The sequence below is a fragment of the Streptomyces sp. NPDC016845 genome, from assembly GCF_044332585.1.
In the GTDB taxonomy this organism is placed as follows: Bacteria; Actinomycetota; Actinomycetes; order Streptomycetales; family Streptomycetaceae; genus Streptomyces.
In genome coordinates this window covers 115,344-218,535 of the sequence record NZ_JBIRPI010000012.1, presented here as the reverse complement: position 1 = coordinate 218,535, position 103,192 = coordinate 115,344, and the positions used below count along the sequence as shown (strand labels likewise).

Here is a 103,192-nt window from a genome sequence, read left to right as displayed (position 1 = left end):
TGTGGGTTTTTATGTGGTTTCCTTTCCTTTTCTCTGTGGTGCCCCCTTTTCCCCTATTTTCCCCATATAACCCGGGGGGGGGGGGGGGTTGGGGGCCCCCGGGGGTGTGGTGGGGGGGGGGGGGTGGGGCCCCCCCCCCACGGGCCGGGGGCCGGGGTAGGTCAGGACGTGCCGGTGCTGGTGATGATCCAGTGCTGGCGGGCGTCGCCTCGGCAGGCCCACTGTTCGAGCGTGGGGTGCTCGTTGTGTGCGGCGCCGGTCTGGTCCATGCACTTGCCGTTGTTGTTGTTCACCAGGGCGACCTCCTCACCCTTGCCCGTCGGGACGCTGGTCCAGCGCGTGTCCTCGTACGCGGCGGTGCACGGGGCGCCCGCCAGCTGGTGGCCGTCCTCCTGGCTGTGCCGGATGTTGACCAGGCAACTGCCCGAAGCGACGTTCTTGAGCTGGAACCACTCACCCGCGATCGGGACGACCTGCCACTTCTGGTTGGCGCCGTCGTGATCGGGATACACCAGCACGGGCGCCCCGGTCGCGGGACTGCCGTGGTCCAGGTCCACCACCATGCCCGGGTCGGTGGCGGTGCGGATCACGACGGTCCCCTGGAGCGGGGGTGCGGCGGGTGCCTCTGCGGCGGTGGCTGCGGGCGTGGACAGGCCGGTGAACGCGAGTCCGGCCAGGGCCAGCGCGGTCAGAGTCGCCCTGCGGGCGGTGGACATGGCGGTAGCGGTAGCCATGGGTGCCTCCTCGTTGCGTACGACACCCCAGCGGTGCCGCAACGAGTCACCACCATTCGCGCTTCGCGGCGAGCGGAACAGGTAACTCCGCCTAAACCCGACGCAGTGGCCAGGTTCCGGTGCACTTGAGCGCGCTGATGAAGGCGGTCCAGTGCGGTGCGGAGATGAGCAGGGCGGGGCCCTCCGGGGTCTTGGAGTCGCGGACGGGGACGCCGGTGGGGTGGTGGTCCAGGACTTCGAGGCAGCTGCCGCCCTCATCGTTGCTGTAGGAGGACTTGCGCCAGTCCGAAAGCGTTCCTCGGGCAGGCACGGTTCGGTCAGTCATGATGCTCGTAGCTCCTTGCTGTCGACCTGAGTAGAGCCAGCGATTCCCTGAGCGGCAGCGCATTACCCAGGGCAAAATCGTAGCGATGCTGGAACTCCTGGACCACGGACGGGTTCTCATGGACCTTCCCAAGTCGCAGTGCCTCGCCGTAGGCCACGGGCGGCTGGTCCTCGAACCACATCAGCGTGAGCATGTTGCTCAGGAGCGGGTGATTGCCCAATGCGAAGGGCAGCACGTGTAGTTGGATCCGTCCGGACTCGGCGAGTCCGACCAGGTGATTGATTTGCTCGGCTATGACCTCTGGCCCGCCGATTCGGCGTCGTAGCACTGCCTCGTCCAGCAGCGCCCAAACTACGGGCCTCACCGGGTCGGCAAGGAGTTTTGCGCGCTCCAGGCGTGTGACAAGGCGCCTGTCACGTTCTTGTTCACTCAGTCGAGGGAACGGCGTGCACAGAACCGCACGCGCATACCCTTCCGTCTGCAAGATCCCCGGCACGAACGTCAAGGCGAACTCGCGGATTATCGTCGCTTGTTGTTCGAGCAGGAGGGCCGCCTCAAAGTACTCCGCGACCGCCAACTCCTCCTCCGGCAGGAAGGCGCTCAATACATCACCGGTGTTCAGAGCCCTGTCCAACCGTCGCGCGTCCTCCTTCGACGGCAACCGGCGGCCCGCCTCGATGTGCGCGATGTGCGAACGCGTCATCACGGCGGACACCGCCAGCTCCTGTTGCGTCAGACCCGCCGCTTCGCGCGCGGCCCGCAACCACTCCCCATAGGTGTTACTCATCGTCAGCTCCCATGTGACAGATGCTTTGTCACATCCGACCCTCTGGCGAGCCTAGCTTTCGTGGTCTCACTCTGTGAGCGGATCGCTACACAGCGATATTCGTGCACCGCGCAGGAGTTGTAGACGTGTTCAACCTCATCGCCCGCTTGGCCGAGCCGCTGTTCCGGCTCCTTCGGCCCGCCTCCGGGTGCCCCCGGTGTGCCGGGAACCCACCGCCCGCGCCACCACCCGGACTGCCCGGCGCACCGGTCGAGCCGGACCCGCCGCGTCGCCCGTCCCCGCACCTGGCTCCGCTGCGGGGGGAGGACTCCCGGCTCGTCCGGCCCTACGTCCTCGGGATCGAGGTGACCGCGTGATGTCCGGTCAGCCGCGGCTGCTGCCCTGGGACAACCTCGACGGCCACCCCTGCTACCTCGTCACCGACTCCAGCGGGACCAGTCATCTGTCCCGGGTCGCGGACGGCATCGAGGCTGTCCAGCTCGACATGGCCGAGGACCTGCTGGGTCATGCCGTCGACCTCATCGGCGACAGCAGCGCAACCGCGCCGCAACTCAGGTACCTGGCGGCGCGGTTGACGGAGTCGCTGCACGACGTGCACCGCGTCGCCCGCAGCCGGGGCGCGCGGCTCGCCGATGCCACGTCTACCAGATCGACTCGACCCACTCCGGGTGGTCGATGAACGGGTTGCGGTTGTGCTGGTACTTGTCGTAGATGGCCTGGTTGCGCTTCTCCTCGAAGGCGCTCGGCGGGTCCTCGTCGCTCCACTGCTTGAGGACGGAGAGCTTGCCCATGTAGGCGGCGCTGCCGTTGTTGACCTTCTCGTTGGGCTCCAGGTCGGCGAAGCCGTCGCCGCCGTCGTAGCGCACGGCCATGTAGAGGATCATGCGGGCCACGTCGCCCTTGTCCGCGTCGCGCGGCTCGAAGGAGTCTGAGTCGGTGAGGCTGCCGCCGCCGCCCGAGACGGTGCTGCCGCCGTTGTCGAAGTCCTTGTTGCCGCGGACGCTGTTGACCTGGACGTCGGCCGGGCGCAGGTGGTGCAGGTCGGTGCCGGGGCCCGTCGCCTCGCCGAAGTCGCCGTGGGACTTGGCCCACGTGTGCTCGCGGTTCCAGTCGCCGACGTCGCCGCCGTTGAGGGACTTGGCCCGTGAGACGCCGCTGTACAGCAGGATCACGTTGTTGCTGTTGTTCGGGTCCTGGTCGGTAGCCATCAGGGCGTTCCAGACAGCGGAGTACGAGATCTTCGTCTGGCTGCTGATGATCGTGTGCAGCGAGGACTTGAGGCTCGCGCCGGTCTTGCCGATCGCGTTCTTGTAGTACGTGGAGTCGTACGCGGTCGTGGTCGCCGCGGCCGGGCCCGCGGTGGCCATGGGGAGGGTGACGGCGGCGAGCAGGCCGGCGGCCGTCAGCGCGATGGTGCGTATGTGGGTTCCGGGCATGGGGGGTGTCCGTCCGTTCTACGCGGGTTGACTCGGTAGACCGGAGCGTGACATGAACACGTAGAGATTGGGTGAACGGGCGGCGTCGGTTGTGTGTCGGAAGCGGCCCCTGACAGCGCGTCAGGGGCCGTTTTCCGCACTGCTGTCAGCTCACGTCCGATGCGTCCAGCCGGTACAGCGACGCGGAGTCGGTCGAATCCGTATCCGTGGTGTCCGTCGACTTGTTGTACTCGCTCGCCTTCACCGCCGTGCCGTGCTTCTTCACCCAAGCGGTGACCTCGGACGACGCGTCGTTTCCGCCGCCCATGCCGCCACCGCCCATGCCGCCACCGCCCATGCCGCCGCCGAGCTGGATGTAGTGCAGTTCGCCCTTCTTCACCAGCTCCTTCAGCTTGGCGAGCGTCATCGCCTTGTCGCTGCCGGACCAGCCCCACATCGAGATGACCGGCTGTTTCGTGGCGACGATCATCTGTGCTGCGGACTGCGAACTCGACACTGCCAGCAGCCACTTGGCGCCGTCGCGGTGCTTCTCCAGGTAGGAGGTCAGCTGGCTGTCGGTGCCGCCGCCCATGCCGCCGCCCATACCGCCACCGCCCATGCCGCCCGTTCGGCCGTCTCCGGAGCCGCTCGGCGGGGTACCCGTCTCACCACCGCCGCCCGGCATCTGGCCCCCACCGGGGAAGCCGCCGCCGGACTGCCCGCCGGGCATCTCACCGCCGCCGGGCATCCCGCCACCGTCAGGCACCTCACCGCCACCAGGCGCCCCGCCCTGCTGAGCCCCCTCCTCGTTCCCCTGCTGCTGGCCACCGCCCGGGAATCCACCCCGGCCGCCCCCACCACCGGGCCCGCCCATGCCGCCGCTACCCGTTGTCGGACCCGCCGTCGGATTCGTTCCGCCCATGCCGCCCGCGCCGCCCGAGGACGACGGGACCGACCAGGCGTACGCCGCCGGGCCCGCGGCCGAGGCGACCACGGCCGCCGCGACGGACACCGCGAGGAGGCGCAGGCGGTGGCCCGAAGCCGTACGGAAGAGGAGCAGGCCCGCGATGGCCGCCGCCATGACCAGCGCGATCGCCGGCCACAGCCAGCCGTTCCAGTCGGAGGCGCGCCGCAGCAGCACGATCGCCCAGATCCCGGTGGCACCGAGTGCGACGGGCAGTACCCACGCCCAGCGCTTGTCGGCGCGGAAGGCGCGAAGGAGCATCAGGCCGCCGCCTCCGCACAGCGCCGCGATGCCGGGGGCGAGCGCCGTCGTGTAGTACGGGTGCATCGTGCCCTCGGCCATGGCGAAGGTCAGGTAGTGCAGGACCGTCCAGCCGCCCCAGAGGATGAGCGCGGCCCGGGGCTGGTCCGTGCGCGGGGCGCGGCCGCGCAGGACCAGGCCGCCGACGAGTGCGATGCCCGCGAAGGGGAGCAGCCAGGAGATCTGGCCGCCGAGCACGTCGTTGAAGAGGCGGCCGATGCCCGCCGTACCGGAGAAGCCGCCGCCGCCTCCACCGCCGCCTCCGTTGCCCTCACCGCCGAAGACGCGGCCGAGGCCGTTGTAGCCCATGATCAGGTCCCAGGCGGTGCCGTCCGTGGAGCCGCCGATGTACGGGCGCTCGGACGCGGGCACGAACGACACGGCCGTCGGCCACCAGAAACTGGCCACCGCCAGCGCGACCCCAGCGATCAACAGGTTCCGCACCCGGCGCCACAGGCCGGCCCGGGCCGCGTACAGGTATACGGCGAAGACAGCGGGCAGCGCGATGTAGCCCTGGAGCATCTTGGTGTTGAAGGCGAGCCCGAAACAGACCGCCGAGCCGATCAGCGGCAGCAGCCGGCCGTCGCGCGTGGCCCGCAGGGCCAGGGCGGCGCCCCCGACCATCAGCAGGACGAGCAGCGCGTCCGGGTTGTTGTCGCGGTTGATGGCGACCGTGATCGGGGTGAGCGCGAGGACCAGCGCGGCGATCGCCGCCGCGCCGTGGCCCCACACCCGCTTCACGGAGGAGTGCAGGATCCAGATCGTGCCGAGCGCCGCCGAGATGAGCGGCAGCATCATCTGCCACGTGCCGAAGCCGAAGATCCGGCAGGACAGGCCCATCACCATCAGGACGAACGGCGGCTTGTCCACGGTCATGAAGTTGCCCGCGTCCAGCGAGCCGAAGAACCACGCCTTCCAGCTCTCCGTGCCGCTGAGCACGGCCGCGCTGTAGAAGCTGTTGAGGCTGGAGGAGGAGAGGTTCCAGGAGTACAGGACCCCGGCCAGCGCGAGGATCGCGAGCAGCGCGGGCAGCGACCAGCGCGGGGCCCTGGCCGGGAGCGGAGCGGCCTCGGGCGGCTCAGGTGGCGGCCAACCGGACTGGTCGGGGGGCTGGGGCGCGGGGGAGTGGGGATCGGTGGCTGAGGTCACCGGACCACAGTGCCGGGGCGGTTTGGGTGCGCACTGTGGTCAACCTGAGGGTTGTCTGTGGATCGGCCCCGAACCCCAGCTCACCGCCGCGGCGTTCAGCTCAGTACGTCCCGCAGATGCCGCGCGTTCCTCACCGTCACCGTCGACCCCTTGCGCGCCGCCGGCTCCTCCACCTCCGGTATCGCCCCCTTCGCCCCGCAGCGCGAGGCGCACTCCGCGGCCAGGGCGAGCCACGCGCCCGCGCCACGGATCGGCGTATCGCGGAGCAGGGGCGGCAGCGCCGCCTCCAGGACCGACCGGACCGTCGCGTACGCGCCCGTCTCGGCCGCCGCCCGCAGCGCGGCGGCCGTACGGTCCGGGGTGCCGAGCCCCTTGCGCAGCCGCGCCTGCGACTGGCCCGCGAGGAGCCGGCTGTCCAGCTCGCCCTGCGCCGCGAGTACCAGCAGGGCGTCGACCGCCCGGTCGCTGTGGTCCAGGAGGCGCGCGATCTGCCAGTGCGTCGCGAAGCCCGCGGGCCCGCCGCACTCCACCAGGGCCGTGAGGATGTGGTCCCTGGTACACGACTGGGGCGAGGCCGCGGCCCCGCCCCGAACCCCGTACGGCGGACGCGTCCATGTATGCGTAGCTCCGCATAAGTACTGCCACACCCGGGACCCCGAGCCGCGCCACTGACAAGGGAGTTGACCTGCGATGACGCGGGCCGCCCGGTTGGATTGTTGCGGAGGGATGAAATCCGTATCCCCCTGTGTTGGCCCTTCGGCGGATCGGACGAGAGCGGAAGGTGCACGGCGTGGCGGAGAAACGGGGCTGGGCGCGCAGGCTCGCCGGGTACGCGTGGCGGTACCCCAAGGACGTGCTGCTCGCGCTCGGGGCCTCGCTCGGCGGGATGGCCGTCATGGCGCTCGTCCCGCTGATCACCAAGATCATCATCGATGACGGCATCGGGGATCATTCCCGGTCCATGGGGACCTGGGCCGGCGTGCTGATCGGCGCCGCCGTCGTCGTGTACGTGATGACCTACATCCGCCGGTACTACGGCGGGCGCCTCGCCCTCGACGTCCAGCACGACCTGCGCACCGAGATGTTCGGCACCATCACCCGGCTCGACGGGCGGCGCCAGGACGAGCTGTCCACCGGGCAGGTCGTCGGCCGCGCCACCAGCGACCTCCAGCTCATCCAGAGCCTGCTCTTCATGCTCCCGATGACCATCGGGAACGTCCTCCTGTTCGTCATCTCGCTCGTGATCATGGCGTGGCTGTCCCTGCCGCTCACCCTCGTCGCCCTCGCCGTCGCCCCCGCCCTCTGGCTCATCGCCAAGCGCAGCCGCTCCCGGCTGCACCCGGCGACCTGGTACGCGCAGGCGCAGGCCGCCGCCGTCGCCGGGGTCGTCGACGGCGCCGTCAGCGGCGTACGCGTCGTCAAGGGCTTCGGGCAGGAGAAGCAGGAGACCGGGAAGCTGCGCGAGGTCGGGCGGCGCCTGTTCGCCGGGCGCCTGCGCACCATCCGGCTGAACTCCAAGTTCACCCCCGCCCTCCAGGCCGTGCCCGCCCTCGGCCAGGTCGCCATGCTCGCCCTCGGCGGCTGGCTGGCCGTGCGCGGGCAGATCACGCTCGGCACGTTCGTCGCGTTCTCCTCCTACCTCGCCCAGCTCGTCGGCCCGGTCCGGATGCTCGCCATGGTGCTCACCGTGGGCCAGCAGGCACGCGCGGGCGCCGAGCGCGTCCTCGAACTCATCGACACCGAGCCCTCCCTCCAGGACGGCACGAAGGAACTGCCCGCCGACGCGCCCGCGACCGTCGAGTTCGACGACGTGGCCTTCGAGTACGCGGGCGGTGACCGCCCCGTCCTGAACGGCCTCTCCTTCGAGATCCGGGCGGGCGAGACCCTCGCCGTCGTCGGCTCCTCGGGCTCCGGGAAGTCCACCGTCTCGCTGCTGCTGCCGCGCTTCTACGACGTCACGCACGGCGCCGTCCTCATCGGCGGCCACGACGTGCGCGAGCTGACCCTGGACTCGCTGCGCGCCGCGATCGGCCTCGTCCCGGAGGACTCGTTCCTCTTCTCCGACACCGTGCGCGCCAACCTCGCCTACGGCGCCCCGGACGCCACCGACGAGCAGATCGAGGCGGCCGTGCGCGCGGCGCAGGCCGACCGGTTCATCGCCGAGCTGCCCGACGGCTACGACACCAAGGTCGGCGAGCACGGGCTCACCCTCTCCGGCGGCCAGCGCCAGCGCCTCGCGCTCGCCCGCGCCATCCTCACCGACCCGCGCCTCCTCGTCCTCGACGACGCCACCTCGGCCGTGGACGCGCGCGTGGAGCACGAGATCCACGAGGCGCTGCGCGGCGTCATGGCGGGCCGCACCACCCTCCTCATCGCCCACCGCCGCTCCACCCTCGGCCTCGCCGACCGCATCGCCGTCCTCGACGACGGCCGCCTCGCCGCCCTCGGCACCCATGAGGAGCTGGAGGCGGACTCGCCGCTCTACCGGCGCCTGCTCACCGACCCCGACGAGCTGGGCGGCGTATCGCCGGGCCACTCCCTGCCGGCCGCCGCCGAACAGCCCGAGGACACCTCCGTACGGGACGAGCTGGACGCCGAGTTCGACGCCGAGCGGGGCGTCACCCCCAGGCTGTGGACAGGCGACCGCGAGCCCAAGGACACCGCGCTGTCCGGGATGCCGGCCACACCCGGACTGCTCGCCCAGGTCGACGCCCTGCCGCCCGCCACCGACACCCCCAAGATCGACGAGGCGCGGGCCGTCACCCCCGAGAAGTCGTACGGGCTCCGCCGCCTCCTGCGCGGGTTCGGCAGGCCGCTGCTCGTCAGCCTCGCGCTCGTCGCCGTCGACGCGGGCGTGGGCCTGCTCCTCCCCGTCCTCATCCGGCACGGCATCGACGAAGGCGTCTCGCGGATGGCGCTCGGCGCCGTGTGGACCGCCGCCGCGCTCGCCCTCGTCGCCGTACTCGTGCAGTGGGCCGCGCAGATCGGCGAGACCCGGAAGACGGGACGCACCGGCGAACGGGTCCTCTACTCGCTCCGGCTCAAGATCTTCGCCCAGCTCCAGCGGCTCGGACTCGACTACTACGAGCGCGAGCTGACCGGCCGGATCATGACCCGGATGACCACGGACGTGGACGCGTTGTCGACGTTCCTGCAGACCGGGCTCGTCACCGCGTTCGTCTCCGTCGTCACGTTCTTCGGCATCATGGTCGCCCTGCTCGTCATCGACGTACAGCTCGCGCTCGTCGTCTTCGCGACGCTGCCGCCGCTGATCGTCGGCACGTTCTTCTTCCGCCGCTCCAGCGTCAAGGCGTACGAGCTGGCGCGCGAGCGCGTCTCCGTCGTCAACGCCGACCTCCAGGAGTCCGTCGCCGGGCTGCGGATCGTGCAGGCGTTCCGGCGCGAGAAGGACGGCGCGGAGCGGTTCGCCGCGGGCAGCCAGGCGTACCGCAAGGCCCGTATCCGCGGGCAGTGGCTGATCTCCGTCTACTTCCCGTTCGTGCAGCTCCTGTCGTCCGTCGCCGCGGCCGCCGTGCTGATGGTCGGTGCGCACCGGGTGGACGCGGGCACCCTCACGACCGGCGCGCTCGTCGCCTACCTCCTCTACATCGACCTGTTCTTCGCGCCCGTGCAGCAGCTGTCCCAGGTCTTCGACGGCTACCAGCAGGCCGCCGTCTCCCTCGGCCGCATCCAGGAGCTGCTGCGCGAGCCGACCTCGACGAAGAACCCGCGCGCGCCTCGCGACGTGCCGTCCCTGCGCGGCGAGATCGCCTTCGAGGACGTGGACTTCGCGTACGGGGCCGACGACGAAGCCGGCACCGGCGCCACCGGCGGTGTCAAGGGCGGGCCGGAGGCGGCCCTGCGCGACGTGCGCCTGCGCATCCCCGCCGGGCAGACCGTCGCCTTCGTCGGCGAGACCGGCGCGGGCAAGTCGACGCTGGTCAAGCTGGTCGCCCGGTTCTACGACCCGACCGGCGGCCGGGTCACCGTCGACGGCACCGACCTGCGCGACCTCGACCTCACCGCCTACCGACACCGGCTCGGCGTCGTCCCGCAGGAGGCATACCTCTTCCCGGGCACGGTCCGCGACGCCATCGCCTACGGACGGCCCGACGCGAGCGACGCGCAGGTCGAGGCGGCGGCGCGGGCGGTCGGCGCGCACGACATGATCGCCACCCTCGACGGCGGCTACCTGCACGAGGTCGCCGAACGCGGCCGCAACCTCTCCGCCGGGCAGCGCCAGCTCATCGCCCTGGCCCGGGCCGAACTCGTCGACCCGGACATCCTCCTGCTCGACGAGGCGACCGCCGCCCTCGACCTCGCCACGGAGGCCCAGGTCAACCAGGCCACCGACCGCATCGCGGGCAAGCGCACCACCCTCGTCGTCGCCCACCGCCTGACGACGGCGGCCCGCGCCGACCGGGTCGTGGTCATGGACCACGGCCGCGTCGCCGAGGACGGCACGCACGACGAGCTGCTCGCGCGGGGCGGGAAGTACGCCGCGCTGTGGCGGACCTTCATCGGGGAGGACGTCAGCGCGTCGGCGGCGTGAGGCCGGTACGGACCGGTGCGAGGGGTGCTGTGCAACCGTCCGGGCCGTCGCCCGCGTCCGTACATCAGTACGCTGATGCCGATGTGACGGGATGCGGCGAAACGTGTCTGGAGGGGACAGCGGTGCGAAGAGGTGACGACAGCGACATAGCGGACGGTGGCACAGCGGGCGCCGGCACAGCGAGCGCCGGCCGTACCCGCGGGCCCGGCCGGCTGCTGGTGCTCGCGCTGGCCGCGCTCGTCTCCGCCGCCCTGCTCGTCGTCGCCGGGCCCGGCACCGGCGGCGCGCACGCCGCCGCGCTCTGCGCCGGGCACAAGGTCCGCACCCTGTCGTTCGCCACCGGCAAGGCCGTCGTCTACCGCACCGGCGGCTACGTCTGCGCCGTCACCCTCGCCAAGCGCACCGGCGTCCGCCAGACCATGTCGGTCAGCGTCCAGGCCCGCGGCAGCCGCGCCGTCGTCGACCAGGGCCGCTTCACCCACCACGCGGGCCCGGTCACCGTCCACGCCGGACACCGCTGCGTACGGATCAAGGGCAAGGTCGGTACGAAATCGGTCGGTACGGGCTGGATCCTGTGCTGACCTGACCACCGTTCGCGCCCGAACGTCGTGCTGAGCGGACACCAAGTACCCCTGGTGGTACGCGAAACCCTCCGATAGTTTCCGGAGCGACCCGTGTAACTCCAGGGGAGGGTGTATGCGCAAAGCGCTCAGATGGCTGCTGTCGCTCGTGGTGCTCATAGGCACGGTGAGCGCGGCGGGAATGTCCACGGCGACCGCCGCGGCTCCGGCCGGTGCCGGGGCCGCCGCCGACAGCACCGACATCAAGGACCGGCTCCTCGCCGTACCCGGCATGAGCCTCGTCGAGGAGAAGCCGTACACCGGCTACCGCTACTTCGTCCTCAACTACACCCAGCCGGTCGACCACCGGCACCCGTCCAAGGGCACGTTCCAGCAGCGCATCACCGTGCTGCACAAGGACGTCAGCCGCCCGACGGTCATGTTCACCAGCGGCTACAACGTCTCCACGAACCCGAGCCGCAGCGAGCCGACCCGCATCGTCGACGGCAACCAGGTCTCGGTCGAGTACCGCTTCTTCACACCGTCCCGGCCGCAGCCCGCCGACTGGTCCAAGCTCGACATCTGGCAGGCCGCCAGCGACCAGCACCGCATCTACCAGGCGCTCAAGCGGGTCTACGGCCAGAACTGGCTGACGACCGGCGGCTCGAAGGGCGGCATGACCGCCACGTACTACGAGCGCTTCTACCCGCGCGACATGGACGGCGTCGTCGCCTACGTGGCCCCCAACGACGTCGTCAACGACGAGGACTCCGCCTACGACCGCTTCCTCGCGAACGTCGGCCCGGAGGACTGCCGCGTCGCCCTCCAGAAGGTGCAGCGCGAGACCCTCGTGCGCCGCACCGCACTGGAGAAGAAGTACAAGGAGTACCTCGCCGCCAACAACTACACCGTGAACACGGTGGGTTCGCTCGACAAGGCGTACGAGGCGACCGTCCTCGACCTCGTCTGGGGCTTCTGGCAGTACCAGCCCGAGTCGGCCTGCGCGGACGTCCCCGACGCCCGGACCGTCACCGACCAGGCGCTCTTCGACTACGTCGACACCGTCGGCGGCTGGTCCTCCTACGCCGACCAGGGCCTGGAGCAGTACACGCCGTACTACTACCAGGCGGGCACCCAGCTCGGCTCGCCCGACATCAAGCAGCCCTGGATCGGCAAGCTCTCCCGCTACGGCTACCAGCCGCCGCGCAACTTCGTCCCGAAGTCCATCCCGATGACGTTCCAGAAGCACGTCATGCGTGACGTCGACACGTGGGTGCGCCACCACGCCACCCGCATGCTGTACGTCTACGGCGACAACGACCCGTGGGGTGCGGAGCCCTTCCGCCTCGGCGCCGGTGCCCGCGACAGCTACGTCATGACGGCGCCGCACGCCAACCACGGCGCGAACGTCGCCGCTCTGAACGCCGACGACAAGGCGCTCGCCACCGAGCGGATCCTCGACTGGGCGGGCCTGTCCGGTACGACGGCCAAGGCGCCGCACGACGCCAAGCTCGACCGGGTGGACGGCGCGCGGGAGTTCAAGCTGCGCCCGTGACACCGGAGGAGTGAGGAGTGCGAAGGGGGCCGCATGAGCGGCCCCCTTCTTCATGTCCGCGTCGCGCACCCCACCATGTCCATCCCGCTGAGCGTCACGTAGAGGTCTGTCGTCGCGGGGCAGTCGATGCGGTCCGGCACCGAGGAGCGGACGCGGAACTCCGGCGCGTGCTCGCCCGAGCCGTCGCAGGCGGTCTCCCGGACCTGCCCCCGCCCCGTGGAGTACACGCAGTCGCCGACGATCGTGCGGGGTCCGCCGCCCGCCCCCGGGTCGCCGGGGTGCGGCGGCCGGAGGTTGCGCATGCAGGCGTAGCCGCGGGTGACCTTGCCGTCGCCGTTCTCGTCGGCGTCGTGCCCGTCCGGCGTCGCGTGGGTCTCGCTGATGTGCAGGACGAAGTCGGTGCGGGCGGGGCAGGCCGGGCCGTTCGCGGTGCTGCCCTCGTGCCGCGCGGTCACCCGCGCGACGGCACCCCTGTCGGCGCACCCCACCTCGCCGAACCCGGTGGACCCCCGCGCGCCGCATTCGCCGGCCGCGAGGAAGACCGCCGCGGCGCCGGACGGGGACGCCTTCTCGGGCGGATCGTCGTCCGAACCGGTCAGGGCCTGGCACCCGACCAGCGCGAACGCGAGGAACGGCGCCGCACACACCGCCCCCACCGTCCGCGCGTCCATGGCAGCCCCCCGAGACACCCGTCCAGCGTGGCCCGTGGACCGGGCACACGCCAGACGCGCGGGGCGCTTTGCGACGTTCAGGGGCGGTGCGTCCCAGGTGCGCCGTACACCCCTGTACGCCCGGCCGCGTACCGATCCCGTGTCGAAATCAGTACCGCAGGCCGTACCCGACCGGGTACAGGACCTGCGCGGGATCGTCGGCACGCTGCACCGGCACCGGCAGCTTGCCGCGCGGTTCGGCGCGGCCCGCGAGGACCCGTACCGCCGCCCGCAGTTCGACGTCGATCCAGGAGTACGCGGCCACGTGCGCGCGGGCCGCGGCCAGGTGGGCCACGTCGTACGGGTTGCGCATGGACAGGGTGATCACCGGTACGCCCGTCGCGGCCACGGCGTTCACCAGCGCCTGCTGGGCGCTGCCCGCCGTGACGTTGTACGTGCCGACGAGCACGGCGTCCTTGCCCGCGGCCGCCGCCACCGCCTGGGCGATGACCGCCTGGCCGGGCGCGGTGCCGGTCGCCAGGACCGTCGCCGAGAAGCCCAGTTCGGTCAGGGCGGCGCCGAGCACGGTGGTGGGCGGGCCGTCGCTGAGCGAGGGGGACGCGGGGTTGGCACCGAGCACGAGGACGTTCTTGTGGGTGCGCCGGTCGAGCGGGAGCAGCCGGTCCTTGTTGACCAGGAGCGTCGTCGTGCGTTCGGCGATCTTGTCGGCCGCCGCCAGGTGGGCGCGGGTGCCCACGGTGTGGTCGACGCCGCGCCGGGTGACGTACGGGTCCTTGAGAAGACCCAGCTTGGCCTTGAGCCGCAGAATGCGCAGGATCGATTCATCGAGGCGCTTCTCGGTCAGCTCCCCGCTCTGTACGGCCTTGAGGACGCCGTTCCACGCGACGTCCAGGGACGGCGGGTTGAGCAGCTGGTCGACGCCCGCCTTCAGGGCGAGCACCGGCACACGGTCGTCGCCGTACTTCGTACGGACGCCCTCCATGCCGAGCGAGTCCGTGATCACGACGCCGTCGTAGCCGAGGTTCTCGCGCAGGATGCCGGTGAGGATCGGGTGCGAGAGGGTCGCCGGGTCCTCCGCCGGGTCGAGCGCCGGTACGACGAGGTGGGCCGTCATGATCGAGTCGATCCCGGCGTCGATCACGGCCTTGAACGGCGGGGCGTCCAGCTTCTCCCACTGCTCGCGGGTGTGCGTGATCACCGGAAGCCCTGTGTGGCTGTCGGTCGCCGTGTCGCCGTGGCCCGGGAAGTGCTTGGCCGTCGAGGCGACGCCGGCCGACTGGTACCCCTCGACCTGCGCCGCGGCCATCCTGGCCACCGCCGCCGGCTCCGAGCCGAAGGAGCGTACGCCGATGACCGGGTTGGCCGGGTTGATGTTGACGTCCGCGTCCGGGGCGTAGTCCTGGTTTATGCCGAGGGCGCGCAGTTCGGCACCGGCGATCGCGGCGGCCCGGCGTGCGTCGGAGCGGGAGGCGCCCGCGCCGAGCGCCATCGCGCCGGGGAGCAGCGTGGCGGGTTTGCCGACCCTGGCCACTATGCCGTGTTCCTGGTCGGTCGAGACGATCAGCGGGATCCTGGAGGGCAGGCGGCGGCCGGCCTCCTGGATGCCGTTGCTGAGATCGGCGATCTGGTGCGGGTCGCGCACGTTGTGCGCCCACGCGAAGTAGATGATGCCGCCGAGCTTGTACTTGTCGATCATCTCGGCGGCTGTGCGGACGCCGATCTCCTTGAGGTTGGCGTCGATGTCGGCCTGGTCCGGGGCGGTGGCCGAGTGGCCGTAGACCCGCATGACGAAGAGCTGGCCGACCTTCTCCTCCAGGGACATCCCGGAGATGATCTTCCGCAGCGCCTTGTCGGTCTTGCGGGACTTGGCGTCGGCGGCCTGGACGGGGGCGGCGCTCAGGCCTGCGGCGGCGACGCCGGCGGTTGCGGCGGCGAGCAGTGTCCGTCTGGAGAAACCGGTGCTGCGGGTGCTGATGTGGCGGTGGTGCACTTGCGCTCCTTCCGGGGGAGGGGCGGGGCACGAGCTTCGGCCATGGCCGGCGGTGAAAATTACTTCCGCGCGTCACGGTTACCCGGAAAGTTTCTGCCGGTCAAGGGAATCGGCGCGGGAAGCGGGTGAATGATGTTTTCGGGTGCGCCGCCGTCGTGGTTGCTCGCGCCGTTCCCCGCGCCCCTGTGAGGCGCACCGCGTGCGCAGATCGCCGTTCTTCGGGTGCGGCGCCGTCGTGGCTGGTCGCGCAGTTCCCCGCGCCCCTGAGGCATGCGGCTTCGCCGCAGCCCCATGGAGGCGCGCCCCCGCTGCCCCCTGAAATGGCGCACGAAGTGCGCATTTCAGGGGCGCGGGGAACGGCGCGAGCAACCACGGCGTGGCGCGCGGTCGGGGTCGGTCCGCAACCGGGCAGACGGGACCGTGCCTTTCAGGGGCGCGGGGAACGGCGCGAGCAACCACGGCGGTCAGCGGTCGGCGTCGAAGGGACAGGGGCAGACGCTCGGCCGAACCCGGGACTCACGCCGACTCATTGAGCAGCCGGGCCACGTACTCCCGCCCCGCGCCAAGAATCCCGGAAAGCGGCGCAGCCGACTCGTACCAGCGCGCCTCGTACTCCCAGCAGAGCCACCCGTCCCAGCCCTCCCGGCTGAGCACCTCCACACACTCACCCAGCGGCAGCGCCCCCGCCCCGAGCGGCAGCGGCGTCGTGTCGTCGGGCCCCGCGATGTCTTTGACCTGCACATACCCGAGGTAGGGGGAGAGCGCCGCGTACGAGACGGAGGGCTGTTCGCCGCCGAGCCAGGTGTGCATGACGTCCCAGAGCACGCCCACGTTGCGGTGGCCGACGGGGCCGACGACGCGGGACGCGGCGGCGCCCGTACGGTGCGAGTCGTGCGTTTCGAGCAGGACGCGTACGTCGCGGTCGGCCGCGTACTCGGCGGCGACGCCGAGGCGGCGGGCGGCCGTGGCGTCGGCCTCCGCGCGACCGGCCTCGTCGAGGTCGTCCCCGCCGCCGGGGAACACACGTACGTACGGGGCGCCCAGGTCGCGGGCGAGGTCGATCAGGGCGCGTACGTCGTCGAGCACGGCGGTGTCGTCGCCGGGCGCGGCCACGCGCGCGTACCCGGCGACGCCCAGGATCTCGACGCCCGCGGCCTTGAACTCGGCGGCCACGTCGGCGCGGGCCGCCGCGTCGAGGCCCGGGTGGACCGGCTCCTCGGGGTGGGCGCGCAGCTCCACGCCGTGGTAGCCGTGCGCCGTCGCGAGGCGGAGGACGTCGGCCAGCGGACGGCCGGGGACACCGAGGGTGGAGAACGCCAGTTTCATGGGGCGGACCATACCCGCGCTGCCGTCGCTCACTCAGCTGTCCCGTGCAGCGGCAGCCGCCAGTCCTGGCCGGTCAGGTCGGCGCCGAAGGAGCGGTGCGGAACCTCGCCGACCAGCACGAAGCCGTGCCGCTGGTAGATCGAACGGGCCGACTTCAGCACGTCGTTCGTCCACAGCACGAGCTCGCGATAGCCGACGCCGCGCGCGAAGTCGATCACGGCGCCAACGAGCCGGTCCCCGATGCCGAGGCCGCGCGCCTCCGGCTCCACGAGGAGCAGCCGCAGCCGGGCCGTGCCGGGCGCCTCGTCCCGTACGCACATGACGCACCCGACCGGGCGGCCGTCGAGCTCGGCGATCCACACGCGCTCCAGGTAAGGGTCGTGGTCCTGGGCGAAGTCGGCGACGATACGGGCGACCAGACCCTCGTACTCGGCGTTCCAGCCGAACTCGGCGGCGTACACCGCGCCGTTGCGGGCCACGACCCAGCCGAGGTCGCCGGGGGCGGGGTCGCGCAAAGTGACGTCCTCGGCGCGCGGGGCGGCGCGGCCGTCGCCGAGGATCGAACGGACCGTGCGCAGCGCCTCCGCCAGCCGGGTCCGTTCGGCCGCGGGGACGGTGTCGAGGAGCGCCCCGACCGTTTCCCGGGACCGCTCGTCGAGCAGGTCGGCGGCGGTGCGGCCGCGCGGGGTGAGGGTGATGCTGCGGCGCCGCGAGTCCCGCTCGGACGTGCCGCGCTCGACGAGGCCGTCCCGCTCGAACTTGCCGAGGATGCGGCTCAGGTACCCGGCGTCGAGACGCAGTCGCGCCCGCAGATCGGCCGCGTCGAGCCGCCGTCCGCGCTCCGGGTGCGCCAGCTCGTACAGCACGCGCGACTCGGTGAGGGTGTACGGGGCGTACAGGTGGCGGCTGTAGTCCAGCGCGCCGATGACGTTCGTGTAGAAGCGGTTGAAGGACCGGATGTCCTGCACGGTCATGGTTGTCTCACCTCGCGACACTCATGCTCATCGCTTGTGGATGGTTGACTCAGTCAGAGGTCTGGGGGTGCCCGTCACGCTACGCCGCGTCCATGGGCCGCGTCCATGGCCCGGACATCCGGCCGCGTTCACGGCGCGGGGCCGCCCGGCCGCGTTCACGGTCCGGACGTCCGGCCGCCATCCGGTGAACCTCACGCCCCCATCTGGCGGGAGCCTGGCGCGTCCTCCTGAAGTCAAGACCGTGCATATGGCAGGTATAGCGGTTCAAGAGCAGCCCATGGGTTGGCCAACCCCTTCCCGCCCGTTGGCCGTGATTTCACCGTTCGCCCCCTCCGCCCCATGGTGAACGGCCCGCACAGTGGAGCCAACGGCCCGTTCGACACGGGCCGTTGGCATGCCGTAACCGTCCGTCCAGCCAGCTTTAGGGGGCTTCTTCCATGGCCGAACTGACCCGACGCAGACTCCTCGGTTCCGCGGCAGGCGCGGTCGGGGGCGCCGCCGCGCTCTCGCTGCTGCCGCCCAGCGTGCAGAAGGCGGTGGCCGCCGGGCCGCCCCGCAAGGGTTCGCTGCGCGACATCGAGCACGTCGTCATGCTCATGCAGGAGAACCGCTCCTTCGACCACTACTTCGGCACCCTCAAGGGCGTACGCGGCTTCAACGACCCCCACGCGCTGAAGCTGAGCAACGGCCGCTCGGTGTTCTTCCAGCCCGACCCCGAGAACCCCAAGGGTTACCTCCTCCCCTTCCACCTGGACACGCACTCCACCAGCGCCCAGGCCATCCCCTCCACCAGCCACGCCTGGTCCGTCCAGCACGAGGCGTGGAACAACGGGGCGATGGACCAGTGGCTCCCCGCCCACCGCAAGGCCGACGGCGTGAACGGGCCGTACGTGATGGGGTACTACACGCGCAAGGACATACCGTTCCAGTTCGCGCTGGCCGAGACCTTCACCATCTGTGACAACTACTTCTCCTCCGTCTTCGGCCCGACCTGGCCGAACCGGCTCTACTGGATGACGGGCTCGATCGACCCCTCCGGCACCCAGGGCGGCCCGGTGCTCAACAACACGGCGCCGACCCCGTACCGCTGGACGACGTACGCCGAGCGGCTCCAGGCCGCCGGGGTCAGCTGGAAGGTGTACCAGCAGGACGACGACTACGGCTGCAACCTGCTGGAGCAGTTCGCCAGCTTCAAGAACGCCCAGCCGGGATCGGACCTCTACGAGCGCGGTGTGCGGCCGCAGCCCGAGGGCACCTTCGAGGACGACGCCCGCAACGACCGGCTCCCGGCGGTCAGCTGGATCATGCCGACGAGCTACCAGTCGGAGCACCCCGACTACCTGCCCGCCGCGGGCGCCGACTTCGTGGCCCAGAAGATCGAGGCGATCGCCGCCAACCCCAAGGTCTGGGCGAAGACCGCCTTCATCCTCAACTACGACGAGAACGACGGCCTCTTCGACCACGTGCCCCCGCCGACGCCCCCGGCGGGCACGGCCGACGAGTTCGTCCAGGGCCTGCCCATCGGCGGCGGCTTCCGCGTCCCGGCGATCATCGTCTCGCCGTGGACGGTCGGCGGCTGGGTGGCCTCGGAGGCGTTCGACCACACCTCGGCGCTCCAGTTCCTGGAGCGGTTCACGGGCGTGAAGGAGCCCAACATCACCGACTGGCGCCGCTCCGCCTTCGGCGACCTCACCTCGGCGTTCCGCTTCACCCACGCCGCGCCGCGGCCGCCGCGTCTGCCGCACGACACGGCGAAACAGCTGGAGCAGGCGAAGGAGGACGTGGCCACCCTGCCGAAGCCCACCCTGCCCGGCGCGGACCAGCAGTTCCCGCACCAGGAGCGGGGGCGACGGCCGCACGTGTGACGTCGTACGCCCCACCGGGGCACCGGCACACACCGGTGCCCCGCGCCGACAGCCCTTGCCTCAGCACAGCGGCGTCGACGGCCCTTGCTTCACAGCGGCGCTGAGCGCTCCGCCGGAAGCGCCGCGACAGGTGTTCGGCGGAGTGCGGCGCCGTCGTGGCTGGTCGGGCAGTTCCCCGCGCCCCTTCGGGGCGCTGCCCCACCGCGATGTACTTCGCCCGGCCCGCTCATCACCCCTCGCCCCACAGCAGCGCCGACAACCCCTGCCTCAAAGCAGCAGCGCCCACAACACCGCGAACGGCAGCAGCACGAACGGCACCGCCCGGGTCCACACCGACCGGCCGATGTCCGCCCTGCGCGCGAAGCCCCGGTTGGCGAGGACGACCAGGGCCAGGACCACAAGCCCGGACACGGCGCCCAGGCCCATGAGTACCGGGCCGTTGTCCAGCGTCTCGTAGTTGCAGCTCCCGGTGAACCCGGGCGCGTACGACTCCTCGACGCTGCGGCAGTCCATCGGCAGCCACTCGCTCAGCAGCCACCACGCACACCCGAGCGGCGCGAGCGCGGGCAGCCCGAGCAACAGGTTCACCAGGACCGGAGCCGTCCACCGCACGGGCCCCCGGTGCTCCAGCGTTTCACTGGTCACGCGGCGCCGCCGTCGACCCGCGCACCATCAGCTCGCCGCGCACCACGTCCACCCCGCCGGGCGGCTCCGCCTCGCGGCCCATCGCGATGCGGCCCGCCCGCGCCGCCGCCTCCGCCAAGGGCAGGCGGACCGTCGTCAGCGCCGGGACCGCGTCCACGCTGAAGGGCAGGTCGTCGAAGCCCGCCACCGACACGTCCTCGGGGATGCGCAGGCCCGCCTCGCGCAGCGCCGCGCACGCGCCGAGCGCCATCGTGTCGTTCGCCGCGACCACGGCCGTCAACCCGGGCTCCTGGCGCAGCAGTTGAGCCGTCGCCTCGTAACCCGCCCCGCGGTCGTACGGGCCGTGCGCCACAAGGCCGTCCGACTCGGTGACCCCGGCCTCGGCGAGCGCCTCCCGGTGGCCCTCCAGGCGGTGGCGCGTCGTCGTGCGCTCCTCGGGGCCCGCCACGTAGCCGATCCGGCGGTGGCCCAGGGTGAGCAGGTGGTGCGTCAGCTGCCGCGCGCCGCCCCGGTTGTCGAAGGTCAGGGCGGACGCGTCCGTGCCCGGTACCGGGGGGCGTCCGCACAGTACGACCCGCGTGCCCGCCTCGGAGAGCCGCCGCAGTTTGTTCGCGACGGCGGCGACATGCGTCTCGTTCTCGATCGCGCCGCCCGTCAGGACGACCGCCGCGGCCCGCTGGCGCTGGAGCAGCGTCAGGTACGTCAGCTCCCGTTCGGGTGAGCCGCCGGTGTTGCAGACCACCGCGAGCCGCTCGCCGCCGGCCCGGCCGCCGGGCCCGACGATCTCCGACTGCACGGCGGACGCCATGATCCCGAAGAACGGGTCCGCGATGTCGTTGACCAGGACCCCGACCAGGTCGGACGTGGCCGCCGCGAGCGAACTGGCCGGGCCGTTGAGCACGTAGTCCAGCTCGTCCACGGCCTTGAGCACGCGCTCGCGCGTGGCGGCGGCGACCGGATAGTTGCCGTTCAGCACGCGTGACACGGTGGCGGGGGACACCTGCGCGCGGGCGGCCACGTCCGCCAGGGTCACGGTCATCGAAACCATCCTCCGTTGTTTTCGCCCTTGTCCGAGCGGCTGTGCAGAGGCTAGCTTCTTTCTATGTAGAAAGCGCTTGCTACCCGGTCTGTTCGGAGGTGGGCGCCGCCTGCCACCCGTAGCGAAGGACGAAGGGACTCACGTGACACGCAAGACGGTGCGCATCGCCATGAACGGTGTGACGGGGCGCATGGGCTACCGCCAGCACCTCGTACGCTCCCTCCTCGCCCTGCGCGAGCAGGGCGGACTCGACCTCGGTGACGGCACGGTGCTGTGGCCCGAGCCCGTCCTCGTCGGCCGCCGCGAGCACGCCCTGCGCGCGCTCGCCGAGCGCCACGGCCTCGCCGAGGAGAACATCTCCACCGACCTCGACGCCGTCCTCGCCGACGACTCGGTCGACATCTACTTCGACGCGCAGGTCACCTCCGCCCGCGAGGAGGCGCTGAAGAAGGCGATCGCCGCCGGCAAGCACATCTACACAGAGAAGCCCACCGCCACCGACCTCGCGGGCGCCCTCGACCTGGCCCGGCTCGCCAAGGACGCGGGCATCAAGTCCGGCGTCGTCCAGGACAAGATCTTCCTGCCGGGCCTGCTCAAGCTGAAGCGCCTCATCGACGGCGGCTTCTTCGGCAAGATCCTGTCCGTGCGCGGCGAGTTCGGCTACTGGGTCTTCGAGGGCGACTGGCAGGAGGCGCAGCGCCCGAGCTGGAACTACCGCGCCGAGGACGGCGGCGGCATCGTCGTCGACATGTTCCCGCACTGGGAGTACGTGCTCCACGAGCTGTTCGGCCGCGTCACCTCCGTACAGGCGCTGATCACCACGCACATCCCGCAGCGCTGGGACGAGAACGGCAAGCCCTACGACGCCACCGCCGACGACTCCGCGTACGGCGTCTTCGAGCTGGACGGCGGCGCCGTCGCACAGATCAACTCCTCCTGGGCGGTCCGCGTCAACCGCGACGAACTCGTCGAGTTCCAGGTGGACGGTACGGAGGGCTCCGCCGTCGCGGGCCTGCGCAACTGCCGCGTCCAGCACCGCAGCGCGACCCCCAAGCCCGTCTGGAACCCGGACATCCCGGCCACCTACTCCTTCCGCGACCAGTGGCAGGAAGTGCCCGACAACGCCGAGTTCGACAACGGCTTCAAGGCGCAGTGGGAACTCTTCCTCAAGCACGTCTACGCCGACGCGCCCTACCAGTGGGACCTCCTCGCCGGCGCGCGCGGCGTCCAGCTCGCCGAGCTGGGCCTGAAGTCGTCCGCCGAGGGCCGCCGCGTCGAGGTTCCGGAGATCACGCTGTGACGATCCACCTGCCCGACGCGACGGGCGCCCTGCGGGCGTACGAGCCCCGCGCCACGCCCCTCGCCGTCGACACGGGCGCGCCCCTCGCCTCCCGCGTCGTCTTCTCCGCCGCGCACGTCGTCGCCGACCCGTTCGCCGACACGACACCCGACTCCCCGGCCGCCGTCGACTGGGACGCCACCCTCGCCTTCCGCCGCCACCTGTGGTCGCACGGGCTCGGCGTCGCCGAGGCGATGGACACCGCGCAGCGCGGCATGGGCCTGGACTGGGCGGGCGCCGCCGAACTCATCCGGCGCTCGGCCGCCGAGGCGAAGGCGGTCGGCGGCCGCGTCGCGTGCGGCGTCGGCACCGATCAGCTCAAGGGGGCCGAGAGCCTGGCGGAGGTCCGCGCCGCCTACGAGGAGCAGCTCGCGCTCGTCGAGGGCACGGGCGCGCAGGCGATCCTCATGGCGTCCCGCGCGCTCGCCGCCGTCGCCGGGGGCCCCGAGGACTACCTCGACGTCTACGGCCACCTCCTGCGCCAGGCCGCCGAACCCGTCGTCCTGCACTGGCTCGGCCCGATGTTCGACCCGGCGCTCGACGGCTACTGGGGCTCCGCCGACCTGGACGCCGCGACCGAGACCTTCCTGGAGGTCATCGCCGCGCACCCGGACAAGGTCGACGGCATCAAGGTGTCGCTGCTCGACGCCGGCCGCGAGGTCGAGCTGCGCCGCCGACTCCCGAAGGGCGTGCGCTGCTACACCGGCGACGACTTCAACTACCCCGAGCTGATCGCGGGCGACGACCGGGGCTTCAGCCACGCGCTGCTCGGCATCTTCGACCCACTGGGCCCGCTCGCCGCGCAGGCCGTCCGCGTCCTCGACACCGGCGACGAGAAGGGCTTCCGCGCCCTCCTCGACCCGACCGTCGAACTGTCCCGGCACCTCTTCCAGGCCCCGACCCGCTTCTACAAGACCGGTGTCGTCTTCCTGGCCTGGCTCGCGGGCCATCAGGACCACTTCGCGATGGTCGGCGGCCTCCAGTCGGCCCGCTCGCTCCCGCACTTCGCGCGCGCCTACGAACTCGCCGACGGCCTGGGCCTGTTCCCGGACCCGCAGCTGGCCGAGGCCCGCATGAAAAACCTGCTCGCCGTGTACGGAGTCGCCTCATGACCGCCACCGCGGACCCGCGCTTCTCGATCAACCAGATGACGGTCAAGCAGCTCGGCCTGCCCGAACTCGTCGCCGCGTGCGTCGATTCGGGCGTCCAGCACATCGGCACCTGGCGCGAGCCCGTCCAGGCGTACGGCGTCGAGGCGGCGGCCAAGCTGATCGAGGACGCCGGGCTCACCGTCTCCACGCACTGCCGCGGCGGCTTCCTCACCGCGATCGAGGAGGCCGACCGCAAGGCCGCCGTCGAGGACAACAAGCGGGCTGTTGCCGAGGCCGCGACCCTCGGCACGAACGTCCTCGTCCTCGTCTCCGGCGGCCTCCCGGCCGGTTCGTACGATCTCGCCGGCGCCCGGGAACGGATCGCCGACGCGCTGGCCGACCTCGCCCCCTACGCCGCCGACCACGGGGTGCGGCTCGCGATCGAACCGCTGCACCCGATGTTCGCGGCCGACCGCTGCGTCGTCTCGACGCTCGCCCAGGCCCTGGACATCGCCGAACGCTTCCCCGCACATCAGGTCGGCGTCTGCGTGGACACGTACCACATCTGGTGGGACGACCAGGCGCCCGCGCAGATCGCACGGGCCGGGGCGCAGGGCCGCATCGCGACGTTCCAGCTGGCCGACTGGGTGACGCCGCTGCCCGAGGGCGTACTCAACGGACGCGGGCAGATCGGTGAGGGATCGATCGACATGCGGTACTGGCGCGGCCTGGTCGAGCAGCAGGGGTACGCCGGGCCCATCGAGGTCGAGCTGTTCAACGACGGGCTGTGGGCGCGGGACGGGCGTGAGGTGCTGGCGGAGACGGTGGACCGCTTCACGGAACACGCCTGCTGACCAGCGCTTCGAGGGCGCTGTGAAAATCCGGGAAGAAAACGCTCCGCATCCGTACAACCATCGGGGCGGGTCGCCTGTCTAGCGTGCGTCGGGATGTCCGGAGGGGGATCCGGGGGGATCGCGGAAGTCCCGGCACAGGAGGGGAAGGCCCGAGGGGCCCGGTCGTTCGTACCGGGCCCCTCGGGCATTTGACCTCGCGCGTTTCCAGGCGGGGGTCAGAAGAAGACGCCGCAGCGCAGCAGCACGTTCGCGTACGGCCGCGCCTCCCCGGTCCGTACGATCAGGCGCGCGCCGCCGGACAGCGACTTCAGCTCCTCGTGCGGGACGAAGCCGAGGGACGGCACCCGCTCGCCGAGCAGTCCGGCCGCCGCCGGGTTCGCGGTCCGGACCTCGGTCGCGGCCGTGCCCGCCTCGACCACGAGATCGTCGAGGAGCCCGTCGAGGACCTCCGCGAAGGACGGCACCCCGGCCCGGAAGGCGAGGTCGACGACGCGCGGCCCGGCCGGGATCGGCATTCCGGCGTCGCATATGAGCACGCCGTCCCCGTGTCCCAACTCGGCGATGGCGCCCGCCAGATGGCGGTTGAGGATGCCGGCCTTCTTCACAGCGCGACGACCTCTTCGGCCGTCGGGTACGACACCTGCGCGCCCTGCTTGGTGACGGCGGCGGCGCCGACCCGGGCCGCGTAGGCGGCGGCCTCGGCCAGCGACTCGCCGGTACCGAGGCGCCAGGCGAGCGCGGCGGTGAACGCGTCACCGGCGCCCGTCGTGTCCACGGCCTTCACCTTCACCGACGCGACCCGCGACGAGCCCGACGCGTCCGCGACGAGCGCGCCCTGCGCGCCGAGCGTGATGACGACCGAGCGCGGGCCGAGCGCGAGCAGCGCCCGCGCCCAGTCCTCGGGCTCGCCCTCGGTGTCCGTGCCGAGGACGACGCGGGCCTCGTGCTCGTTGACGATGAGCGGGTCGCACACGGCGAGGACCTCGTCGGGCAGCGGCGCGGGCGGCGACGGGTTCAGGACGAGCCGCGCCCCCTCGGCCACGCTCCGCGCGACCTCCGCGACTGTCTCCAGCGGGATCTCCAGGAGCGTCGACACGACCCGGGCCCCGGCGAACAGCTCGCCCGCCGCCCGTACGTCGTCCGGCGTGAGCCGCCCGTTCGCGCCCGGCGACACCACGATGCTGTTGTCCCCGGACGGGTCGACGGTGATCAGCGCGACGCCGGTGGGCGCCCCGCCGACGAGCACGCCGGACGTGTCGACGCCCGCCGACTCCATCGACTCGCGCAGCAGTGTGCCGTGCCCGTCGTCGCCGACCCGCCCGAGCAGCGCCGTACGGGCGCCGAGCTTGGCGGCGGCGACCGCCTGGTTGGCGCCCTTGCCGCCCGGGTGGGTGACCAGGTCGGAGCCGAGGACGGTCTCCCCGGCGGCCGGGCGGCGGTCGACACCCACCACCAGGTCGGCGTTGGCCGACCCGACGACGAGCAGGTCGTACGTGTTCATGCTGTGCCTTTCTTCGTACGTCACTCGAAGATATGCCGAAGGGGGCGTGTCACTCGAAGTCGGCGACGTTCTTCGAGGTGACGACCTTGACCGGCACCTTCACCGCGTCCGCGATCTTCTTGTCCTGGGCGGCGCGGACCGCGTTCTGCACGGCCATCCTGCCGAGCTCGCGCGGCTGCTGGGCGACGGAGGCGTACAGGGTGCCCGCCTTCACCGCCTTGAAGCCGTCCGGGGTGCCGTCGAAGCCGACGACGGCGACGGACTTGCCGGCCTTGGAGCCGAGCGCCTTGACCGCGCCGAGCGCCATCTCGTCGTTCTCGGCGAAGACACCGTCGATGTCGGGGTGCGACTGGAGCAGGTTCGTCATGACGTCGAGGCCCTTGGTGCGGTCGAAGTCGGCGGGCTGCTTCGCGGCGACCTTGATACCCGGGAACTCCTTGAGCCCGGCGGCGAAGCCCGCGCCGCGCTCACGGCTGGCGGACGTACCGGCCTGGCCTTGCAGGATCACGATGGTGCCCTTGCCGCCGAGCTTCTCGGCGAGGGTCCTCGCGGCCTGCTTGCCGCCCGCGACGTTGTCGGAGGCGACGAGCGTCGCCGTCTCCGCCTTGTTCACGCCGCGGTCGGCGGCGACGACGGGGATGTCGGCGTCGTTGGCGCCGCGCACGGCGGGGCCGATGGCGTCGGAGTCGACCGGGTTGACTATGACCGCGCCGAGGCCGGTGCTGGTGAAGTTCTGCACCTGGTTGGCCTGCTGCGAGGCGTCGTTCTGCGCGTCGGTGACGGTCAGCTTCACGCCCTGCTTCTTCGCCTCGGCCTGTGCGCCCGCCCGCATCTCGGTGAAGAACGGGTTGTTGAGCGTGGAGACGGCCATGCCCAGCTTGAGGTCCTTCTTGGAGTCGGACGACGAGCCGTTGTTCCACAGCGCGAGGCCGCCGACGATCGCCGCGGCGACGACGGCCGCGATCAGGTACTGCATCTTCTGCTTGGGCCCGCCGGAACCGGCCCCGGCGGCCGTGGGCGTGGCCCCGGCCTTGCGGCGCACGGTGTCGAGCAGCACGGCGAGCGCGATGACGACGCCGATGACGACCTGCTGCCAGAACGCGGAGACGGAGAGGAGGTTGAGGCCGTTGCGCAGCACCGCGAGGATGAGGGCGCCGATGAACGTGCCCGACGCCTTGCCCGTACCACCGGCGAGGGAGGCGCCGCCGATGACGACGGCGGCGATGGCGTCCAGCTCGTACCCCTGCGCGGCCTGCGGCTGGGCGGAGGCGAGACGTGAGGCGAGGACGATACCGGCGACGGCCGCGAAGAGCCCGGACAGCCCGTAGATGACGAGCTTCTGCCGCTTGACGCGAAGCCCGGAGAGGCGGGCGGCTTCCTCGTTGCCGCCGATGGCGTACATGGAGCGCCCGATGAACGTACGCCCGAGCACGACGGCGGTGATCACCCCGACGACGACCATCACGATGACCGGCACCGGCAGCCAGCCGCCGAGCGTGTCACCGAGGTGCGAGACCGAGTCGGGGAACGGGATCGGGCTGCCCTGCGAGATCACCAGCGAGAGCCCGCGCCCGACCGACAGCATCGCGAGCGTCGCGATGAACGGCGGCAGCTTCCCGTACGAGATGAGGGCGCCGTTGACCAGTCCGCAGGCCACACCGGTCACGACGGCGAGGAGCACGGCTATGACGACCGGCACCCCTTCGTTCGTGGCGGCCCAGGCGAGGACGGTCGCGGACAGGGCGGCGACCGAGCCGACGGACAGGTCGATGCCCGCCGAGACGATGACGAAGGTGACACCGAACGCGAGGATGGCGGTCACGGCCGCCTGAACGCCTACGTTCAGCAGGTTGGTGGTGGTCAGGAAGTCGCCGGAGAGCAGCGACATCACGATGACGAGGACGACGAGCGCGGTCAGCGCGCCGTTGTCGAGGAGCAGCCGCAGCAGGCTCCCGCTCTGCTTGGTCGTGCTCTTGCCGTTCTTGACCGTGTCAGTGGTTGTCATGGGAGCCCTCCTCCTCGACTGCGTTGTGGTTCTGGTTGCTCTGGTTGCTGACGGCGAGCGCCATCACGGAGTCCTGGGTGGCGTCCTCGGCGGCGAGTTCACCGGCGATGCGCCCTTGCGCCATCACCAGCACCCGGTCACTCATGCCGAGCACCTCGGGCAGATCGCTGGAGATCATGAGGACGGCGTGCCCGGCGGCGGTCAGCTCGTTGATCAGCTGGTAGATCTCGACCTTGGCGCCGACGTCGATGCCGCGCGTCGGCTCGTCGAGGATCAGCACCTTGATGTCGGCGAGCAGCCACTTGCCGATGACGACCTTCTGCTGGTTGCCGCCGGACAGGGTGCGCACGTGCTGGCCGAGCCCGGCCATGCGCACGCCCAGTTGGGAGGCGATCCGCTCGGCGGCGGTGTGCTGCCCCTTGAGGTCGACGAACCCGCCGCGCGACGTGGTCCGCATGGTGACGAGCCCGAGGTTCTCCTCGACCGACTGATCGAGGACGAGCCCCTGCCCCTTGCGGTCCTCGGGCACGAGCCCGACCCCGGCGGCCATGGCGGCGTTGACGTCGTGCCGGGGCAGGCGACTACCGCCGACCTCGACACTGCCCCTGTCGTACGGATCGGCCCCGAAGACCGCCCGGACCACTTCCGTGCGCCCCGCGCCGACGAGCCCGGCGATACCGACGACCTCACCGGCCCGCACCTCGAAACTCACGTCGTGGAAGACGCCGTCGCGGCTGAGCCCCTCGACCTTGAGCAGCGCGGCTCCGGTGTCCGGCCGCTCGCGCGGATACTGCTGCTCGATGGAGCGCCCCACCATGAGCCGGACAAGCTCGTCCTCGGGGGTGGAGGCGGGCACCTGGCCCACACTCCGCCCGTCGCGGATGACGGTGACCCGGTCGCCGAGGGCGGCGATCTCCTCCAGGTGGTGCGTGATGAAGACGATGCCGACACCGTCCTCGCGCAGGGCGCGCACGATCGCGAAGAGCTTCTCCACCTCCTCGGAGGTGAGCACGGCGGTCGGCTCGTCCATGATCAGCACGCGGGCGTCCAGGCTGAGCGCCTTCGCGATCTCCACCATCTGGAGCCGGGCGATGCCGAGTTCGCGGACACGCGCGCGTGGCGAGACATTCACGCCCACGCGCGCGAGGAGCGCCTCGGCGTCGGCGTCCATCTTCTTGCGGTCGATGAGACCGAAGCGGCGCGGCTGACGCCCCAGGAAGATGTTCTCGGCCACGGTCAGATCGGGAACCAGGTTGAACTCCTGGTAGATCGTGGCGATGCCGAGCCGTTCGGCGTCCTGCGCACCATGGATACGGACCTGCTCGCCGCCGACGACGACACGGCCCGCGTCGGGCGTGTAGGCACCGGAGAGCATCTTGATCAGCGTGCTCTTCCCGGCCCCGTTCTCACCGAGCAGGACGTGCACCTCGCCCCGGCGCAGATCGAAGTCGACGCTGTCGAGCGCGACGACGCCGGGGAAGGTCTTCCGTATCCCTTCGATACGCAGCAACTCGTCCGGGTTGCGCGACTCTTTCAACGGGCTCTCCTCTCCATTGAGGTAGGCGGTTCTGGCTGTTCCGCGGTACGCGGCTCTCCGCACGAGTGCCGTACGAGGAGATGGGCGGGGAGCGTGAGCGACTCGGCCGCCCGCCCCTCGATGCGTTCCACGAGCGCGCGCACGGCGGCCCGCCCCAGCTCCGTGGTCGGCTGGGCGATCGCGGTGATCGGCGGATCGGTGTGCACGAACCACGGGATGTCGTCGAACGCGGCGAGCGCGATGTCGCCGGGGACGCGCAGCCCGCGCGCGCGGATCGCGTCGAGCGCGCCGAGGGCCATCAGGTTGTCGGCGGCGAACACGACCTCGGGCGGCTCCGGCAGGTCCAGGAACCCGTCCGTCACGCGGCGCCCGCTGCCCGCCTGGAAGTCGCCCTGCCCTATGTAGGCGTCGGGGAGATCGATCTCGTAGGAGGCGAGCGCCTCCCGGAACGCGGCGACGCGCTCGCTGCCCGTCGTGGTCGCGGCAGGGCCGGCGATGATGGCGAGCCGGCGGTGCCCGAGGCGGTGCAGGTGCGCGACGAGATCCCGGATGGCGGCCCGCCCGTCCGACCGCACGACGGGCACGTCGACACCCTGGATCCACCGGTCGACGAAGACCATCGGGGTGCCGCCCCTGGCCGCGTCCAGCATCAGCGGGGAGCCGCCGTCGGTGGGGGAGACGAGCAGCCCGTCGATCCGCCGGTCGAGCAGGGTCCGTACGTGATGGTCCTGGAGATCGGGCCGCTCGTCGGCGTTGCCGATGATCACGCTGTAGCCGAGGGCACGCGCCTCTTCCTCGACCGAGCGGGCCAGCTCGGTGAAGTACGGGTTCAGCACGTCGCTGATGACCAGGCCGAGGGTGCGGGTCTGATCGGTGCGCAGGGAACGGGCGACGGCGTTGGGCCGGTACCCGAGGGCGTCCACGGCGGCCATGACGCGGGTACGGGCGTCCGGGCTGACGGACGGGTGACTGTTGAGAACCCGGGACACCGTGGCAACGGAAACCCCGGCAGCAGCCGCGACATCCTTGATGCTCGCCATCGCGCCGGCCACCTCCTTGTGGCTGCGTGGAATCGATTACATCGACTTACAGGGGAGATTGGAATCGATTACATGGACGGATGGCAAGGGGGGTTCCGGTTGTCGTGACCGGATCGTGATGAGCGAAACGGGGCTGGGGTCGCCGGGTCGGGGTTGTGGCCGACGGGCCGGGGTTGTCAGTCCCACGTGCGATCGTTGACGACGTACGACGCGCACCCACCCCGCGAAATGGCGACGAACGGAGACCAGGACCGTGAACCACGCGCAGCTCACCGCACTAGGCCGCGCCCTGCGCCTGCTCGGCGAACACGGGGACGCGCTCACCGGTGACACCGCGGACGCAAAGCTCCACGAGGTGCGCGGTGACGTGAAGCGCGCTCTGGAGCTGCTCGACGACACGGTCACCGGCTCGGCGCCCACGACCCGCTGCCCCGAGCACCCGCAGGGCGCGGTCGATAAATCGGCGCCCGACCTGTGCCTGCTCTGCGAGACCCGCCGCCGCCAGGCGCGCCGCTCGGAGTACGGCGGCGGCCCCGCCCCCCGCCACGCGGACGAGCAGCCGGTGATGTCCCGCTACGGCACGCGCGAGGACCGCCCCCAGCCCCAGCAGCGCTGGATCCCGGAGATGTGGAACGGCCAGGTGTGGCAACTGTGCGGCACCCCGCGCCACGACCGGCGCGAGGCGGACCTCTACCTGGCGGCCCAGCGCCGCCGCCCGGACGCGGCGATGGCGTACCGCCTGGTGCACGAGTTCACGGACTACGAGGTCGTCCGGGTGTGGGGCACGCCGGTGAAGGTCGACATGAAGCCGATGGGCGGGATCTGACCGTCCGGGCCGCTATGCGGCCCGCCCTTCCGCCAGCGTGTGCGCGACCAGCGCGTTGGCGTGCCCGTGCCCGAGCCCGTGCTCGGCCTTGAGCCAGGTGACCAGCTCCATGTGCTTGGTCAGCGGCGAGGACCGGATGAGCTCCTGCCAGTGGGAGACGGGCTGCCCGTACTTCTTCTCGATGGACGGGAAGTAGCTGGCGGGGCCCTTGGCGGTGGCGGTCATGGCGGGGTTCCTGTCAGCCGGGGTGCGGATGGTGTCACCGGGTATGACGTGCGGGCGGCGCGGAACTCATCGGGCCCGCGCTGTGATCCAGGCCACGCGCCACATCTGTGCTTAAGGCGGCCGGGGTCCGCGGCGAGGCCGAGGCGATCGGCATTGTCGTCGCTGCTCTCGGCGGCCTGCCCGCCTCTCCGGACCAGCGCGCGCCCGTCCGAGGCCGTGTCGCGTTCCGCGCCGCGAGGGAGGATGCAAGGTAGGATAAGTAGCATGAGCGAGCCTTCCGGTAAGTACTCGATCACGATGCCGCGCGACATCGCTGCAGCCGCGCGTAGCCGCAGTGGCCCCTCGGGCTTTTCCGCCTACGTCGCTGCGGCCGTCGCCCGCCAGATCGAGCGCGACAATCTCAACGAACTCATCGAGGTCGCCGAGGCCGAGCACGGCCCCATCACGGACGACGAGATCCAGGCGCTGCGCGCTCGGCTTCACCAGGCCCGGCAGGAGCAGAACCACGGCGAGACCAGCGCCGCGTGAACCGTTCACCTGCGCCTCCCGGCGGCACCCTCGTCCTGGACAGCGAGGGACTGGCCAAGGCCGTCTTGCGCGACCGGGCGGTCACCGCGTGGCTGGCCTTGGCCCGCGCCGATGACCTCCGTGTCATCACCTCCGCCGCCACTCTGGTGGAGGTGGTCCATCCCCGCATCAACCGTCCGGCTCTGGAATGGACGCTGTCCCGTGTCGTCGTTGAGCCGGTGACTGAACCGATCGCCCGCCGAGCAGCCGAGCTCCTGGCCGACACGGGACTGCACGGGCACAAGTACGCCATTGACGCCATGCTCGGCGCCACGTCCCTGGCAGCCCCCGGGCCCGTCACCATCCTGACCTCGGACCCCGAGGATCTCGCCACCCTGTGCGGGCCGCGCGTCACCGTCATCAAGGTCTGAGCCCGGCTCGGCCGGAGAGTCGAGCAGTTCGTCCCCTGACCCGAGGCCAGCTCCGAAGAATCTGGCGAGTGCCCGTTGCCGTACCTCACCGATACCGTCGGATCATGGCGAAGCAGCGGGCGCAGGGCGGGCTGGCCGATGGCGGCCGTCGGCTGGAGCGGCGGAAGTTTCGGTTTCACCTGGTCCCCGCACGGTGCTGACCCGGCGAGGTATATCGCGGTCGGCGGGTAACTCGTCAGCCGTTTCCGGAGCGAGATGTCGGCAGACGGTCGCCGCGGCCGGCGGCCACACGCAGCACGTCTCTCAGGGCGGCGGCCAACCGGGCCGCAAAGATCTTCAGAGGCTTCGGGTCCACTGTCTCGTCCTCGAGTAGCTCGAATGCCTTCTCCAGCAACTCGGATGCCATCTCAAGCTGCTCCGCCTCGACGTGGTCCGCCAGGCGGGACATGAAGCTCTCCGGGTCGTCTGTGCCCAGATAGCACGGCTTGCCCCCGGAACCTGCCCATGGAAGCAGCCTCAGCGCGTTTTGTGCGGCCACCTCCGCAGGTGGGAGCTGAGCGGGCAACGAATGGCATGGGCAGTCGCATGCCTCGTAGATCACCGGCACGTCGGCCGGGGCCGCGATCGGGGAGGACTCCGAGCAGCCTGGGTGGGTGCCAATGTGGCAGGCGGTCGAGCGGTACGGAATGGCTGAGGCGTCCGGGCTGTTGGCCCGCGGTCGTGTAGGCATCAGTGCGCCCCCAAGACGTACGGGCGGATGAGTGCGTTCTCCTCACCCGCGAGCGGGTACCGGTGGCTCACCCGGTCGCAAGGGCGGCGGCTCGGTACGACCGCCGGTCGGTTGCGAGCGGCGGGAAAAGTCGGCGCGGGGCTCGGGCACGGCGTTGAGACGCGGCGGTGCCTGCCTCTGGGGAAGTAGCGCGCCCTGATGGCAGCGGCGGCGCGGCGGATACGGTCGAGCATGCTGGATCAGCTCCTGTCGCTGATGGCCCGGTCTCCCGACAGGCCTGACAGCCCCGGGGTTGTCAGCAACGCTAGGAGCGGGTCGCCGGAGTACCCCGGAAAATCTCTCCGGGGTCCCATGCGGAGACGGGGGGACGCTCTTGCCATGCGAGTCATGACGACGAACCTGACGATCGGTGAACGCGTTGCCTGGTACCGCCGCAGGCGTGGCATGTCCCAAGAAGTCCTGGCCGGACTGGTCGGCCGAACCGTCGACTGGCTCAGCAAGGCCGAGAACAACCGGATCGAGCTGGACCGGCTCTCGGTCATCAAGTCGCTCGCCGATGCACTCGACGTGACCCTGGGCGCCCTGCTCGCCGAACCCACCCTGTTGGAGTGGACGGCTGACAGCGGCACCCGCACGGTGCCGGCGCTTCGCTCGGCCCTGATGGACTACCGCCAACTGACCCCGCTGTTGGGGGTCACGACCCAAGGCGGGCCGACCTCACTCGACGAACTACGCAGCGGCGTCGCTGAGGTGTGGGACGCCTATCAGGACTCGCGCTACGCGTTCGCGACCCGTCGCCTACCGCTGTTGCTGGCCGATGTGCTCATCGCGGCCAAGGCCTACGAGGGCAGAGAGCGTGAGCGAGCGCATGAGCTCATGGCGATGACCTATCAGGGCGCGGCGATAGTGCTCACCAAGCTCGGAGAGACCGACCTCGCATGGATCGCAGCCGACCGCGGTCTGGCAGCGGCCCAGCAATCCGGCAACGCGATGGTGACCGGCTCCCTGCTTCGCTCCGTGGCGCACTGCCTCTTGTCCAACGGCCGGTTCGATGCCGCCGCGCAGCTCGTCGGCGACGCGGGCGAGTACCTTCGCCCCGGCTTGGACGACGCGAGCCCGGCGTTCCTGTCGGTCTACGGAACCCTGTACCTCGCGGGCTCCATGGCTGCGGCCCGAGCGGAGGACCGTGCAACGACTCAGGCCTTCCTCGCTGAGGCCGACCAGGCGGCGCGGCGTCTGGGAACCGACGCCAACCACGTCTGGACCGCCTTCGGGCCCACGAATGTGGCAATTCACCGGGTGGCGACCGCCGCCGAGCTGGGGGACATGCAGATCGCGGTGGGTTTGGGCCCGGAGATCGACACCAGTGGCCTGCCGACCGAGCGCCGGGCCCGGCACAACCTCGAAGTGGCCCGAGCCCTCAGCGCCCACAACCGCATGGACGACGCACTGGCGAAGATCCTCGAAGCGGAGAGCTGGGCGCCCGAGCAGGTACGGAGCCACTACCTCGCCCGGGAAATGGTGCTTACCTGGGTCCGGAACCAGCGAGGCCGGCCGAGCCGCGGTCTGGCGGACCTGGCCAATAGGCTGCACGTTGTCTGAGCTGGATACCCTCGGCTGCATGGCGCCGACTGAACAGGAAGCGAAGATGGCGCATCCGCGCATGGCGGCGGGTGCACTCTTCTTCGATACCGCTGGGCGAGTCCTCATGGTGGAGCCCACTTACAAGGACTACTGGGAGATTCCCGGCGGATACGTCGAGACCGGCGAATCCCCCTTGCACGCGGCCGTGCGGGAGGTCCAGGAGGAGCTGGGCATCGCCCCACCCCTTGGGCGCCTGCTCGCGGTCGACTGGGCCCCGAACCAGACCGAGGGCGACAAGGTGCTGTACCTGTCCGACGGCGGCCGGCTCGACCAGGACGACCTGACCCGGATCAGCTTGCAGACCGAGGAGCTGAAGAGCTTCGCCTTCTTCACTCCCGAGCAGATCTCGGAGCACACCATCCCGCGATTGGCCCGGCGCATCATCGCAGCGACAGAGGCCCGAGACGCGGCTGCGCCGGTCTACCTCGAGCACGGGCAGACCCCGGCACCGAGGCGGCGTGACGCGCCCCACACGGCCCTCCCTCGTAAGGCGCCTGGCATGACCTCTTCGCCTGAGCCAGAACCCGAACGCGTCAACAGCCGGGAAGATCTGGCCGCCTTCGTGCGCGCCCTGCACCGCAACCACGCCAAAGTTGGACGCTCTTGGGAGAACGCCGATCTCCCTAACGTCCTGGAGGCCCTGTCCGCCTGGATCGACGACGCGGACGGTTGGTACCGCAACACCGGCCGCGAAATGCCGGCCGACGGGGACTGGCGGTTCTTCGCGCGGGCACTCATGGCCGCGACCGTCTACGAGTAGCCGTTCAGCGGGACCATGTCGGATGCGTGTCGAAGTCCGGCAGCGGGCCGTCGACGGGGCAGATGAGCGCCAAGGTCAGAGCACCATCACCGCTCAACAAGCCAAGCGCCTTCTAAGCGCTTGGCCGCAGGCTCGAGTCCTGCCGGGGGCGCCCAGTCAGGCCGTTGATCGGGCTCGGCGGAGCCGCTTCGCGGGTGCGGATGGGCTCCGGGCGGAGTCGACGGGTGTCCGGCTGGAGACGATTTCGTCCGGCCCTCGGCGGGTGTTCTTCCCGGAGACTTCCCGAACTTTCGGTGCGGTCTCTTGCCGTCGAACCGCTCACCCACGCCACGGTCTGCGGTCGGCCACAAGCATCGCCCTCGGCCGCCCAGACGGCCGCCGCGGTCATGGACGGCGGCTGGCTTCACCCACGCTGCGTTGACACTCCCTGACGGTGGGAGGTGCCCTTGCCACAACGGATGAAAACACGTTGGCGGGCCGCCTCCGAGCTGCGATCATGCAGCTGTTTCCCTTACGGAGGGTGCATTTGTTCGTTTTCATTTGCGCGCGTTGCGGTGCCGAGCTGACAGTCCCTTTGACCCAGGTTTCCCTTCCGCCCCATGCCCGTCAGAAGTACGGGAATGGGGTCCAACTACCAGTGCTCATGGAGGCAGGGACGTTTGCCGTGGACCCGGACCCATGGGGAGGGCCATGGCGGATGTGGGACGAGATCGATCCGGGCGAGGCGGAGGCACGCGGCATCTACGCGCCGGTCCACGCCCTGTCCGACAGCACGCCCGGGGCCATCGTCACCGCTCCCGGTGACATCCGCGGGGCCCGGCTGATTCCCGAGAAGCGTGGCGGTGCCTGCTGTGGCCTTGACGGGGCCGAGGGGCCCAACATGGCCTGCGAGGCGTGCGACCTGCCCGTGGCAACAAGGGTCGACGACTGCTCGCTGTGGCAGGCAGTGCGGCTCAGCTCAGACGCCGTGCGCCGCGTCCCCACCGGCGGTGTCCACACTGCGCCGTGCTCCTGGAAGGAATTGGTAGAGAGGGGGGAGAGCACACCCCCGTTCGAGCCGATTGGCACGTGGGGAGGACGGTCTGGGTCGAGTCACTACTGGTCGTGGAGTCCTCAATGGGGGGCGGCAGCCGGCCAGGCGCTCGCCCATTTGTTAGTGGCCTCCGAAGGGCAGCCGGTGAACGTTCCGGGTGGTCTGACCGCGGACGTATTCCAACGCGCGCTCGACGCTTTGCTGCCCGCAGGCCCGCCAACGCGGCAGGCTGTCCTGGCTGGACCGGGAGAACCCTCCGCCAGTGCAGGCGTCGACATCCTCCTCGTACCGGTCCATCCCCAGACGGGTCAGACCTGGACCCCTGCCGGCCCTGCTGCATCGGCATACCCGGTGCCTTTGCCGCTGGGGATGTGGCTGTGGCTGGTTACCCCCGAACCGTACTTACCTGTGCCCGCTTCGGGCGGCATACCCCAAGACGTGCTCCGCGACGACCCGCTTCCGCCGCGCCCCAACTACCTGTTCCGGGCCGACCGGGGCAGGTTCGAACACACCTTGGTCCGGTTACCAGCCGTTCGCAGCCCGTGGATACGCACGATCCTCGAGAACCTCACGGACGATAGGGCGGCCGACATCTTCTAGCCGTACGACTATCGAACAGCGTCACCCCGCGGTTCTGCGGTCGACGTCGTAGGAACCGCCTCGCTGCAGTCTTCCGAACGACGGCAAATCGGCTTACGGGTTGAAGGAGCGCTTGATATCCGACCATCCTTGCCGTCATGAGTCTCGTCTCCTCCTCCTTCGACCTGCCCGACATGGGTGACTACGCCTACGACTGGGCTCTGGTCGACGTGGAGACATCGGGTCTCACGGCCCGGCGAGATCGCGTGCTGTCCGTCGCGGTGATCACGATTGGTCCGGACGGCGAGCAGACCGGGGAGTTCTCGACGCTGCTCGACCCGGGGTGTGATCCGGGGCCGGTCGAGGTGCACGGGCTGACCGTCGAGCGGCTGCGGGGTGCGCCGACGTTCGACCAGGTCGCCGGGCGGATCGGTGCCATGCTTCAGGACCGGGTCCTGGTCGCCCACAACGCCCAGTTCGACTACGACTTCCTGGCCCACGAGTTCGCCCGTGCGCGGATGTGGCTGCCGGTGTCGCAGCGGCTGTGCACCCTGGCTCTGAATCGTCAGGTGGATCCGCCGACGGACGACATGAAGCTCGGCACCCTCGCCGCCCATTACGGCGTTCCCCAGCAGCGTGCGCACGAGGCGCTGGACGACACCCGTGTGCTGGCCGGGATTCTGCGGGCGTCACTGCGCGAAGCGGTGCGGCTCGATCTGCCCTTGCCGTTGGTGGCCTGTCCGCCCAGGGCCGAGTCGCAGTTCACGCCGCAGCCGCCGAAGACTCCCTGCGCCTACCGCAATCCGGGCCGGCTGACTCCCGGCGGGCCTCTCCAGCAGGGGATGAAGGTCGCGATCACTGGTGAGACCGCCCATGCGCGGGCGGAGCTGGTCGGGCGGGCGGTTGCCATCGGGCTGAACATGATGACCTCCGTCAGCCGGCACACCAGCGTGCTGGTCACCAACGAACCGGCGTCCAGTTCGGCGAAGGCCCGGCGCGCACTTGCCGAGGGCGTGCCGGTCATCGACGAGCATGCTTTCCTGCGGCTGCTGGCCGACGTACGGCCGGGGACAGCGCATGAGGCGACGGCCGTCGCTGTCACCCCGGTGGCCGAGCGGGAAGCAGAAGCCCTCGCGGGGCCAGTGGAGTTGGCGCCCTCCACGACCTCTGCCGTACCCGTCCCGCGTCGACCGGTGCCCTCCGTCGGCACGTTGGACAAGCCTCTGGCCGGGCGTCGCGTGCTTGTGCTCGGTGGTGTCCATGCCGATGCCGCGGCGGCCCGTACGCGCATCGTCGAGCTGGGCGGGTCCGCGGCGGTCAACCTGTCCGCCAGTGTCACCGACGTCGTACTCCTGGCGGGAGGGGAGGGGGACCGGCGCATGAGCCGCATCACCGCCCTCGAACTCCCCGTGCACGACCTCCACTGGCTCACCGCTCCGACCGCCACCGCCCCGGCCGCGGCGACGCTTCGGACTCAGGAGCCGCACGTGATGCCGAGAGGCGGTGTCATCGACCTGCCCATGCCGCACGGCAGGCCCGCGCCGGACTGGTACGTCACCGCCGGCTGGTCCCCGCAGACGGACTACGAAATCGACGTCGTCGCCTTCCTCCTCGACGAGGACGAACAGGTCACCTTCGACGAGGACTTCATTTTCTACGGAGCTCCGGAGAGCCCCGCCGGAACTGTGCGGCTGCTGACCGGTGGCCCGGCCGAACAGACCATCGCCCTCAACCTGGCATCCCTGCCACCCGCGACTCGCAAGGTCATCGTCGCCGCGGCCATCGATGGCACCGCCACCTTCGGGAGGGTCGGCGCTATCCAGATCGGTGCCGCCCCCGGCAGCAGCGGGGCACCGCTCGCCCGGGCCACCCTGGACGCCGCTACCACCGAACGCACCATGCTGCTCGCGGAGATCTACCGCAGAGGTCCGGTGTGGCGCCTACGCGCCGTCGGTCAGGGCTACGACCACGGCCTCGACGCCCTCGCACGCGGATACGGCGTCGACATCGCCGAGTGAACGACGGCGCCGGAAGCGGAGATCTGCGCGACCCCGCGTCAGGTCAGGCCCGGCGACGCGTTGCGAGCGTGGATCCAGGCTTCGGCACGGCCTGCCAGGGCCGACCTGGCAGGCAGCGTATCGGGCTTACGGCACCTCGTGCGCGGCTGGCACTCCAACGGTCCGCGCACCCCGACGGCCGCAGACCTCAGGCCCCCACCTGCCCGCCCGGCCCCGCCCGCCCCGCCCCCGCCGTCGCCGCCACCAGGTCCAGCAACTCGCCCCGCAGCGCGACCAGTTCCGCCGGCAGCGGCGACTCATCCCGCACCGCCTGCGTCCGGCGCCACGCCAGCGCCGCCTCCAGGAGGGGCCGAAACCGGGGCCACCGTTCGGCCGTCCACCGCGCGGCCTGCGCCTTGTCCGCCAGTTCGCCCGTGGTCAGGGTGCGAAGGGCGCGGCACGCCGTCAGCACCAGGTACGCGTGGCCGCCCCGGTGCCGTACCTGCGGCGCCCAGTCCCGCAGCCCCGCGACGGAGTCGATCAGGGCCGTCCGCAGCTCCCCCGGGTCGGCAGCGGCCAGCGCCTCCCGCGCCGGGCGGCCCGCAAGGGTCAGGCCCGTCTCGCGGACCAGGGCACGGGTCAACGCCCAACGGGGCAGCACGCGCGCGGTGTGCGGTGGTTCGCCGGGGGAGAGGACGAGGAGCGGTTCGAGGAGGCTCCCGGCGAGCGCGGCGGTCGGCGCGAACGTCAGGTCGAGCCGGTCCCGGAACCCAGGGTGCGCCCGCAGGACCCGCGCCTCGACGGCCCGCAACTCATCGACCCCGAGACCGGGTTCGGAGCCGCCCACCCCCACTAGCACGTCGACATCGCTCACGCCCCGCTCGAACGACCCCGTCACCGTGGACCCGTACAGCCAGACCCCCACCGCCCGCTCACCCACCACAGGCGCCAAAGCCGTCAGCAGATCGGGCAGCAGCCGCCGCACACTCACCGGGACCGGAACCGGCACCCGGGCCGCCGCCCCGCTCGTCTCACCCATCCCAGCACCCTAGACCGGCCCCCGAACACCCGGCGGGTGCCTGTTGTCGTACCCCACCGATACCGTCGGATCATGGCGAAGCAGCAGGCGCAGGGCGGCCAGGGCGGCCAGGGCGGCCAGGGCGGCGCCCGGCCCATGGCGGTACTCGAAGGCGTCCTCGAGAGGATCACGTACGCCAACGAGGACACGGGGTACACCGTCGCCCGCGTCGACACCGGCAGAGGCGCGGGCGACCTGCTGACCGTCGTCGGCTCGCTGCTCGGCGCGCAGGCGGGGGAGTCGCTGCGGATGGAGGGCCGCTGGGGCTCGCACCCGCAGTACGGCAAGCAGTTCACCGTGGAGAACTACACGACACTCCTGCCCGCCACCATCCAGGGCATCCGCCGCTACCTCGGATCCGGCCTGGTCAAGGGCATCGGCCCGGTCTTCGCCGACCGCATCACCCAGCACTTCGGGCTGGACACCCTCGACATCATCGAGCAGGAGCCGAAGCGCCTGATCGAGGTGCCGGGCCTCGGCCCCAAGCGCACCAAGAAGATCGCCGACGCGTGGGAGGAGCAGAAGGCGATCAAGGAGGTGATGGTCTTCCTGCAGAGCGTCGGCGTGTCCACGTCCATCGCCGTGCGCATCTACAAGAAGTACGGGGACGCGTCGATCGGCGTCGTGAAGAACCAGCCGTACCGCCTCGCGTCCGACGTCTGGGGCATCGGCTTCCTGACCGCCGACCGCATCGCCCAGTCCGTCGGCATCCCGCACGACAGCCCCGAGCGCGTCAAGGCCGGGCTCCAGTACGCCCTGTCCCAGTCCGCCGACCAGGGCCACTGCTTCCTGCCCGAGGAGCGGCTCATCGCCGACGCCGTCAAGCTGCTTCAGGTCGACACCGGGCTCGTCATCGAGTGCCTGGCCGAACTCGCCCTGCCCGACGAGGACTCCGGCGACCCCGGCGTCGTACGGGAACTGGTCCCCGGCGAGCACGGCGAACCGGTCACCGCGATCTACCTCGTCCCCTTCCACCGCGCGGAGCTGTCTCTCTCCGCCCAGCTCAACCGGCTCCTCCGCGCCGACAAGGACCGGATGCCCGCCTTCCGCGACGTGGCCTGGGACAAGGCCCTCACCTGGCTCGCGGGCCGTACGGGGGCCGACCTCGCGCCCGAGCAGAAGGAGGCCGTCAAGCTGGCGCTGACCCGCAAGGTCGCGGTGCTGACCGGCGGCCCCGGCTGCGGCAAGTCGTTCACCGTCCGCTCGATCGTGGAGCTGGCCCGCGCCAAGAAGGCGAAGGTGGTGCTCGCCGCGCCGACCGGCCGGGCCGCCAAGCGCCTCGCCGAGCTGACCGGCGCCGACGCCTCCACCGTCCACCGCCTCCTGGAGCTGAAGCCGGGCGGCGACGCCGCGTACGACAAGGACCGGCCGCTCGACGCCGACCTGGTCGTGGTCGACGAGGCGTCCATGCTCGACCTGCTGCTCGCCAACAAGCTGGTCAAGGCCGTCCCGCCCGGCGCCCACCTGCTCTTCGTCGGCGATGTGGACCAGCTGCCGAGCGTCGGCGCGGGCGAGGTGCTGCGCGACATGCTGGCCGAGGGCAGCCCCGTCCCGGCGGTCCGGCTGACCCGGATCTTCCGGCAGGCCCAGGAGTCCGGCGTGGTCACCAACGCCCACCGGATCAACGCGGGCACACCGCCCCTCACCCAGGGGCTGAAGGACTTCTTCCTCTTCGTCGAGGAGGACACCGAGGAGGCCGGACGGCTCACCGTCGACGTGGCCGCCCGGCGCATCCCCGCCAAGTTCGGCCTCGACCCGCGCCGCGACGTCCAGGTGCTCGCTCCGATGCACCGCGGCCCGGCCGGCGCGGGCACGCTCAACGGCCTGCTCCAGCAGGTGATCACCCCGGGCCGCCCGGAGCTGCCCGAGAAGCGGTTCGGCGGCCGGGTCTTCCGCGTGGGTGACAAGGTCACGCAGATCCGGAACAACTATGAGAAGGGCGCCAACGGCGTCTTCAACGGCACGGTCGGCGTCGTCACCTCCCTCGACGCCGACGAGCAGAAACTGACGGTCCTGACGGACGAGGACGAGGAGGTGCCGTACGACTTCGACGAGCTGGACGAGCTGACGCACGCCTACGCCGTCACGATCCACCGCTCGCAGGGCAGCGAGTACCCGTGTGTCGTGATCCCGGTCACCACCGGCGCCTGGATGATGCTCCAGCGGAACCTCCTCTACACGGCGGTCACCCGTGCGAAGAAGCTGGTGGTCCTCGTCGGATCGCGCAAGGCTCTAGGGCAGGCGGTGCGCACGGTTTCGGCAGGCAGACGCTGTACGGCACTCGATTTCCGGCTGGCAGGGGCGACGCTTCAAGAATTTTGATCGATCAAATTCGTCGCAAAGCTCACACGGCACTTCCGGAACCAGGGCGAAGGGGGCAGGATGAGCAGGTTGGCGGCACTCAGTGCCGTCAATAGGCCCAATGGACGACCCCGAGTGCACTCTGCTGGGCCAAGTGGGGGATGGTAGAGACAGTCAGGGCACCTCGAAGAAGAGGCACTACGTCGGTGAGGGACGAGACGTGAGCGAGCAGACCAACAACGACGCTGTAGTACTGCGGTACGGCGACGACGAGTACACCTACCCGGTGATCGACAGCACCGTCGGCGACAAGGGCTTCGACATCGGGAAGCTCCGGGCCCAGACGGGACTGGTGACCCTCGACAGCGGATACGGCAACACCGCCGCCTATAAATCCGCCGTCACCTACCTGGACGGCGAGCAGGGCATCCTGCGCTACCGCGGTTACCCGATCGAGCAGCTGGCCGAGCGCTCCACCTTCACCGAGGTGGCGTACCTGCTGATCAACGGCGAGCTCCCCACCGTCGACGAGCTCTCCACCTTCAAGAACGACATCACGCAGCACACCCTGCTGCACGAGGACGTCAAGCGGTTCTACGACGGGTTCCCGCGCGACGCCCACCCGATGGCCATGCTGTCGTCGGTGGTCTCGGCGCTGTCCACCTTCTACCAGGACAGCCACAACCCCTTCGACGAGAAGCAGCGTCACCTCTCGACGATCCGTCTGCTCGCCAAGCTTCCGACGATCGCCGCCTACGCGTACAAGAAGTCGCAGGGCCACCCGGTCGTCTACCCGCGCAACGACCTCGGCTACGTCGAGAACTTCCTGCGCATGACGTTCTCCGTGCCGGCCCAGGAGTACGAGCTCGACCCGGTCGTCGTCTCGGCCCTGGACAAGCTGCTCATCCTGCACGCGGACCACGAGCAGAACTGTTCGACGTCCACCGTGCGTCTGGTCGGCTCCTCGCAGGCCAACATGTTCGCCTCGATCTCGGCGGGCATCTCGGCGCTGTGGGGCCCGCTGCACGGCGGTGCCAACCAGTCGGTCCTGGAGATGCTGGAAGGCATCCAGGCGGCCGGCGGCGACGTCGACACCTTCATCCGCAAGGTGAAGAACAAGGAAGACGGCGTGAAGCTCATGGGCTTCGGGCACCGCGTCTACAAGAACTTCGACCCCCGGGCGAAGATCATCAAGGCGGCGGCGCACGACGTCCTCTCGGCGCTCGGCAAGTCCGACGAGCTGCTCGACATCGCGCTGAAGCTGGAGGAGCACGCGCTGGCCGACGACTACTTCGTCGAGCGCAAGCTCTACCCGAACGTCGACTTCTACACCGGTCTGATCTACCGGGCCATGGGCTTCCCGACCGAGATGTTCACGGTCCTGTTCGCCCTCGGCCGCCTCCCGGGCTGGATCGCCCAGTGGCAGGAAATGATCAAGGAGCCGGGTTCGCGCATCGGCCGCCCGCGCCAGATCTACACGGGCGTCGTCGAGCGGGACTTCGTCCCGGTCGAGCAGCGCTGAGCCCCACCCGAGGCCGGCGGCCCACGGAATAGCGGAGAGCGCCCCCCTGTCGATCCCCCCACGGGTCGACAGCCGGGGCGCTCTCCTTTTCCCGGTTCGGATTCCCCCCACGGGATCCGGCCGGGCGTCTGTGTGTCCGCGTCGGCCGCCGGAACACGTACGCACGGGTGGGCCGCTCAAGCTCCCCGGTGCACGTGCCCCGGCCAACGCAGTCGGTCCCGTCCCCCAAGACGGTCCCGTCGATGCCTGAACGCCCCCCAAGACGTTCCTGCATCGCCTCCTTAGACTCACGGGACCGGCAAAGGGTTACGTTCTCATCTCTGTGATCTGCGTCTCTTGCTTATGTCCCGTGTGCACGCAAGAGGTCCGATATGTCGATTCGAACCTCACGCGTGAGGTTGCTGCAATTGTGCCGTGTGGATTGTGTGGAGGTCCAGGACTTCCTAAGTGAATCTCCGAAGTCGCAGACTATTTGTGACCACGAAAACCGAGGAGAAGGCCATCGCGGCCCCCGCGATCATCGGGTTCAGCAGTCCGGCGGCGGCCAGCGGCAGCGCGGCGCAGTTGTAGCCGAAGGCCCAGAAGAGGTTGCCCTTGATCGTGGCGAGGGTCCGCCGGGAGAGCCGGATCGCGTCGGCAGCCACCCGCAGATCACCGCGTACGAGCGTCAGATCGCCCGCCTCGATCGCCGCGTCCGTGCCGGTCCCCATGGCGAGCCCCAGATCGGCGGTGGCCAGCGCGGCGGCGTCGTTCACACCGTCACCCACCATGGCGACCCCGCGCCCCTCGCTCCGCAGCCGCCGGACGACCTCCGCCTTCTCCTCCGGCAGCACCTCGGCCACCACGTCCTCGGGCTCGATCCCGACCGCCCGCGCGACCGCCTCGGCGGCGGCCCGGTTGTCCCCGGTCAGCAGCACCGGTGTCAGCCCGAGCGCCCGCAGCTCGGCAACGGCCCGCGCGCTCGTCTCCCTGACCGTGTCGGCCACGGTCAGAACGCCGCGCGCCACCCCGTCCCAGGCGACCATGACGGCCGTCCCGCCCTCCGCCTCGGCGTCCCGCAGCGCAGCCCCGAGCGCGTCCGGCACCGGGATCCGGTGATCGTCGAGCAGGCGCGTACGCCCTACGAGGACGACGTGCCCCTCGACGCTCCCGCGCACCCCGAGCCCCGGAACCCCGCGAAAGCCCTCGACCGCCGGCAGCTCACCCGCACGGTCCACGGCGCCCGCGGCGACGGCCCGCCCCACCGGATGCTCGGAGGCGTGCTCGACGGCACCGGCGAGCCGCAGCAGCTCCTTCTCCTCGACACCCTCGGCGGGGCGGACGGCGAGCAGGGCCATGCGCCCGGTGGTGACGGTCCCCGTCTTGTCGAGAACGACGGTGTCGACCGTGCGGGTCGCCTCCAGGACCTCGGGCCCCTTGATGAGGATGCCGAGCTGCGCGCCGCGCCCCGTACCGACCATGAGCGCGGTGGGCGTCGCGAGCCCGAGCGCGCACGGGCAGGCGATGATCAGCACGGCGACGGCCGAGCTGAACGCGGCGGTGACGTCATCGGTGACGGACAGCCGCACGACCAGCGTCACCAGGGCGATCGCGACGACGACAGGCACGAAGACGGCCGACACCCGGTCGGCGAGCCGCTGCACCCGCGCCTTGCCGGTCTGCGCGTCCTCCACGAGCCGGGCCATGTGCGCGAGCCGCGTGTCGGCGCCGACCCGGGTCGCTTCGACGACGATCCGCCCACCGGCGTTGACGGTCGCGCCCGTCACGGCGTCCCCCACCTCCACATCCACGGGGACCGACTCCCCGGTGAGAAGGGAGACGTCGACGGCGCTCGCGCCCTCGACGACCGTGCCGTCCGTGGCGATCTTCTCCCCGGGCCGTACGACGAACCGGTCGCCCGGCGCGAGGCGGTCGGCGGGCACCCGCACTTCGACGCCGTCCGCGCCCACCAGGGCGACGTCCTTCGCGCCGAGGTCGAGGAGCGCCCGCAGCGCGGCGCCCGCACTGCGCCGGGCCCGCGCCTCCAGATACCGGCCGACGAGGATGAACGTGACGACGCCCGACGCCACCTCCAGATAAATGGTGGAGGACGCGTCGGCCCCCTCGGTGACGAACGTGAACCCGTGCCGCATCCCCGGCATCCCCGCGTCCCCGAGGAACAGCGCCCACAGCGACCAGCCGAACGCGGCGAGCGTCCCGAGGGAGACGAGCGTGTCCATGGTCGCGGCGCCGTGGCGGAGGTTGGTCCACGCGGCGCGGTGGAACGGGAGGCCGCCCCAGATGACGACCGGGGCGGCCAGGGTGAGGGAGAGCCACTGCCAGTTGTCGAACTGGATGGCGGGGGTCATGGCCATGAGCATCACCGGGGCCGTCAGCCAGGCGGAGATTCTCAGGCGCCGGCCGGCAGAGGTGCCATGCGCCGTCGGGGTGGCGGATGCGTCGTCGGCCGACGGCGCGTCGTGGCCGGTCGCGCGGTTCCCCGCGCCCTTGGGCGGCTCTGCCGCAGCCACGTAGACGGGTTCGGCGGTATAGCCCAGCTTGGTGACTGTGTCGATGAGAAGTTGCCGGGTGATGTCGGCGTCGGCGTCGGCGGCGTAGGAGATCTTCGCCTTCTCCGTGGCCAGGTTGACCGTCGCCGTCACGCCGTCGAGCCGGTTGAGCTTCTTCTCGATGCGGGCGGAGCAGGCGGCGCACGTCATGCCGCCGATGGCGAGGTCGATGTCGGTGAGGGGCGCGTCCGTCATGGTGCTGTCGAGGGTACGGCGGCCGGGCGGGCCCGCCGGGGCCCGGCCCGGTCCGGAGCGGTCCGTGTCAGCCCGCTGTCAGGCCCTGCCGACGAGCTCGTACCCGGCCTCGTCGACGGCGGCGCGGACGGCCTCCTCGTCGAGCGGGGCCGCGGAGACGACCGTGACCTGTCCGGAGGCGGCGGCCGCCCGCACGGAGGAGACACCGTCGAGCTCGCCGAGCTCACTGGCGACCGCGCCCTCGCAGTGCCCACAGGTCATGCCCTTGACCTGGTAGACGGTGGTGACGGAGGTCCCGGCGGCCGGTGCCGCGTCGTCGGTGCCGGTCTGGTGGAGCTCGGTCTGCGCGCTCATGTCGTTCTCCTAGCTGGAAGGCCGGGGTGAGAAGACCGGGTACCCCCGGCACCTTCTGACCCGCGCTGACCCACCCGACTGTATACCCCTAGGGGGTACTACTCCAAGAAGGGTCGCGGCGCGCCAGCGAACGCGCCCAGACGATCCCGAGCAGAGAGACGAGCACGAGCCCCCCGACCGAGAAGAGCGTGAAGAGATGCTTCTGCGCACTGGTCGGCGCGGGGAGGTACCCCTCGGCGAACAGGGCCCGGTCGAGCCCCGTACTGGTCAGGCGGACCACCAGCCACAGGGCGATGCCGTGCATGGAGTCCCACAAGGCGTGCAGCAGGGCGACGCCTGCGTAGGTGACGACGACCGGGGCCGCGAAGCGGAACCGCCCGTCCGGCCTGCGGTACGAGAGGAGCACCGCGCCGGCGATCGCCGTCCACAGGCCGTGCCCGAACGGGGCGAGCAGCCCGCGCAGCACCTCGGTCTCCAGGAGTGAGCGCAGATCGATGCCCTTCATGGTGACCGCGGCGTTGAACGCGTAGCCCGCGCTCTCGAACGCGGCGAAGCCGAACCCGACCGTGGCGCCCAGGACGAGCCCGGCGCGCAGCCCGCGCACCCGGGGATGGTGGCGCAGCACGTACATCAGGGCGAGGAGCTTGACGGCCTCCTCGATCAGACCGACGCCGACGAACATCCACACCGAGGGGTGCAGCAGGTAGTACTCCATGACGGAGGCGCCGAGCACGCCGAGGACGCCGCCGACCAGGAAGCAGCCGAGGATCAGATGCACCCCGAGGTCGCGGCCGTGCCGCTCGTACGCCCAGAGCACGAAGACCGCCGGCACGAGGAAGCTGCCGAGCAGAATGAGGGTGGGGAGGAGGGTGGTGTTCTTCGTGGCGTACGTGACGAGCGCCGTCAGCACCCACAGGGCCAGCCCGCCCCAGAGGCAGCGCTTCCAGAGACCGGCGCGGACCTGCGGTCCTGGCGGCAGGGGCTGCTGGGGGATGCGGGCCCTGGGCGATCCGGGGGGTTGCGGGTGCGTCAAGACGGTTCCCTCCTGCCTGTGCCGATGTGCCGGAAGTTTAGTTAATTGACCGATATGTCGCCTGTCGCGGCCCCGGATTCGGTGGGCCGACGGGCCGGCGGAAAGGCAGGTGGGCGGATGATGCGCGCTGTCGTGTTCGAACGGTTCGGTGGACCGGCCGAGGTGCGTGAGGTGCCGGACCCGGCCCCGGCGCCGCACGGCGTCGTCGTACGGGTGGAGGCGACGGGCCTGTGCCGCAGCGACTGGCACGGCTGGATGGGCCACGACCCGGACATCGTGCTGCCGCACGTCCCCGGCCACGAACTCGCCGGAGTGGTCCAGGAGGTGGGCGCCGACGTCCGAGAGTGGCGGGCCGGGGACCGGGTGACGGTGCCGTTCGTGTGCGCGTGCGGCCGGTGCGCGGCGTGCGCCGCCGGGGACCAGCAGGTGTGCGAACGGCAGACGCAGCCCGGGTTCACGCACTGGGGCTCGTTCGCCGAGTACGTGGCGCTCGGCCACGCCGACGTCAACCTCGTAGCGGTACCGGAGGGCATGGCCGCCACGACGGCGGCCGCGCTCGGCTGCCGGTTCGCGACCGCGTTCCGGGCTGTCGTGCAACAGGGCCGGGTCGCGGCGGGGGAGTGGGTGGTGGTGCACGGCTGCGGTGGCGTGGGGTTGTCGGCCGTGATGATCGCGGCGGCGGCCGGGGCGCGGGTGGTGGCGGTGGACGTCGTACCCGGCGCGCTGGAGCTGGCCCGGAGGTTCGGGGCCGCGGCTTTCGTGGACGCGGGCGCGACGGACGACGTAGCGGGCGCCGTACGGGAGTTGACGGGCGGCGGCGCCCACCTGTCACTGGACGCGCTCGGCTCGGCGGCGACGTGCGCGGCGTCCGTGAACGGGCTGCGGCGCCGGGGGAGGCACGTACAGGTGGGGCTGTTGCCCGAGGACCCGGTCGTGCCGATGGGGCGGGTGCTCGCCCGGGAGCTGGAGCTGATCGGAAGTCACGGGATGGCCGCGCACGCGTACCCGGGGATGCTGGAGCTTGTGCGGGGCGGGGTGTTGCGGCCGGAGCTGTTGGTGACGTCGACCATTTCACTGGCGGCGGCGGGGGCTGCGCTGGCCTCTGTGGGCGGCGCGTCCGGGGCGGGGGTGACGGTGATCGAGCCGTTCGCGCCGTAGGGGGATGCGAGCCCCCTGAAGGGGCGCCTGAGCGGCGCCCCTCTTCGCACTCGGGTCACTCTCTCGAACGGTCGCGGTTGCGTGGGCGTGAGGCCACCCACTTGCGGACGGTGTCGGCGTACCAGTAGGGCTTGCCGTTCTCCACGTGGTCGGGCGGGGGCAGGAGGCCGTGTTTGCGGTAGGAGCGGACGGTGTCGGGCTGGACCCGGATGTGCGCGGCGATCTCTTTGTACGACCAGAGCCTGCGGTCGGTCATCAGTGGCTCCTCCTGACGGGTGTCGCTACGGCGGCGCGGGGGTGGCCGCCGACGATCACCCACCTTCGACCCGAGAACGATGTGTCTTGAGTTGAAGGGAGGGCCTGTGGGACTCCTGTGACGCAGGACCTGCGTAGGCCGGACATATGTAGCAGGAAAGGGGCGTTTGTTACGTGAATGAAGCAATCGGGACGCGCGCCGGACGCATACCCGGGCGCGGAACGGGAGAGAAGACAGACCCCGCATGTCCCGCGGATCATGCGTGATGGGCCGGGCCGTCATGCGTGATGGGCCGGGCCCCCTGCATCCGGCCCGGCCCACCATCCCCCGCATCCCCCCGGTTGCGTGGCCCGAAGGGACAAGGGTGCCGTCAGCACGGAACGCGGGTCTTGGAGAAAAACGCACTGGCCGGGCCCGTGCGGTGGACCTGTGGGCCGCGCGTCACAGGACGAGGCTGGTGGCCTCGCCCGCGAGGCGGTCCGTGGCGGGCGGTCCGCCCGGATCGGTGCGGAGGCCGCGCGCGAGGGCGAACTCGCGGGGCGTGCACCCGGTCATGGCCTTGAACTCGCCGCTCAGATGGGCCTGGTCGTAGTAGCCGCAGGCCGCCGCGGCCTCGGCCTGGGTGCTGCCCGCGCAGAGGAGGCGCCGGGCCCGTTGCAGCCGCAGCACCCGGGCGGCGGCCTTCGGGGTCAGCCCGATCTGTTCCCGGAAGCGGTTCTCCAGATGCCGTACGCCCCAGCCGACCTGCTCGGCGATCTGCGTGACGGGCGCGGAGCCGCCGCTGTGCGTGAGCGCGTACCAGGCGTGCACCGTGCCGCTCGCGCACCGCGGCCCGGACGCGAGCCAGCGCCCGAGCGTCTCGTCGAGCAACTGGAACCGGGCCCGCCAGGACGGCAACTCGCCGAGCCGGTGCGCGAGTTCGTCGGAGGCCGCCTTGCCGGGAAGCGCGCCCAGTTCGTCCGGGTGTACGCGCCAGCCGGACAGTTCGTGCAGGGCGGTCCGGAAGACCGTGAAGGCGGCCCAGGGGGTCAGCAGGACTTCGACACCGGCGAGCCGCCCGTCGTGCTCACCGAGTACGGGTGTGGTGGACATGCCGGACAGGACGGTGGACAGCTCGGCCGTGCGCAGCCCGGCGGGCCGGACGCCGCCGGCGCTGCCGTCGCGCACCCCGACCCAGCCGCCGGTCGCCTCGGTGATGCGTACCGACCCCTCGAAGCCGAGCACCAGCGTCACCGCGCCGATCGGCGCCTCCAGGCGGGCGCGCGGCCCGGGGAAGGCGAGCCGGAAGCCGCGGTAGCCGATGACGCCGGGGCGCAGCCGGGGGTGCGGCCGGGCGGACGCCGTCTCCCAGGTGCCGTCGGAACTGCGGACGGGACGGACGGCGGGCCGGGCCGTGGGCCGGACATCGGTCGGTGAGGAACTCGTGGTGCGAGAACTCATCCGCCGATACTGCTACACGCCGCACGACCTGAGGTAGCCCCGCGTACGACGCGCGACCGGCAGCGGACGCTCCGGTTCGCACGGATACATGTCCTGCTCGACGATGGCGAAGAGGTCGACGTCGAGCTGGGCGGCGGCGGCGAGCACGGGCTCCAACCGGGGCTCGCCGAGCGGCGGTTCGCACATGACACCTTGCGCCACGGCCGGTCCGAACGGCGTACCGCGCTCACGCACCCCGGCCAGGACGGCGGGGTCCACCTGCTTGAGATGCAGATAGCCGATGCGCTCACCGTAGGTGCGGATCAGCTTGACGCTGTCGCCGCCGCAGTACGCGTAATGCCCGGTGTCCAGGCACAGCGAGACGAGATCGGGGTCGGTGGCGTCGAGAAACCGGGAGACGTTCTCCTCGGTGTCGATGTGGGTGTCGGCGTGCGGATGGACGACGACCCGAAGCCCGTACCGCTCCCGCACCTCACGCGCGAGCCGCTCGGTGCCGTCGGCCAGATGCCTCCACTGCTCGGCACTGAGCGTGTCCCCCTCCAGTACCTCCCCGGTCTTGTCGTCACGCCAGAAGGAGGGGATGACGACGAGATGCCCTGCGCCCATGTCGCGGGTGAGGGCGGCGATGGACGCGACGTGCTCCCAGGTCCGCTCCCAGACGGCGGGCCCGTGGTGCAGTCCGGTGAATACGGTGCCCGCCGAGACGCTGAGCCCCCGCCGCCCGGTCTCCTCGGCGAGGACGCGCGGATCACTGGGCAGATATCCGTACGGGCCGAGCTCGATCCACTCGTAACCGGCCTCGGCGACTTCGTCGAGAAAACGCCGCCAGGGGACTTGCCGGGGATCGTCGGGGAACCAGACGCCCCAGGAGTCGGGGGCGGAGCCGACACGGATGCGGGAGCTGGTCGTCATGGGGCAAGCCTTGAGGGGTGGCGGAACAGTGTCAAGGCATAGTCCGAATGTCCGGACAAAACATTGACAGGGTCTCCGGCACGGGTTAGATCTGGCAGGAAGCTCACGAGGCTGCCGAGGTTCGTCCGAACACGACACGGAGGGAACACCGCATGGCCCGGGACGAGTTCGACCTGATCACCATGGGCCGCATCGGGGTGGACCTGTATCCGTTGCAGGCAGGCCGGAGACTCGCGGACGTCGACACCTTCGGCAAGTTCGTGGGCGGCTCCTCGACCAACGTGGCGGTGGCGGCGGCGCGGCTCGGCCTGCGGACCGCCACGATCAGCCGTACGGGGCAGGACCCGTTCGGCGACTACCTGCGCGAGGAGCTGGCCCGGTTCGGGGTCGACGCGCGCTGGGTGACACCGGTGCCCGGCCTCCCGACCCCCCTCACCTTCTGCGAGATCTTCCCGCCGGACGACTTCCCGCTCTACTTCTACCGCCGCCCGAAGGCGCCGGACCTGGCCATCGAGCCGGACGAACTGGACCTCGACGCGGTGCGCTCCGCGCGGATCTTCTGGATGACGGGTACGGGGCTGAGCGCGGAGCCCAGCCGCTCGGCGACGCTCGGCGCGCTCGCGCACCGGGCGCGGGACGGGGTCCCCGGTGACACTGTCTTCGACCTCGACTGGCGGCCCATGTTCTGGGCGGACCCGGAGGCGGCGCGCCCGCATTACGCGCAGGCGCTGCGGCACGCGACGATCGCCGTCGGCAACATCGACGAGGTCGAGATCGCGACGGGTGAGCGGGAACCGGTCGCCGCGGCGCGGGCGTTGCTGTCGACCGGGCTGCGGCTCGCGGTCGTGAAGCGGGGCCCTGACGGGGTGTTGGCGATGACGTCCGCGGGGGAGGTGGCGGAGGTTCCGCCGCTTCCCGTACGGGTGCTGAACGGGCTCGGGGCGGGCGACGCGTTCGGCGGGGCGCTGTGTCTCGGGGTGCTGGCGGGGTGGGAGCTGGGCCGGATCATGCGGTTCGCCAACGCGGCGGGGGCGATCGTGGCGTCGCGGCTGGAGTGTTCCTCGGCGATGCCGACGCGGACGAAGGTCGAAGCGGCGCTGGCCTCCGGCCCGGGCGGTGACGGTCTTCTGCCCGCTGATGGCGGTGGCCCGGCGCTGGCTTCCGGCCGGGGTGGTGACGGTCTTCTGCCCGCTGATGGCGGTGGCCCGGCGCTGGCTTCCGGCCGGGGTGGTGACGGGCTTCTGCCCGCTGACGGCGGTGGCCCGGCGCTGGCTTCCGGCCGGGGCGGTGACGGGCTTGTGCCCGCTGATGGCGGTGGCCCGGCGCTGGCTTCCGGCCCGGGCGGTGACGGGCTTCTGCCCGCTGATGGCGGTGGGCCGGCGCTCGGGGGCCGCCTTGCCCACCCTGCCGCCCCAGGCGGCAGATTGCCCAAGGCGGGGCGGGGCGGTGGGGTGTCCGGGTCGGTGGGGTGGGGTGGCATCGGGGGCGCAGGTGTGGTTCCTGGTCGTGATGGTGACGGTGACGGGGATGCGGTCGCGGGCGGGAGCGGTGCGGAGGGGACGTGCCGGGGTGCCCCCGCAGGACTCCGCGGGAACTCGGCGCCGGACGACTCGCCTATGGCGTCGGGTGGCGTCGAGACCGATCCGGCCGAGGAGGCACGCCGGCGCGGCCCCGCCCCCACGACGTACCCGACACCGCAGCACAGCGCCCCGTCACCCCCGGACCCCCGCACACTCGCCCGGATCCGCGCCGAGCGACCCCACGCTGTCGCGGAAGCCGCCGCCGCACGTACCCGGCGAGGGCTGATGCCCGTACCCGGGGCACGCCTCATGGTCATCGCCGCTGATCACCCGGCCCGCGGAGCGCTCGCCGCCGGGGACCGCCCCCTCGCGATGGCGAGCCGCGCCGATCTCCTGGCCCGGCTGTGCCTGGCGTTGTCCCGCCCGGGCGTGGACGGCGTCCTCGCCTCCGCCGACGTACTGGACGACCTGCTCCTCCTGGGCGCCCTGCACGACAAGATCGTCATCGGGTCGATGAACCGCGGCGGCCTGGCAGGCGCCACGTTCGAACTGGACGACAGATTCACCGGCCACACCCCGGAGGACCTGCACCGCATGAGGTTCGACGCGGGCAAGCTACTGCTCCGGCTCGACTACGACGACCCGACCGAGGCCTCCGTACGCACGATGGAGGCGGCGGCGCACACCGTGAACGCCATGGCGGCCCGCCGCCTCCCCGTCTTCGTGGAACCGTTCCTGTCACGCCGCGACCCCACCACCGGCCTCCTCCGCAACGACACCGGCCCGGACGCGGTGATCAGGTCCATCGCGGTGGCGAGCGGTCTCGGCGGCACGTCCGCGTACACCTGGCTGAAGCTCCCGGTCACCGACGACCCCACCGACCCGGACGCGATGGCCCGGGTCCTGGAGACATCGACACTGCCCGCCGTACTGCTGGGCGGCGACATCAAGGACGGCGACCAGGAGGCCACGTACGAGAAGTGGCGCGGCGCGCTGCGACTGCCGACGGTGCAGGGTCTGGTGGCGGGACGTTCGCTGCTCTACCCGCCGGACGGCGACGTGGCACAGGCGGTGGACACGGCGGTGAGCCTGCTGTGAACGACACGGCATGCATAGCAGCAGCTAGGAGGGAAACGCACGGATGACCAACTCCCACCTCCCCAACGGCACGGCGGTCGACGGCCCGTACACCCTGGCCGTCGACCCGGACAAGACGAACCTCCCCACCTGGTCCCGCGCAGCGCTCCGCATCCTCGAACTGGCGCCCGGCACCACGCACACCTTCGACACCGGTGAGAGTGAATGGATCGTGCTGCCCTTGACCGGCGGTTGCTCGGTGACGGCGGACGGGCGGATCATCGAACTCGCGGGCAGGGAAGACGTGTTCAGCGGCGCGAGCGACTTCGCGTACGTTCCGCGCGGCACCCGCGCAGAGATCGCCTCCGGCGCGGGAGGCCGCTTCGCCCTGGCAGGAGCGAAGTGCGGGCGACGACTCCCCGTCCGCCGCGGCCCCGCGCCGGAGGTACCGATCGAGGCCCGGGGCGCGGGCACCAGCGCGCGGACGGTCCGCAACTTCGCGGCGGCGGACACCTTCGACTGCGACCAGCTGATCGCGGTGGAGGTGATCACCCCCGGCGGCAACTGGTCCTCGTACCCCCCGCACAAGCACGACGAGCACAGGCCGGGCACGGAGACCCGCCTGGAGGAGATCTACTACTACGAGATCGCCGTGGACGAGGCGACCGGCACGGCGGGCTACGGATACCAGCGCGTGTCCCCGTCCCGCCCCGGCGGCACCGACCTCCTGGCAGAGGTCCGCACCGGCGACGCGGTCCTCGTACCGGACGGCTGGCACGGCCCGTCGATCGCCCAGCCGGGGCACGCGATGTACTACCTGAACGTGATGGCGGGCCCGGACGAGAGCAGGGAGTGGAGAATCAGCTTCCACCCGGCCCACGCGACGGAGGGCTACCGATGACACAAGGCCCGACGGGGTCAGGCCCGACGAAGGCAGGCCCGACGGAGGCTGCCCCGACGGGGTCAGGCCCGACGGGGTCAGGCCCGACGGGGTCAGGCCCGACGGGGTCAGGCCCGACGGGGTCAGGCCCGACGGGGTCAGGCCCGACGAGGACAAGCCCGGCAGGGCCGAGCCCGACCAAGCCACCGTCGGCGACAACCCGCCTCACCACAGCCCAGGCCCTCATCCGCTTCCTGGCCCGCCAGTTCACGGAACGCGACGCCACCCGCCACCGCCTGATCTCCGCGACATGGGGCATCTTCGGCCACGGAAACGTCGCGGGCCTGGGCCAGGCATTGCTCCAGTACGGCGAGGACATGCCGTTCCACCAGGGCCGCAACGAGCAGGCGATGGTGCACGCGGCGGTCGGCTACGCCCGCCAGAGCAACCGCTTGTCGACGCACGCGGTCACGACGTCGATCGGCCCGGGAGCGACCAACCTGACGACGGGCGCGGCGCTGGCCACGATCAACCACATCCCCGTACTGCTGCTCCCCGGCGACGTGTTCGCGACCCGCCCGGCCGACCCGGTGCTGCAGCAACTGGAGGTGCCGTACGCGGGCGACGTGTCGGTCAACGACTGTCTGCGCCCGGTGTCGAAGTACTTCGACCGGATCACGCGCCCCGAACAGCTGATCCCGGCGGCGCTGCAGGCGATGCGCGTCCTCACGGACCCCGTCGACACGGGCGCGGTGACGCTGTCGCTGCCGCAGGACGTGCAGGCGGAGGCGTACGACTGGCCGGACGACTTCTTCGCGGACCGCACCTGGACGATCCGCCGCCCACCCCCGGAACAGGCCCAGATCCAGAACGCGGCGCAGGCGTTGCGCACGTCCGAACGCCCCCTTCTCGTCGCGGGCGGCGGCATCCACCACAGCGAGGCGGAGGACGCCCTGAGGGCGTTCGCGGACGCGACCCGCGTCCCCGTGGCGTCGACGCAGGCGGGCAAGGGCTCGCTGCGCCACGACCACCCGTCGGACGTGGGCGGCATCGGCCACACCGGCACGGCGACGGCGAACGAGCTGGCCCGCGAAGCAGACCTGGTGATCGGCGCGGGAACGCGCTACACGGACTTCACCACGGCCTCCGCCACCCTCTTCACCAACCCGGACGTCCGCTTCGTGAACCTGAACATCGCCCCGTTCGACGCGCACAAACTGGGCGCCGCGCACCCGGTCGTGGCGGACGCCCGCGAGGCGCTGACCGCACTCACGCGGGCACTACCGAACTACTCCGCGAACCCGACCCACGTAGAGGCGTACACGCAGGCCAAACGCGACTGGGAGGACCGCGTGGCCGCCGCCTACGGGACGAGCGAAGGGGCCGCACGCCCCACCCAGACCCAGGTCCTGGGCCTCCTCGACGAACTCGTGTCGGACGACGACATCCTCATCAACGCGGCCGGCTCCCTCCCCGGCGACCTGCACAAACTGTGGCGCACGCGCTCACGCGACCAGTACCACGTCGAGTACGGCTACTCCTGCATGGGCTACGAGATCCCGGCCGCGATCGGCGTATCCCTTGCCGCCCCCGGCCGCCCCGTATGGGCGCTGGTCGGCGACGGCACGTACCTGATGCTGCCGACGGAGATCGTGACGGCGGTGCAGGAGAACGTCCCCGTCAAGATGGTGCTGCTCCAGAACCACGGATACGCGTCGATCGGTGGCCTCTCGGCGTCGGTAGGGGCGGAGGGCTTCGCCACCCAGTACCGTCTCCCGGACGCGGACGGCCGCCCGTACACAGGTGCGCCGCTCCCAGTGGATCTCGCGGCGAACGCGGCGAGCCTCGGCATGGACGTGCACCGGGCGAAGACGGTCGCGGAACTGCGCGCGGCGCTCGCCGAGGCGCGCGCGGCGACCCGTCCCACATGTGTCTATGTGGAGACGGAAACGGCAGACACAGTGTCGGGCCCGCCTCCGGCGCAGGCGTGGTGGGATGTGCCCGTGGCCGAGACGGCGGACGCGGAGGCGACACCGTCGGCGGCGAAGGCCCGCGAGGAGTACGAGAGGCACGCCACCGCCCGGCGCCGCCACCTCTGAGCCGAGACGTATCAGGACGTAACAGGAGTTGCCCATGTCTGACCCCAAGTCCGACCTGAAGTCCGTGCACCACTGGATCGGCGGCAAGACCGTCGAGGGCGTCTCGGGCAACCACGGCCCGGTGACGGACCCGTCGACCGGTGCCGTCACGACGCACGTCGTCTTCGCGAGCGTCGAGGAGGTGGACGCCGCGGTCGCCGCCGCGAAGGAGGCGTACGCGAGCTGGGGCACGTCGTCCCTTGCGAAGCGGACGGAGATCCTGTTCCGGTTCCGCGCGCTGCTCGACGCCAACCGCGACGCGATCGCCGAGCTGATCACGGCCGAGCACGGCAAGGTGCACTCGGACGCGCTCGGCGAGGTCGCGCGCGGCCTGGAGATCGTGGACCTGGCCTGCGGGATCAACGTGCAGCTCAAGGGCGAGCTGTCGACGCAGGTCGCGAGCCGGGTGGACGTGGCGTCGATCCGTCAGCCGGTCGGCGTGGTCGCGGGCATCACGCCGTTCAACTTCCCGGCGATGGTGCCGATGTGGATGTTCCCGATCGCCGTCGCGTGCGGCAACACGTTCGTGCTGAAGCCGTCGGAGAAGGACCCGTCGGCGTCGGTCAAGATCGCGGAGCTGCTGTCGGAGGCGGGTCTGCCGGACGGCGTCTTCAACGTCGTCCACGGTGACAAGGTGGCGGTGGACCGTCTCCTCGAACACCCGGACGTGGCGGCCGTCTCCTTCGTCGGCTCGACGCCGATCGCCCGCCACATCCACACCACGGCCTCGGCGAACGGCAAGCGGGTCCAGGCGCTCGGCGGCGCCAAGAACCACATGCTGGTGCTGCCCGACGCTGACCTGGACGCGGCCGCCGACGCGGCGGTCTCGGCGGCGTACGGTTCGGCGGGCGAGCGCTGCATGGCGATCTCGGCGGTCGTGGCCGTCGGCTCCGTCGCCGACGAACTGGTCGCGAAGATCAAGGACCGCGCCGAGCAGATCAAGATCGGTCCGGGCAACGACCCGGCGTCCGAGATGGGCCCGCTCATCACGGCCGCCCACCGCGACAAGGTCGCGTCGTACGTCGCGGGCGCCGCGGACGAGGGCTGCGAGGTCGTCCTCGACGGCACGGGCTACACGGTCGAGGGCCACGAGGACGGCCACTGGATCGGCCTCTCCCTCCTCGACAAGGTCCCGACGTCGGCGAAGGCGTACCAGGACGAGATCTTCGGCCCGGTCCTGTGCGTCCTGCGCGTGGACACGTACGACGAGGGTGTGGCCCTCATCAACAGCTCGCCCTACGGCAACGGCACGGCGATCTTCACCCGGGACGGCGGTGCCGCGCGCCGCTTCCAGCTGGAGGTCGAGGCGGGCATGGTCGGCGTGAACGTCCCGATCCCGGTCCCGGTCGGCTACCACTCCTTCGGTGGCTGGAAGGACAGCCTCTTCGGCGACCACCACATCTACGGCAACGACGGCACGCACTTCTACACGCGCGGCAAGGTCGTCACGACCCGCTGGCCCGACCCGGCGGACGCCCCCGCCGGCGTCGACCTGGGCTTCCCGCGCAACCACTGAACCCACGGAACCCTCTACCCGGGTGAGTGCCCCGGTCCGCCACCCCTCCCGGCGGGCCGGGGCACATTATTTTTCGGCGAAGTTCGACGGCGGGGCTGCGGTTCCCGTACGTAGAGGATGAAACGGGCGCCGAAGGCGGCAGGATCACGCGACCTTCCATTCGAAGGCAACGCTGCGTACTCGCTATACAGAACTCGGTCATGGTGTCGAACGGCTAAGGATGCGCCGGTAGTTGACCGGCTTGTCAACTGCGGAATCCGCAGGAAAACGGCCGTTGACGTTCCGGATACGTACGGGGTTCGATGACGCGCCAGGAGCGGATGCACCCCCCTCACCCAGCCATCCGGAGGCGATAGCGCTCCCGCCCGTAGAACACCTGCGCACACCCGCAGCACGAGCCGATCGGAACCACTGGATGACCGACACGCTTCGCCCACCGACCGCCGACGCCGCCGCCACCCCCGTCCCCGAGGCGGCGGAGACCCCGGATCCGGCAACGGCGTCCCAGGGCCTCGGCTCTCCCCAAGCGCTGAAGCGTTCCATCGGCGTCGTCGGCGGCACCCTGCTCACGCTGTCCTGCGTGACGCCCGCGTCCACCCTGTTCGTCGTGGTCCCCGACCTGTTCGGCAGCCTGGGCACGGCGACGGCTCTCACCATCGCGATCGGCTCGCTGCTCTGCATCGGCGTGGCGTTCTGTTACTCGGAGCTGGGCACCCTCATCCCCAGCGCGGGCGGCGAGTACGCCATGGTCTCCACGCTCGCGGGCCGTCTCGCGGGCTGGCTGGTCTTCATCCTCTCCCTTCTCGTCGTGATGATCGTCCCCCCGGTGATCGCGATGGGCACGGCCGACTACCTGGCCCCGCTGGTGCATTTGGACCCGTCGGTGGCGGGCGCGGCGGTGATGCTCCTGGCCACGCTCGCGGGCCTCCTCGACCTGCGCGCCAACGCGTGGATCACCGGCGTCTTCCTGGTCCTGGAGGTGATAGCGGCGGCGGTCGTGGCGGTCCTCGGCTTTTCACACGCCGAACGCGGCGCGGGCTCGCTGCTGTCGATGCGGGTGGCGGGCGCCGACGGCTCCTCGGCCCACCCGGACACGGTGACGGCGATGCTGATCGTCTCCGGCCTGGCCATCGCGCTCTTCGTGACCCAGGGTTTCTCGACGGCCGTCTACCTCTCCGAGGAGCTGGAGAACCCCCGTACGTCCGTCTCCCGCACGGTCCTGGCGACGCTCGCCATCTCCACGGTGATCATCCTCGTCCCGGTCGTGGCGATCACGATGGGCGCCCCGGACCTCGCGGCGCTCACCTCGGGGGACATCGGCACCATGGTCGAGGCGTGGTCGAACTCGGCGGTCGGCACGTTCGTCTCGTTGTGCGTCGCACTGGCCATCATCAACGCGGGCATCGTCATGGTCATCCAGAACTCCCGCGTCCTGTTCGCCTCGGCCCGCGACAAGGCGTGGCCGGGCCCGGTCAACCGGGGCCTCTCCCGCCTCGGCCGCTTCGGCTCGCCGTGGGTCGCGACGCTGGTCGTGGGCGTACCCGGCGCGGCACTGTGCTTCGTCAACCTGGACACCCTGTACGGAGTGACCGGCGTCTCCGTCACCGGCATGTACATCCTGGTCGCGATCGCCGCCCTCCTCGCCCGCCGCGGCACCCACCGCACGCGCGCCGCCTGGCGCATGCCCCTGTGGCCGGCGGTCCCGGCCCTCCTGATCGTGGTCCTCGCGTACGTCCTGAGCCGGCAGGAGGTCACGTACCTCCTCTGGACGGGCGGCATCACGGCGGCGGCGACCGCGTACTGGGCGCTGTATCTGCGGCCGCGTCCGGACGAGCGCTGGGTGATCTCCATTCCGGAGGACGGGGAGGCGGGCGCCTGACAGGGCAAGGGGTCGCGGGGCTCCTGTGCGACGGGCCGACCGGGTCTCACCGGCTCGGCCCCGGCGGCCGTGACGCGAGCCCACACGGTGAGCCCGCCTTGCCTTGTACGCCGCCATCCCCACCGTTGCGCCAACGCTTCTACGATCGTGATCCCCCGCCCGGACTCGTCAAGATCCTGGGCGGAGGTCCGCCGGTCCGGTGCTGAGTGCCCGTTCGTTCTCCCCGTTCATCGACGGGCTCCACCGACCAGGCCGACTCGTCAGGTGAAGTCCCACGTGAGCACCGTGCAGGGCCCCTCATGGACGCCGCCCGCGCTCCGGTACACCGCCGACGCCACGTCGTTGTCCGCGTCCACCGCGACCCACATGTCGTAGCAGCCGAGTTCGGCCGCGAGGTCCGCCAGTGTGCGGACCAGGGCGCGGGCGATCCCGCGGCGGCGGTACGGCTCGGTGACCGCGAGTTCGTAGAGGAACATCTCGCGGCCCTTGTCGGGGTGGACGGTCTCGACGCCGCTGATGAAGCCGACGGGGGTGGTCTCGGCGTCGGCTTCATCAGCGGCATCCGCATCCGCATCCGCATCCGCATCGGCATCGGCATCGGTATCGGCGTCGGCGTCGGCGTAGGCGTAGGCCAGGTAGAGATGGTGGCCCGGTGCGGTCAGGAAGTCGCGGGCCACCTCTGGGCGGGGCGGCGCGTCGAACAGCGGGGCGGCGGCGAGGAGTTCGGCGACGGAGGCGGCCCGGCGGATCTCGAAAGGGGGCTCGGGAGGGGGCCCGGACGGGGTTTCGGGAGAGGGGGTCATGAGGGCGTCGTACCACGCCTGCGGTACACCGTCAGCGGCGCGTACTCCCAGGGGAGGGCCGCAAGCTCCGACCGGGGGGTGCGGTGACTGTCAGTGGCGGCGCTTACGGTTGGTGTCATGGAGCTGCGAGGGCGCCCAGGGCGCGAACGGCGCGGATGGCGCGAGCGGGTACGCGGGAAACCGTTGCGGTGGGGAGCCGTCGTAGCGGCCCTGATCGTCCTTGTCGGGGCGGCGACCTGGTCTGTTGCTGCGGCCACGGGCGGTGGGGACGAGGCGGCCGTGCAACGGCAGGACCGGACGATGCCGATGGGCGGCGGCGTCCGGATCAAGACCTCGTACTTCACGGCCGGTGACGAGAGCGAGAAGCGGCCCGCGATCCTGCTGGCCCACGGCTTCGGCGGCAGCAAGGAGGACGTGCGGGGCGAGGCGGAGAAGCTGGCCCGCCACGGGTACGCGGTGCTGACCTGGTCCGCGCGCGGATTCGGCGGCTCGACCGGCAAGATCGGCCTCAATGACCGGCGCGGCGAAGTGGCGGACGTGTCGCGCCTCATCGACTGGCTGGCCGAGCGGTCCGAGGTGCGGCTCGACAAGGCGGGCGACCCGCGCGTGGGCGTCACGGGCGCGTCGTACGGCGGCGCCGTCTCGCTGCTCGCGGCCGCGTACGACAAGAGGGTCGACGCGATAGCCCCGCACATCACCTACTGGAACCTGGCGGACGCGCTGTTCCCCGACGGCGTCTTCAAGAAGCTGTGGACCGGCATCTTCTTCACCACGGGCTCCGCGGACATCGGCGCCCGCACCAGCGAGGCCGGGCTGCACTGCGGCCGCTTCGAGGACGAGCTGTGCGACATGTACCAACGGGTCGCCGTCGCCGGGAAGCCGGACGCGGAGGCACGCGGACTCCTCGAGGAGCGCAGCCCGTCCGCCGTCGGCGACCGCATCAAGGTGCCCACGCTGATCTCGCAGGGGCAGACCGACTCCCTGTTCCCGCTCAGCCACTCCGACGCGATGGCCAAGCAGATCAAGGCCAACGGCGCCCCCGTCGACGTCGACTGGATCGCGGGCGGCCACGACGGCGGCGACATGGAGTCCGGCCGCACCGCGGCCCGCGTGACCTCGTGGTTCGACCGGTATCTGAAGGACGAGGACGTCGACACGGGGCCCGCGTTCCGCGTGACCCGCACCGGCGGCGTCGACTCCACGGACGGCGCGGCCACCCTGCGCGGAGCGAGCGGCGACACGTACCCCGGGCTGCGCGGCGAGAAGCGGCAGTCCGTGCCGCTGAAGTCAGCCACGGAGACGTTCCAGAACCCGCCCGGCGGCGCCCCACCGTCGATCTCCTCCGTGCCGGGTCTCGGCAGCGCGTCGCAGCTGTCGTCGTCCCTCGGCGCCGGGCTCTCGCTCGACTTCCCGGGCCAGTTCGCCCGGTTCGACTCGGCACCGCTGAAGAAGACCGTACGCGTCACCGGCTCGCCCACGGTCAAAGCCCGCGTGAAGTCCTCCACCGGCACCGCCGTCCTCTTCGCGAAGGTCTACGACGCCGGTCCCGGCGGCGCCCGCCAGGTGCTGCCCTCCCAACTGGTCACGCCGGTACGGGTGACGGGCGCGGGCGGCGCCGGCAAGGACGTCACGATCACACTCCCGGCCATCGACCACCAGGTGCAGAAGGGGCACACCCTGCGCCTCGTCCTCTCCGCGACGGACCTCGGCTACGCGTCCCCGGCGCAGGCCGCGACGTACCAGGTCTCGGTCGAGGCACCGCTGAGCGTGCCGACCGCGCCCGCCGTCGAGACCGCGTCAGCGCCGCTGCCCGCCTGGGTGTGGTGGCTGCCGCTCGCCGCGGCCGTCGTCGCGGCGGCGCTGCTGCTCACCGCGCGCAGGCGGACGACGGCGCCCGCGCCCGACCCGCAACTGGCCGGAGTGCCGCTCCAGATCACCGGCCTGAGCAAGCGGTACGCCAGGTCGACGGACCGGTACGCCGTCCGCGACGTGTCCTTCCGCGTAGAGAAGGGCCAGGTCCTCGGCCTGCTCGGACCGAACGGGGCGGGCAAGACGACCACCCTGCGCATGCTCATGGGCCTCATCCGCCCCGACGAGGGCGAGATCCGCGTCTTCGGCCACGCGATCCGCCCCGGCGCCCCCGTACTCTCCCGGGTCGGCGCTTTCGTCGAGGGCGCGGGCTTCCTGCCGCACCTCTCGGGCCGGGAGAACCTGGAGCTGTACTGGCGGGCCACCGGCCGCCCGCGCGGCGACGCCCACGTCGACGAGGCGCTGGAGATCGCCGGCCTCGGCGACGCACTCGCCCGCGCGGTACGCACCTACTCGCAGGGCATGCGGCAGCGCCTCGCCATCGCCCAGGCCATGCTCGGCCTCCCGGACCTGCTGATCCTCGACGAGCCGACGAACGGCCTCGACCCGCCGCAGATCCGCGAGATGCGCGAGGTGATGATCCGGTACGCGCGCGGTGGCCGCACCGTCATCGTCTCCAGCCACCTCCTTGCCGAGGTCGAGCAGTCCTGCACGCACCTTGTCGTCATGGACCGCGGCCGTCTCGTCGAGGCGGGCCGGGTCGAGGACATCGTCGGCTCCGGCGACACGGTCCTCGTCGGCCTGGCCGCCGGCGTCTCCGACCCGCTGCTTGAGAAGGTGGCGGCGCTGGAAGGGGTGGAATCGGTGGTCCGGGCGGAGGAGGGGCTGCTGGTCCGGCTCGCCCCTCTTCCTGGGGCAGCAGGCGCACCGGACGGTTCCGGCGCCCTCGACGATCCCGGTACCGACCCCGCCGCCCGCCTCCTCGCCGACCTGGTCCGGCTCGACGTGCCCGTGAAGGCGCTCGGCCCGCACCGGCGACTCGAGGACGCGTTCCTCACGCTGATCGGAGGCTCCGCATGAGCAGCAGCACCGGGGCTGCCACCCCCGCCCCACCCGCAAAGGCGGCGCCCGCCGCCGGGCCCGCCGACGGCTACCGGCCCGGCCGCACCCTCCCCCTCCGGGTCGAGCTGGCCCGGCAGGTGAAGCGGCGCCGGACCCTCGTCATGGGGGCGGTGCTTGCACTGCTGCCGTTCGTGCTGGTCGCCGCGTTCGCGATCGGCGGCCAGCCGGAGGGTCGCAACGGGCGGGTGACGCTGATGGACACGGCCACCGCGTCCGCCGCGAACTTCGCCGCGACGTGCCTGTTCGTGTCCGCGGGGTTCCTGCTGGTCATCCCCGTCGCCCTGTTCTGCGGCGACACGGTGGCCTCCGAGGCGAACTGGTCGAGCCTGCGCTATCTGCTCGCCGCCCCCGTGCCGCGCGCCCGGCTGCTCTGGTCCAAGCTGGTCGTCGCGCTCGGGCTCAGCCTCGGCGCGATGGTGCTGCTGCCCGTCGTCGCGCTCGGCGTGGGCGCGGTCGCGTACGGGTGGGGGCCGCTGGACATACCGACCGGCGGAGCCCTGTCGTCCGGTACGGCGGCGCAGCGGCTGCTCGTCGTGATCGCGTACATCTTCGTGTCGCAGCTGGTCACCGCGGGCCTGGCGTTCTGGCTGTCGACGAAGACGGACAACCCGCTGGGCGCGGTCGGCGGCGCGGTCTTCCTGACCATCGTGGGCAATGTCCTGGACGCGGTCACCGCCCTCGACCACTGGCGCGACTTCCTGCCCGCGCACTGGCAGTTCGCCTGGGCGGACCTGTTCCAGGCGCAGCCCGAGTGGAGCGGCATGGTGCAGGGGGCGGCGGTGTCGGTGGCGTACGCGGTGGTGCTTTTCGCGCTGGCGTTCCGGGGGTTCGCGCGGAAGGACGTGGTGTCGTGAACCGGTCGTGAGCGGTTCCGCGTACGGCGCCCAGGTCTCCGGAGGATCACCAGCCGGTCACAACTACCGCCCGCCGTAACCCCTTTGAGGCCAAGGCGCAATCGCCCGGGACGAACGATCCGCCCGCCTCCCGCGTCAGAGTCACAGGACATGGACGCGGGCGATACGGGAGGGGCGATCATGCGGGTTGGATCGGGCGCTGTGCGCCGTAGTGGAGGGACGTTGGTGGCCGCGTTCCTCGCCGGGGGGCTGTTGCTCAGCGGGTGCGGTCCGGCCGGTACGTCGGCGGACGACTCGGACGCCTCGCAGAAGAGGGCACCGCACGCCGGCCAGGGATACACGGGCGGGGACGGATCCGCGAACGGCCCCGCCGCGTCCGTGGCCCCGGACGGCGCCGACAGCGACGGCAGCGACCGCGACAGCGGCGCGGACCACCGTTCCACGTTCGCCCTCGACGTCGACACCGCCTCCTACGGATACGCGCGCCGCACCCTCGCCGAGGGGCGGTTGCCGGACCCGGAGTCGGTGCGGCCCGAGGAGTTCGTCAACAGCTTCCGGCAGGGCTATCCACGCCCCGAGGGCAACGGCTTCTCGGTGACGGTGGACGGCGCCCGCACCGGCGACGGCGATGACGGCTGGCATCTGATGCGGGTGGGCCTCGCGACGGCGCAGGCCCCCGCGAGCGGTGAACGCGAGCCCGCGGCGCTCACCTTCGTCGTCGACATCTCCGGCTCCATGGGCGAACCGGGCCGCCTCGACCTCGTCAGGCAGTCCCTGACCACGCTCACCGACGAGCTCCGCCCCGACGACTCGATCGCCCTGGTCACCTTCAGCGACGAGGCCGAGACGGTGCTGCCGATGACCCGGCTCGGGGCGAGCGGCGGCACGGTGCGCGACAAGGTCCACGAGGCCGTCGACAGCCTTGAACCCACCGACTCCACCAACCTGGAGGCGGGCATCCGCACCGGTTACGCGACGGCGGTCGAGGGCGTGCGGCCCGGGGCCACCAACCGTGTCGTCCTCCTGTCCGACGCCCTCGCCAACGACGGCGAGACCTCCGCCGACGCCCTCCTCGCACGCATCGCGGACGCCCGCCGCGACCACGGCATCACCCTCTTCGGGGTCGGCGTCGGCAGCGACTACGGCGACGCGCTCATGGAACGCCTCGCCGACAAGGGCGACGGCCACACCACCTACGTCTCTTCGCCCGCCGACGCCCGCGAGGTCTTCACGCAACAACTGCCGGCCAACGTGGAGCTGCGCGCGCGGGACGCGAAGGCGCAGGTCACCTTCGACCAGGACACGGTCTCCGACTTCCGGCTCCTCGGCTACGACAACCGCCGCGTAGCCGACGACGACTTCCGCGACGACCGCGTCGACGGCGGCGAAGTCGGCCCCGGCCACACGGTGACGGCGCTCTACGCGGTCAAGCTCCGCGAAGGTGCCGACGGCCGGGTGGCCAGGGCGACGGTCCGCTGGCTGGACCCGGAGAGCCGGGCGCCCCGCGAGGCCTCCGGCACGATCACGGCGTCGTCCCTGTCCCGCCCCCTGTGGTCCGACGCGACGCCGCCGCGGCTCCGGGTGGCGGCGACCGCGGCGTATTTCGGACACCGCCTGGGAGGCGGCTCGGCCGCGCGCTGGCCCGGTGAGCCGGACCTGAACGATCTGGCGTCGCAGGCGGAGTCCCTGTCGGGGGCGACGGAGGACACGGATGTACGGGCGCTGGCCGACGCGGTGCGTGCGGCGGCGCGGCTCAGCGGGTGAGCGCGCCGCGGCGGAGTGCTTGCGCGAACTGGGCCCAGGCGGCGCGGGTCACTGTCGTGTGCGGCAGGCCGGGGTCTTTGGAGTCGCGGATGGCGATGAGGTGGGGGGCCTGCACAGCGACCTCGACGCATGCGTTGGCGGAAGCCTCCGAGTATGACGACTTGAACCAACGCATCTCGGACAAGGCGCTTCCCCTCATAGATCCTTGACGATGCCGAGGATGACGTCCCTCGACCTCTTCGGATTCAACGCCACCTGTTCGACCAAGTCCAGTCGTCGCCGGAAGTTGACCAGCTGGGTACTGGAGTCGAGGAAGACGGTCCCGACGGGCGAGTCCACCTGCACCGTGTCGAGGTGAGGGCTGGCGGCGGAGATGTACATCAACGTGTCACCGGCCATGGGGAATCCGCTGGTGGTGAGCGGGATCACGAGCAGCCGCACATTGGGGCGCTCGCTCTCCGCGAGGAGGTGTTCGAGCTGCGCCCGAGCCACCTGGTCGCCTCCGACGCGCATGCGCAGCGCCGCCTCATGGACAAGTCCCGTGTACGGGATGGGGGCGTCGCCCGCGATCACCGCGCTGCGGGCACGCCGGTGAGCGATCCGCAGTTCCACCTCCAGGCGGGAGAGCGCGGGTACGAACAGATCGAACAGGGCACGGGCGTGCTCCTCGGTCTGGAAGAGCCCCGGGATGTGGGCGGTCTGCAAGGTCCGCAACTGGGTCGCGTGCGCCTCCAGTTCCGCCACGTCCAGAAAGTCCGGCGGGATCTTGTCCCGGTACTCGTCCCACCACCCGCGCCGACGCCCGCCGGTCATGGAGGCCAGTGCGTCGATCAGCGCGCTGTCGTCGCACTCGTAGATGCTCGCCAGGCGCCGCACCCGTTCCTCGCTGGCCGGGAACCGGCCCGACTCGATGTTGGAGATCGACGTCCGGTCCGTACCGAGCAGTTCGGCGGCGCGTGGCGCGGTCATTCCGGCGGCCTCGCGCAGGCGCCGTAGCTCGGTGCCGAACCGGCGTTGACTGACGGTGGGTGCGAGACGCGGTGGCATAAGTCCTCCTTGTTGCGCTCAGTGTGCCGAGCAGGAGAGGTGCCGTCCATCGAATCCAGATGTGCAACCAGTTCGAGTGAATGGACTCTCACGGGTTGTAGCGATGGCGCTATGGTGCGTGACACCGGCCACTCCACGGCCCACTCTCACCCGAGGTGAACGATGGACGACACCACCCCCACCCGAATCGGCTGGGACGCCTCAACGCTCGACCGGGATCGCCCTGTGGCCCAGGCCCGCCACCGCACCCGCACCTGGGTCAGAACGCACTGGGGGCTGCCCGAGTTGGCGGACACGGTGGAGCTGGCGGTGGCGGAGCTGTGTACGAACGCGGTGCGGCACGGCGGGGGACTGGCCGGGCTCGAACTGATCCTGGCGACGCCGCGCGTATACGTCCCGCCGTACCTGCGCGTGCTGGTGACGGACCACGCACCGGGACGGCAGCCGCGGCTGCCGTCCTGCGGCGTCAACTTGCTGAGCGAGGGCGGTCGGGGCCTGCACCTCGTGGCGACGCTGGCCCGGCGCTGGGGATGGCACCGGACGGGGTTCGACGAGAAACAGGTGTGGTGCACGTTCGAACTGCGGGACGGGAACGGGCCGCCCGGCTAGCGGATCTGGCGCCCCGAGATCGCGCGCGCGATGACGAGCCGCTGGATCTCGCTCGTCCCCTCGAAGATGGTGTAGATCTTCGCGTCCCGGTACATCCGCTCGACGGGGTGCTCCCTGCTGTACCCGGCGCCGCCGAGCACCTGGATCGCCTTCTCGCTGGCCGCGACGGCGAGTTCACCGGCCCGGAGCTTGGACATGGAGCCCTGACCGGCGTCGAAGACCTTGTCGTTGCGGGCCATCCAGGACGCCTGCCAGATCAGCAGCCGGCACGCCTCGATCTCCGTACGGAGGTCCGCGAGGGCGAACGCGATCGCCTGGTTCTCGATGATCGGGCGGCCGAACGCCTCCCGGTCACCGGCGTACTCGAGGGCGTACTCGTACGCGGCGCGCGCGATCCCGAGCGCTTGGGCGCCGACGGTGGGCCGGCTGACCTCGAAGGTCGACATCGCGGCCTGGCTCCGCCCGCCCGCACCCTTGGAACCTTCGCGGGCCCGCGCGAGACGCGCGTCGAGCTTCTCCTTCCCGCCGAGCAGACAGTGCCCGGGGACCCGGACGTCGTCGAGGAAGACGTCCGCGGTGTGTGACGCCCGCAGCCCCAGCTTCCGTATCTTCTTGGCGCCTTCGAGGCCGGGCGTGCCGGGCGGCACGATGAAAGCCGCCTGCCCGCGCGAACCGAGTTCGGGTTCGACGGAGGCGACGACCACGTGGACGTTCGCGATGCCGCCGTTGGTGATCCAGGCCTTCTGGCCGCTGATCACCCACTCGTCCTTCGCCTCGTCGTAGCGGGCCCGCGTCCGCATCGCCGCGACGTCCGAACCGGCCTGCGGCTCCGACACGCAGAACGCCGCGACCTTCGGGTCGTCCGCGTCGCCGAAGCACTGCGGCACCCATTCGGCCAGTTGGTCGGGGGTGCCGGACGAGAAGATCCCGGCGACGGCGAGAGAGGTGCCGAACAGTGCCATGCCGATGCCCGCGTCGCCCCAGAAGAGTTCTTCGTTGGCGATCTGGAGCGAGATGCCGCTCGGGTCGCCGAAGAGTTCGGCCAGGGACTCGAACCCGTAGAGGCCGATCTTCGCGGCCTCCCGGATCACGGGCCAGGGCGTCTCCTCGCGCTCGTCCCACTCGGCGGCGGCGGGCCGCACCACGTCGACGGCGAAGCCGTGCACCCAGTCGCGCAGATCGCGCTGGTCCTGGTCCAGTTCCAGAGAGAAAGCCATGATGTCGTCGCCGCCCCTATGCCTTCGGTATGTCGAAGTAGCGGGTCAGGCCCGCCGCGAGCGCGACATCGCCCGCGATCTTCACCTTGCGGAGCATGAACATGGTGACGGGCGAGGAGTTGCCGGACACGAGCTTGAGGAAGTCGGCGTCGGCCATGATCAGCGTGGTGCGCGGCTCCGCGTCCGAGCGGCCCTCGGTGACCGTGCACGTACCGTCGCCGATCTTCGTCTCGTAGACCGCGTCGGGCACGTCGCCCTGGCCGGTGACCTTCCAGCGGATGAGCGCGTCGAGCGACCCGGCGACCTCGGGCTTGAACTGCCGTTCCATGCGTCCGAAGACCTCCTTCAGGACGCGGGCGCGCAAGGCGCTGTCCTGCGCGATCTCGTTGATCTCCTTGCTGGACAGGCCTTTCACGAGCCGCGCGAACTCCTCGGGCGTGACGCTCGCGAAGTCGAGGGCCGCGATGTCGTCGGCACCGCTCATCGAACTCTCCTCGTTCTTACTGCTGGGTAAGATTACTAATTGGTAAGGTTACGGCTACGTAGGTAGGCTGACAAGGGTGACGGGGACTTCGGGAGCGGCTCAAGGGCGCACGGCGGCGCGACGCAAGCGTGTGCCGCGCCAGGTGCGCGAGCAGCAGATCATCGACGTGGCGGTACGGGTCTTCGCCAAGCGCGGCTACCACGCCGCGTCCGTCGACGAGATCGCCGAACTCGCCGGGATCTCCAAGCCGATGGTCTACCTCTACCTGGAGTCCAAGGAGGGCCTCTTCCTGGCCTGCCTGCGCCGCGAGGCCGACCGGCTGGTCGTCGCGTTCCAGGAGGCGGCGCGGGGCGCGGGCGCCGCGCCCGAACTGCGCCTGTACGCGGGTCTGTCGGCGTTCTTCGCCTTCGTCGCCGAACACCGTGACAGCTGGGTCGTCCTGCACCGGCAGGCGTCCGAGCTGACCGAGACGATCGCCGGGGCGGTCGCGGAGGCGCGGCGCGCGGTCATGGCGGAGGTCGCGGGCCTGGTCAGGGACGGCATCTCGGACAGCGGCCAGGGCGGGCGGCTGGGCGCCGAGGACGCCGATTTCGTGGCGCACGCGCTGGTCGGCGCCGCCGACTCGCTCACCGACTGGATGGAGCGCAACCCCGGCCAGGGGTCCGACGGCATGGCGCTGCGGCTGATGAACATGGTGTGGGTGGGCATGCGGGACGTCCTCGACGGCGGGGCGTGGCTGCCGGAAGCGTGAGCCCGGTGATCTCGGTACGACCCATTGATTTTTACTTACGCATGAGTAAGTTGACTCGTGAGTAAGTAGAACTCGGGACCTGCTCAGCACCGCACCTGCACCTGTATCTGTACCGACCGCCAGCCGCCGCGCGACCGGGAGCCGTCATGGGCGTACGCAAGGATCTGAAACGGGCCAGGAAGCGCGGCGACCTGGCCGACCGCGCGAGGCCCGTACTGACCAGGGACGAACGGGGCGTCGTCCGCGAGGCCCGCGTAGCGCCCCTCGCCACGCTGCCGTCGGACGGCTCGACGCCCGCCGACATCCCGTTCGTGAACGCGGCCGAAGCGCCGGACAGCGTCGTCGTACGCCGCAAGGTGGCGGGGACAGGGGAGTGGCGGCCGGTCACCGCGGCTGAGTTCGCCCGCGAAGTCACGGCCGCCGCCAAGGGCCTGATGTCCGCCGGACTCGAACCGGGCGGCCGCGTCGCCCTGATGTCCCGCACCCGCTACGAGTGGGAGGTGCTCGACTTCGCGATCTGGGCGGCCGGCGGGCAGACCGTCCCGATCTACGCGACCTCCTCGCCCGAGCAGATCGAATGGATCGTGCGGGACTCGGGCGCCCGGCTCTTGATCGTCGAGACCCCGGAGAACGCGGTCGCCGCCGAGGCCGGACTGGCCGCACTCCCCGACGCCGACCGGCCCCGCGTCTGGCAGCTCACCCCCGCGCCCGCGCCCACACCGGCCGCCGAAGCGGCGAACGGCGGCGCGATGGCCGAACTCGCCGCGCTCGGACGGGAGATACCGGACGACGAGGTCACCAAGCGCCGAGCCGCCCTCACCCCCGACACCATCGCCACGGTCTGCTACACCTCCGGCACCACCGGCCGCCCCAAGGGCTGCGTCCTCACGCACGGCAACCTCTACGCGGAGGCCGCCAACACCGTCGAACTGCTGCACCCCATCTTCAAGGCCATCACCGGCCAGACCGCCTCGACCCTTCTCTTCCTCCCCCTCGCCCACATCCTGGGCCGCACCATCCAGATCGCGTGCCTGCTCGCCCGTATCGAACTCGGCCACTGCGCCAGCATCAAGCCGGACGAACTGCGCCCGGAGCTGCGGTCGTTCCGGCCGACGTTCGTGGTCGGCGTCCCGTACCTGTTCGAGAAGATCCACGACACCGGGCGGGCCACGGCGGAGAAGATCGGACGCGGCGCGTCCTTCGACCGGGCCGACCGGATCGCGGTGAGGTTCGGCGAGCGCAGCCTGGCGAAATTCCTGGCGGGGCCGCAAGGAGCGGCTGAGCCGGAAGGAGCGGCGGGGCTGGAGGGAGCGGCGGGGCTGGAGGGAGCCGGGAGGCAGCGCGGTCCCGGCCTCGGCCTCACGCTCGCCACCGGCCTCTACGACCTCCTCGTCTACCGTCGCGTACGCAAGGAGCTGGGCGGCCGCCTGCGCTACGCGATCAGCGGCGGCTCCCCCCTCGACCGCGGCCTCAACCTGTTCTTCTACACCGCCGGAATCGTCATCTACGAGGGCTACGGCCTGACCGAGACGACAGCCGCGGCTACCATCACCCCGCCGCTGCGGCCCCGCCCCGGCACCGTCGGCCTGCCGGTCCCCGGCACCACGATCCGTATCGCGGACGACGGAGAAGTGCTGGTCAAGGGCGCCATCGTGTTCGGCTCGTACTGGCAGAACACCGCGGCGACCGCGGAAGCGCTCGCCCCGGACGGCTGGTTCCGCACCGGCGACCTCGGCGCCCTCGACGACGACGGCTACCTCACCATCACCGGCCGCAAGAAGGACATCCTGGTCACCAGCGGCGGCAAGAACGTCTCGCCCGCCGTCCTGGAGGACCGCCTGCGCAGCCGTTCGCCGGTCGGTCAGTGCATCGTCGTCGGCGACAACCGCTCCTACGTCGCCGCCCTCGTCACCCTCGAACCGGAGTCCGTCGCCCACTGGCTGAGCGTGCGCGAACTGCCCGCCGACACCCCGATGTCTGAGGTCATCCGCGACCCGCGCATGATCGCGGCCGTGCAGAAGGCCGTCGACTTCGCCAACGAGGCCGTCTCACGCGCCGAGTCCATCCGCAAGTTCTCGCTGGTCGAAGGCGAGTTCACGGAGGACAACGGGCTGCTGACCCCATCCCTGAAGATCAAACGCCAGGCGGTCATGGCGGCGTACGAACGGGAGATCGAGGAGCTGTACGGTGCGTGACTCCGTTCCGGCTCCGGATCATCCGACCGGAACTGCGGTGATCGGTCACTCCTCCAGCTGATGATCGGCCCATACGTACGTGAAGGGAAGCAGCTCGCCGATCGGGACGGCCCGCGCCTGCCCGTCCGCATCGCCCACGATGACCCGGATATCCGGAAAGTAGTCGAGGAGGGCCTGGCGGCAGCGTCCGCACGGCGGGAGGAGGCCCCGCTCGCGGTCCCCGACGGCGACGATGGTGTCCAGTTCGTACGCGCCCTGGGCGGCCGCCGAGCCGATGACGACGAGCTCGGCGCAGGGCCCGCCCGTGAAGTGGTACGCGTTCATGCCGGTGATGATCCGGCCGTCGCGCGCACGGGCGGCGGAGGCCACGGTGTGGGTCTCGCCACGGCTGTGGGCGCGTGCGACATGGGCGGCGGCCTCGACGAGCTCCTGGTCGACGGCGCCGAAGCCGCCGGGTTCGAAGGTGCCCTGTGGTGCCTGCGCAGTCATGCTTTCCCCCTGCTTCCGGGCCGGCGGCCCACGCACGCCGGTGCCCCATCTTGCCCGCGCGGATCCGGGCTGTGTCGAGGAGCCGACCCGGTCGGGGCACGTTTCGTTGCCTTACTGGTTTCTTACGACCTGACATTTCACGGCTCAGGGGGCGCATACTGGCAGCACGATGACGAAGCCCTCCGCGCCGCGGCGCCACCTGCCGACAAGCCCCTTCAACGCTCCGTCCGCCGCTCCCCCCAAGCACTTCGACCTCGGGGACCGCGTCACGCACGACCGGTACGGCCTGGGAAGGATCATCGGCGTCGAGAACGGCGTCGCGATGCTCGTCGACTTCGGCTCCCGCCAGGCCCGCATCAGCAGCCCCTATACCCACATGGACAAACTCTGACGCCAGCGCACCACGCGCAGACAGCCCCGGTGACCACCCGGGGCTTCGTCATGTCCGGACCCCCGCGCGGGACAGTGAGCCGGCGGGTCAGCGAGCCGACGAGTCAGCAAGCCGTCGGGACAGCGAAAAGGCCCCGCCGAAGCGGAGCCAGTTGGCGGCGCCCCCGGCAGGACTCGAACCTGCGGCCAAGCGCTTAGAAGGGCTGCTCAGGTGCTACCTCGTCGCTCTTCCGAGCAGAAAATTCACCAACCCGGCGAACCTTCCTGGCGGGCACCGACGCGAATGCTCCGATCGACTGATTCCTCAAGCCGCGGCGACGATCCCACCCAGACCGGCCAAGCGCGGCGCCGGGTTCCGGGGAGAGCAACAAGGGGATGAGTCGCCACGGGGTCCTGCCGCGGCCCTCTGCCAGGTGTGCGGCTACAGGTCGTGCGGGATCTTGGGCCGAGTTACGGGCACGATGGTGATCAAGTCGTCGAGGCCCTTGAAGTCGTCGGGGTTGGTGGTGAAGAGGGGGAGTTCCTCGGCGGCCGCGATGGCGGCGATCATCAGGTCGGCCACACGGCGACGTGGCCTGCGCCCCGCGGAGACGACGGCGGCGCAGATTCTGCCGTAGATACGGGCGGCCTCCACGTCGAAGGGGATGGGGTCGAATTCGTTCTCGGCGCGCTGTAGGACGTCCATGCGGCGGGCCCGCTCGGCGTGTTCGTCGTAGGCGCTCTGCTCATGGCTGCCGCGTACCTGGTGAGGGCCTGCGGAGAGTTCCGCCAGGGTGATGGCGCTGATGGCCATCTCGGCGGGCAACTCGGCGGCGTCGATCCACTTGCGCAGGATCATGATGTTGGTGTCGAGCAGTCCCTGCTCGTGCTCAACGGGCATACGGGTCGTCCAGCTCCTGCTCGACGGCGGCGTCCTGGTCGTCGCGGAAGGTGTCCGGCGAGATGTCCGGAGCGGTACGTGACATGGCCGCGAACTCGGCACGGGGAACGAACCGGCGACGGCGTCGGAGCGGTATCAGCTCGCCGAGACGGTGTCCGTCGCGTGTGACGGTGAACGCCTGTCCCCCCTGGACGGCGTCCATGATCTCTTTGGAGCGGGTGCGCAGATCGCGCTGAGTGATCTCCGGCTGCGCTGTCATGCTGCCCACGGTAGCAGAGGTGTGCTACCTGGTGCTACATCGCGTCTCGGGTGTGGAGTCGTTGACGGAGGGGTGTTGCCGTGTCGCGGGGTCTGTCTGTGCCCACGTACGCGAACCAGTCGAAGGCGCTTGCTCATGGAGCGATGTCCATCCGGACATGAAGGAGCCCCTCACGTGTCTTCGCAGGTGAGAGGCTGTTTGCGCCCCCGGCAGGACTCGAACCTGCGGCCAAGCGCTTAGAAGGCGCCTGCTCTATCCACTGAGCTACGGGGGCCGGTGTGTGGCCGGTGGCTTGGACGGATGAGGGGGTGGGTGATCCGTGACCTTGCCGGGGACAAGGATAGGGCTCCCGACTCCCGGTCCTTGTTGCTTCGCCTCCGCGCCACGATGTGGAGGTTCAGTGAAGCGATCCCGATAATCGCAGGCAGGTACGAATCCTGCAGCGCTTTTGGCGTCTCACGCCCCGGGTGTTGTGCACTCGTTATGCCTGCGCCCCCTGCCTCCCCTTCCGTCCCGCTGTGTGCTTCCTGTGCCGTATCGGACACCTTGTTCGGGGTCCCGTGCCTGCCGAAGGGTGTCTTGTCGGCGCGCAGGGGTGGTCATATGCTTCAGAAAGCCACCAAAATTGGGCATTCTTCGCATGTGGTGACCTTGGACGTACGGCCTCAGCTGCTCGACGCACTTACCGCGCTGCGCGACCGTGTCGCCGCCGCACGGTTTCCGCTCCCGCTCGCGGGGGCTCCACGCGCGCGTGCCAACCGCGACGAGTTGCTCGCACAGCTCGACGACTATCTGGTGCCCCGCCTGCGCGCCCCCGAAGCGCCGCTGCTCGCCGTGGTGGGCGGCTCCACCGGGGCCGGCAAGTCCACCCTGGTGAACTCGCTCGTCGGGCGTGTGGTGAGCGAGGCGGGGGTGCTGCGGCCGACGACGCGTACGCCCGTCCTCGTCTGCCACCCCGACGACCACCACTGGTTCGCCGGGATGCGCGTCCTGCCCGACCTCACGCGCGTGTGGGTGCCCCGCCAGGCGGACGCCGAGACCGACGAGGCCGAAGGCGACGAGGACGACCCGCTCACGCCCCTCCTGGAGGACGAGGAACGGGCGCTGCGCATCGAGACCGCGGACGCGCTGCCGCGCGGGCTCGCGCTCCTGGACGCGCCGGACGTCGACTCGCTCGTCGCCGAGAACCGGTCGCTGGCCGCCCGGCTGATCAGCGCCGCGGACGTGTGGGTCATGGTGACCACCGCGTCCCGGTACGCCGACGCCGTGCCCTGGCACCTGCTGCGTACCGCGAAGGAGCACGACGCCTCCCTGGTCACCGTGCTCGACCGCGTACCGCACCAGGTCCTCGCCGAGGTGTCGCGGCAGTACGGCGCCCTGCTCTCCAAGGCCGGGCTCGGCGACCTGCCCCGGTTCACCGTGCCCGAGCTGCCCGAGTCGACGGGCAACGGCGGTCTGCTGCCGTCCACCGCCGTCGCGCCGCTCCGGGCCTGGCTCGCCCACCGCGCCCAGGACCGCGACGCCCGTACCCGCGTCATGACCCGCACCGCACGCGGCGTGCTCGACTCGCTGCGCGCCCGGATGCCGGAGCTGGCCGGGGCGGTCGCCGCCCAGTACTCCGCCGCGGTCCGGCTCACCGCCGCCGTCGAGGACGCGTACGACAGCGAGCACGCGCGCGTGGGCGCCAGGTTGGAGGGGGGCGCCGTGCTGACCGGGGACGCCCTCAAGCGGTGGCAGAGCTATCCGCTGGACTGTTCGGCGGGTGAATTGCTCGACGCCCTTGTGGAGAGCCTCGGCGCGCTCCTGCTCTGCGCGGTGACCGCCGCCGACGAGCACATCGACGAGGCATGGCGACGGGAACCGGCCGGCAGCGCCCCGGAACTGGCCGCCCGCGCCCCGGAACCGCACAGCGCCGAGCACCGGATCGGGATGGCCGTACGGCGTTGGCGGCGTGTCCTCGAGGAGTACGCCGAGGACGAGGTACGGGCCGCCGGTGAGGCGCAAGGCGCGTCGCCGCCCGACCCCGAGATCGTCGCCGCCCTCGTCGCCGCCGCCCTGCTCGGCGGAGGGCGGGCCAGGGCCGCGGGCGAGACCCTCGCCGAGCGGATCGGGGCGCAGAGCGCCCTGCGCCTGCGCGACCGCGGCGGACGGCTGCTCGACGAGTACCTGGACACCGTCCTCGACGCGGAACGCGACCGCCGCCTCGCGCCCGTGGACGCCCTCGGCGTCGGACCCGAACCCCAGGCCGCCCTGATCGCGGCCTTGTCGCTGCTGCAGAAGGAGAGGTGAGGAGGGCTATGACCGCCGTCACGGATCACACCGAGGACACGGGCCACCACCCCGACGACACCGACCACCGCCCCGATGACACGGGCCGCCGCCCCAGCGACACGGGCCGCGAGGACCGTTGCGCGGACCACTCCGAGCACGCCGCCCGAGCCGAACGCCCCACACGCGAGGAGGACGCGAACTTCTCCGAACCGGGCGAGCGCGCCGCCCCCTGGGACGACGGCCTCATCGCACGCCGCGCCGCCGGACTGCCCGCCCAAGCACCGGAAACGTCACCAGGAACGTACGGAGGGCACCGCACCATGCCGCCCACAACGGCCCCCGCCCCGCTTCCCGCCGCGCCTCCCGCGCCGCGCCTCACCCCGCGCCCCGACGCGCTGACCGACCGGCAGCTGCACCAGGACCTCACGCAGCGGCTCGACGCCCTGCGCGAACTCGTCGGCCTGTCGCGCACACGGCTCGACGGGAAGACGCTGGCCGAGGCCGGACACGTACTCGACGAGGCGGCCGCCCGGCGGCGGCTCTCCGCGCGGCACACCGTCGTCGCCGTCGCGGGGGCGACCGGAAGCGGCAAGTCGACGCTGTTCAACGCCCTCGCCGGGGTGCCCCTCTCGGAGACGGGACTGCGCCGCCCGACCACCTCGGCGCCGATCGCCTGCAGCTGGACGGACGGGGCGGCCGGGCTGCTCGACCGGCTCGGCATCCCGGGCCGCTCCCGGCGGCGCCCCCTGCAACGGCAGTGCGACGAGGCGCCCCTGGACGGGCTCGTCCTCGTGGACCTGCCCGATCACGACTCCGCGGCGCCCGCCCACCGCGAGCAGGTGGACCGGGTGCTCGCCCTGGTGGACGCCGTCATCTGGGTCGTCGACCCGGAGAAGTACGCGGACGCCATGCTCCATGAGCGGTACCTGCGGCCCATGGCCGGGCACGCCGAGGTCATGTTCGTCGTCCTCAACCAGATCGACCGGCTCCCCGGGGACGCCGCCGACCAGGTCCTCGACGACCTGCGGCGCCTGCTCGACGAGGACGGCGTCGCACTCGGCGAGCACGGCGAACTCGGCGCCACCGTGCTGCCCCTGTCGGCCCTGAGCGGCGACGGGGTCGGCGAACTGCGCCACGCGCTCGGCCGGTTCACCGCCGAACGGCAGGCCGCCGCCCGCCGCATCGCCGCCGACGTCGACGCCGCCGCCGAGAACCTGCGGCCGGTGTACGGCGCCGGGCGGCAGACCGGGCTGAGCGAGGAGGCCCGCGAGGAGTTCGCCGACCGGCTCGCCGACGCGGTGGGCGCGGCCGCCGCGGGGCAGGCCGCCGAACGCGCCTGGTCGCGCTCGGCCAACCGGGCCTGCGGAACCCCCTGGCTCCGGCTCTGGCGCTGGTACGAGGCGCAGCGCACCCTCACCTCGGCCGTTCCCGCCTCTGCCGGGCCCGGCGACGAGGAGCAGGTCACGGCGCGCCAGCGCGTCGAGCACGCCGTGCGCGTGGTCGGCGAGGCCGCCGCGTCCGGACTGCCCAGCGCGTGGGGGCAGGCCGTACGGGAGGCCGCGGCGCGGGGCGCGAGCGGGCTGCCCGAGGCGCTGGACGAGATCACGGCGGAGAGCGACGCGGCCCTGGACGGCGGGAGGCAGGCCCTGGGCACGTCGAACGGCGGCGCGGGGAAACCGCCGCGGCCCGGGTGGTGGCCCCTCGCCGTGTTCACCCAGGCGGCGATGACGGCGCTTCAGGTCCTCGGCGCGGTGTGGCTGGTGACCCGGGCGACCGGCGCGCTGCCGTCGAACTGGTGGGCGCCCGCGCTGATGGTGCTTGTCGGGATCGTCGGCGGCCCGTGCGTCGAATGGGCCTGCCGGCTGGCGGCCAGGGGCCCTGCGCGCCGACACGGCCAGGAGGCGGAGCGGCGCCTGCGGGACGCCGCCGCGGCCTGCGGCCGGGCCCGGGTCCTGGACCCCGTGGCGGCCGAGCTGCTGCGGTACCGAGAGGTGCGCGAACAGTACGTACGGGTGGCCGGGTTTTCCACAACCGGCCGGTAGAACACAGGTGTCGGCACGGTTCGTGGCGCGGGTGCAGTCTGGGACCGCGGTTCGGGAGGGGCTCGGGCCGCGACGCGGACGGGGAGGAACGTACGAGATGAACGAGACGCTGCTGACGGTTGTGGGGAACGTGGCGACGACGCCGGTCTACCGGGAGCTGCCGACGGGGCCGGTGGCCCGGTTCCGGCTCGCGGTGACCCCGCGCCGGTTCGACGCGGTGCAGAACACGTGGGTCGACGGGCACACCAACTTCTTCACGGTGTGGGCCAAGGGGATGCTCGGGTCGAATGTGCAGGGGTCGGTGTCGATCGGCGAACCGGTCATCGTGCAGGGCCGGTTGAAGGTGCGGGACGAGGAGCGGGGTGGCCAGCACTGGACATCGGCGGACATCCAGGCGACATCGGTGGGGCACGACCTGTCACGCGGGACATCGGCGTTCCGGCGTACGCGCGGCACCGGACAACAGGCGGCACAGCAAGCAGCGCAACAGGCAGCGCAACAGGGCCTGCAGGAACCCTCGTTCGAGATCGAGCCGGATACGGGAGCGAGGCAGACGGAGTCGGAGCTGGTCAGTGAGCCGGTGGGCGGGCCGGTGGGGTGAGCGGCCATCAGGCACCTGTGACCGAAGTGCCGCTTATCGACGACTGCGTTCCGGAGATTTGTCGATAAGCCCAGTTCATGAACGGTATTGGCGATAACGATTGCGAGTCGGATCGGTTGCCGGGTGGCAGCTCAGGGGATCGTGATGGGCCGCTTCCTTAGGATGCCGGGCGTAGCTCCATGAGCTTCGAGGGGTTCCTGAGGTTCACGAACCCCCGGGAAGCCCATGGGTGTAAGGAGTTCGGGAGCCTCAAGGGCTCGTAGGACTCAGCGATTCTGTCGGCGGGACGTCCCCCAGTGCCATCACGTCCTGCCTGAAGGGGATTACGTGTTTTCTCTGTTCTCACGGGCCGGGCACCGCGGACGAGGCACCGCTCGCCTCGCCGCGGCGGCCCTGGTGTCGGGACTCGCGATGACCGGCGCGATAGCCACCACCGGGACGGCGCACGCGGACGACGTCGCCAAGGCGCCGGGCGGCGCGAGCGCCACGCTGGGTGGCCTGGAGACGTACGAGACCGCCGTGATCCACGAGGGCGGACAGGACAAGCGGGTCTCCGCGGGCCTGTTCAAGATGACGGTGGACGGCGGCGGCACGCTGCAGACGTACTGCATCGACATCCACAACCCGACGCAGACGGACGCCAAGTACCAGGAGACGCCCTGGAGCGGCACCTCCCTGAGCGGCAACGCTGACGCGGGCCGGATCCGCTGGATCCTGCAGAACTCGTACCCCCAGGTCAACGACCTGGCCTCGCTCGCGAGCAAGGCGGGCGCGGGCAGCCTCACCGAGCAGGAGGCGGCGGCCGGCACGCAGGTCGCCATCTGGCGCTACTCCGACAAGGCCGACGTCGACGCGGTGAGCCCCGCCGCCGAGAAGCTCGCGGACTACCTGCAGAAGAGCGCCGGCCTGCTGAGCGAGCCCGGGGCGTCGCTGACCCTGTCGCCCAACGCCGTGTCCGGCGCGCCGGGCGAGCGGCTCGGCCCGGTCACGGTGCACACCAACGCCGACGCCGTCTCGATGACGCCGCCGGCGGCGGCCGCCGCGAACGGCGTGAAGGTCGTCGACAAGGCCGGCCGGCCGGTCACCACCGCGGCCGACGGCAGCCAGATCTTCTTCGACGTTCCGAAGGACGCGGAGGCGGGTTCCGCCGCGCTGACGGTGCAGGCGTCGACGACCGTCCCGGTCGGCCGCGCCTTCGCCTCCGAGAGCCGCAGCCAGACGCAGATCCTGGCGGGCTCCAGCGAGTCCACCGTCGCCGCCACCGCGACGGCGAACTGGGCGAAGACGGGCCCGGTGCCCGCCCTGTCCGCGCAGAAGAACTGTGCGAAGGGCGGTGTGGACATCACGGCGGTGAACAAGGGCGACGAGCCGTTCACCTACACGCTGATGGGCACCGACTACACCACCCCGGCGGGCGCCTCGCGCACGGTCACGATCCCGCTGAAGGAGGACCAGGCGTACGACTTCACGATCACGGGGCCCAACGGCTTCGAGACGCGGCTGCGCGGGGTGCTCGACTGCAAGACGGCCGCCGAGACGGTCGCCAAGGGTGACGACGAGGGCGTGACCCCGCAGACGGCGGCGCAGCCGAGCCCGGCCTCGGTCGGCGGCACCGGCAGCGGTTCCGGCTCGGACCAGGACCTCGCCGCGACCGGTGGCTCGAACGCCACGCCGGTGATCGCGGGCATCGCCATCGTGCTCGTCCTGATCGGCGGAGTCTCCGTCGTGCTCGTCCGCAAGAAGAAGCCGAGCGAAGGCCAGTAGGCAGTAGGCAGTGAGTAGTAAGAAGTAAGCGTCGTAGTACCGCGTCCCCGTCCCGCTGTGAGCGGGGCGGGGACGCGCCTGTTTCCGAGGCGGATCTTTCGAGGGCGGCTTCCGGGGTGACCCGAAGAGTGTGGGGGCCGTGCCGTTGCATGGTCATGCGTAATGATGCATACTCTTCCTATGTCCAAGGTCCTCACCTCCCTCCCCGTCGGCGAGCGCGTCGGCATCGCCTTCTCGGGTGGCCTCGACACCTCTGTCGCGGTCGCTTGGATGCGTGACAAGGGCGCCGTCCCCTGCACCTACACGGCGAACATCGGCCAGTACGACGAGCCCGACATCGACTCGGTCCCCGGCCGCGCCCAGGCCTACGGTGCCGAGGTGGCCCGCCTGGTCGACTGCCGCGAGGCGCTCGTCGAGGAAGGGCTCGCCGCGCTGACCTGCGGGGCGTTCCACATCCGCTCGGGCGGCCGCGCCTACTTCAACACGACGCCGCTCGGCCGCGCCGTCACCGGCACGCTCCTCGTCCGCGCGATGCTCGAGGACAACGTCCAGATCTGGGGCGACGGCTCGACGTTCAAGGGCAACGACATCGAGCGGTTCTACCGCTACGGCCTGCTCGCCAACCCGAACCTGCGGATCTACAAGCCGTGGCTCGACGCGGACTTCGTGACCGAGCTCGGCGGCCGCAAGGAGATGTCGGAGTGGCTGGTCGCCCACGACCTGCCTTACCGCGACTCCACGGAGAAGGCGTACTCCACCGACGCGAACATCTGGGGCGCCACCCACGAGGCGAAGACCCTGGAGCACCTGGACACGGGCGTGGAGACGGTCGAGCCGATCATGGGCGTCCGCTTCTGGGACCCGTCGGTCGAGATCCCCGCCGAGGACGTCACGATCGGCTTCGAGCAGGGCCGCCCGGTGACGATCAACGGCAAGGAGTTCGCCTCCGCCGTCGACCTGGTGATGGAGGCCAACGCGATCGGCGGCCGCCACGGCCTCGGCATGTCCGACCAGATCGAGAACCGGATCATCGAGGCCAAGAGCCGCGGCATCTACGAGGCGCCCGGCATGGCCCTCCTGCACGCCGCCTACGAGCGCCTGGTCAACGCGATCCACAACGAGGACACCCTCGCCCAGTACCACAACGAGGGCCGTCGCCTCGGCCGCCTGATGTACGAGGGCCGCTGGCTCGACCCGCAGGCCCTCATGGTCCGCGAGTCCCTGCAGCGCTGGGTCGGCGCCGCCGTCACCGGCGAGGTCACCCTGCGGCTGCGGCGCGGCGAGGACTACTCGATCCTCGACACGACAGGACCGGCCTTCAGCTACCACCCGGACAAGCTCTCCATGGAGCGCACCGAGGACTCGGCGTTCGGCCCCGTTGACCGTATCGGCCAGCTGACCATGCGCAACCTCGACATCGCCGACTCGCGCGCCAAGCTGGAGCAGTACGCGGGCATCGGCCTCATCGGCACCGCCAACCCGGCGATCGGCGCCGCCCAGGCCGCCGCGACGGGCCTCATCGGCACCATGCCCGAGGGCGGCGCCGAGGCGATCGCGTCCCGCGGCGACGTGTCCGACGCCGACGCGGAGCTGCTCGACCGCGCCGCGATGGAGTTCGGCACGGACTGAGCCGGCCGCACCCTCGTCCCGAGACACCGCAGCACCGCAGCGCCGAGACACCGCAGCGCCGCAGCACCAAAACACTGAAGGGCCGTTCCGTCGCCACCCGGCGCGGGGTCGGCCCTTCAGTCGCTCGTTCGCTCGCCCACCTCAGCACCGCCTCCTCACCCGCCCCACGAAACCCCAGCTCAAGCCCACCTGCCGATACGGGTTTCCGCCCAGCACTGGCGATGCGGCAAGATGGGGTGTATCTGCCCTCACGCGCTGGAGCCGCATACGCGGGCCCTCGCTGCCACACCTCGACTGCCGGACGGTTTCTCTTGGCTGAGTTCATCTACACCATGCGCAAGGCGCGTAAGGCGCACGGCGACAAGGTGATCCTCGACGACGTCACCCTGAACTTCCTGCCGGGGGCGAAGATCGGCGTCGTCGGTCCGAACGGTGCCGGTAAGTCGACCGTCCTGAAGATCATGGCGGGCCTGGAGCAGCCGTCGAACGGTGACGCGTTCCTCTCGCCCGGTTACAGCGTCGGCATCCTCATGCAGGAGCCGAAGCTCGACGAGTCGAAGACGGTCCTGGAGAACGTGCAGGACGGCGCCGCCGAGATCATGGGCAAGCTCAAGCGCTTCAACGAGGTCGCCGAGCTCATGGCCACCGACTACAGCGACGCGCTGATGGAGGAGATGGGCAAGCTCCAGGAGGACCTCGACCACGCCGACGCGTGGGACCTCGACGGTCAGCTGGAGCAGGCCATGGACGCCCTGGGCTGCCCGCCCGGCGACTGGCCCGTCACCAACCTCTCCGGTGGCGAGAAGCGCCGTGTCGCGCTCTGCAAGCTCCTCATCGAGGCGCCCGACCTGCTCCTCCTCGACGAGCCCACCAACCACCTCGACGCCGAGTCCGTGAACTGGCTGGAGCAGCACCTGGCCCAGTACAAGGGCGCCGTCGTGGCCGTCACCCACGACCGGTACTTCCTCGACAACGTCGCCGAGTGGATCCTCGAGCTCGACCGCGGCCGCGCCATCCCCTACGAGGGCAACTACTCGACCTACCTCAGCAAGAAGTCCGAGCGGCTCAAGGTCGAGGGCAAGAAGGACGAGAAGCGGCAGAAGCGGCTCCGGGAGGAGCTGGAGTGGGTGCGGTCCAACGCCAAGGGGCGTCAGGCCAAGTCCAAGGCGCGCCTCGCCCGCTACGAGGAGATGGCCGCCGAGGCCGACAAGATGCGGAAGCTGGACTTCGAGGAGATCCAGATCCCGCCGGGCCCGCGCCTCGGCAGCATCGTCGTCGAGGTCGAGCACCTCAGCAAGGCGTTCGGCGACAAGGTCCTGATCGACGACCTCAGCTTCTCGCTGCCGCGCAACGGCATCGTCGGTGTCATCGGCCCGAACGGCGCCGGCAAGACCACGCTGTTCAAGATGATCCAGGGCCTGGAGGAGGCGGACTCCGGCTCCATCAAGGTCGGCGACACCGTCAAGATCAGCTACGTCGACCAGAACCGGGCCAACATCGACCCGAAGAAGACCCTCTGGGCCGTGGTCTCCGACGAGCTGGACTACATCAACGTCGGCCAGGTCGAGATGCCCTCGCGCGCCTACGTCTCCGCCTTCGGCTTCAAGGGCCCCGACCAGCAGAAGCCGGCCGGCGTCCTCTCCGGCGGTGAGCGCAACCGCCTCAACCTCGCGCTCACCCTCAAGCAGGGCGGCAACCTGCTGCTCCTCGACGAACCGACGAACGACCTCGACGTCGAGACGCTGAGCAGCCTGGAGAACGCCCTTCTGGAGTTCCCCGGGTGCGCCGTGGTCGTCTCTCACGACCGCTGGTTCCTCGACCGGGTCGCCACGCACATCCTCGCCTACGAGGGTGACTCCAAGTGGTTCTGGTTCGAGGGCAACTTCGAGTCGTACGAGAAGAACAAGGTCGAGCGGCTCGGCGCCGACGCCGCCCGCCCGCACCGGGCCACGTACAAGAAGCTGACCCGCGGCTGATGGCCCGCCACGTATACGCCTGCCCCCTGCGCTGGGCGGACATGGACGCGTACGGCCACGTCAACAACGTGGTCTTTCTTCGGTACCTCGAAGAAGCCCGTATCGACTTCCTGTTCCGCCCGGACAAGGACTTCCAGCAGGGGTCCGTCGTGGCGCGCCATGAGATCGACTACAAGCGGCAGCTCGTCCACCGGCACGCGCCGGTCGACATCGAGCTGTGGGTCTCCGAGATACGGGCCGCGTCCTTCACCCTCGCCTACGAGGTGAAGGACGCGGACGCCGTGTACGTCCGGGCCTCGACGGTCATCGTGCCGTTCGACTTCGAGGCCCAGCGGCCCCGCCGCATCACCGACGACGAGAAGTCCTTCCTGCGGGAGTACCTCGACGACGGCGCGGAGGCGCTCGCCGCATGAGCGCGCCCGCACCGTCTCCGGTGCTGCACTTCGCCGACGCGGGGGAGGCGGCGGACGTCGCCGCCTTCCTCGGCCGGCTCGTGCACTACGACAAGGCGGCCGCCGTACGGCTGCAGGCCCGGGCCGGCGGGCAGGCGCTCGCCGTGTTCGGGCGCCCGCCGTCGTTCGAGGTCCTCGCGATCCGTACGGCGCGGCTCCTCAAGCCGTACGAGAACGGGATCGACGACGCGCTCGACGTGACCGTGTCCGCCGGGGAACTGCTCGAATCCGTCGACGAGGGCCAGGGCACGGCCCGCGTCCCGGCGACCGTCACCGGTCCGCCGTGGGCCGGGGTGCTGCCGCCTCGCGGCGGCTGGGAGCGGCTCGCCGGGTTCCCGGGGGCCGAGGCGTTGCGCGGCCTCGTGCAGGCCGCCGTAAATGAGTTCAAGGCGCGGGTCGAGGAGCTGGCGCCCCAGGCGCGGACCCGGGCCGGGCTCGACGGGATCGGCCGCGAGATCTGGTCCCGCGAGATCGGCGCCAGCGGGGTTCCGGTACGGCTCGCGCACGCCGCCGCCTCGCTCGGCTTCCTCCGCGGCGACCTCGTCGACGTACTGGCGTCCGGGGCGTGGGTGCGGTTGCGTACGCCGTACGGGTCGGTGGCGCTGCGGCGGGGGACTTCCGGGGGGCTCGGCGGGCTGTTCGTCACGCCCGCATGAGCGCTCCGGCCCCGCGTACTGCCGCCTACCGCTCCTGATCGTCCGGCCAGATCTGGATGTGGTCCTCCTCCAGCTCGAGAAGGACCCGGTCCCGCATCCCCAGCGACTCCGTGTACTCCATCGGGAGTTGCAGGCGGCCCGCCCGGTCCAGCATCGCGTACTCGCGTGAGACCAGGGACTCCTGGCCCGTAGCCGCGTCCACGTGGGTGCGGCGCAGCACCTCCGTCGAGGTGCGGCCGTCGCGGATGGCGACCGTACGGCGTACCTCGTTCGCGACCGTCTGGTCGTGCGTGACGATGACGACGGTCGTGCCGAGCTCCTCGTTCGCCGTGCGGAACGCGGCGAAGATCTGTTCGCCGGTGTGCGAGTCGAGCTCGCCGGTGGGCTCGTCGGCCAGCAGCACCTTCGGCTCGTTTGCCAGGGCCACGGCGATGGCGACGCGTTGTTGCTGGCCGCCGGACATCTGCTGGGGGCGGCGGTCCCGGCAGTCGGCGACGCCGAGGAGGCCCAGGAGTTCAGCCGCGCGCTCCGCCTTCCTCGCGCGGGGCGTCCGGCCGCGCAACTGCATGGGCAGCGCCACGTTCTGAGTTGCCGTCAGGTAGGGCAGCAAGTTGCGGGCCGTCTGCTGCCAGACGAAGGCGACGGCCTCGCGGCGGTAGCGCAGACGCTCCTTGGCGCCCATGGCCAGCAGGTCGTAGCCCGCGACCTTGGCCGCGCCCGCGGTCGGCTCGTCCAGGCCCGCGAGGATGTTCATCAGCGTCGACTTGCCGCTGCCCGACGCGCCCACCAGGGCCATCAACTCGCCCTCCTGCACCAGGAGATCGAGGCCCTGGAGCGCCTGCACCTCGACGCCGTCCGTGGTGAAGACGCGGACCAGGCGGTCGCAGGTGATCAGCGCGGAGTGGCCGTAGGCGGGGCGGTCCCGGTGGGCGGACGCCCGCGCTTCCAGCTCCGCGAGGGTCGGGGTGCCGGTGTGGTCGGTCGTCATGATGGTCCGTCTCCCGAGGGCGAGATCGAGGGCGAGATCGAGGGCGAGGTCGTGCGTCTGGCGTCGCCTGCGCGCGGCCGCGTGCTCACGCTCCCTCACCCGCCCGCAACTCCCGTACGGACCCGGCCCGGCCCGCCCACCACGCCTGTGCCGACGCCACCCCCACCGTGAGGAGCACCACCGTCACGGCGGGCAGGAACAGCGACAGCGGATCCGTGGACAGGTGGTTCGCCGCGGCGCCCGTGGTCTGCGCCAGGGCCAGGCTCGTGAGGTCGAGGCCGGGGGAGAGGAGGCGGATCGCGGCCCAGCCGGTCAGGGCGCCGCCCGCCGCCGCGAGCAGGGCCTGCGGCAGCGCCTCCAGGACAAGGAGGCGGCGGGCCTGGCGGCGGGTGAGGCCCATGGTGCGCAGGCGGGCCAGGAGCGCGAGGCGTTCCGGGGCCGCGCGGGCCAGGGCGAGGAGCAGCGCCAGGGCGGCGAACCCCGCGCCGGCGGCGACGGCGGCCACGTAGATGCCGGTGGCGCCGGTCTGGAGGGGGGAGTCGATGTAGCGGGCGCGTTCCGTGGCGCGCAGGGTGACGGAGAGCCGGTCGGGGGCGGCCGCCGCGCGCAGCGCCGCCGCGTCGATCCCGGCGTACGTCCTCGTCCTCGTGGCCGTCAGGAGCAGCGTCGTCGGGCGGTTCGGGGCGCCCGTCACGCGGGAGAGCGCCGCGCGGTCCACGATCAGGAAGTCGTCGGACAGGGCGGGGGTCGTCTCCCGTACGGCGGCCACGCGCAGGGTCACGTCCTCGCCGTTCATCCACAGGCCGAGGCGGCCGTCCGCGAAGAGCGCCGCCATGGAGGGGGAGACGACGGCGGGGAGCGCCTCGTCGCCCTTCGGCGCCTTCAACTGCTGCGCCGAGAAGGCGCCGAGGCCCGTCCGGTGCGACAGGCGCGCGTACGACTCCGGGTCGACCGCCGCGAGCGACAGGCGGCGGGTGCCCTCCCTGACCTCCGCGTCGCGGCGGATCGTGGCCGGGGTGACGGTGCCGACGCCGGGGGTCCGCCGGATCTGGGCGACGCGCGCCGCGGAGAGCGGGGCGTCGCCGTCCACGCGCGCGTCCGCGCCGGTCGCGAGGAGCGCCGCGTGGTCGCGGGCGGTATCGATCCCGGCGAGCACGCTGCCGCCGAACGCCGCGGTCGTCAGCGCCGTGAGCAGGGCGAGCAGCGGCAGGACGGTCGTTCCCGGGCCCGCCTTCGCGCGCGCCGCGCGGGCGAGCGACAGGTGGCCGACGGCGCCGCGCAGCCGTCCGGTGGGGCCGATCAGGCGGCGCAGGAGCAGCGGGTACACCCGTACGAGGACGAACGCGGCGACCACGCCGACGAGGACCGGCGCGAGGGCGACGAGGCCGTCGCCGCCGTCCGTCGCACCGCGGCGGCGCAGCGCGACGATGGCGCCGACGGCGAGGACGAGGACGGTCAGTTCGGCGACCGTGCGGCGGGCGGAGGGGCGGGTCGTGGCCACGTCGTCGCGGGCGCCGTGCAGGCGCGCGCGGCGGTGCGCGGCCATCGCGCGCACGGGCAGCGCCGCGCACGCGACGAGCACCACGGCGCCGGCGGCGTACACGGCCGGGGACAGCCGGCCGCCGGGCACGGCCACGACCGCGAGGAGGCAGCCGAGCGCCCCGGCGGGTACGGCGACCACGGCGGTCTCGGCGAGCAGCCGTCCGCCGATGCCGCGCAGCGAACCGCCGCGCGCCCGCAGCAGGGCGAGTTCGCCGCGCCGCCGGTCCGCGGTCAGTCCGGCCGCCATGAACAGCACGACGCAGGCGACGGTGCCGGTGCCGTACGCGGCGACCGACACGACCGGGGTGATCCCGGAGCGCAGCTCGTCGAAGCGGGCGACGACCTCGACGAGGCCGCTGGTGACGTCCGTGGTCGTGCTCCCCGTGGCGTCCTGCACCTTCAGCGAGCCGGGGCCGTCCGTCACGTACGCCAACGCGTCGCGCAGCGCCGGGAGCTCCCGGGTCCTGAGCGTCGACGTGTCGGAAGGCAGGTGCCAGTACCGCTCGACCGGGCCCGTGTGCAGGAGCGCCGGCGCGGCGTCGGGGTGCACAAGGAGCGCGGCGGACCAGAACCGCATGGGCGGCATGTTCTGTGTGAGGCGCGTCTGCGGCGTCCGCAGCAGCGGCGTCGCCGACCAGTACGCGCCCGAGGGGTTCCGGGGGGTGACGACGCCGGTGATGTGCACGGCGATCAACCGCGCGTCGACGCTGGGCACATGGATGACCGAGCCCGGCCTCAGGCGCAGCGTGCGCGCGGTCTCCCGGGTGACGGCGGCCTCCACGCGGGTGGCCGTGTGGCCGGGGCCCGGCAGCCGGCCCGCGGCCACCTTCGCGTGGTCGGCGAGCCCGTTCTGCGCGTACATCGCGAACTGCGGCTGCAGATCGTCCGGCCGGGGCAGCCAGTCGTCCCGGCCGGGCAGCTCCTCTGCGACGGTGCGCAGCCCGTACGACGACTCGTCCGCGTCCGTGACGAACGGCTTCGGGAGCGCGGCGACGATCTTCCCGTACGCGGCCCGCGTGACGTCCCCGGTGAGCGCCTCGTCCCTCTCGTCCGGCGGGAGTTCGACGCCGGGGTCGGTCGAGGTGACGTCCAGGATCCGGCGGCTCGGCGCCTCGGCGGCGACGGCCTGCCGCAGCCCGCGGTCCTCGTACCGGTCCACGGCCCTGGGGAACGCCGCCGCCAGGCACGATGTGAGCAGGACGAGCAGGAACAGGCCCGCCGCCGCTCCCGGTGCGGTCCGCAGCCGGGTCCGTACCCAGGGCGCCACGGTCCGAGGGCCCTTGCGACGGATCTCCGCGGCGTCGTGACGCCCGGCGCGCCCCTTGGTCGCAGCGGCCATCTCACTCGCCTCCCTGGACGCGCAGCGTTGCCGCGGCGCGCGGTGGCCGCCGCAGCGCGAGCCCCGCGGTGATCAGTACGGGGGCGCAGGCCACGCCCGCGAGCAGCAAGGTCACCTGATGCAGGGGCAGTCGCACGAGCACGTCCGGTACGGGCTTGGTGGCCTCGCCGGTCAGCACGATCAGCGGCACCACCGCCCGGGTCAGGAACGTGCCGAGCGCCGCCCCCACGAGCAGCGCGAGCGCGACGAGGATGCCCTGCTCGGCCGCGACCAGGCGGGCCAGGCGGCGGCGCGACGCCCCGAGCGCGCCGAGAATCGCGAACTCCGCGCTCCGCTCGCGCAGCGACCCCGCCGTGTTGACCGCGAAGCCGACCGCCGCGAGCAGGGCCGCCACGAGCGCGGCCGCGACCAGCGCCGACTGCGGGCCCGCGCCCAGCGGATCGTCCCGCAACTGCTCACCGGTCTCCGCGCGCACCACGACCTGCGAGGGGTCGGTGTCGGGGCGGGCGCGCAACGAGGCCGCCGCCTTCTCCGCGCCGCCGGGGACCGTGGACAGCCACCACTCGTTCGGGGCGACCGGGGCGCTGCCGCCGGTGGCGAGGGCCTGGTTGAGGGCGCGCAGGTCGAGCAGGAGCGCGCCGCCGTCCTTCGCCCCGCCGGCAGCCGTTTCCGAGCCCGGATCCGAATCGGCGTTCGTGTTGGCGGCGGTACCGGCTTCGGGGCCCGTCGTCGGCAGCGCCCGGACGCTGTCCACGACGCGCACGCGTACGGTGGCGATGCCCAGGTCCACGTCGACGCGCTGCCCTGTGCGCGTGTTCGACGAGTCGAGGTAGCGGTCGGTGGCCACCGCGGTGACCTCCTCGACCTCGGGGCGGGCGATGTCGAGGCGGACGTTCACGCTCGGCGGGGCGCCGCCTTCGGTCTCCAGCAAAGGGGGCACGAAGCCGGTGCCGTAGACCAGGGCCGTCGTGTTCCGGGGCCGGTTCACATCCAGTTTCGGCGGGGTCGGGGCGCCCTGGCTGCCCGCCTCCTGGGTGCCGCGCCCCTCCATCGAGGTCGTCCACGCGGTGCCTTCCGCATCCACCGCCCGTGCCCGCGCGCCGGGTCCGGCGGTGCTGACGCCCTCCAGAGCGATGCGGTGCCGCGCGCCCTTGCCGACCCGTTGGTCGGTGTCGAAGTCGAGGCCCGTCACAAAGAGCGGGCCCGCCGCGGGGCCGAGGTCCAGGCCGAGCCGGTGGACGCGGCCGTCGACCGGGAGGTCGCCGACGTGGAGCCGGTAGCCGAGCCCGTACCGGTCCTCGAGCGTCGCGGAGACGGTGGTGATCTCGTCGGGGCCGGTGCTGCCGGTGCCGGAGAGGTTGGTGGCGCGCAGCGCGAACCGGGCGCGCGAGGCGTTCGCCGGGAGCCGGATGCCCGGGTCCGCCGGGTTCTCGGGCCGGACCGCCGCGACGACCTCGCGCGGCGACGAGCCGGTGAGATCGTCGCGCAGCAGCAGATCGTCCTTCAGGTGCGCGGTGTCGAGTGCGAGGACCGTGGCGGTGCTGCCGTCGCCGAGCGGCACCGGCAGCCGGTAGCCGGGTGCGGCGTCGCGGACGCCGGGCGTCTGCGCGTAGCGGGCGGCCTGGTCCATGCCGGGTTCGGTCTCCAGGACGCGGACCGGGGCGCCGGAGCGGAAGTCCGCCTGGTCCTCCTGCGAACGGTCCCACGAGGCGCCCTGCCCGATCGCCAGCATGCCCATGGCGACGGCGAGGACGAGCAGCAGTACGGGCCCGGCGCCGCGCATCGGGCGGCGGCTGAACTGCCAGCCCGCGAGCGCCGCGGGCAGCCCGCGCCCGCTCGCCGCCCGCCGCTCCGCGAGCCGCGCCACCGGCGGAAGCAGCCGCAGCGTGAGGACGGTGCCCGCGAGCAGCGCGAGCGCCGGGGCGACCACCAGGAGCGGGTCGATGCCGAGGTGGCCGCCGCGGTCGGTGCTGATCGCGCCCGAGCCGCCGGTCTGCCGGTCCAGCTGCCAGTACGCGACACCGGCGATGACGAGCAGCCCCACATCGGCTCCGGCCCGCAGCGGCGCGGGCAGCGCACGGGCCCGGCCGCGCTCCGGGGCCTGCGCGGTGAGCGCGGGCACGGTCACGGCGAGCGCGCAGCCCACCGCGACGGCCGCGCCGACCAGCCACACCGAGCCGCCCGCCCCGGCGCCGTCCAGGCGCAGGCCGATCCGCGACAGGGCGCCGTGCGAAGCGACGAGCCGGGTCAGCGGGCCCGCGAGGAGCGGTGCGATCAGCGCGGCGGGCAGCGCCAGGAGCAGCGCCTCGGCCGCCGCGAGCCCGGTGATCCGGGCGCGGGAACCGCCGCGGGCCCGCAACGTCCAGGTCTCGCCCGTCCGTTCGGTGCTGAGCAGCCGCGCGACGAGCAGCAGCGCGTACCCGGCGAGCAGCACCATCTGCAGGGCGACTATCAGCAGCGTCGAACGCGCCACCAGCAGCGCCCGCTCGGCCCGGTCGAGCACCTCGGGCAGGCCCGTGCCGACCGCCGTCGTGCCCGCGAGGGCCTTGCTGCTCAGCAGCTCACGCGTGCCGGCGCGGGCGGCGTCCCGCAGCGCGTCGATCCGCCCGGTCGTCACCGTCCGGAAGTCCGCCGACGCCAGCCACGCCGACGTCCCGTCACTGACCTTGCCGCCGGTCAGCACCGACGCGTCGGCGAGCAGCGGCCCGTACGTGGTGAAGCTCAGCTTCCGCACCCCGCGCCCGCCGAGCTCGTCGAGCGTCCAGTACGGGGACCGCGGCCGGGCCGGGCGGTAGATCCCGGTCAGCACGACGGTGACTTCCGGCCCGCCGAGCCGGTCGGTGAGCGCGAGCCGGTCGCCCGGCTCCAGTTTCAGCTGCCGCGCCGCGACGACCGGCAGCGCGGCCTCGATCACCGGGCCGCGGGGCGCGCGCGGCATCCGGCCCTCGGTGATCCGCACCTCCGCGCGCTCGATCGCCGCGAACTTCGTCAGGTCGGGCTGCTTGCCGCGCGGGGTGTGCGGCAGCCCGTACGGGCCCGAGGTGAGGAACGACTCACGGCGCACGGGCAGCCCGTCGAAGGTGTGCCGGGCGCCCTTGTCGAGCGCGGCGACGGCCGCTTTCCGCCCTTCGGCGGGGACGTCGGCGCGGACCACGAGCGCGGTCGTCGCCGCGTCACGGGTGCGCAGGGAGTGGCGCAGCGAGGCGTCGCCGACCGCCGCCGAGAAGGCGCTCAGCATGGCGAGCACCGAGGTCGTCAGGAGGACGGCGAGCACCGCCGCGGTCAGCAGCAGGCGGTGCGCCCGTACCCGTAGGAGGACAAAACCCCACACCCGTGCCGCCCCCACATCCCCGTTCACGCTGCACGCGTTGGTCGTGCGCCCCCGAAACTATGTCCGGATGCTGTCAGAAGGGGGCGGGGTTGGGGAAGAGGTCTGGACCGGACAGCGGGGTCGGGTGCTCGGTGAGCGGTGCGCTCGGTGTCCTGCGGCGGGGGGTCAGCCCGCCGTGTTCACCATCGACGCCGCCGCGTACGTCAGGTAGTTCCACAGCGTCCGCTCGTGCTCCTCGCCGAGACCGAGGCTGTCCACCGCGTCCCGCATGTGCCCCAGCCACGCGTCGTGCGCCGCCCGGTCCACCTGGAACGGAGCGTGCCGCATCCGAAGGCGCGGGTGCCCCCGGTTGTCGCTGTACGTGCGAGGGCCGCCCCAGTACTGCATGAGGAACAGGGCGAAACGCTCCTCGGCGGGGCCCAGGTCCTCCTCCGGGTACATGGGGCGGAGCAGCGGGTCCTGTGCGACGCCCTCGTAGAAGCGGTGCACGAGGCGGCGGAAGGTCTCCTCTCCGCCCACCTGCTCGTAGAACGTCTGCTCCTGAAGCGTGTCGCGCGGGATCTCAGTCACCCGTCCATGCTGCCAGACCGCCCGGCCGAGGACTGCGGCCCCAGGTCTCGCCGATCGGCCCGCGCCGCAGCACAGTGGACATATGGGACCGGACGACGTAGGTGACCCCGACCCGCTCACCGTACGGGGGCGGGCCGCGCTCGCGCGGGAGATCGCGCAGAGCGGGGTGTGGGACGCGGGCGGGGACCCCGGCTCCCGGTGGCGCGCCGCGTTCGAGGAGGTGCCGCGCCATCTCTTCGTGCCGTACTACTTCCTCGGCGTACCCGGCGGCTACGAACGGCTGTGGGGCGAACACCCCGACCCCGAGCGGCGCGCCCGCTGGCTGCGCGGAGCCTACGCCGACCAGCCCCTGGCCACCCGGCTGCGCGACGGCGAACTCGTCTCCTCCAGCAGCCAGCCGTCGCTCATGGCCCGCATGCTCGTCGACCTGGACGTACGGGACGGGGACCGGGTCCTGGAGATCGGCGCGGGCACCGGCTACAACGCGGCGCTGCTCGCACACCGCCTCGGCGACGACCACGTCACCACCGTCGACCTCGACCCCGAGATCACCGAATCGGCCCGCAACCATCTCGCCGCCGCCGGCCACCGGCCCGCCGTCGTCACCGGGGACGGGGCGCGCGGCTGCCCCGAGCGGGCCCCGTACGACCGGATCCTCGCGACCTGCGCGCTGCGCTCGGTGCCCGTGGCGTGGCTCGGGCAGTGCGCGCCCGGGGCCCGGATCCTCGCCCCGCTGTCGACCGGGCTGCTCGCCCTGACCGTGCGGGACGCGACGTACGCGGAGGGCCGTTTCCTGCACACCCCGGCGTACTTCGTCGCGCTGCGCGGTGACAGCCGGGGCGCGACGCCCGTCCAGCACATCGGGGGGTTGCCGCGACGGGGTCTGCGGGACGAGTTGTTCCGCTTCCTGCTGACGCTCACGGCCGGCTCCATGGACCCGAACGAGGCGTTCGCGCTGTTCGAGCGGGAAGGGCGGCCCGGACGGGAGCGGTTCGGGGTGACCGTGAGCGGGGGGCGGGAGTGGGCGTGGCTGGATGATCCCGAGGGGCCGTATGTGTGGGGGCTCGGGGCTTCGCCGTAGGGGCGCGTGTCCGTCGCCGGGCGCGGCGTGCGTCGTGGCCGGTCGCGCCCCGCGGCGGAGGCGCTGACGGACACAGCACAGCGCCCCTGAGGCGCGTGGCTTCGCCGCTGCCTCAGGGGTGCTGTGAGAACTGCTGGCTAGATCCGGTGGATCGTGATCGTCGTCCAGGCGCCTACGTGCACCCGGTCGCCGTCCTGCAGCGGTACCGGGACGAAGGGCTGGATCGGTTCCTCGCCGCCGTTGACCGTCGTGCCGTTCGTCGAGTTCTGGTCGACCACCGCCCACGTGCCGTCCGGCTGCTGCACGAGCACCGCGTGCGAGTGCGAGACGCCCGGGTCCTCCGGCGGCACCGACAGGTCGATGTCGGGGGTGTCGCCGGTGGAGTGGCGGCGGCGGCCGATCGTGACCTGGTTGCCGGTGAGCTGGCGCTGCTGCTCGGGCGAGTACGCGGGCAGGTTCAGGCCCGACGCCTCGGGGCCGCTGCGGTGCATCATCGCCATGAAGTAGTCGCGGTCCGGGCCGATCGTCGCCGACCAGCTCACCGCGTACTGCGGCCGCTGCTCATGCTGAGGTGCCTGGGGCGCCTGAGGTGCCTGAGGTGCCTGGTGTGCCTGCGATGCGTGCGGCGGCTGCTGCTGGAACGGCGGCGCCGTCGTCGACTGAGCCGGAGCGGGCGCGGACGCGGCCGACGGGGGCGAGATCACCCAGTCGTCACCGTTCGTGCCACCGGGGCCCGGCGGACCCGGCCGCGCGGGCGGCGGACCCTGCGGATGTCCCTGCGGGGGGCCTTGCGGAGGCCCTTGCGGGGGACCTTGCGGAGACTGCGGCCGCCCGAAGTCGGGGAACGGCTGCGGCGGACCGGACTGCGGATGACCGGACTGCGGATGACCGGACTGCGGATGACCGGACTGCGGAAAACCAGGCTGACCAGGCTGCTGCGGCGTGGGCGGCGGGCCCGGCTGCTGCTGCGGCGCGGGCGCCGGCGGCTGCTGCTGGAACGCCTGGGGGACACCGCCCCCCGTCCCGTTCGGCCCCGGCGGCGGCGGGAACGGGGACGGACCCGAGGGCTCGTTCCCGAACGGGCTCGGCGGGATCGGCTCGGCGGGCCGGTTCATCTGCGAGGGGCGCGAGCCCTGGTACTCGTACGGGTCCGGGCCCTGCGGCGGCTGCTGGAAGCGCAGCGCCGGGTTCGGCCCACCAGGGCCACCAGGGCCACCGGGCCCACCAGGACCGCCGGGCCCACCAGGTCCGCCCTGCGTGGGCAGTGGCGGGTTCGGGGCCGCCGGGGTGTACGACGTCGCCGTGTTCGTGAGGAAGTTCCAGCGGCACTCCTCGCAGAACGGTGCGCCGCCCTCACGCGGCGTACGGCACTGCGGGCACAGCTCGGGCGCACCGCCCGCGCTCCCCGGCGCCTGCGGCACGGACGGTCCGGGATATCCGTAACCGGCGGCCGGTGGCGGCGGCGGGGGCGGGGGCACGGCACCGGTCATGCGGTGACCGCAGACCTCGCACCAGTCATCGGAACCCGACTGGTGTCCGTTCGGGCAGGTCGGCATGTCGGCGCTTCCCCCTCTCCTTCGCACGTACTCGTATCCGTTCGTATCCGTACGTTCAGTCTGCGCTGTTGCTCGGTTCGCGCGTTTGAGCGTTTGAGCTGCTACTTCTTCACGCGAACCGTCTTGGTGGACCGGGTCTCGAGAGTCATCTCGTCGGCTTCCGCGACCTTCGCCTTCAATCGAACAGTACCTTCCGCGGCGTCGACCACGTCCACCACCTTCGAAAGCAGTTTCGCCGTATCCGCGTTGCCGGACAGGGCCGCGAGCTGGACGGCGCGGCCGAGTTTCGCCGTCGCCCCGTCCGCGTCTCCGGCCTTGCGCGCGTCCAGGCCCTGCTGGATGACCTGGGCCAGTTCGGCCTGCCCGGTGTAGTGCGCGACCTGCGGGTTGATCGACGTGGAGGCGGCCATGTCGTCCGTCCACACGGCGCGGACGAGGCCCTGCGAAAGGGTCTGCGCCGGGCCGTCCGGCTGCGGGATCACGAGGGAGACACGGGCGGCGAGCATCTCCTGGCCGACCTCGGCCTGGGGGACCTGGACGCAGACGTGGTAGTCGCGGGACTCGTCGCCCCACGAGCCGGTCGGGTAGTCGCCCGCGCGCACGCCCGCCTCGGTGCGGCGGTCGGTCAGGTCGCCGACCGTGGGCGCCACCTGCTTCACGAACTTGATCTCGGAGCCGAGCGGCGTCCACAGGCGCAGGGAGACGTCTGCCACTTCCTTGCCCATCGCCGTCTCCATCATCAGCGTGAAGTCGGACGCGAGATGCGCGGGGTCGGCGACGATGTCGGCGGTGCCGAGCAGCGCCGAGGCGACGCCTGTGACCTCTTTCACCTCCCAGTCCGTGCCGACGCCACGCGCGTCACAGGTGAAACGGCCCGCGCAGGCGTCGAGCGTGGCGCGCAGGTCCTCGGGCGACTCGTGCTCGTTGCGCCCGTCGGTGAGCAGGATGCCGTGGCGGATGACGACGTCCGCGGAGGACAGCAGACGGTCGGCCAGGCGCAGCCAGGTGCCGATCGCGGTGCCGCCGCCCGCGGTGAGCCTGCGCAGCGCCTGCTTGGCCTGTTCCCGGGTGGTGGGATCGGCGACCGCGAGCCGCCCGGCGCCCGGGTAGACCTCCTTGGCGACGTGCGTGCCCGCGATCACCGCGAAGTGCACGCCGTCCCGCAGGGTGTCGATCGCGGCGGCCGAGGCGTCACGGGCGCCGCGCATCTTCGTCGGCGGATAGTCCATGGAACCGGAGCAGTCCACCATGAGCGCCACCGCGGCGTCCGGGCTGTCACCCGCGCTGTACAGGTGCGGGGCGCCCGCGGCGGTGCCGATGGTGCCGCCGCCGGTGGACGTCACGGTGACGATCGCGTTGACCTCGCGGCCTCCCTCGGGCAGGTACTCGTTCTGGTACACCTCGACCGAGAACTGCGGGATGTTCGACTTCGAGAAGTTCGCCATGACGGTAAGTCCCCCCTGAACCCAACCACCGTTAGAAAACAAGCACCGTTCGCACGGAACCACCGGACGGTGTCGCCCGGTCTAGGCCGATCCTGCCCCTTGTCCCGGAACCGGGAACGGCAGCACCGCCACTGTTACGTTGTCGTGGCCCCCGCCGTCGAGCGCGTGCCCGACGAGCACCTGGGCGCAGTGCAGCGGCCGCCGCGCCGCGTCCACCGGCACCACGTGCGCCATCTCCTGAGCGCCCTCCGCGTAGTTCCACAGCCCGTCGGTGCACACCACCACCACACCAGGCCGGTCCGGCTTGAAGGAAGCGGTGTGCGGCTCCAGTTCGTAGGCGTCCGCGCCGAGCCAGCCGGTGATCGCGTGGGCGCGCTCGTCGGCGTACGCCTCCGCCTCGTTCATCAGGCCCGCCGCGACCATCTGCGCGGCCCACGAGTCGTCCTCGGTGAGCCGGGCGGCGGGCGCCGTCCGGTCGTCGGGCACCCAGTAGGCGCGTGAGTCGCCGATCCAGCCGACGATCAGCAGCTCGCGCGTGATGATCGAGCCGACGAAGGTGCAGGCCGGGGCGTTCTGGTGCGGCTGGTGCTCGCGGGCCGTCTCCGGCTCCTCGGCCAGGGCGTTGACCGCCTCGGCCGCCGCGACGATCGCCTCGTGCATGGCCTGCTGCGGGTGCGTGCCGCGGGGCAGCGACTCGTGCAGCGCCTCGTTGGCCGCGCGGGACGCGGCGAGGGAGGCGTCGTCGGGCCGGGTCGCGGAGGACACCCCGTCGCAGACGACGGCGACGACCGCGGGGGAGCCGTCGGGCAGCGCGGCCGAGGAGACCGCGAACGCGTCCTCGTTGCGATGGTGGCGCAGGCCCCGGTCGCTGACGGCGGCGACCGCCCCCAACTCCTGCTCCATGTGGTCGCGTTCACGCGGCTGGGCGTGCCCGCAGTTCTCGCAGTAGCCGTCGGCGTCGACCTGCCCGGCGCGGCACGCCACGCACACCTTCGTCCCGGCGGGCGGCGTCGTGGCCTCCAGGACCTCGGGCGGCACCGTCCGCGGATCGGGCGCGGCCAGCTCGAAGTCACCGCCCGCGTCCACCGGGTCGTCCAGCTTCACGGCGGCGGGCAGTTCGGTGCCGCCGGACTCGATGCCGGGGATCTCGGCCGGCACGTGCACCGGCGCGGGCGTGTCCGAACTGCCCGGCTCGGGGACGTCGGGCCAGTCCACCTCGGCCGTCTGCGGGGCGGTCATGGTCAGCGTCGGCTGGTCGCCGGAGCCCGTCGGCGCCGATGGCACCGACGACAGGTCGTACCCGCAGGCGCCGCAGAAGCGGTCGCCCTCGTCGAGCGGCTCCTCGCAGCTGGGACACACTGACATGGCGGCCGCCTTGTGCGTCTGCGACATCAACTCACACCCACGTCCGGGGGCGGTAGCGGTTGGCCCGCTCCACCAGTTCGATCCTCTCCTCGCCACGCTGAGCGAGCCTGGCCAGTGTCCGGTACGAGCGCTCCAGGCCGAGACGCAGGCCGCGCTCGTCCAGATCGTTGCCGAGCACCACCGCGCGCCCGGAACCCTGAGGCTGACCGGAACCCTGCCTACCGGAGAGTACCCAGTCCAGGGCCGTGCCGAGGACCTCGGTGGACAACTGCTCACGGCGCACGGCGTCGAGCCCGAACGAGTCGAGCGCCTCGACCTGTCCGGCGGCCGCGGTCAGATCGTTCAGCAGCGGGTCCCCGTGGAGCCCCTCGGTCATCCGGCCCCGCAGACGCGCCCGCACCGAGGCGACGCGGGCCGCCGTGTAGTGGATCGACGACTCCGGGACCGACTCCAGGGTGCGCACCGCGCCGCTCCGGTCGCCCGCCGCGAGCTGTACGCGCGCCAGGCCGAACGCGGCGCTGACGTAGCTCGGGTCGGTGGACCACACGAGGCGGTAGTACTCCGCCGCGTTGTCCAGCTGCCCGAGTACCTCCGCGCACACGCCGAGCGCCAGCTTCGGCGCGGGCTCGCCGGGGAACGCGTCGTACACCGCGTCGAACGACAGGGCCGCGCTCTCGTGGTCGCCCGTCGCGAGCGCCGCGACGCCCCGGTACCAGACCACCCGCCAGTCGTCGGGACGGTCGGCCTCCAGGGCGGCGAGGCCCCGTACGGCGGAGTCGAGTTCGCCCATCTCCAGGCGGGCCCGGAGCTCGCGCAGGCGCAGCTCCAGGGAGCCGGTCGGCGCGGCGTGCAGGGCGGCGATCAGCTCGGCGGGCGCGGACGCCATCAGGCCCGCGAGAAACCCGGCGTTCGGGTCGCCCGGGTCCACCCGCGGCACCGGCAGGGCGAGCGCCGTCATCGGCGCCTGCAACTGCTTGACCAGCGCGGACGGAGACGGCGGCAGCGCCGGCACGGGCGGCGGCGCGGCGAGCGCGGCGGCCTGCCGCCGCCCACGACCGGACCGGCGCCCATTGGCGGGCTGCCCGCCGTTTCCGACCTGCCCGCTGTTTCCGGGTTGCTCGCCGTTTCCGGTTCGCCCGCTGTTTCCGGGTTGCTCGCCGTTCCCGGTTCGCCCGCCGTTTCCGGTTCGCCCGCCGTTCCCGGGCGGTCCACCGTTTCCGGCTTGCCCACCGTTTCCGGCTCGCCCACCGTTTATGGCCTGGCCGCCGTGCCCGGCCTGGCCGCCGTGCCCGGTCTGGCCGCCGTTCGCGGACTGCCGTACGCGGACGGGGACGACCCGCGCCCCCAGGCGCGACACCTCGCCCTCGAAGCGGCCGAACAACTCCGTGTCGGTGACCTTCACTTCCGGCCCGAACAGGGTCGACAGGGCGGGGCGCGGCCGGTTCGTCTGCAGCGCCACGACCTCGCGCAGCACACCCGTCAGCTGCTCGCTCATCTCCTGCGCGGAGGCGAACCGGCGGGCCGGGTCCGGGTCGGTGGCGCGGACGAGGAGCCGGTAGAAGGACTCGTAGCGGCGGAAGACCTCGATGTTGTCGGGGTCGGGCAGGGAGTCCACGAAGACGTTCGTGTAGCCCTGGAAATCGAAGGTCAGGACCGCGAGCGTACGGGCGACGGTGTAGAGGTCGGAGGCGACGGACGGGCCGGCCTCCGCCACCTCGGGCGCCTGGTAGCCGACCGTGCCGTAGATCGCGGACTCGTCGTCGTCCATCCGCCGGACCGCGCCCATGTCGATGAGCTTGAGCTGGTCCTCGGTCTGTATCGCGTTGTCGACCTTGAAGTCGCAGTACAGCAGGTTGCGGCTGTGCAGATGGCCGAGCGCCTCGAGCGCCTCGATGCCGTACGCGCACGCCTGCTCGACCGCGAGCGGGTCGCGCTTGCCGTCCGGGGTGCGCCGCTCGTTGGCGATCTCCTTCAGCGACTTGCCGCCGACGTACTCCATGACGATGTAGCCGTCCATGGAGCCGGTGCGCTGGTCGAGGTGTTCGACGAAGTTGTAGATCCGGACGATGTTGGAGTGCTCGATCTCCGCGAGGAAGCGGCGCTCCGATATGGCCGCCGCCATCGCGTCCTGGTCGCCCGTGTCGAGCAGGCCCTTCAGGACGACCCAGCGGTCGGAGACGGCCCGGTCTATGGCGAGGTAGACCCAGCCGAGACCGCCGTGCGCGAGACAGCCCACGACCTCGTACTGGCCGTGCACCACATCACCGGCGCCCAGCTTCGGCACGAACGAGTACGGGTGCCCGCACTTCGTGCAGAACCCCTCCGTACGGCCCGGCCGCCCACCTCGCGCCCGGCCGACCGGGGCGCCGCAGTCCGAGCGCGAGCAGAATCGCTTCCGCTCGGGGACCTCCGGGTTCTCCTGCACCATGACGCGCGGGTCGGGCCGCGGCACGTCCGGCACCCGGACGAGGCCCGCGCCGAGCCGCGCCCGGCCCGAACCGCTCGCCGACGTGCCCGAACTGCGCACCGACACCGACCGCGACGACCGTGACGTCGAGGCCCCCGACAGCGAACGCGACAGCCGCCCGGACACCGACCGGCGCGACTGCGACGACCGCGACGAGGCGCGCGACGACGCCCGCGAACTCGACGACGAACTCTGCGAACCCCGCGAACCGCCCCCCGCGATCCCGGTCGCGGGCGACACCACCATGCCGGTCGGCGACACGACCGGGGCGAGCCCGCACGTGCCGCAGTACAGCTCGCCGCCGCCCACGTCCTCGTAGGAGCCGGTGCAGCCGGGCCGCTGACAGCTTTGGTCGGCCGCGCTCCCCGCCGAGCCCAGCGCCGTTCCCTGCGCGGTTCCCTGCGACGGCACCCGCGCCGGAGCGCCCTCCGGCTTCAGCCCGCAGGTGTCGCAGTACAGCTCCCCGCCCATGTCCTCGTACGACCCGGCACAACCGGGCCGCGTGCACTTCTGCCCTTCGGCCATGGCTACGACTCCCCCCTCCGGTCGCTGGGCGCCGCCCGCTCGGGGCCGCCCGACGACAACACCTCGGCGGCCGCCCGCTGATAGCGCAGCACCGCCTCACCCGCCACCCGCAGATCGCAGGGCGCGCTCCACAGCATGCGGCGCGCCGCGTCGTACCGCTC

The 103,192-nt window shown here is 71.7% G+C and carries 83 protein-coding genes, 2 tRNA genes and 1 pseudogene (1 of these 86 running past the window's edge); 42 read left to right on the top strand and 44 right to left on the bottom strand.

Features of this window, described 5'->3' with window-relative positions; genetic code table 11:
* Positions 1 to 161 precede the first annotated feature (161 nt).
* The 3 genes from ACH4RC_RS26720 to ACH4RC_RS26710 all read right to left on the bottom strand — a co-directional run bounded on the left by ACH4RC_RS26720 (position 162) and on the right by ACH4RC_RS26710 (position 1,846).
* The gene (locus ACH4RC_RS26720; RefSeq protein WP_398205447.1) at positions 162 to 734 is read right to left on the bottom strand and encodes an RICIN domain-containing protein; all 573 of its coding nucleotides are present in this window, start codon (positions 732 to 734) and stop codon (positions 162 to 164) included.
* Positions 735 to 825: 91 nt separating this feature from the next.
* On the bottom strand, positions 826 to 1,059 hold the full coding sequence (locus ACH4RC_RS26715) for a DUF397 domain-containing protein (protein ID WP_398205445.1): 234 nt from the start codon (positions 1,057 to 1,059) through the stop codon (positions 826 to 828).
* The gene (locus ACH4RC_RS26710) at positions 1,052 to 1,846 is read right to left on the bottom strand and encodes a Scr1 family TA system antitoxin-like transcriptional regulator (RefSeq protein ID WP_398205443.1); all 795 of its coding nucleotides are present in this window, start codon (positions 1,844 to 1,846) and stop codon (positions 1,052 to 1,054) included. Before ACH4RC_RS26710 ends, ACH4RC_RS26715 begins: the two co-directional genes overlap by 8 nt.
* A gap of 125 nt (positions 1,847 to 1,971) precedes the next feature.
* On the opposite strand from ACH4RC_RS26710, the gene ACH4RC_RS26705 reads away from it, so the two are divergent.
* Both ACH4RC_RS26705 and ACH4RC_RS26700 read left to right on the top strand, forming a co-directional pair.
* A complete protein-coding gene (locus ACH4RC_RS26705; RefSeq protein ID WP_398205441.1) occupies positions 1,972 to 2,202 on the top strand; it encodes a hypothetical protein in 231 nt (76 codons plus the stop codon).
* Positions 2,202 to 2,525 carry a hypothetical protein gene (locus ACH4RC_RS26700; protein WP_398205440.1) on the top strand — a complete coding sequence of 108 codons (324 nt, stop codon included), beginning with the start codon at positions 2,202 to 2,204 and terminating at the stop codon, positions 2,523 to 2,525. The genes ACH4RC_RS26705 and ACH4RC_RS26700 overlap by 1 nt, the downstream gene beginning before the upstream one ends.
* On the opposite strand, the gene ACH4RC_RS26695 is transcribed toward ACH4RC_RS26700, so the two are convergent.
* The 3 genes from ACH4RC_RS26695 to ACH4RC_RS26685 form a co-directional block, all read right to left on the bottom strand.
* Positions 2,488 to 3,282, bottom strand: a complete 795-nt coding sequence (locus ACH4RC_RS26695) for an endonuclease I family protein (protein WP_398205438.1) — start codon at positions 3,280 to 3,282, stop codon at positions 2,488 to 2,490. The two genes, ACH4RC_RS26700 and ACH4RC_RS26695, sit on opposite strands and share 38 nt — an antisense overlap.
* Positions 3,283 to 3,427: 145 nt before the next feature.
* Positions 3,428 to 5,674 (bottom strand): ArnT family glycosyltransferase, encoded by a 2,247-nt coding sequence (locus tag ACH4RC_RS26690; protein ID WP_398205437.1) that lies wholly within the window; start codon positions 5,672 to 5,674, stop codon positions 3,428 to 3,430.
* A gap of 95 nt (positions 5,675 to 5,769) precedes the next feature.
* On the bottom strand, positions 5,770 to 6,204 hold the full coding sequence (locus ACH4RC_RS26685; protein ID WP_398205435.1) for a hypothetical protein: 435 nt from the start codon (positions 6,202 to 6,204) through the stop codon (positions 5,770 to 5,772).
* Positions 6,205 to 6,464: 260 nt separating this feature from the next.
* Here ACH4RC_RS26685 and ACH4RC_RS26680 point away from each other — a divergent pair, with 260 nt between their 5' ends.
* The 3 genes from ACH4RC_RS26680 to ACH4RC_RS26670 all read left to right on the top strand — a co-directional run bounded on the left by ACH4RC_RS26680 (position 6,465) and on the right by ACH4RC_RS26670 (position 12,341).
* Positions 6,465 to 10,226 (top strand): ABC transporter ATP-binding protein, encoded by a 3,762-nt coding sequence (locus tag ACH4RC_RS26680; protein WP_398205433.1) that lies wholly within the window; start codon positions 6,465 to 6,467, stop codon positions 10,224 to 10,226.
* 212 nt (positions 10,227 to 10,438) lie between these two features.
* Entirely contained in the window at positions 10,439 to 10,807 is a 369-nt protein-coding gene (locus ACH4RC_RS26675) for a hypothetical protein (RefSeq protein ID WP_398205470.1), read from the top strand.
* A 115-nt stretch (positions 10,808 to 10,922) separates the two neighbouring features.
* On the top strand, positions 10,923 to 12,341 hold the full coding sequence (locus ACH4RC_RS26670; RefSeq protein WP_398205432.1) for a S28 family serine protease: 1,419 nt from the start codon (positions 10,923 to 10,925) through the stop codon (positions 12,339 to 12,341).
* Positions 12,342 to 12,391: 50 nt separating this feature from the next.
* On the opposite strand, the gene ACH4RC_RS26665 is transcribed toward ACH4RC_RS26670, so the two are convergent.
* The 4 genes from ACH4RC_RS26665 to ACH4RC_RS26650 all read right to left on the bottom strand — a co-directional run bounded on the left by ACH4RC_RS26665 (position 12,392) and on the right by ACH4RC_RS26650 (position 17,302).
* Positions 12,392 to 13,012 (bottom strand): hypothetical protein, encoded by a 621-nt coding sequence (locus ACH4RC_RS26665; RefSeq protein ID WP_398205430.1) that lies wholly within the window; start codon positions 13,010 to 13,012, stop codon positions 12,392 to 12,394.
* A gap of 148 nt (positions 13,013 to 13,160) precedes the next feature.
* Positions 13,161 to 15,002, bottom strand: coding sequence for a glycoside hydrolase family 3 protein (locus ACH4RC_RS26660; protein WP_398205428.1), 1,842 nt, complete (start codon positions 15,000 to 15,002; stop codon positions 13,161 to 13,163).
* A gap of 516 nt (positions 15,003 to 15,518) precedes the next feature.
* The gene (locus tag ACH4RC_RS26655) at positions 15,519 to 16,328 is read right to left on the bottom strand and encodes a sugar phosphate isomerase/epimerase family protein (protein WP_398205426.1); all 810 of its coding nucleotides are present in this window, start codon (positions 16,326 to 16,328) and stop codon (positions 15,519 to 15,521) included.
* 29 nt (positions 16,329 to 16,357) lie between these two features.
* Positions 16,358 to 17,302, bottom strand: coding sequence for a GNAT family N-acetyltransferase (locus ACH4RC_RS26650; protein WP_398205424.1), 945 nt, complete (start codon positions 17,300 to 17,302; stop codon positions 16,358 to 16,360).
* Positions 17,303 to 17,739: 437 nt separating this feature from the next.
* On the opposite strand from ACH4RC_RS26650, the gene ACH4RC_RS26645 reads away from it, so the two are divergent.
* Positions 17,740 to 19,167, top strand: coding sequence for an alkaline phosphatase family protein (locus ACH4RC_RS26645; RefSeq protein ID WP_398205423.1), 1,428 nt, complete (start codon positions 17,740 to 17,742; stop codon positions 19,165 to 19,167).
* A 267-nt stretch (positions 19,168 to 19,434) separates the two neighbouring features.
* Here the strand turns inward: ACH4RC_RS26645 and ACH4RC_RS26640 are convergent, their stop codons facing one another.
* Both ACH4RC_RS26640 and ACH4RC_RS26635 read right to left on the bottom strand, forming a co-directional pair.
* Complete coding sequence (locus ACH4RC_RS26640) at positions 19,435 to 19,812, bottom strand: hypothetical protein (RefSeq protein ID WP_398205422.1); 378 nt, start codon at positions 19,810 to 19,812, stop codon at positions 19,435 to 19,437.
* Positions 19,802 to 20,851: a LacI family DNA-binding transcriptional regulator gene (locus ACH4RC_RS26635; protein WP_398205420.1), complete on the bottom strand. Its 1,050-nt coding sequence runs from the start codon at positions 20,849 to 20,851 to the stop codon at positions 19,802 to 19,804. Before ACH4RC_RS26635 ends, ACH4RC_RS26640 begins: the two co-directional genes overlap by 11 nt.
* 142 nt (positions 20,852 to 20,993) lie before the next feature.
* Here ACH4RC_RS26635 and ACH4RC_RS26630 point away from each other — a divergent pair, with 142 nt between their 5' ends.
* The 3 genes from ACH4RC_RS26630 to ACH4RC_RS26620 are packed head-to-tail and all read left to right on the top strand — an operon-like array spanning position 20,994 to position 24,135.
* Positions 20,994 to 22,151 (top strand): Gfo/Idh/MocA family protein, encoded by a 1,158-nt coding sequence (locus ACH4RC_RS26630; protein WP_398205419.1) that lies wholly within the window; start codon positions 20,994 to 20,996, stop codon positions 22,149 to 22,151.
* The gene (locus ACH4RC_RS26625; protein WP_398205418.1) at positions 22,148 to 23,302 is read left to right on the top strand and encodes a dihydrodipicolinate synthase family protein; all 1,155 of its coding nucleotides are present in this window, start codon (positions 22,148 to 22,150) and stop codon (positions 23,300 to 23,302) included. The genes ACH4RC_RS26630 and ACH4RC_RS26625 overlap by 4 nt, the downstream gene beginning before the upstream one ends.
* The gene (locus ACH4RC_RS26620; RefSeq protein ID WP_398205416.1) at positions 23,299 to 24,135 is read left to right on the top strand and encodes a sugar phosphate isomerase/epimerase family protein; all 837 of its coding nucleotides are present in this window, start codon (positions 23,299 to 23,301) and stop codon (positions 24,133 to 24,135) included. Before ACH4RC_RS26625 ends, ACH4RC_RS26620 begins: the two co-directional genes overlap by 4 nt.
* Before the next feature lie 215 nt (positions 24,136 to 24,350).
* On the opposite strand, the gene rbsD is transcribed toward ACH4RC_RS26620, so the two are convergent.
* From rbsD to ACH4RC_RS26595, 5 genes are read right to left on the bottom strand one after another with little or no spacing between them, the layout of a single operon-like run.
* Positions 24,351 to 24,740, bottom strand: coding sequence for a D-ribose pyranase (gene rbsD / locus ACH4RC_RS26615; RefSeq protein ID WP_398205414.1), 390 nt, complete (start codon positions 24,738 to 24,740; stop codon positions 24,351 to 24,353).
* Positions 24,737 to 25,636, bottom strand: coding sequence for a ribokinase (locus tag ACH4RC_RS26610; RefSeq protein ID WP_398205413.1), 900 nt, complete (start codon positions 25,634 to 25,636; stop codon positions 24,737 to 24,739). The genes rbsD and ACH4RC_RS26610 overlap by 4 nt, the downstream gene beginning before the upstream one ends.
* A 49-nt stretch (positions 25,637 to 25,685) precedes the next feature.
* Entirely contained in the window at positions 25,686 to 27,641 is a 1,956-nt protein-coding gene (locus ACH4RC_RS26605) for a substrate-binding domain-containing protein (protein WP_398205411.1), read from the bottom strand.
* On the bottom strand, positions 27,628 to 29,178 hold the full coding sequence (locus tag ACH4RC_RS26600; protein ID WP_398205409.1) for a sugar ABC transporter ATP-binding protein: 1,551 nt from the start codon (positions 29,176 to 29,178) through the stop codon (positions 27,628 to 27,630). The genes ACH4RC_RS26605 and ACH4RC_RS26600 overlap by 14 nt, the downstream gene beginning before the upstream one ends.
* A complete protein-coding gene (locus ACH4RC_RS26595; protein ID WP_398205407.1) occupies positions 29,175 to 30,218 on the bottom strand; it encodes a LacI family DNA-binding transcriptional regulator in 1,044 nt (347 codons plus the stop codon). The genes ACH4RC_RS26600 and ACH4RC_RS26595 overlap by 4 nt, the downstream gene beginning before the upstream one ends.
* Positions 30,219 to 30,471: 253 nt before the next feature.
* Between ACH4RC_RS26595 and ACH4RC_RS26590 the strand changes: the two genes are divergently transcribed.
* A complete protein-coding gene (locus ACH4RC_RS26590; protein WP_398205406.1) occupies positions 30,472 to 31,044 on the top strand; it encodes a hypothetical protein in 573 nt (190 codons plus the stop codon).
* Between the two features lie 12 nt (positions 31,045 to 31,056).
* Here the strand turns inward: ACH4RC_RS26590 and ACH4RC_RS26585 are convergent, their stop codons facing one another.
* Complete coding sequence (locus tag ACH4RC_RS26585) at positions 31,057 to 31,269, bottom strand: DUF4287 domain-containing protein (RefSeq protein WP_398205405.1); 213 nt, start codon at positions 31,267 to 31,269, stop codon at positions 31,057 to 31,059.
* 264 nt (positions 31,270 to 31,533) lie between these two features.
* Between ACH4RC_RS26585 and ACH4RC_RS26580 the strand changes: the two genes are divergently transcribed.
* Complete coding sequence (locus ACH4RC_RS26580) at positions 31,534 to 31,797, top strand: CopG family transcriptional regulator (RefSeq protein ID WP_398205403.1); 264 nt, start codon at positions 31,534 to 31,536, stop codon at positions 31,795 to 31,797.
* Positions 31,794 to 32,207, top strand: coding sequence for a type II toxin-antitoxin system VapC family toxin (locus ACH4RC_RS26575; protein WP_398205402.1), 414 nt, complete (start codon positions 31,794 to 31,796; stop codon positions 32,205 to 32,207). Before ACH4RC_RS26580 ends, ACH4RC_RS26575 begins: the two co-directional genes overlap by 4 nt.
* A 235-nt stretch (positions 32,208 to 32,442) precedes the next feature.
* On the opposite strand, the gene ACH4RC_RS26570 is transcribed toward ACH4RC_RS26575, so the two are convergent.
* Positions 32,443 to 32,655, bottom strand: coding sequence for a hypothetical protein (locus ACH4RC_RS26570; RefSeq protein ID WP_398205400.1), 213 nt, complete (start codon positions 32,653 to 32,655; stop codon positions 32,443 to 32,445).
* Between the two features lie 669 nt (positions 32,656 to 33,324).
* Between ACH4RC_RS26570 and ACH4RC_RS26565 the strand changes: the two genes are divergently transcribed.
* The 5 genes from ACH4RC_RS26565 to ACH4RC_RS26545 all read left to right on the top strand — a co-directional run bounded on the left by ACH4RC_RS26565 (position 33,325) and on the right by ACH4RC_RS26545 (position 38,971).
* Complete coding sequence (locus ACH4RC_RS26565; protein ID WP_398205398.1) at positions 33,325 to 34,539, top strand: helix-turn-helix domain-containing protein; 1,215 nt, start codon at positions 33,325 to 33,327, stop codon at positions 34,537 to 34,539.
* Positions 34,540 to 34,558: 19 nt separating this feature from the next.
* Complete coding sequence (locus ACH4RC_RS26560; protein ID WP_398205397.1) at positions 34,559 to 35,341, top strand: NUDIX domain-containing protein; 783 nt, start codon at positions 34,559 to 34,561, stop codon at positions 35,339 to 35,341.
* A gap of 68 nt (positions 35,342 to 35,409) precedes the next feature.
* Positions 35,410 to 35,492 (top strand) — tRNA-Arg (locus ACH4RC_RS26555).
* 375 nt (positions 35,493 to 35,867) lie between these two features.
* Positions 35,868 to 36,974 (top strand): hypothetical protein, encoded by a 1,107-nt coding sequence (locus ACH4RC_RS26550; RefSeq protein ID WP_398205395.1) that lies wholly within the window; start codon positions 35,868 to 35,870, stop codon positions 36,972 to 36,974.
* Positions 36,975 to 37,111: 137 nt separating this feature from the next.
* Positions 37,112 to 38,971: a TerD family protein gene (locus ACH4RC_RS26545; protein ID WP_398205394.1), complete on the top strand. Its 1,860-nt coding sequence runs from the start codon at positions 37,112 to 37,114 to the stop codon at positions 38,969 to 38,971.
* 187 nt (positions 38,972 to 39,158) lie between these two features.
* Here ACH4RC_RS26545 and ACH4RC_RS26540 read toward each other — a convergent pair whose 3' ends face one another.
* Positions 39,159 to 39,989 carry an aminoglycoside adenylyltransferase domain-containing protein gene (locus ACH4RC_RS26540; protein ID WP_398205392.1) on the bottom strand — a complete coding sequence of 277 codons (831 nt, stop codon included), beginning with the start codon at positions 39,987 to 39,989 and terminating at the stop codon, positions 39,159 to 39,161.
* Positions 39,990 to 40,124: 135 nt separating this feature from the next.
* Here ACH4RC_RS26540 and ACH4RC_RS26535 point away from each other — a divergent pair, with 135 nt between their 5' ends.
* A complete protein-coding gene (locus ACH4RC_RS26535; protein WP_398205469.1) occupies positions 40,125 to 42,350 on the top strand; it encodes an ATP-dependent RecD-like DNA helicase in 2,226 nt (741 codons plus the stop codon).
* Between the two features lie 199 nt (positions 42,351 to 42,549).
* Positions 42,550 to 43,851, top strand: coding sequence for a citrate synthase (locus ACH4RC_RS26530; protein WP_398205390.1), 1,302 nt, complete (start codon positions 42,550 to 42,552; stop codon positions 43,849 to 43,851).
* 443 nt (positions 43,852 to 44,294) lie between these two features.
* Here the strand turns inward: ACH4RC_RS26530 and ACH4RC_RS26525 are convergent, their stop codons facing one another.
* The 3 genes from ACH4RC_RS26525 to ACH4RC_RS26515 all read right to left on the bottom strand — a co-directional run bounded on the left by ACH4RC_RS26525 (position 44,295) and on the right by ACH4RC_RS26515 (position 47,982).
* On the bottom strand, positions 44,295 to 46,595 hold the full coding sequence (locus tag ACH4RC_RS26525; RefSeq protein ID WP_398205388.1) for a heavy metal translocating P-type ATPase: 2,301 nt from the start codon (positions 46,593 to 46,595) through the stop codon (positions 44,295 to 44,297).
* Positions 46,596 to 46,673: 78 nt separating this feature from the next.
* Positions 46,674 to 46,949, bottom strand: coding sequence for a heavy-metal-associated domain-containing protein (locus tag ACH4RC_RS26520; protein ID WP_398205386.1), 276 nt, complete (start codon positions 46,947 to 46,949; stop codon positions 46,674 to 46,676).
* An 88-nt stretch (positions 46,950 to 47,037) separates the two neighbouring features.
* Positions 47,038 to 47,982, bottom strand: coding sequence for a PrsW family intramembrane metalloprotease (locus tag ACH4RC_RS26515; RefSeq protein WP_398205385.1), 945 nt, complete (start codon positions 47,980 to 47,982; stop codon positions 47,038 to 47,040).
* Positions 47,983 to 48,102: 120 nt separating this feature from the next.
* Between ACH4RC_RS26515 and ACH4RC_RS26510 the strand changes: the two genes are divergently transcribed.
* The gene (locus tag ACH4RC_RS26510; protein ID WP_398205467.1) at positions 48,103 to 49,140 is read left to right on the top strand and encodes a zinc-binding dehydrogenase; all 1,038 of its coding nucleotides are present in this window, start codon (positions 48,103 to 48,105) and stop codon (positions 49,138 to 49,140) included.
* A 55-nt stretch (positions 49,141 to 49,195) separates the two neighbouring features.
* Here ACH4RC_RS26510 and ACH4RC_RS26505 read toward each other — a convergent pair whose 3' ends face one another.
* The 3 genes from ACH4RC_RS26505 to ACH4RC_RS26495 form a co-directional block, all read right to left on the bottom strand.
* Entirely contained in the window at positions 49,196 to 49,396 is a 201-nt protein-coding gene (locus tag ACH4RC_RS26505) for a helix-turn-helix transcriptional regulator (RefSeq protein WP_398205383.1), read from the bottom strand.
* Positions 49,397 to 49,837: 441 nt separating this feature from the next.
* The gene (locus tag ACH4RC_RS26500) at positions 49,838 to 50,836 is read right to left on the bottom strand and encodes a helix-turn-helix domain-containing protein (protein ID WP_398205381.1); all 999 of its coding nucleotides are present in this window, start codon (positions 50,834 to 50,836) and stop codon (positions 49,838 to 49,840) included.
* A 12-nt stretch (positions 50,837 to 50,848) separates the two neighbouring features.
* The gene (locus ACH4RC_RS26495) at positions 50,849 to 51,748 is read right to left on the bottom strand and encodes a sugar phosphate isomerase/epimerase family protein (RefSeq protein WP_398205380.1); all 900 of its coding nucleotides are present in this window, start codon (positions 51,746 to 51,748) and stop codon (positions 50,849 to 50,851) included.
* Positions 51,749 to 51,900: 152 nt separating this feature from the next.
* Between ACH4RC_RS26495 and iolC the strand changes: the two are divergent.
* The 6 genes and pseudogenes from iolC to ACH4RC_RS26465 form a co-directional block, all read left to right on the top strand.
* A pseudogene (gene iolC / locus ACH4RC_RS26490) lies at positions 51,901 to 52,857 on the top strand (5-dehydro-2-deoxygluconokinase); the annotation flags it as partial.
* Between the two features lie 507 nt (positions 52,858 to 53,364).
* Positions 53,365 to 54,366, top strand: a complete 1,002-nt coding sequence (locus tag ACH4RC_RS26485; protein ID WP_398205466.1) for a deoxyribose-phosphate aldolase — start codon at positions 53,365 to 53,367, stop codon at positions 54,364 to 54,366.
* Between the two features lie 43 nt (positions 54,367 to 54,409).
* On the top strand, positions 54,410 to 55,246 hold the full coding sequence (iolB, locus tag ACH4RC_RS26480) for a 5-deoxy-glucuronate isomerase (RefSeq protein ID WP_398205378.1): 837 nt from the start codon (positions 54,410 to 54,412) through the stop codon (positions 55,244 to 55,246).
* A 224-nt stretch (positions 55,247 to 55,470) separates the two neighbouring features.
* On the top strand, positions 55,471 to 57,324 hold the full coding sequence (gene iolD, locus ACH4RC_RS26475; protein ID WP_398205464.1) for a 3D-(3,5/4)-trihydroxycyclohexane-1,2-dione acylhydrolase (decyclizing): 1,854 nt from the start codon (positions 55,471 to 55,473) through the stop codon (positions 57,322 to 57,324).
* A 34-nt stretch (positions 57,325 to 57,358) separates the two neighbouring features.
* Positions 57,359 to 58,879 (top strand): CoA-acylating methylmalonate-semialdehyde dehydrogenase, encoded by a 1,521-nt coding sequence (gene mmsA / locus ACH4RC_RS26470; protein WP_398205376.1) that lies wholly within the window; start codon positions 57,359 to 57,361, stop codon positions 58,877 to 58,879.
* A gap of 415 nt (positions 58,880 to 59,294) precedes the next feature.
* Positions 59,295 to 60,758, top strand: coding sequence for an APC family permease (locus tag ACH4RC_RS26465; protein ID WP_398205375.1), 1,464 nt, complete (start codon positions 59,295 to 59,297; stop codon positions 60,756 to 60,758).
* A 260-nt stretch (positions 60,759 to 61,018) separates the two neighbouring features.
* On the opposite strand, the gene ACH4RC_RS26460 is transcribed toward ACH4RC_RS26465, so the two are convergent.
* On the bottom strand, positions 61,019 to 61,561 hold the full coding sequence (locus ACH4RC_RS26460) for a GNAT family N-acetyltransferase (protein WP_398205373.1): 543 nt from the start codon (positions 61,559 to 61,561) through the stop codon (positions 61,019 to 61,021).
* 117 nt (positions 61,562 to 61,678) lie between these two features.
* Between ACH4RC_RS26460 and ACH4RC_RS26455 the strand changes: the two genes are divergently transcribed.
* From ACH4RC_RS26455 to ACH4RC_RS26445, 3 genes are all read left to right on the top strand, one after another.
* Complete coding sequence (locus tag ACH4RC_RS26455; protein WP_398205371.1) at positions 61,679 to 64,450, top strand: alpha/beta fold hydrolase; 2,772 nt, start codon at positions 61,679 to 61,681, stop codon at positions 64,448 to 64,450.
* Positions 64,447 to 65,346 (top strand): ABC transporter permease, encoded by a 900-nt coding sequence (locus ACH4RC_RS26450; protein WP_398205370.1) that lies wholly within the window; start codon positions 64,447 to 64,449, stop codon positions 65,344 to 65,346. The genes ACH4RC_RS26455 and ACH4RC_RS26450 overlap by 4 nt, the downstream gene beginning before the upstream one ends.
* Positions 65,347 to 65,526: 180 nt before the next feature.
* Positions 65,527 to 67,110, top strand: coding sequence for a von Willebrand factor type A domain-containing protein (locus ACH4RC_RS26445; protein ID WP_398205368.1), 1,584 nt, complete (start codon positions 65,527 to 65,529; stop codon positions 67,108 to 67,110).
* Here ACH4RC_RS26445 and ACH4RC_RS26440 read toward each other — a convergent pair.
* Both ACH4RC_RS26440 and ACH4RC_RS26435 read right to left on the bottom strand, forming a co-directional pair.
* Entirely contained in the window at positions 67,100 to 67,285 is a 186-nt protein-coding gene (locus tag ACH4RC_RS26440; protein ID WP_398205462.1) for a DUF397 domain-containing protein, read from the bottom strand. The two genes, ACH4RC_RS26445 and ACH4RC_RS26440, sit on opposite strands and share 11 nt — an antisense overlap.
* Positions 67,286 to 67,305: 20 nt before the next feature.
* Positions 67,306 to 68,157, bottom strand: coding sequence for a helix-turn-helix domain-containing protein (locus ACH4RC_RS26435; RefSeq protein WP_398205367.1), 852 nt, complete (start codon positions 68,155 to 68,157; stop codon positions 67,306 to 67,308).
* A gap of 162 nt (positions 68,158 to 68,319) precedes the next feature.
* Here ACH4RC_RS26435 and ACH4RC_RS26430 point away from each other — a divergent pair, with 162 nt between their 5' ends.
* On the top strand, positions 68,320 to 68,766 hold the full coding sequence (locus ACH4RC_RS26430; protein ID WP_398205366.1) for an ATP-binding protein: 447 nt from the start codon (positions 68,320 to 68,322) through the stop codon (positions 68,764 to 68,766).
* Here ACH4RC_RS26430 and ACH4RC_RS26425 read toward each other — a convergent pair.
* Together ACH4RC_RS26425 and ACH4RC_RS26420 are read right to left on the bottom strand one after the other, a co-directional pair.
* Complete coding sequence (locus ACH4RC_RS26425) at positions 68,763 to 69,986, bottom strand: acyl-CoA dehydrogenase family protein (RefSeq protein WP_398205461.1); 1,224 nt, start codon at positions 69,984 to 69,986, stop codon at positions 68,763 to 68,765. The two genes, ACH4RC_RS26430 and ACH4RC_RS26425, sit on opposite strands and share 4 nt — an antisense overlap.
* A gap of 13 nt (positions 69,987 to 69,999) precedes the next feature.
* Entirely contained in the window at positions 70,000 to 70,467 is a 468-nt protein-coding gene (locus ACH4RC_RS26420; RefSeq protein WP_398205365.1) for an SCP2 sterol-binding domain-containing protein, read from the bottom strand.
* Positions 70,468 to 70,543: 76 nt separating this feature from the next.
* On the opposite strand from ACH4RC_RS26420, the gene ACH4RC_RS26415 reads away from it, so the two are divergent.
* On the top strand, positions 70,544 to 71,218 hold the full coding sequence (locus ACH4RC_RS26415) for a TetR/AcrR family transcriptional regulator (protein ID WP_398205364.1): 675 nt from the start codon (positions 70,544 to 70,546) through the stop codon (positions 71,216 to 71,218).
* A 146-nt stretch (positions 71,219 to 71,364) separates the two neighbouring features.
* Complete coding sequence (locus ACH4RC_RS26410) at positions 71,365 to 73,413, top strand: AMP-dependent synthetase/ligase (protein WP_398205363.1); 2,049 nt, start codon at positions 71,365 to 71,367, stop codon at positions 73,411 to 73,413.
* Between the two features lie 45 nt (positions 73,414 to 73,458).
* Here ACH4RC_RS26410 and ACH4RC_RS26405 read toward each other — a convergent pair whose 3' ends face one another.
* On the bottom strand, positions 73,459 to 73,902 hold the full coding sequence (locus ACH4RC_RS26405) for a cytidine deaminase family protein (protein WP_398205362.1): 444 nt from the start codon (positions 73,900 to 73,902) through the stop codon (positions 73,459 to 73,461).
* A 169-nt stretch (positions 73,903 to 74,071) separates the two neighbouring features.
* On the opposite strand from ACH4RC_RS26405, the gene ACH4RC_RS26400 reads away from it, so the two are divergent.
* Positions 74,072 to 74,293, top strand: a complete 222-nt coding sequence (locus ACH4RC_RS26400) for a hypothetical protein (RefSeq protein WP_356494882.1) — start codon at positions 74,072 to 74,074, stop codon at positions 74,291 to 74,293.
* Between the two features lie 420 nt (positions 74,294 to 74,713).
* Here ACH4RC_RS26400 and ACH4RC_RS26395 read toward each other — a convergent pair whose 3' ends face one another.
* From ACH4RC_RS26395 to ACH4RC_RS26385, 3 genes are all read right to left on the bottom strand, one after another.
* The gene (locus tag ACH4RC_RS26395) at positions 74,714 to 75,172 is read right to left on the bottom strand and encodes a type II toxin-antitoxin system VapC family toxin (RefSeq protein WP_398205360.1); all 459 of its coding nucleotides are present in this window, start codon (positions 75,170 to 75,172) and stop codon (positions 74,714 to 74,716) included.
* Positions 75,162 to 75,431: a type II toxin-antitoxin system Phd/YefM family antitoxin gene (locus tag ACH4RC_RS26390; RefSeq protein ID WP_398205358.1), complete on the bottom strand. Its 270-nt coding sequence runs from the start codon at positions 75,429 to 75,431 to the stop codon at positions 75,162 to 75,164. The genes ACH4RC_RS26395 and ACH4RC_RS26390 overlap by 11 nt, the downstream gene beginning before the upstream one ends.
* 201 nt (positions 75,432 to 75,632) lie before the next feature.
* Positions 75,633 to 75,705: transfer RNA gene (locus ACH4RC_RS26385), tRNA-Arg, on the bottom strand.
* A 368-nt stretch (positions 75,706 to 76,073) separates the two neighbouring features.
* Between ACH4RC_RS26385 and ACH4RC_RS26380 the strand changes: the two genes are divergently transcribed.
* From ACH4RC_RS26380 to ACH4RC_RS26345, 8 genes are all read left to right on the top strand, one after another.
* Positions 76,074 to 77,720 carry a dynamin family protein gene (locus tag ACH4RC_RS26380; RefSeq protein ID WP_398205357.1) on the top strand — a complete coding sequence of 549 codons (1,647 nt, stop codon included), beginning with the start codon at positions 76,074 to 76,076 and terminating at the stop codon, positions 77,718 to 77,720.
* A gap of 8 nt (positions 77,721 to 77,728) precedes the next feature.
* Complete coding sequence (locus tag ACH4RC_RS26375) at positions 77,729 to 79,744, top strand: GTPase (RefSeq protein WP_398205356.1); 2,016 nt, start codon at positions 77,729 to 77,731, stop codon at positions 79,742 to 79,744.
* Between the two features lie 97 nt (positions 79,745 to 79,841).
* A complete protein-coding gene (locus ACH4RC_RS26370; RefSeq protein ID WP_398205354.1) occupies positions 79,842 to 80,345 on the top strand; it encodes a single-stranded DNA-binding protein in 504 nt (167 codons plus the stop codon).
* Positions 80,346 to 80,672: 327 nt separating this feature from the next.
* A complete protein-coding gene (locus ACH4RC_RS26365; RefSeq protein ID WP_398205352.1) occupies positions 80,673 to 82,109 on the top strand; it encodes a Cys-Gln thioester bond-forming surface protein in 1,437 nt (478 codons plus the stop codon).
* Positions 82,110 to 82,289: 180 nt separating this feature from the next.
* Positions 82,290 to 83,738, top strand: coding sequence for an argininosuccinate synthase (gene argG, locus ACH4RC_RS26360; protein WP_398205350.1), 1,449 nt, complete (start codon positions 82,290 to 82,292; stop codon positions 83,736 to 83,738).
* A gap of 311 nt (positions 83,739 to 84,049) precedes the next feature.
* Positions 84,050 to 85,714 (top strand): energy-dependent translational throttle protein EttA, encoded by a 1,665-nt coding sequence (ettA, locus tag ACH4RC_RS26355; RefSeq protein ID WP_398205348.1) that lies wholly within the window; start codon positions 84,050 to 84,052, stop codon positions 85,712 to 85,714.
* Complete coding sequence (locus ACH4RC_RS26350) at positions 85,714 to 86,127, top strand: acyl-CoA thioesterase (protein WP_398205346.1); 414 nt, start codon at positions 85,714 to 85,716, stop codon at positions 86,125 to 86,127. The genes ettA and ACH4RC_RS26350 overlap by 1 nt, the downstream gene beginning before the upstream one ends.
* Positions 86,124 to 86,822, top strand: a complete 699-nt coding sequence (locus tag ACH4RC_RS26345; protein ID WP_398205344.1) for a hypothetical protein — start codon at positions 86,124 to 86,126, stop codon at positions 86,820 to 86,822. The genes ACH4RC_RS26350 and ACH4RC_RS26345 overlap by 4 nt, the downstream gene beginning before the upstream one ends.
* 25 nt (positions 86,823 to 86,847) lie before the next feature.
* Here the strand turns inward: ACH4RC_RS26345 and ACH4RC_RS26340 are convergent, their stop codons facing one another.
* The 4 genes from ACH4RC_RS26340 to ACH4RC_RS26325 form a co-directional block, all read right to left on the bottom strand.
* Positions 86,848 to 87,810, bottom strand: coding sequence for an ABC transporter ATP-binding protein (locus ACH4RC_RS26340; protein WP_398205459.1), 963 nt, complete (start codon positions 87,808 to 87,810; stop codon positions 86,848 to 86,850).
* A gap of 85 nt (positions 87,811 to 87,895) precedes the next feature.
* Positions 87,896 to 90,691, bottom strand: a complete 2,796-nt coding sequence (locus tag ACH4RC_RS26335) for an FtsX-like permease family protein (RefSeq protein ID WP_398205343.1) — start codon at positions 90,689 to 90,691, stop codon at positions 87,896 to 87,898.
* 1 nt (position 90,692) lies between these two features.
* Positions 90,693 to 94,022 (bottom strand): FtsX-like permease family protein, encoded by a 3,330-nt coding sequence (locus tag ACH4RC_RS26330; protein WP_398205458.1) that lies wholly within the window; start codon positions 94,020 to 94,022, stop codon positions 90,693 to 90,695.
* 165 nt (positions 94,023 to 94,187) lie between these two features.
* Positions 94,188 to 94,592 (bottom strand): globin, encoded by a 405-nt coding sequence (locus tag ACH4RC_RS26325; protein ID WP_398205341.1) that lies wholly within the window; start codon positions 94,590 to 94,592, stop codon positions 94,188 to 94,190.
* 82 nt (positions 94,593 to 94,674) lie between these two features.
* Here ACH4RC_RS26325 and ACH4RC_RS26320 point away from each other — a divergent pair, with 82 nt between their 5' ends.
* Complete coding sequence (locus tag ACH4RC_RS26320; protein ID WP_398205340.1) at positions 94,675 to 95,673, top strand: methyltransferase domain-containing protein; 999 nt, start codon at positions 94,675 to 94,677, stop codon at positions 95,671 to 95,673.
* 137 nt (positions 95,674 to 95,810) lie between these two features.
* Here ACH4RC_RS26320 and ACH4RC_RS26315 read toward each other — a convergent pair whose 3' ends face one another.
* From ACH4RC_RS26315 to ACH4RC_RS26295, 5 genes are all read right to left on the bottom strand, one after another.
* Positions 95,811 to 97,229: an FHA domain-containing protein gene (locus ACH4RC_RS26315; RefSeq protein ID WP_398205338.1), complete on the bottom strand. Its 1,419-nt coding sequence runs from the start codon at positions 97,227 to 97,229 to the stop codon at positions 95,811 to 95,813.
* A gap of 101 nt (positions 97,230 to 97,330) precedes the next feature.
* Positions 97,331 to 98,674, bottom strand: coding sequence for a VWA domain-containing protein (locus ACH4RC_RS26310; RefSeq protein WP_398205337.1), 1,344 nt, complete (start codon positions 98,672 to 98,674; stop codon positions 97,331 to 97,333).
* 81 nt (positions 98,675 to 98,755) lie between these two features.
* Positions 98,756 to 100,039 carry a protein phosphatase 2C domain-containing protein gene (locus tag ACH4RC_RS26305; RefSeq protein WP_398205336.1) on the bottom strand — a complete coding sequence of 428 codons (1,284 nt, stop codon included), beginning with the start codon at positions 100,037 to 100,039 and terminating at the stop codon, positions 98,756 to 98,758.
* A 31-nt stretch (positions 100,040 to 100,070) separates the two neighbouring features.
* Positions 100,071 to 103,031 (bottom strand): tetratricopeptide repeat protein, encoded by a 2,961-nt coding sequence (locus tag ACH4RC_RS26300; protein ID WP_398205334.1) that lies wholly within the window; start codon positions 103,029 to 103,031, stop codon positions 100,071 to 100,073.
* 2 nt (positions 103,032 to 103,033) lie between these two features.
* Positions 103,034 to 103,192, bottom strand: partial view of a hypothetical protein gene (locus tag ACH4RC_RS26295; RefSeq protein ID WP_398205332.1) — the end only. The gene runs 1,167 nt beyond the window's last position; only the last 159 of its 1,326 coding nucleotides appear in the window; its start codon lies beyond the right edge, outside the window — the gene reads right to left on this strand; its stop codon occupies positions 103,034 to 103,036.

What these genes read in the sequence shown, in the direction of transcription:
- ACH4RC_RS26345 (WP_398205344.1), top strand. Translation starts at nt 86,124, where the DNA reads ATGAGCGCGCCCGCACCGTCTCCGGTGCTGCACTTCGCCGACGCGGGG.
- ACH4RC_RS26620 (WP_398205416.1), top strand. Translation starts at nt 23,299, where the DNA reads ATGACCGCCACCGCGGACCCGCGCTTCTCGATCAACCAGATGACGGTC.
- ACH4RC_RS26340 (WP_398205459.1), bottom strand. Translation starts at nt 87,810, where the DNA reads ATGACGACCGACCACACCGGCACCCCGACCCTCGCGGAGCTGGAAGCG.
- ACH4RC_RS26405 (WP_398205362.1), bottom strand. Translation starts at nt 73,902, where the DNA reads ATGACTGCGCAGGCACCACAGGGCACCTTCGAACCCGGCGGCTTCGGC.
- ACH4RC_RS26565 (WP_398205398.1), top strand. Translation starts at nt 33,325, where the DNA reads ATGACGACGAACCTGACGATCGGTGAACGCGTTGCCTGGTACCGCCGC.
- ACH4RC_RS26610 (WP_398205413.1), bottom strand. Translation starts at nt 25,636, where the DNA reads ATGAACACGTACGACCTGCTCGTCGTCGGGTCGGCCAACGCCGACCTG.
- ACH4RC_RS26665 (WP_398205430.1), bottom strand. Translation starts at nt 13,012, where the DNA reads ATGGACGCGCGGACGGTGGGGGCGGTGTGTGCGGCGCCGTTCCTCGCG.
- ACH4RC_RS26635 (WP_398205420.1), bottom strand. Translation starts at nt 20,851, where the DNA reads ATGACCGTGACCCTGGCGGACGTGGCCGCCCGCGCGCAGGTGTCCCCC.
- ACH4RC_RS26320 (WP_398205340.1), top strand. Translation starts at nt 94,675, where the DNA reads ATGGGACCGGACGACGTAGGTGACCCCGACCCGCTCACCGTACGGGGG.
- ACH4RC_RS26710 (WP_398205443.1), bottom strand. Translation starts at nt 1,846, where the DNA reads ATGAGTAACACCTATGGGGAGTGGTTGCGGGCCGCGCGCGAAGCGGCG.
- ACH4RC_RS26560 (WP_398205397.1), top strand. Translation starts at nt 34,559, where the DNA reads ATGGCGCCGACTGAACAGGAAGCGAAGATGGCGCATCCGCGCATGGCG.
- ACH4RC_RS26580 (WP_398205403.1), top strand. Translation starts at nt 31,534, where the DNA reads ATGAGCGAGCCTTCCGGTAAGTACTCGATCACGATGCCGCGCGACATC.
- ACH4RC_RS26350 (WP_398205346.1), top strand. Translation starts at nt 85,714, where the DNA reads ATGGCCCGCCACGTATACGCCTGCCCCCTGCGCTGGGCGGACATGGAC.
- ACH4RC_RS26300 (WP_398205334.1), bottom strand. Translation starts at nt 103,031, where the DNA reads ATGGCCGAAGGGCAGAAGTGCACGCGGCCCGGTTGTGCCGGGTCGTAC.
- ACH4RC_RS26605 (WP_398205411.1), bottom strand. Translation starts at nt 27,641, where the DNA reads ATGACAACCACTGACACGGTCAAGAACGGCAAGAGCACGACCAAGCAG.
- ACH4RC_RS26510 (WP_398205467.1), top strand. Translation starts at nt 48,103, where the DNA reads ATGCGCGCTGTCGTGTTCGAACGGTTCGGTGGACCGGCCGAGGTGCGT.
- ACH4RC_RS26495 (WP_398205380.1), bottom strand. Translation starts at nt 51,748, where the DNA reads ATGACGACCAGCTCCCGCATCCGTGTCGGCTCCGCCCCCGACTCCTGG.
- ACH4RC_RS26410 (WP_398205363.1), top strand. Translation starts at nt 71,365, where the DNA reads ATGGGCGTACGCAAGGATCTGAAACGGGCCAGGAAGCGCGGCGACCTG.
- ACH4RC_RS26700 (WP_398205440.1), top strand. Translation starts at nt 2,202, where the DNA reads ATGTCCGGTCAGCCGCGGCTGCTGCCCTGGGACAACCTCGACGGCCAC.
- ACH4RC_RS26435 (WP_398205367.1), bottom strand. Translation starts at nt 68,157, where the DNA reads ATGCCACCGCGTCTCGCACCCACCGTCAGTCAACGCCGGTTCGGCACC.
- ACH4RC_RS26460 (WP_398205373.1), bottom strand. Translation starts at nt 61,561, where the DNA reads ATGACCCCCTCTCCCGAAACCCCGTCCGGGCCCCCTCCCGAGCCCCCT.
- ACH4RC_RS26400 (WP_356494882.1), top strand. Translation starts at nt 74,072, where the DNA reads ATGACGAAGCCCTCCGCGCCGCGGCGCCACCTGCCGACAAGCCCCTTC.
- ACH4RC_RS26645 (WP_398205423.1), top strand. Translation starts at nt 17,740, where the DNA reads ATGGCCGAACTGACCCGACGCAGACTCCTCGGTTCCGCGGCAGGCGCG.
- ACH4RC_RS26420 (WP_398205365.1), bottom strand. Translation starts at nt 70,467, where the DNA reads ATGAGCGGTGCCGACGACATCGCGGCCCTCGACTTCGCGAGCGTCACG.
- ACH4RC_RS26370 (WP_398205354.1), top strand. Translation starts at nt 79,842, where the DNA reads ATGAACGAGACGCTGCTGACGGTTGTGGGGAACGTGGCGACGACGCCG.
- ACH4RC_RS26570 (WP_398205400.1), bottom strand. Translation starts at nt 32,655, where the DNA reads ATGTCCCGCCTGGCGGACCACGTCGAGGCGGAGCAGCTTGAGATGGCA.
- ACH4RC_RS26390 (WP_398205358.1), bottom strand. Translation starts at nt 75,431, where the DNA reads ATGACAGCGCAGCCGGAGATCACTCAGCGCGATCTGCGCACCCGCTCC.
- ACH4RC_RS26455 (WP_398205371.1), top strand. Translation starts at nt 61,679, where the DNA reads ATGGAGCTGCGAGGGCGCCCAGGGCGCGAACGGCGCGGATGGCGCGAG.
- ACH4RC_RS26715 (WP_398205445.1), bottom strand. Translation starts at nt 1,059, where the DNA reads ATGACTGACCGAACCGTGCCTGCCCGAGGAACGCTTTCGGACTGGCGC.
- argG (WP_398205350.1), top strand. Translation starts at nt 82,290, where the DNA reads ATGTCCAAGGTCCTCACCTCCCTCCCCGTCGGCGAGCGCGTCGGCATC.
- ACH4RC_RS26695 (WP_398205438.1), bottom strand. Translation starts at nt 3,282, where the DNA reads ATGCCCGGAACCCACATACGCACCATCGCGCTGACGGCCGCCGGCCTG.
- ACH4RC_RS26335 (WP_398205343.1), bottom strand. Translation starts at nt 90,691, where the DNA reads ATGGCCGCTGCGACCAAGGGGCGCGCCGGGCGTCACGACGCCGCGGAG.
- ACH4RC_RS26650 (WP_398205424.1), bottom strand. Translation starts at nt 17,302, where the DNA reads ATGACCGTGCAGGACATCCGGTCCTTCAACCGCTTCTACACGAACGTC.
- mmsA (WP_398205376.1), top strand. Translation starts at nt 57,359, where the DNA reads ATGTCTGACCCCAAGTCCGACCTGAAGTCCGTGCACCACTGGATCGGC.
- ACH4RC_RS26595 (WP_398205407.1), bottom strand. Translation starts at nt 30,218, where the DNA reads ATGGCGAGCATCAAGGATGTCGCGGCTGCTGCCGGGGTTTCCGTTGCC.
- ACH4RC_RS26450 (WP_398205370.1), top strand. Translation starts at nt 64,447, where the DNA reads ATGAGCAGCAGCACCGGGGCTGCCACCCCCGCCCCACCCGCAAAGGCG.
- ACH4RC_RS26440 (WP_398205462.1), bottom strand. Translation starts at nt 67,285, where the DNA reads ATGCGTTGGTTCAAGTCGTCATACTCGGAGGCTTCCGCCAACGCATGC.
- ACH4RC_RS26720 (WP_398205447.1), bottom strand. Translation starts at nt 734, where the DNA reads ATGGCTACCGCTACCGCCATGTCCACCGCCCGCAGGGCGACTCTGACC.
- ACH4RC_RS26545 (WP_398205394.1), top strand. Translation starts at nt 37,112, where the DNA reads ATGAGTCTCGTCTCCTCCTCCTTCGACCTGCCCGACATGGGTGACTAC.
- ACH4RC_RS26500 (WP_398205381.1), bottom strand. Translation starts at nt 50,836, where the DNA reads ATGAGTTCTCGCACCACGAGTTCCTCACCGACCGATGTCCGGCCCACG.
- iolB (WP_398205378.1), top strand. Translation starts at nt 54,410, where the DNA reads ATGACCAACTCCCACCTCCCCAACGGCACGGCGGTCGACGGCCCGTAC.
- ACH4RC_RS26310 (WP_398205337.1), bottom strand. Translation starts at nt 98,674, where the DNA reads ATGGCGAACTTCTCGAAGTCGAACATCCCGCAGTTCTCGGTCGAGGTG.
- ACH4RC_RS26315 (WP_398205338.1), bottom strand. Translation starts at nt 97,229, where the DNA reads ATGCCGACCTGCCCGAACGGACACCAGTCGGGTTCCGATGACTGGTGC.
- ACH4RC_RS26525 (WP_398205388.1), bottom strand. Translation starts at nt 46,595, where the DNA reads ATGACGGACGCGCCCCTCACCGACATCGACCTCGCCATCGGCGGCATG.
- ACH4RC_RS26670 (WP_398205432.1), top strand. Translation starts at nt 10,923, where the DNA reads ATGCGCAAAGCGCTCAGATGGCTGCTGTCGCTCGTGGTGCTCATAGGC.
- ACH4RC_RS26305 (WP_398205336.1), bottom strand. Translation starts at nt 100,039, where the DNA reads ATGTCAGTGTGTCCCAGCTGCGAGGAGCCGCTCGACGAGGGCGACCGC.
- ACH4RC_RS26375 (WP_398205356.1), top strand. Translation starts at nt 77,729, where the DNA reads ATGACCGCCGTCACGGATCACACCGAGGACACGGGCCACCACCCCGAC.
- ACH4RC_RS26585 (WP_398205405.1), bottom strand. Translation starts at nt 31,269, where the DNA reads ATGACCGCCACCGCCAAGGGCCCCGCCAGCTACTTCCCGTCCATCGAG.
- ACH4RC_RS26540 (WP_398205392.1), bottom strand. Translation starts at nt 39,989, where the DNA reads ATGGGTGAGACGAGCGGGGCGGCGGCCCGGGTGCCGGTTCCGGTCCCG.
- ACH4RC_RS26505 (WP_398205383.1), bottom strand. Translation starts at nt 49,396, where the DNA reads ATGACCGACCGCAGGCTCTGGTCGTACAAAGAGATCGCCGCGCACATC.
- ACH4RC_RS26395 (WP_398205360.1), bottom strand. Translation starts at nt 75,172, where the DNA reads ATGCCCGTTGAGCACGAGCAGGGACTGCTCGACACCAACATCATGATC.
- ACH4RC_RS26655 (WP_398205426.1), bottom strand. Translation starts at nt 16,328, where the DNA reads ATGAAACTGGCGTTCTCCACCCTCGGTGTCCCCGGCCGTCCGCTGGCC.
- ACH4RC_RS26430 (WP_398205366.1), top strand. Translation starts at nt 68,320, where the DNA reads ATGGACGACACCACCCCCACCCGAATCGGCTGGGACGCCTCAACGCTC.
- ACH4RC_RS26520 (WP_398205386.1), bottom strand. Translation starts at nt 46,949, where the DNA reads ATGAGCGCGCAGACCGAGCTCCACCAGACCGGCACCGACGACGCGGCA.
- ACH4RC_RS26535 (WP_398205469.1), top strand. Translation starts at nt 40,125, where the DNA reads ATGGCGGTACTCGAAGGCGTCCTCGAGAGGATCACGTACGCCAACGAG.
- ACH4RC_RS26485 (WP_398205466.1), top strand. Translation starts at nt 53,365, where the DNA reads ATGGCGTCGGGTGGCGTCGAGACCGATCCGGCCGAGGAGGCACGCCGG.
- ACH4RC_RS26445 (WP_398205368.1), top strand. Translation starts at nt 65,527, where the DNA reads ATGCGGGTTGGATCGGGCGCTGTGCGCCGTAGTGGAGGGACGTTGGTG.
- ACH4RC_RS26465 (WP_398205375.1), top strand. Translation starts at nt 59,295, where the DNA reads ATGACCGACACGCTTCGCCCACCGACCGCCGACGCCGCCGCCACCCCC.